Below are 113,455 nucleotides of genomic sequence, written 5' to 3'. Positions count from 1 at the left end.
AGCCCTAGGGTGCGCAAACCGGCCTTGATCGTGGCCGGTAAGCCGCCCTTGAGGATGAAGTCCAGCAGCGGCAACTGACGATAGAACAACGTCCGGGCCTGGTTCAGGTCGTTGGCGAGAACGGCTGCGTAGAGATCGAGGTTGAGCTGCGGGATCAGGTTCGGCGCCGCAGTGCACCAGCCCTTCGCGCCGGCCGCGAAGGCTTCCAGCGCCAGCGGATTGCAACCGTTGTAGAACGGCACCTGGCCCTCGCCCAGCAATTGCAGCTTGTGCATGCGCTGGATGTCGCCAGTGCTCTCCTTGACCATGGTGACGTTTTCCACCGCGTTGAAAATCCGCAGGATCAGTTCCACCGACATATCGATGCCGCTGGTGGCGGGGTTGTTGTAAAGCATGATGGGCAGGTCGATGCTGGCGCCGATGGCCTGGTAGTGCGCGAGGATTTCCGCCTCGCTCAGTTTCCAGTAAGAGGCTGGCAATACCATCACCGCATCGGCGCCTTTCGCTTGGGCAAAACGCGCGCGGCGGATCGCCTTGGCGGTGGTCAGGTCAGACACGCTGACCACGGTCGGCACCCTGCCGGCAACGCGAGCGATGCTGAATTCGCTGACCTGGTCCCACTCCGCGTCGCTCAAGTAGGCGCCTTCACCGGTACTGCCCAAGGGCGCGATGGCATGAACGCCACTGTCGATCAAACGGTCGATGGACTGGCCCAGCGCGTCCAGGTCGAGGCTCTGGCCGTCGGCGGAAAAGGGCGTGATGGTGTAACCGATGATGCCGTGGATGCTAGGGGTAGACATGGCTTGGCTCCTGGTGGGTTCAGTTCAGGCAATCGGCGTGCTGACGCAGGTTCTGCCGGGCGTGGTAGTTAAAGGCGGCTGCGTGACGCTTGGGGCGGGCGATCCAGTCGTGGGCTTCGCGCCCCAGGTGAGGCAGGATCGGTTTCACCTCGCCGGCGGCCATGGCCAACAATTGCAACTTTGCGGCGCGTTCGATCAGTTGGGCGATGTTGCAGGCTTCTTCCACGGTGGCACCGGTGGATAACTGGCCGTGGTGGGAAAGCAGGATGGCGCGCTTGTTGCCCAGGGCCCCGGCGATCAGTTCGCCTTCTTCATTGCCCACAGGCACGCCCGGCCAGCCCTCCAGGAACGCGCAGTCTTCGTACAGCGGACACAGGTCCATGTGAGAGATCTGCAAGGGCACTTCCAGCATCGACAGCGCGGCGACGTGGGTCGGGTGGGTGTGAATGATGCAATTCACATCCGGCCGGGCGCGGTACACCCAGGTGTGAAAACGGTTGGCCGGGTTAGGAATGCCGTGGCCCTCCAGCACCTCAAGGTCTTCATTGATCAGCAGCAGGTTGCCGGCGGTGATTTCGTCAAACCCCAGGCCCAACTGCTGGGTGTAGTAGGTGCCGGGTTGCGGCCCGCGCGCGGTAATCTGCCCGGCCAGCCCTGAATCGTGACCGTTCTCGAACAGGATACGGCAGGTCAGGGCCAGCTTTTGTCGCACAGTCCACGTATTATCCGGCAGTGTTTTCTGCATCTGGTTGACTGCATGCTGGACCAATTGGTCCTTCGGCGTCGTCAGTGTCTTGCTCATCTCCGTTCTCCTGATTCGTTCATCGGGCGTTCTTGATCCGCGTCATGGAAGCTATGAAGCAAAGGTGCTAATGACACTAAATAGACTATATGACACAAAGTGTCATTTGCAATCGCAGATTGTCCGTTTCTCTGGAAATGTTGGTTACCTATGTCCATTCGCTTGAAATTGCTCAGGAAAAAACTCGGCATGACACTGGACGTCCTCGCCGATAAAACCGGGATGACCAAGAGCTACCTGTCCAAGGTGGAACGCGGGCTGAGCACGCCCTCCATCGCCACGGCACTCAAGCTCGCCAAGGCGCTGAACGTGAACGTCGAGGAATTGTTCTCCGAAGAAAACGTTTCCCTCGACAGCTACAGCCTGGTGCGCTGTGAAGACCGCCAATCGTTGGCGGCGAGCAGTGGCAGCTCCGAATACGCGGTACTGGCCCATCAGGTGTCCGAGCGCAGCCTGCTGCCCTTCATCCTCTATCCCGCGAGCGAATTCACGGCGCATCACGCGTTCAAGGAACACACGGGGGAGGAGTTCCTGTTCGTGCATGAGGGCCAGGTGGAAGTGGATTTCATGAACGAGCGCGTGTTGCTGAATCGCGGGGATGCGCTGCATTTCAATGCACAGAAGCCCCATCGGCTGCGTTCGGTGGGGGAGGTTCAGGCGCAGTTGTTGGTGGTGGTCCACAGCGATGAATCGGTGGGGAAGGGTGAGGACGTTTAGTGCGTCGCCTCGTCAAATGGGTCGGACGTGCAAACGACTGATGGCGAGTCGCTGGTGGAGTTCGCCAACGGAAAGCGCCACGACGTGGACCTGCGCGAGTACATTCGCCAGTTTCCGGTGCTCCAGCCCCTGGAGGATCTGTCTTTGTTCGGGGCCGCGCAGGTGGGCGAATGGGGGTTCGATGTGAGCTGGGGTAATGATCTGGAGCTGGCGGGTGTCACCTTGCATCGGTTGGCGCTGGAGCAGGCCGGTGAGGTGATGCCGACTCAGGCATTCAAAGGCTGGATGGCTGCCAACAAACTTTCGCTGACAACCGCCGCACAGGAATTGGGCTTTACCCGTCGTACCATTACCGCCTACAGCAGCGGTACTTCGCTGATTCCCAAGCACGTGGCCCTGGCTTGCAAGGGCTGGGAGTTTGAATACAAACGCAAGAGAGTGGCAAAAACTGGAAGCGCAAAGACCCAGCAGACGGGTTGCTGATCAGCAGCGTCTGCCGAGTGAGCTAACCTCAGCGGGCGACTAGACGATGGGAGTGGACAAATATCGCAGTGTGCTGCAACGACTCCCGTATATCCGGCTTGGCTATCCCATGCCTGTTCGCAAATTGTTCGACCGCCGCCGTATCAAAACGCGTGGTCTGGATAAAGTCCAAGGCCTCGGCGCTTGTATTCAAGAACCGCGCAACGGGAGGAATCCTCAGTAGCCACTTCAGCAATCGCAGCGGCATGTAATGCTTGGGAGACTTCAAGCCGATGGGTTGCGCCACCTCTGCCAGGAGTTCTCGCAAGTTGGGCGTCTGGGCGTCCAGCGCCAGCAATTCCTGGCCCGCCATGGCAGGATCAAAAGCACTGACCGCCACCAGCTCAACCAGGTAATCCACGGTGACCATCGGCAGCCAGTGCTCGGCGGTACCGGGCACTGCGGTCAGCTTTCTCTGTATCAGGTTGCGTATCAGCGCCACCAGCGGCTGACCGTCAAGGATATGCCCCGTGCGACTGTGGCCAGACACCGTCGCGGGATGGACCACGGTCATTTCCCCGCCCTTGGCGGACATGAGCGCCAGGGTCGCAAAATGCGCCTCCAGCTTGCTCGCCTCATAACTGCCGACACGCCGGTAGACCGCAGGCCAATCCGTCAGCTCCGGACAACGAAGATCAATGCCGATGCGTTGCAGATGTTCATGATTCTTCAGCATGTAGCCGCCGATCATCACCAACCGGTTCTGTTGCTCAGCCGCCAACAGCGCCACGCGCTTCGCCCCTTCCACATTCACCGCACGCGCCTGCCCCAATGAAAGCCCCCAAGCGAAGTGCGCGCCCAGATGGAACACGACTTTGACCCGCCTCAACACTTCCCGGTCAACAAGACGCAGCCCGAGGTTGTCCTGTTCCAGATCGCCGGCTACGGCAAATACCCGGGATGCGTCCCCGCCCAAATGAGCGACTTGCTCGCGCAGTGCCGCCAGTCGCTCAGGACGACGCATCAACACCTGTACCGTGTGACCTTTGGCACTCAGGTTCGCCAACAAATGTTGACCGATAAAGCCGGTACCCCCCGTGACAAAGCACTCCACGCTCATTTCCCTGCTCCTGTTGTAAGGTGAGGAGCCAAGCGTAAACTGTCGACCCAACTCTACAGTCAAGCGGTGTTTTCATGAAAATCGGCGAACTCGAAGCCCGCAGCGGCGCCAGCCGCCATACGCTGCGTTACTACGAGCAAATCGGCCTCATCTCACCGCAGCGGCGAACCAACAACTATCGCGATTACTCAGCGCAAACCCTGCAGGACCTGGACTTTATCCAGCGCGCGCAAAGCATGGGGTTCTCCCTGGGGGAAATAGGCGAGATCCTGAATGCGCAGCGCAACCAGCTGATCGACTGTGCTGACGGCGCCAGGCTGATTGAAAAGAAGATGGCGGAGATCAAACAGAAAATCGCCAACCTTCAAGGCATTTATCAGTATCTGGATCAGGAGCGTGCGAACCTTGAAGACAGTGCTGCCAGGCAGCTTGAGCTTCAGCAGATGAACAGCGCTGCCAACTGAACGTTGCGCTTCAGAAGGCCTGTAAATCATCGCTTATGCCCGTCGAAGAGAAGGCGGCGTCAGAATTGGCTGACGTCCGTGGCGCTATCAGCTCCTTCCTTCCACGCTCAGCCGACATCGCCTTGCGCCTTTGCCTACAACTACGCCAGAATCCGCCGGCTTGTGCGCCCTGGGCTACGTCGGTAGTTTAAGTCCTGTCACTGCTCATCAGTGATCGGGTTTAGTCGCCCGTCTCAACCTAAGGCGTATCACGTCCCTGTCCGTCAGGCTTTGCTGTTCCTGTATCGATGGTGGCTGTGCGCAGGGCGCCCTCGGGCGCGCCGGGATTCTTAGGTTCACCGGTCGACTAACCTGCGTACAGCTGCCGCCCCCTCGTTTAGTCGCGAGGTGGTTTCAGCCTCACTTACAGGAACCTAAGTAGATGGCAAAAATTACTCCAAATCCGCCAGGGACAGACGAAGCTGTATCCCGCGTCCAAACAGCCCGGAACAAAGAACTCGACGACGCAGCCACGCGAGCGTTGGATTTCTACCTCAAACCAAAGCCTCGGAAAGAAACGTCTGGCAATCCCAATACTATTTTTCGCATCGCGGCTGATGTGGATTCTGAGTGTTTGCTTGCCAGCCTCAGTGAGAACCTGGCTTCGGCCAATGCCATGATTGATGATTTGGCGTCTGATCTGGATGGGTCGCGACGGCGCGTGGCGTTGGGGATTCAGCAGATGATTGAGCTGAGTGAGCTGATGGCGAATCGGGCGTTGGATATTGTTGAGGTGAGATAGCGGGCCGGCCGCATTCAGCAACAAGAAAAAAAGGTCTTGTTCAGCAAGACCTTTTCCAATCAGTCCGTGTATTTGACGTTAGACGTGAGCTGCGCGCTCAAACACCTCATCAGCCCATTGGTTCAGGCTTTTGCCGGCGGTTTGAGCTGCAATGGTAGCAGCAGCATGCACCTCAGGACGAATGCGCAGCATCACCTTGCCGGACGCAGGCTTCTCAGGGCTGACGCCTTGCTCGGCACAGTCCGCCAGATAATCCTCAACAGCACTGGCAAACTCGGCACGCAGCTCGGTCACGGAATCAGCGTGAAAGCTGATGATGTCACGCACGCCCAGAATCCGACCGACGAAAATGTCATCACGCTCATCAAACTCAATTCGGGCTGTATAGCCCTTATAGGTCATGCTGTTCATAGCTCAACTCCTGCTCGCTGGAAAAATTCGCGAGCCTCTTCTACCTGATATTTCTTGGCCTCTTTCCCAGGGTGTGGCCGATGGCAACGCCATTGGACCGCACCCAGCACCAGCTTGATCCGCGAACCTTCGCGCTCAAGCACTTGGCCACCCAAATGGATCACCAAGGCTTCAATGTCAGCAAACACTATCGCCGCGCTCGTTGGCGTGCGGTGGATCGCTTCAAGGGTTTTCCGGTGCCTGTTTTTCATGCGGTTGATGCTATCAAAAAAAGATAGCACTATCTAGCCAGTTTGGCGCGTTGCCCCTCTCAGCATTCTGTCCTCGTGTTCTTTATTGCCGAGGTTCTCGCTACGTGTGAACCTGGATAGGCTCGCTGCTCAGCCGGGAGTCATTTAACATCTCGACCTCGTTCAATACGTGGTCTCATCTATGCAGTCTCTCGAAAATACGCTGCTTTCCTATGCCACACAGCACTTGCCATCACTTCCTCATATCTATACTTGGAAGTTCGATACCGCTCTCGTCCACCATTCGTTTAAATGGGAGATCGATGGCTCGAACTGGTACGAAAAAGCGCGCGCACTGAAGCGACACGTCGCCCAGGAGTGGGATTCGTCGCCCGAACAACGAATGGTCCTCGCAGACTACGCGGTGCGCGTGTGGGGAGGTGTTAAGGGAAACGCGCTCGCAACGATGCAAGGCTACGTTCAGACCGTGTCGCAGGGGCGGGTGCCGGACAAGCACAAGGGCATCGCCTCATGGTCGAAGGTGGCGGCATTCTCGAATCCAACCGAACACGCCATCTTCGACGCGCGGGTTGCATTTTCCCTGAACGTTCTACAAATGCTTCACAGCGATGAGCAACGCTGGTGGTTTCCGCATTTGGCGGGCCGAAACACGCACCTCAACGCATGTTGGCCCCGCTTGAAAACCCAGGCGCGTCAACAGCGGTGGATTCGAATTGCAACGACCGATGTCTACTCGACATACATCCAGTTGCTGGTGAGCGTCTCCCGAAAACTGGGGGTGGAGATCGGTGACGTGGAGATGCTGCTATTTTCGAAGGCTGAAGATTTTGCCGGGGCGTTTAACGAGGCCTATCCTCCATCTTGACGACGAAAGCAGCCTGCGAAGCCAGCCTCGGCACTTATTCAAAAGGGGGCGTAGGAGTGTCACTCAGTTCTCCCCGTGGCGAGGGAGCGTAATTCCGCTGTAAGGAAGGGGCGACTTTATTTTTCTAGCTGATCGAAAATATATCTGTCCTCTTTTCGGTCCGGTCGCTTTTCGACCGAAGCCCGAGCCCAAGGACGAAACGTCCTACTCTCCCAGTTCAATTGTTCGTATAGCTTCGGGTGTCGATTCGGAGTGCTTGCTTGCCAACCTAAGCAAAAACCTGTCGTTGGCGAATGCGATGATCAGCGATCTGGCGGTTGACCTGGAGGGTCATGGCGGTATGTGGCGTTGGGGATTCAGCAGGTGGTTGAACTGGTGAGCTGATGAATCGGGCGTTGGATATTGTTGAGGTGGGGTAGGAACTGTCACTCAGCTTAAAAGGCCTTGCCGGCAAGGACTTTTAAGCGAGCGAATGATCTACAAGCAGTTCAGTTCGGCGTCCATACAGCGATCGATACATCGATCGGAACAGGGGGTGACGCCTCAGACCACTCTTTTTGAATAAGCGGCAGAGTGCCTGTGTAATGCTTGTTTCGCGGCAAATTTGGATTGTCGGCATCGACATAGTAAATTCTTAAATATAAGTCAGGGCCACTTTGGCATCTGTAAGCCCAGTGCAATTGATAGTATGCACAACCTCCATTTGCCCGAGTGCCGCGCAGCCGTACCATGTATCGCTGAGTGCTTCCTTCAGCTGTAACAAATGCCGCTAGCTGAGTGTATTCTCCGTCAGGCGTATTTATTGGGGCGGTGGGACCGTTATCTGGCGATCGAGACAGTACATAGGGGGCCAATCCTTCGGGTACGCTCAGGCGCAACTCAGCTACTCGGTGCCCGACAAGTATCAATCGTTTACCCGAAGGTTCGACATTGCTATTGACGAGTCTTGCAGTGTTTTCACGCCATACTCGTGCTGTGTCACCTTTAACGGTGCTACCCATCACGACACCAAAAAAATTGGTGTAGTGAGGGTTGGAGTAAACGCCTTGGTATTCGTTTCCACATAAAATAGTATAAAAATCATCCATAAGCGGGCGGCTGCCTTTATAGCCTTGGGCGTAGTCGCTCGCCTCACCACAATGGCTCGCCCCCGCATTATGTGCCACTTCATGCCTGAGCACGGTGCTTTCATCCAGTACTGCGTTAAGGCTTGTAAATCCGGGTTTGTAAGCTATTCCATACTCATAGCCGTTCCAGAAACTACCGCCCTTGCCGGTGAATACAACATTCATATCGGTCTTCAATAGCGACTTGTAGGGGGCGAGAAAATTTTGCCAGCTGGTTAGGCCTGCACTGGATACGGAAGTGTTGTTATGAAAGACAGTAACCGCCGCAAGCCTTAGTGCGATCTCGTTGTTACCTGTTCTTCTAAGCGCCGTATTGACCGTTTCAACTTGCCCCAGGGCAAAAGCAATAGGGTCGGAAACCTTGTTGTAAATTGTATTGCCATAGGCAACCAGAACATCAGCATAGGACATTGCCTTCGGTGTATTGTCGTCAACTGGTGCGGCGACATCAGATGGCAGGGACTCCGTTATGTCTGTTTCTACCGTATCCGAGGTCATGGGGTCGTATGATGCATCTGCTGTGAATTTGCTTTTGCCATTCGGATCAATTTCAAGCAATCCACGCTTATTTGGTCCATCAATAAACGCTGTGACAGAACCGTCAGGTGAGCGTACCAATACCATAGAGCCTGTCTCTTGCTTTGCGTCATTACGCAAAGAACCGCTTTCCACTGTATAACCTTGCTGGCTACCGAGAGCCAAGCGCTCGAAATGGGCTCCTCCTATTGCGGAGGAGTAGAGTTTGGGATCGGTTGGTAAATTGGCTCTATCAACCGATACATCGCGCACAACTTTTTCATCCGGTCCTAGAGCGGCTAGCTGAGTCGCCGAACCTTCAGGCGCGAAGATAAAAAACCAGACGATGATGAAAGCCGGCCTATGTTTCATGGGATTTTTTCCTTGCTTTAGAGAGCGTTGAGGTGAGGTGGCATAGCAACACGATTACGGTGATAAAAAATCCAGTGCGTACGGTTGGAACATAATCCAGTGTCGGGCTTAGCCGTTTAGGCGATGGACTTAAAGAGAGTTATCCGCGGACGTTAGGATGCCTACTGTTAAAGTTGACAGTCTCGACGAGTGGCTATTGAATATTTCCTATTGGTTGCCGTCGTAGCCAATGGCGCAGCCCTTCTGGGGATACGAACGTCGGCATGATGGTTTCGGGGCAAACGCAGCAAGTTATCGGCCCAGCGGACATCCGTTGGGCCGATGAGCTGAATTAATGCTTAGTCAAATTTTACTTGGGAGACTAACTCTGGATACTCGAGTTCATGTCTGTCTGGCGGTTTTGCATATGTTCCGCGTCCCCAGGCAAACGCTTGGACAGCTTGTATTAAGGAAAGAAAAGGGAAGGAAAGGGGACGGATTTATTTATCAGCTGTCCCGCGTACTAGGTTCGGCGCCCGCTCGTCGGGCACGAGTCCGAAAACACGCAAGGCTATCGGCTCCGCATATGTCCGTTAGGCAATGTCATTTTCATGGTGGAGCGCGAGCACCAGTAGCGTCTACCAACACAGTACGCTCGGCTGCTTGAGCACAAGCGGCTGCACGCTCTGGATATTCCGAACTCCCCGATCAGCACCTTCTCAATGGCTAGGCGAAACGATCAACCTCACAGGTAACTCCCCCCGCAATTTCCGATAACTCCGCTCGTAATGCCACAAAGTTTTTAACCAGGCCGCGAGGGTCGTAAATGAAGAAAACGGGACAAAAAAGGGACAGATTTCTTTTCGTTGATCAACGCTACTCTGGCCCCTTCGCTACGTAGATTGGCTTGTTGCGGTGCACCCTTCGCCCACTGCGTCTAACCGCAAATGTCAGTCCCTCAGTGTCATCTGCGTCTTGAGCAATCTGAAAACGCGGATCGCCGCCGTCCATGCCAATTGACCGACACCTGCCAGCAGGCGCCACAGTACGCCAACCCACTGCCCCAACCTTCGCCGTACAACCCTTAGAACCCGACGCCGATCAGCCGCAGGCCGCGCATCAATCAAGCATAGCTTGGTAGTCGCAAGCGCCACTTTCGCTCCGACCGCTACGGCGACAGCAAGGAAATACAGCCAACGCTGATTCTTGGCTTTGCCGTGTTGGTTGACTAGCACCGACAACTGCTTCAGGGAAGGCTTTGCACCGGCGAGCCAGGGAATGATGCATTCGCTGGCCAATGCGACGGTGTGACTGCTGATATTTTTGTCTACCAGACCCGGTGGACCATCAGGATTGACCGAGCAATAGCCATGCGGGACGTATTCGCAGGTACTGGAGAGGGGGGACGAGCGTGAGATGGCACTGGATAAATATTTCACGGGACACAGTCGTTGGTTGTAGTCGTTGATCTCTTTGCGAATGGCGATCACATCCTCGTCGCTTATGGTTCTTCTATTCGCGGCGTAGTAGCCCTTGGAGTCGTTCGGTGCGAAATCCAGGAAGTAGCTGGCCTCACCTTCCTTGATGTGGGTAAAGGTCCACTGCGAATCACTGCTCCATTGGCATGACTTCAATTTATCCAGGCCGTTAGCCTTGCAGTAATCATCGTAGCGCCTGATCTGGCTTAGTAGGAACGCGCTGGCGTCTTGGATGCTTGCTGTCGCCTCTTTCAGCAATGCGGCATCTTCATTGGCGCCATTATCCGCCACAAAAAACACCGCTGCGACCAATGCCAGCGGAAACCAGAAGTGATCGTATAGTTGTCGGAAGCGTTCGGTGAGGTTGAGGTTGTCATAAACAAGAACCATGACAGCCCAACCGGTGAGGGCGCAAAGCATCAACAAGGGAATCAGCCCAACTTCGCTGCCCAGCTTTCCAACGCCACTGATGGTGTAGCGTATGGGCAGGTAATTGATAGTGGCGAAAAGACCCAGGCAGTTCAACACACCCGGTAGGAGCAACAGCGCGAAGAAAATGAGCACACCTCGCTTTTTGCCCACCGTATAGGCCGCTGCTGCCAGCAAGGGAATCAGCAACATGGACAGCATCATCAGATAGCCAAGCGTGATCATCATGGCTTCATCTGGGGACCAGTAAGTTCCGATGAAATTTCCCGCGTCGTCACGCCCGGTGAAGGTCGATGATACGAGGCCGAGGCCTTCGAGGATTTGGTGAAGGTTGTAGGCGGCGCCGTGTAGGAACTTTGCGTAAGGGTAGAAAAAATCCCCTGTCGAAATTGACATCAGTTTGATTCCTTCAATTCTGTAGTCTTCCTTGGTTACTGCTTAATCTGACCTTTCCCCAAGGGGGGTTTAAGCTTTTGTCTCAGACAAAGCGGCTGTCACCGTTTCCAGCAGTCGAGTAAGGGTGGAAATTGCGAAGTACAGGTCGTCCTGACTATCCCCATCCCACTCCTCAACTGTCTCAAGTTCCGCTCTTAGCTTGATGATGCATTCTTGAATCTCTGCGATTTCAGCGGTGCCACATTGCCTGGCAATTGTCTGCCAGCCTGCATCTGAGATGTTCTCTTGGACAGATAAGCCTGATCTCGCTCTATCAATCAACTCTTGAAGTTTGCTCATCCGGCAGTCCAGCGAAGGTTGGGGGAGGATACTCATTGAATATTCTTCAGATAACCTTTAAGCGCGATCAGCGATGTCTCCAGCTGGGTCACCGTTGGCACGGCGTGCAGATTTTCGGTCAGGCGCTTCAGCTCCCGCCCTAGCACTGTATCTAACCCTCCAACTGCGCCCAACGCCAGATCCAAGCACCGACCTATCTCGGCTTGAATCCCAGCCAAATCCCCCCGCCGCACCAACAACCCAAACACCTCCCGATCACAACCGCCCATCAACGGATCATCCCGCAAAATCGGACTATGCCCCTCCGTCTCATAAGCCAGCTTCAGCGAGTAAAGAGCGACCGTTTCCAGCAGCAATTCCATGGGGTGAAATCCTTTGTCAGCGGATGAGGAGGGGCGGTGGATCAACTGGGCGTCGCAAGGCGGAGCATTGGTTGGGGCTGTGACATTTTTGTGAGCGCTTTGCGCTCAAGCGGGAGCAAGCTCCCTCGCCACGGGTTCCTACTAGCCACAGATTCTTCCTTGCCAGAGGTTTGGTCGTTGTGGCCGCTTCGCGACCCAGCAGGGATAAATCCCCTCGCCACAAATGGATCGGGTGACTTTCCTGTAGACGAAAAAAAAGACCTTGAATTTCAAGGTCTTTCTTTAAGATGGTGCCCCGAGGGAGACTCGAACTCCCACTCCTTTCGAAAACGGATTTTGAATCCGCCGCGTCTACCAATTCCGCCATCAGGGCTCAATGGCGGCGAAGTATAGAGAGGTGACTACCGTTGGTCAATCACGTTTCATGGTCAATTTTTGATATTTCCGCTAGACTTTCCGGCCCTGCTAGACGAACCCCATCATGCGTGTTGCTGACTTTACCTTCGAACTCCCTGATTCGCTGATCGCTCGCCACCCCCTGGCGGAGCGTCGCGCCAGTCGACTGTTGACCCTGGACGGGGTCAGCGGTGCCATGGCTCACCGTCAATTCACTGATTTGCTTGAGCATTTGCGCCCGGGCGATTTGATGGTGTTCAACAATACCCGGGTGATTCCGGCGCGGTTGTTTGGCCAGAAAGCCTCCGGCGGCAAGCTGGAGATTCTGGTGGAGCGGGTGCTGGACAGTCATCGCGTGCTGGCCCATGTGCGCTCCAGCAAGTCGCCCAAGCCGGGTTCGTCGATCTTGATCGACGGCGGGGGCGAGGCGGTGATGGTGGCGCGGCATGATGCGTTGTTCGAGCTGGAGTTTGCCGAAGAGGTGTTGCCGCTGCTCGACCGTGTCGGGCACATGCCGCTGCCTCCTTATATAGATCGCCCGGACGAAGGTTCGGATCGCGAGCGCTATCAGACCGTGTACGCCGAGCGCCTGGGGGCGGTGGCGGCGCCGACGGCGGGGCTGCATTTCGACCAGCCGTTGCTGGAAGCGATTGCCGCCAAGGGCGTGGAGACCACGTTCGTGACGCTGCACGTCGGCGCCGGGACGTTCCAGCCGGTGCGGGTCGAGCGCATCGAAGACCACCACATGCACAGCGAATGGCTGGAAGTGAGCCAGGAAGTGGTCGACGCGGTGGCAGCCTGTCGCGCCCGCGGCGGTCGGGTGGTGGCGGTGGGGACTACCAGCGTGCGTTCCCTGGAAAGCGCTGCCCGTGACGGCGTACTCAAGCCGTTCAGTGGCGACACCGATATCTTCATCTACCCAGGCCGGCCGTTTCACGTGGTCGATGCCCTGGTCACTAACTTTCATTTGCCCGAATCCACGCTGTTGATGCTGGTTTCGGCGTTCGCCGGTTATCCCGAAGCCATGGCCGCCTACAAGGCCGCCGTCGAGCATGGATACCGCTTTTTCAGCTACGGTGATGCGATGTTCATCACCCGTAACCCCGCGCCACGCGGACCCGAGGAAACAGTATGAGTCGCACCTGTCGCATGTCCTTCGAGTTGCTCGCCACCGATGGCAAGGCTCGTCGTGGTCGTCTGACCTTCCCGCGCGGTACGGTGGAAACACCTGCGTTCATGCCGGTGGGCACCTACGGCACGGTCAAGGGCATGCTGCCACGGGACATCGAGGCCATCGGCGCGGAAATCATCCTGGGCAACACCTTCCACCTGTGGCTGCGTCCGGGCATGGAAGTGATCAAGGCCCACGGCGACCTGCACGATTTCATGCAGTGGAAAGGCCCGATTCTGACCGACTCCGGCGGCTTCCAGGTGTTCAGCCTGGGCGCGATGCGCAAGATCAAGGAGGAGGGCGTGACCTTCGCCTCGCCGGTGGACGGTTCCAAGGTGTTCATGGGCCCGGAAGAGTCGATGCAGGTGCAGCGCGACCTGGGCTCGGACATCGTGATGATCTTCGACGAATGCACGCCGTACCCGGCCGATGAAGACGTGGCGCGGGTGTCCATGGAGCTGTCGTTGCGCTGGGCCCAGCGCTCCAAGAACGCCCATGGCGACAACACCGCCGCGCTGTTCGGCATCGTCCAGGGCGGCATGCACCAGGACCTGCGCATGCGCTCGCTCGAAGGCCTGGACAAGATCGGTTTCGACGGCCTGGCGATTGGCGGCCTGTCGGTAGGCGAACCCAAGCATGAAATGATCAAGGTGCTGGATTACCTGCCGGGCCAGATGCCTGCTGACAAACCTCGTTACCTTATGGGCGTTGGCAAACCGGAAGATCTGGTTGAGGGTGTGCGCCGCGGGGTGGACATGTTCGATTGCGTGATGCCAACCCGTAATGCCCGCAATGGGCATCTGTTCATCGACACGGGCGTGCTGAAGATCCGTAACGCGTTCCATCGCCATGATGATTCGCCGCTGGATCCGACCTGCGACTGCTACACGTGCAAGAACTTCTCCCGCGCTTATCTGCATCATTTGGACAAGTGCGGCGAAATGCTCGGTAGCATGTTGAATACGATCCACAATTTGCGTCATTACCAGGTACTTATGGCTGGTTTGCGCGAGGCTATTCAACAGGGTACATTGGCCGCCTTCGTCGAGGCCTTCTATGCCAAGCGCGGGTTGCCTGTACCGCCCTTGGACTGAGTTTTCCGATCCTAAGATTCAATACTTGCAACTGGAGTGCTAAATGAGCTTTTTTATCTCTAACGCCATGGCTGATGCCGCTGCCCCTGCAGCTGCGCCTATGGGTGGCGGTTTCGAGTGGATTTTCCTGGTCGGCTTCCTGGTCATCTTCTACCTGATGATCTGGCGTCCACAGGCCAAGCGCGCCAAAGAGCAGAAGAACCTGCTGAGCAACCTGCAGAAGGGCGACGAAGTGGTCACCACCGGCGGCATCGCTGGCAAGATCACCAAAGTGGCGGACGATTTCGTGGTTCTGGAAGTGTCCGACACTGTTGAAATGAAGTTCCAGAAGGGCGCTATCGCGGCCACGCTGCCAAAGGGCACGCTGAAAGCGATCTAAGGTTTTCAACTTCTCTTCAATCGACGGGGCGCGCAAGGCGCCCCGCGTCATAAGCGGGCGGCGTGATGCTGAACAAATACCCTCTGTGGAAATATGTACTGATCCTGGCGGTGCTGGCGATCGGTCTGATTTATTCCGCTCCCAATCTCTACCCGGATGACCCGGCCATCCAGGTCAGTGGCGCAAGCACTGCCTTGCAGGTCACCCAGGCGGATCTGGACCGTGCGAGCGCTGCGCTCAAGGCTTCGGGAATCGAAGTCAAGGCGGCGTCCATCGCCGAAAACGGCAAGGGCGGCCTGTTGCGCCTGGTCAAGGCTGAAGACCAGTTGCCGGCCAAGGACGTGGTACGCAAGGCCATGGGCGACGATTACGTTGTAGCCCTGAACCTGGCCCAGACCACCCCGCAATGGCTGCGCAAATTCGGCGCGCACCCGATGAAGCTCGGCCTGGACTTGTCCGGTGGTGTGCACTTCCTGCTGGAAGTGGACATGGACAAAGCCCTCGACGCGCGCATGAAAGTCTACGAAGGCGACGTCAAGAGCCTGTTGCGTAAAGAGCGCGTGCGCTACCGCAGCCTGCCGGCCTTCAACGGTGCCATTCAGCTGGGCTTCAGCGATGAAGATACCCGCGAGCAGGCCCGTGCACTGATCCGCAAGACCTTCAACGATTTCGACATTGTACCGGCCGACCTCAATGGTCAGGCGGTGCTGCGTCTGGCGATGACCCCGGCCAAGCTGGCGGAAATCCGCGAATACTCCATCAAGCAGAACTTGACCACGGTCCGTAACCGCGTCAACGAGCTGGGTGTGGCCGAACCGATCGTGCAACGCCAGGGTGCCAACCGCATCGTGGTCGAACTGCCGGGCGTGCAGGACACTGCCGAAGCCAAGCGTATCCTCGGCAAGACCGCCAACCTGGAATTCCGCCTCGCGGCCGAGCCGGGTGCCTCCAAGGCGACGTCCGAAAGCTTCGAATTCCGTGAGGGCAATCGTCCGGCGGCGCAGATCGAGCGTGGCCTGATCATCACCGGTGACCAGGTCACCGACGCCCAGGCGAGCTTCGACGAGCACGGTCGTCCACAGGTGAACATCCACCTCGACGGCCACGGCGGCGAACTGATGAGCCGCGCCACGCGCAGCAACGTCGGTCGCAGCATGGCGGTGATCTTCATCGAGCAGAAGCCGACCACCACCTACACCAGGCAAGTGGTCAATGGTGTCGAAAAAGACGTTCCGGTGCAGACCTTCAAGGAAGAGAAGAAGATCATCAGCCTGGCGACCATCCAGTCGCCACTGGGCAGCCAGTTCCGCATCACCGGCCTGAACGGCCAGGGTGAATCCTCGGAGCTGGCCCTGTTGCTGCGTGCCGGTGGCCTGGCCGCGCCGATGTACTTCGCTGAAGAGCGCACCATCGGCCCGAGCCTGGGTGCCGACAACATCACCAAGGGTATCGACGCTTCGTTGTGGGGCATGCTGTTCGTGTCGCTGTTCATCATCGCCATCTACCGCTTCTTCGGCCTCATCGCCACGGTCGCGCTGGCGGTGAACATGGTGATGCTGCTGGCGCTGATGTCGCTGCTGGGGGCTACACTGACCCTGCCGGGTATCGCCGGTATCGTGCTGACCATGGGTATGGCGGTGGACGCCAACGTGCTGATCTTCTCGCGGATCCGTGAAGAGATCGCCGCCGGGATGTCGATCCAACGGGCAATCAATGAAGGCTTCGGCCGGGCATTCACCGCGATCCTCGACGCCAACCTGACCACGTTGCTGGTCGGCGGGATTCTCTTCGCCATGGGCACCGGCCCGGTCAAGGGCTTCGCAGTGACCATGTCCCTCGGGATCTTTACCTCGATGTTCACGGCCATCATGGTGACCCGCGCAATGGTCAACCTGATCTTTGGCGGTCGTGACTTCAAGAAGTTGTGGATTTAAGGGGCTGCCATGTTACGTACAATCAACTTCATGGGCGTTCGCAACGTTGCGTTCGGCGTCACATTGTTTCTTACCGTACTGGCGTTGTTCAGTTGGGCCACCAAGGGCCTGAACTACGGCCTGGACTTCACCGGCGGTACGCTCATCGAGCTGACCTACGAGCGTCCGGCCGACGTCACCAAGGTGCGTGAGCAGCTGGCGACGTCCGGTTACCACGAAGCCATCGTGCAGAGCTTCGGTGCAACCACCGACCTGCTGGTGCGTATGCCTGGCGAAGATCCGCAACTGGGTCACCAGGTTGCCGAAGCCCTGCAGCAGGCCGGCGGCGACAACCCGGCGCAGGTCAAGCGCGTCGAGTTCGTCGGTCCGCAAGTCGGTGAAGAGCTGCGCGACCAGGGCGGCCTCGGCATGCTGATGGCGCTGGGCGGCATCCTGATCTACCTGGCTTTCCGCTTTCAGTGGAAGTTCGCGGTGGGGGCGATTGTCTCGCTGATCCACGACGTGATCGTGACCGTGGGCATCCTCTCGTTCTTCCAGATCACTTTCGACCTGACAGTGCTGGCGGCGGTGCTGGCGATCATCGGCTACTCGCTCAACGACACCATCGTGGTGTTCGACCGGGTCCGTGAGAACTTTCGGGTGCTGCGCAAGGCCTCGTTGATCGAGAACATCAACATCTCGACCACCCAGACCCTGCTGCGGACCATGGCAACGTCGATCTCCACCTTGCTGGCGATTGCCGCGCTGTTGTTCTTTGGTGGCGACAACCTATTCGGTTTCTCCATCGCGCTGTTCGTCGGTGTGTTGGCGGGTACCTACTCGTCGATCTACATCGCCAACGTGGTGCTGATCTGGCTGAACCTGAGCACCGAGGACCTGATTCCTCCAGCGGCCACTGAGACTCAGGTGGACGACCGCCCATAAGGCTCGGCTTCCCGCCCGTCACCCCTTGAAAGGCGCGAGTTGAACTCGCGCCTTTTTTTATGCTCCAAGGCTGGGAGAAGCGCGGATTATTCCGCTTGTGATGGTCAGGAGGTTCAAGTGAACAAGTCGATGCTGGTTGGTGCGGTATTGGGTGCTGTCGGTGTAACTGCCGGTGGTGCGGTCGCGACCTACAGCTTGGTGAATAGTGGTCCTGAGTATGCACAAGTGTTGGCCGTGGAGCCGGTCAAGACTCAGATCAAGACTCCACGTGAAGTATGTAAGGATGTCACCGTGACCCGGCAGAAACCGGTTCAGGATCAACACCAGATCGCCGGCACCGTGATCGGCGCCCTGGCGGGTGGCCTGCTCGGTAACCAGGTCGGCGGCGGCACCGGCAAGAAAATCGCCACCGTGGCCGGTGCGGCAGGCGGCGGTTACGCCGGCAACAAGATTCAGGAAGGCATGCAGGAACGCGACACCTACACCACCACCCAGACTCGCTGCAATACCGTCAACGACATCAGCGACAAGGTGGTCGGCTACGACGTACGCTACATGCTCGACGGCAAAGAAGGCAAAGTCCGCATGGATCGCGACCCGGGCAACCAGATCCCGGTGAACAAGGAAGGCCAGCTGATCCTGTCGCAGGCGCAGCAGTGATTGGCCTGAGCCGGCTGTAACGAAAAGCACCCTACGGGCAATGCCGATCAGTTAAGCCCTCTTGCTTGACCTTCAGCCGCAAGAAAACAAAATCCGATGCCTATGCGGGCATCGGATTTTTTATGCTTCACGCTCGGCTTTGGAGTACCGCTCTAGAAGTGGTAGGCGCTTAACAGTCAATCAAACGTATATTTGCCTTCTAGCATGAATGCTGGCTCTCTCCAGTTTTTCCCTCTGACAATCCCAGAGCCGCTATATTTTATAAATCCAGCGTCACACATTTGTTTAACGATTCTTAATAGGCCCATATTATCCGAAACATGTGCCCATTTAGCTCGGCTATACAGGCCGTCTAGTTGGGGAAGAGAAATGCCTCGCTCATATTTTGTGACAAATAGAATCACTTCCTCAGGCTTTTCGTTAAGCACAATTTCCTCAATGACGCTCATTATTTTCTCCTCCTATTTTTTTTGTACTCTCTTTCTCGTTGTTTATTGTCTGCTTCTATGGCGTCAGGTGTATAGAGTAATTCAAAAGCGTCTTTGAGTTTGTAATCTTCTAGGGTTGCCGCGTGAGCGTTATTCCAAGTGACACCTTCATCATTGGGGTCAACGCCATCCGCTACCCCTAGGTTTCTGAAGCGTTCAAGCTCTCTGAGTTCATGAGTATAGAAGCGTTTGTCGGTAGCTGTGATTGCTAGTTCACCTCTAAGAATTTTTTCAAGACGATCAACCATGATCACATTGGCATCCGCAACGGGGAAACGCCTAATATGCAATTTGACTAGGCTTATACCCGCTTTCGTCACGATAGCATTGGTCCAATCTAAATTCTGGATTGCGCCTCCAGCTTTAGCTGGATTAAAGAATCGACCACTGTACTTCCCTCTCGTGGTGGCCCCTTCATAAGGGCTGTTGAAAACAACGTAAATCGGTGGCAGGCCACTGTCGATTGGAAAGCAGTAAATACAATCCCTGAAGTCAGGTGGCTCGATAGCTGGTAATGGTACAGGTTGTGCGTGCAGCGGTAACAGATCAACTCCAGTGTATCTCGGTATTTCCACTGGTCTGGCAGGTGAGATTGTCGAACTGTTTTCCCAGTGGATAATGGGAAAACTGAGGGTGATGGGCGGTGTGTCGGTGGAGGTGAAGCTGTAGCTGTTGGTCTTCTGGTCAAACTCCAGCGCCCGAACTGGCACCGCTGGCGAAATGTTCCCACCCGTCGGTGTTGCAACGAGTGTGTATTGGTTGAGGTCACCATAAATCCGATAGGGAAGATCGACGGTTCCTTCGGCAGCGGCAATTTCATTCAGGTTAGACGGTGCATCTGGCAAGACTGTGCTACCAGATAGCTTGAGGACCGTTTGAGGAAAACGCTCGCCGTTACCCAGAGCAGGTGAATAGAACAACGCACCAATACCAATCGCCGTTGCACGACTCAGAAGTGCTTCTCCCAGCCCTGTTAATAACAGAATGCTTTTGCGGAGCGCGGCCTCGAAGGTCCAACCGTCTGCATTTTGGACAGTGGCAGTGCCCGCCACGGTTACCAACTGTGCAGATTGACCAAGGGGTAAATTGAAGCTGTAGACAGTTTCGCCTCTAGCCAAGGCATTCTGGATTGCAGCATCTATGGCTGGAGAAGCGTCCTCTAACGCAGACACAGCCTCGACAAGAATTCGTTTAACGTAGGCGGCTGTCAGAGATCTCAGGAAATTTTCGTAATAACCTAGGCGTTCATACTCGTGTTCTGCAGTGTCGACATATGCCGCGAACATCTCACCCATTTCAGTGCTGTCCAGCGACAGTGGGTCTACACCGAATAAGATGTCCGCTTCATACCAGCTCCTATTCATTTCAATTCGTTGTAGGAGCTCGACAATGATTGCTTTCTTTTTTAAGGTGCCTTCAAACTCATTGAATGGGTGGGTATCAATAGCCGAATTTATGCGTATATCAATTTCATTTCGCACTCCCGTCGTGCTGTTCGAGAAGGCGCTTTCTATCTGATCTTGGACAGAATGCGCTATGGCTACCAACTTTGAATATGCGTCGTGCTCTCTATCGATAGTTTCAATGCGGGTGATCCACAGTAACTGGCGGATGAGTGCCGTCCCAATTCAGAGCAGCATCAAGATTTGAAAAGAATCCGGTATGTATTTTGTTAAAGTTGGGCGGAATGTTTGGCAATTTCAACGGTGAAGGAGGGGAAATCGACTTTTGCATGCAGCATCCTTGCTGTAGTTTGAGTTTTTTTTATTGAAATAAGCACCTTAAGTTATGCCGTAGCAATGGCGCCTGAGCAATAATGAAATTTTTACTGCATGTGAAATGGTTGGAATTCAATACCAATTAATACCCATATATTTCTTGCATGGCTTGACTGGTTGGTATCAGGGCTTGCCTGCGATGGCGGTATTAATTGGAGTACATGTGGAGAGTGACTCGCCGCTATCGTTGGCGAACCCCCACAAGGAATGAGGTCGTTGGTGGGGTGGAATGACAGGCACAAAAAAGCACCCCGAAGGGTGCTCTTTTCTGCAGCCAGTCGCTCAGCGTTTCAGCGAAGCCGGCAGGTGTGGCTGGATGGCGGTCAACACGGCCTTGAAGCACTTGGTGTTGCCGGCGACGATGTGACCTTTTTCAAGGAAGTCATGGCCGCCAGTGAAGTCGCTCACCAAGCCGCCGGCTTCCTGGATCAGCAGGGCGCCTGCCGCCATGTCCCACTCGGACAGGCCCGATTCCCAGAACGCATCGAAACGACCCGCCGCCACATAAGCCAGGTCCAGGCTGGCAGCGCCGGCGCGGCGGATGCCGGCGGTCTGGCCGACGAGGGCGCGGAACATGCCCAGGTAGTTGTCCAGGTTGTCCATCTGGTCGTCACGGAACGGGAAGCCGGTACCCAGCAGGGCGCCGTCCAGGCTGGTGCGGCCACTGACGCGCAGGCGACGGCCGTTCAGTTGGGCGCCACGGCCACGGCTGGCGGTGAATTCTTCCTGGCGAACCGGGTCCAGCACGACGGCGTGTTCCAGGCGACCACGGTATTTGCAGGCGATGCTGACCGCGAAGTGAGGGATGCCGCGCAGGAAGTTGGTGGTGCCGTCCAGCGGATCGATGATCCACAGGTACTCTTCGCCTTCGATGCCTGTACCGGCATGCATGCCGGTCTCTTCACCGAGGATGGAGTGGTTCGGGTAAGCCTTGCGCAGGGCGTCGACGATTTTCTGTTCGGCGGCGCGATCGACCTCGGACACGTAGTCCTTGGCGTCTTTTTCATCGACCTTGATGGTATCCAGGCGCTCGATGGAGCGGAAGATCAGTTCACTGGCGCTGCGGGCGGCGCGCAGCGCGATATTCAGCATGGGCTGCATGGATGTGTCACCTAAGGTTGTTAAAGAAAGCCGCGCATTCTATCAGAAAGTTTTCTCAGGTGAAGGTTGCTGTTCGCTTTCATAGCTTAACGGTAGGTGCTTATGTAAGATTTGCTCCCTTTATCGTGTTCGAGAGCGCCTCCCTTGTTGCAGAACATTCGTGTCGTCCTGGTCAATACCAGCCATCCGGGTAACATCGGCGGAGCTGCGCGGGCCATGAAGAACATGGGCCTGTCGCGCCTGGTGCTGGTCGAGCCGCGGCTGTTTCCCCATCACGAAGCCGATGCCCGGGCGTCCGGTGCCGATGATGTCCTGACGGGCGCGCAAGTGGTCGCCACCCTGGAAGACGCCTTGGTCGGGTGCAATCTGGTGCTCGGCACCAGTGCCCGTGACCGACGCATCCCCTGGCCGCTGCTCGACCCCCGTGAGTGCGGGACCAGGGTCGTCGAGGAAGCGGGGCAGGGCGGCGAGATTGCCTTGGTGTTCGGTCGTGAAGACTCCGGCCTGACCAACGAAGAGCTGCAGCGATGTCACTTTCACGTGCATATCCCTTCCGACCCGACGTTCAGTTCCCTGAACCTCGCGGCGGCGGTGCAGGTATTGGGTTATGAAGTGCGCATGGCCTGGCTGGCAGCTGAAGGCCAGCCAAGCAAGGTCGAGAAAACCGAGGTGACGTCGCCGCGCAGTGAGACACTGGCGACCATGGATGAGCTGGAACGATACTTTGAACACCTGGAACAGACCCTGGTGGACATCGAGTTCCTCGACCCGGAGAAACCGCGACACTTGATGGCGCGCCTGCGTCGGTTGTACGGACGAAGCTCGGTCAGCCGGGCGGAGATGAATATATTGCGCGGCATCCTCACGGAAACCCAGAAAGCGGCCCGTGGCGAGCTGATTAAGCGGAAGAAATAAAATGTTCGAACGTTTGCGTGAAGATATCCAGAGCGTTTTCCATCGTGACCCAGCGGCGCGCAATGCCTTTGAAGTGCTGACCTGCTACCCGGGGATGCACGCCATCTGGATCCACCGGCTGTCCGGCGCGTTGTGGAACCTGGGCTGGAAGTGGCTGGCGCGGCTGGTCTCCAACTTCGGACGCTGGCTGACCGGGATCGAGATCCATCCTGGGGCCAAGGTCGGTCGCCGGTTCTTCATCGACCATGGCATGGGCATCGTCATCGGTGAAACCGCCGAGATCGGCGACGACGTGACGCTGTACCAGGGCGTGACCCTCGGCGGTACCAGCTGGAACAAGGGCAAGCGCCACCCGACGCTGGAAGACGGTGTGGTAGTGGGGGCCGGCGCCAAGGTGCTCGGGCCGTTCACCGTGGGCGCTGGGGCGAAAGTCGGCTCCAACGCCGTGGTGACCAAGGCTGTGCCGCCAGGGGCGACCGTGGTCGGTATTCCGGGGCGGATCATCGTCAAGTCCGATGATGAGCAGGACGCCCGCCGCAAGGCCATGGCCGAGAAGATCGGCTTCGATGCCTATGGTGTCGGCGAAGACATGCCCGACCCGGTGGCCCGCGCCATCAATCAACTGCTCGATCACCTGCAGGCCGTCGATGGGCGCTTGGAGGGGATGTGTGGCGCCCTGAAAGACCTGGGCAGTAATTACTGTGCCAAGGACCTGCCGGAGCTGCGCGAGGAAGATTTCGCGTGTGTGAAGGACAAGGATGAAACCCAGGCCAGCTGAAACCTGGCTGGCCTCATCGCGAGCCGGCTCGCTCCCACATTGAATCGTGGCGTTTATGCGATCCCTGAGGGAGCGAGCCTGTTCGCGATGAGCGATCACGCGGTATCGCTGGTCCCCGGCGATCACCCTTTGCTATCATGCGCCCGCTCTTTCGCGGGTAAACCTGAGTAACCCACTAGGTCTTATACTTGACTTAAATACTCGGGAATTGCATACTCGCCCCCATTCCGAACTCCGTGGTAATTGTCCATGCGACTGACTACAAAAGGCCGATACGCCGTGACCGCGATGCTGGATCTGGCATTGCACGCGCAGCACGGGCCGGTGTCCCTGGCCGATATCTCCGAGCGCCAGGGCATTTCCCTGTCTTATCTGGAGCAGCTGTTCGCCAAGCTGCGCCGCAGCAACCTGGTTTCCAGCGTCCGCGGTCCCGGCGGCGGTTATCAGCTGTCCCGTGACATGCAGGGCATCCAGGTCGCCCAGGTGATCGATGCGGTAAACGAATCGGTCGATGCGACCAAATGCCAGGGCCTTGGCGACTGCCATGGCGGTGATACTTGCCTGACCCACCACTTGTGGTGCGACCTGAGCTTGCAGATCCACGAATTTCTGAGCGGTATCAGCTTGGCTGACCTTGTCACCCGCCGTGAGGTGCAAGAAGTAGCCCAGCGTCAGGACCAGCGCCGTTGCAATGGCAAGGCGCCGCACCTGGACAAGATTGAAGCGTCCGCCGTCGAATGACCGCCGCAGAGCAAGCGGAACGCCAGCCAGCCTGATTTAGGAGAGAGTCCATGAAATTGCCGATTTACCTTGATTACTCTGCGACCACCCCGGTTGATCCGCGTGTTGCGCAAAAAATGAGTGAATGCCTGCTGGTCGACGGAAACTTCGGTAACCCGGCGTCCCGCTCCCACGTGTTCGGCTGGAAAGCCGAAGAGTCGGTCGAGAATGCCCGTCGCCAAGTGGCTGACCTGGTCAACGCCGACCCGCGGGAAATCGTCTGGACTTCCGGTGCCACCGAGTCCGACAACCTGGCCATCAAGGGTGTCGCGCATTTCTACCACACCAAGGGCAAGCACCTGATCACCTCCAAGATCGAGCACAAGGCGGTCCTGGACACCACGCGCCAACTGGAGCGTGAAGGCTTCGAAGTCACCTACATCGAGCCCGGTGAAGACGGCCTGATCACCCCGGCCATGGTTGAAGCCGCGTTGCGCGACGACACCATCCTGGTTTCGATCATGCACGTGAACAACGAAATCGGCACCGTCAATGACATCGAAGCCATCGGCGAACTGACCCGCTCCAGGGGCGTGCTGTTCCACGTCGATGCGGCCCAGTCCACCGGCAAGGTCGACATCGACCTGTCCAAGCTCAAAGTCGACCTGATGTCGTTCTCCGCCCACAAGACTTACGGCCCTAAAGGCATCGGCGCGCTGTACGTGAGCCGCAAGCCGCGTGTTCGCCTCGAAGCGACCATGCATGGCGGCGGTCACGAGCGCGGCATGCGTTCCGGCACCCTGGCGACCCACCAGATCGTCGGCATGGGCGAAGCGTTCCGTGTTGCCAAGGAAGACATGGCCGCCGAGAACGTGCGCATCAAGGCCTTGAGCGACCGTTTCTTCAAGCAGGTCGAGCACCTGGAAGAGCTCTACGTCAACGGCAGCATGACCGCCCGCGTCCCGCACAACCTGAACCTGAGCTTCAACTACGTTGAGGGCGAGTCGCTGATCATGGCGCTCAAGGATCTGGCCGTGTCGTCCGGTTCGGCATGCACCTCGGCATCGCTTGAGCCTTCGTATGTACTGCGCGCCCTGGGCCGCAACGACGAACTGGCCCATAGCTCGATCCGCTTCACCTTCGGCCGCTTCACTACCGAAGAAGAAATCGATTACGCCGCGCAGAAAGTCTGCGAGGCTGTGACCAAGCTGCGCGCTCTGTCGCCGCTCTGGGACATGTACAAAGACGGCGTCGACATCTCGAAGATCGAGTGGGCGGCGCACTGAAGAAGTCGCCACCAGAGCGACTCACTGATGAGGATTGAAGCAAATGGCATATAGCGAAAAGGTCATCGACCACTACGAGAACCCGCGTAACGTCGGCAAGATGGACGCGCAGGATCCTGATGTCGGCACCGGCATGGTCGGCGCCCCGGCGTGCGGCGACGTGATGCGCCTGCAGATCAAGGTCAACGAGCAAGGCATCATCGAAGATGCCAAGTTCAAGACCTACGGCTGCGGCTCGGCCATCGCGTCCAGCTCCCTGGCCACCGAGTGGATGAAGGGCAAGACCCTTGATGAAGCTGAAACCATCAAGAACACTCAGCTGGCCGAAGAACTGGCCCTGCCGCCAGTGAAGATCCACTGCTCGGTACTCGCCGAAGACGCCATCAAGGCCGCCGTCCGCGATTACAAGCAGAAGAAAGGCTTGATCTGATCCGCGCACCGGTAAGGAGTTTTCATGGCTATCCAGATGACAGAAGCGGCAGCTAGACATGTGCAGCGTTCCCTCGCGGGACGCGGCAAGGGCGAGGGTATCCGCCTGGGTGTTCGCACCACGGGCTGCTCTGGCCTTGCCTACGTGCTGGAGTTCGTCGACGAAGTCGGCGAAGACGATCAGGTGTTCGAGAGTCACGGTCAGAAAGTGATCATCGACCCGAAGAGTCTGACGTACCTGGACGGCACCGAGCTGGATTTCGTCAAGGAAGGGTTGAACGAAGGCTTCAAGTTCAACAACCCCAACGTGCGCGGTGAATGTGGCTGCGGCGAAAGCTTCAACATCTGAGGCAGCTCGTGGGTACTCCTTGTCATTTTGCGTTGTTCCAGTTGCAGCCTGCTTTCCAGCTGGATCTCGATCAGTTGTCTGCGCGTTACCTGGAACTGGCCCGTGGTGTTCATCCGGACCGCTTCGCCGACGCCTCCGAGGCCGAGCAGCGGCGGGCGCTGGAGCAGTCGGCGAACCTCAACGAGGCCTACCAGACGCTCAAGCACCCGGCCAAGCGCGCGCGATATCTGCTCGCCATCAGCGGCCACGAGTTGCCGCTGGAAGTCACTGTTCACGATCCCGAGTTTCTTTTGCAGCAGATGCAATGGCGCGAAGAACTCGAAGACCTGCAGGACAGTGCCGACTTGAGCGGTGTCGCCGCGTTCAAGCGCCGCTTGAAGGACGCCCAGCAAACCCTGAACGAAAGCTTCGCAGCCTGCTGGAACGATGCCGCGCAGCGCGAACAGGCTGAACGCCTGATGCGGCGCATGCAGTTCCTCGACAAGCTCACCTACGAAGTGCGCCAGCTCGAAGAGCGCCTCGACGATTAACCCAGTGCCGCTCCGGTCGCACGCCTGATTACAGATAAGTCCTGATTACGATGGCCCTACTGCAGATCGCCGAACCCGGCCAAAGTCCACAACCCCACCAGCGTCGCCTGGCAGTGGGAATCGACTTGGGTACCACCAATTCCCTGGTCGCTGCCTTGCGCAGCGGCCTTTGCGAACCGCTCGCCGACGAGCAGGGGCGGGTGATCCTGCCGTCTGCCGTGCGCTACCACGCCGACCGCGTCGAAGTCGGCGAGTCGGCCAAGCTGGCTGCCGCGACCGATCCGTTGAACACCATTGTTTCGGTCAAGCGCTTGATGGGTCGTGGTCTGTCCGACGTCAAGCAATTGGGCGATCAGCTGCCGTACCGCTTCGTCGGTGGCGAATCCCACATGCCGTTCATCGAGACCGTGCAGGGCCCGAAAAGCCCGGTGGAAGTCTCCGCCGACATCCTCAAGGTCCTGCGCCAGCGCGCCGAAGCGGCGTTGGGTGGTGAGCTGGTGGGTGCGGTCATCACCGTCCCGGCCTATTTCGACGACGCCCAGCGCCAGGCCACCAAGGATGCGGCCAAGCTGGCCGGCCTGAATGTACTGCGTTTGCTCAACGAGCCGACTGCTGCGGCGGTGGCCTATGGTCTGGACCAGCACGCCGAAGGCCTAGTCGCCATCTATGACCTGGGCGGCGGCACCTTCGATATTTCTATCCTGCGCCTGACCGGCGGTGTGTTCGAAGTTCTAGCCACCGGCGGCGACAGCGCCTTGGGCGGCGATGACTTCGACCACGCCATTGCCGGCTGGATCATCGAGCATGCAGGCCTGTCCGCTGACCTCGATCCAGGTGCGCAACGCCATCTGTTGCAAACCGCCTGCGCCGCGAAAGAAGCTCTGACCGATGCGGCGAGTGTCGAGGTGGTCTACGGCGAGTGGAAAGCCTCCCTGAGTCGCGAAGTCTTCGACGCGCTGATCGAGCCGATGGTCGCCCGTAGCCTCAAGGCCTGCCGCCGCGCCGTGCGTGATTCTGGCGTGGAGCTGGAAGACGTCAAGGCAGTGGTCATGGTCGGTGGTTCGACCCGCGTGCCTCGGGTTCGCGAAGCCGTGGCCCAGGCTTTTGGCCGCCAGCCGTTGACCGAAATCGACCCGGACCAAGTGGTCGCCATCGGTGCCGCGATCCAGGCCGACACCCTGGCCGGCAACAAGCGCGACGGTGGCGAACTGTTACTGCTCGACGTGATTCCTTTGTCCCTGGGCCTGGAAACCATGGGTGGCCTGATGGAGAAGGTGATTCCGCGCAACACCACCATCCCCGTCGCCCGCGCCCAGGACTTCACCACCTATAAAGACGGCCAGTCGGCCATGATGATCCACGTGCTGCAAGGCGAGCGTGAACTGATCAGCGACTGCCGTTCCCTGGCGCGTTTCGAATTGCGCGGTATCCCGGCGATGGTGGCCGGTGCGGCGAAGATCCGCGTGACCTTTCAGGTCGACGCCGATGGTTTGCTCAATGTTTCCGCCCGCGAACTGGCGTCCGGTGTCGAGGCGAGCATCCAGGTCAAGCCGTCCTACGGCCTGACCGACGGCGAAATCGCCCGGATGCTCAAGGATTCCTTCCAGTATGCCGGCGACGACAAGGTAGCCCGCGTGTTGCGCGAGCAGCAAGTCGACGCCCAGCGCCTGATCGAAGCCGTGCAGGGCGCCCTGGAGGCCGACGGCGACCGTCTGCTCGACGCCGAAGAGCGCATGGTCATCGAATTGCAGATGCAGGAATTGTCCGAACTGATCAAAGGCACCGATGGCTATGCCATCGAGCAGCAGACCAAGCGTCTGTCGAGCGTCACCGATGCCTTTGCCGCCCGCCGCCTGGATTCAACGGTCAAAGCCGCCCTGGCGGGGCGTAACCTGAATGAAATCGAGGAGTAATTGATGCCGCAGGTGATTTTTTTGCCCCACGAGAAGTTCTGCCCCGAGGGCATGGTGGTGGAGGCTGAGCCTGGGATATCCATCCTTGATCTGGCCCATGAACACGATATTGAAATGGAAAGCGCCTGTGGCGGTGTCTGCGCCTGCACGACCTGCCATTGCATCATTCGTGAAGGCTTCGATTCGCTGGAAGAAGCGGACGAACTGGAGGAAGATTTCCTCGATCGCGCCTGGGGTCTTGAGGCGCAATCGCGCCTGGGTTGCCAGGCCATCGTCGGTACGGAAGACCTGACCGTCGAGATCCCGAAATATTCGCTTAACCATGCGGCCGAGGCGCCGCATTGATTCAAAGGAACCGTCATGGGCCTGAAGTGGGTTGATGTACAAGAGATCGCTATTCTGTTGGCCGATGGTCACCCGGATACGGATCCCTATTCGGTGAACTTTGTAGCGTTGCGTGACATGGTCATGGCGCTGCCAGGGTTCGAAGATGAGCGCGATCGCGGCGGTGAAAAGGTCCTTGAAGCCATCCAGACGGCCTGGAAAGACGAGCAGGACTGAAGCCCTCCCTTACGCAGTTAGGCAATACCCAGGAACCCGCGTATAATTCGCGGGTTTAATTTTTCACACATTACCGATTCTGGAGCTACACCATGGCTGTTCAACGTACTTTCTCCATCATCAAGCCTGACGCCGTTGCTAAAAACGTGATCGGCAAGATCGTTTCCCGCTTCGAAGACGCTGGCCTGCGCGTTGTAGCTTCGAAAATGAAGCAACTGTCCAAGGCCGAAGCCGAAGGCTTCTACGCTGAGCACAGCGAGCGCGGTTTCTTCGGTGAGCTGGTTGCGTTCATGACTTCCGGTCCGGTTGTCGTTCAGGTGCTGGAAGGCGAAAACGCCATCGCTCGCAACCGTGAGCTGATGGGCGCCACCAACCCTAAAGAAGCGGCTGCCGGCACCATCCGCGCCGACTTCGCCGAGTCCATCGACGCCAACGCCGTCCACGGTTCGGACTCCGAAGCCGCTGCTGCTCGCGAAATCGCTTACTTCTTCGCAGCTACTGAAGTAACCACTCGCTAAGCATTGGCTTGAGAGTGAAGGTGAATCCATGACGACATCGACTGTTAAAACCAACCTGCTGGGGCTGACCCAGAAGGAAATGGAAAAATTCTTCGACTCAATCGGGGAGAAGCGTTTCCGTGCCGGCCAGGTGATGAAATGGATTCACCACTTTGGCGTCGACGATTTCGACGCCATGACGAATGTCGGCAAAGCCTTGCGTGAAAAGCTCAAGGCGGTTGCCGAGATTCGCGGCCCCGAAGTGGTCAGCCAGGACATTTCCAGCGACGGCACCCGCAAGTGGGTGGTGCGCGTGGCGTCCGGCAGCTGCGTCGAGACTGTGTATATTCCCCAGGGCAAGCGCGGCACCTTGTGCGTTTCGTCCCAGGCAGGCTGTGCCCTGGATTGCAGTTTCTGCTCCACCGGCAAGCAAGGCTTCAACAGCAACCTCACTGCCGCCGAAGTGATCGGCCAGGTGTGGATTGCCAACAAATCCTTTGGCAGCGTCCCGGCGACCGTCGACCGTGCCATCACCAACGTGGTGATGATGGGCATGGGTGAGCCGCTGCTGAACTTCGACAACGTCGTATCCGCCATGCACCTGATGATGGATGACCTGGGCTATGGCATTTCCAAGCGCCGGGTGACCCTGTCCACGTCCGGCGTGGTGCCGATGATCGATGAGCTGGCCAAGCACATCGACGTCTCCCTGGCGTTGTCGCTGCACGCACCCAATGACGCATTGCGTAATCAATTGGTGCCGATCAACAAGAAGTACCCACTGAAGATGCTGCTGGAGTCGTGCCAGCGCTACATGTCGGCCCTGGGCGAGAAGCGCGTACTGACCATCGAGTACACCCTGCTCAAGGATGTGAACGACAAGGTCGAGCATGCGGTCGAGATGATCGAGCTGCTCAAGGACATCCCGTGCAAGATCAACCTGATCCCGTTCAACCCGTTCCCGCATTCGGGCTACGAGCGTCCGAGCAACAACGCGATCCGGCGCTTCCAGGATCAGCTTCACCACGCTGGCTTCAATGTCACCGTGCGCACCACCCGTGGCGAAGACATCGATGCCGCGTGTGGCCAGTTGGTAGGGCAGGTGCTGGATCGCACCCGTCGCAGTGAGCGCTACATTGCCGTGCGCGAGCTGAACGCCGCCGACGATGTCGTGAACGCGGCGAACCGTCACTAAGAGAGGATCTCTATGTCCCTGCGCTTCGCGCTCGTTTTGCTGTTGTCCGGTCTTTGCACCGGTTGTGTTCTGTCGGGTGACTACAATCCGATGAAAACCAGCAAGGGACGCGAGGAAGCACGTGTGGCTTATGTGCAGTTGGGCATCGGCTATTTGCAACAAGGTATGACCGAGCGGGCCAAGGTGCCGCTCAAGAAGGCCCTGGAGCTGGACGATTCCGACGCCGATGCCAACGCAGCCCTGGCCCTGGTGTTTCAGGCCGAGCTGGAGCCGGAACTGGCCGACCAGCATTTTCGCAAGGCGTTGTCGGCTCGTGCGCAGGATGCTCGGATCCTGAACAACTACGGCAGTTTTCTTTACGAGCAGAAGCGTTACAAGGAAGCTTACGAGCGCTTCGAACAGGCCGCCGCCGACACGCTTTATCCGGAGCGCTCGCGGGTTTTCGAGAACCTGGGCATGACCGCCGCGCAACTCGGCCAGCGTGACCTGGCCCGCCAGCAGTTGGAAAAGGCCCTGCGGCTCAACCGCCAGCAGCCGCGGGCATTGCTGGAAATGGCTGAGTTGTCTTACGAAGACAGGCATTATGTGCCCGCGCGCGACTACTACGAGCGGTTTAGCCTGCTCAGCGAGCAAAATGCACGTAGTCTATTGCTCGGTGTCCGGCTGGCCCGTGTATTCGAAGACCGTGACAAAGCCGCAAGCTATGGCCTGCAACTAAAAAGACTCTATCCCGGTACGCCGGAATATCAGCAATACCTGTCGGAGCAATGATGAAAGCGGCGCATCCCGAAGTTGTAGCAGCCTCTCGCGTAAACCCAGGTGAGACCCTGCGTCAGGCCCGTGAAAGCAATGGTTGGTCGCTGGCCCAGGTGGCCGTCAAGCTCAATCTCACGGTGACTTCCCTGAGCAATCTGGAAGCGGGCGCGTTCGACAAGCTGCCGGGGCATACCTTTGCCCGCGGCTACATCCGCGCCTACGCCAAGCTGCTCGATATGGACCAGACGGTCCTGGTCCAGCAATTCGACCAATACACCGGTTCCGATGCCCAGGGCAGCAGCGTGCACAGCCTGGGTCGCATCGAAGAGCCGGTTCGCGTTTCCCACACTATTCTGCGGCTGGTCAGCCTGTTGTTGCTGATCGGCGTGATTGGCGGCGGTTTCGTCTGGTGGCAGGATCAAACCGCCCTGCGCACCAAGGAACCAGTGGCCCTGGCCCCTGAGCATGTGGAAGTGGAGGGCGCCGACGGTACCACTCGGATCCATCCGCTGGACGAGCCGGAAGACCAGGCCGTGCTGGAAGGCCAGGCCGAAGGCGAAACCGCGCTCGCGCTGCCGCAGGGTCAGGAAGGTGCCGAAGCCGGTACCGAGCCAGGCGTGCCCGCCGCCCCTGTCGCGCCTGCCGCTGCTCCAACCACACCGACCGCTCCGGCGCCGGCCACCAGCACACCGGTGGTCCCGGCGCCGGCCGCTCCTGCCACCCATGCGCCGACCGCAGCGGCTCCGGCTGCTCCAGCTGCCGCGCCGGCTGCACCAGTGGCTCCCGTGACGCCCGCAGCACCCGCCGCCGGTGAAGGCCAGGTACAGATTCAGTTCACTGCCGATTGCTGGACGCAAATCACCGACGGCAATGGCAAAGTCTTGTTCAGCGGCCTCAAGCGCAAGGGCGACAGCACCTCCGTCAACGGCAAGCCACCGTTTGCCGTGCGCCTGGGCTATGCCCGTGGCGCGCAGGTCAGCTACAACGGCCAGCCGGTCGATGTGGCTCCGTTCACCAGTGGCGAGACTGCTCGCCTGAAGTTGGGTCAATAAGTCATGCACGGCGAATCTCCAATCAAACGTCGCGAATCGCGCAAGATCTGGGTCGGTAACGTGCCCGTGGGCGGCGATGCGCCTATCGCTGTGCAGAGCATGACCAACAGCGACACCAACGATGTGGCCGCCACCGTGGCCCAGATCAATCGCCTGGAAGCCGCCGGTGTCGACATCGTGCGGGTCTCGGTGCCGGACATGGACGCCGCCGAGGCGTTCGGCAAGATCAAGCAGTTGGTCAAGGTGCCGCTGGTAGCCGACATTCATTTCGACTACCGCATCGCCCTGCGCGTGGCCGAGCTGGGTGTGGACTGCCTGCGCATCAACCCGGGCAACATCGGTCGCGAAGACCGTGTGCGCGCGGTGGTGGATGCCGCCCGCGACCGTGGTATTCCGATCCGCATCGGCGTGAACGCCGGATCCCTGGAAAAAGACCTGCAAAAGAAATATGGCGAACCGACCCCGGCGGCGCTGGTAGAGTCGGCGCTGCGCCATGTCGAGCACCTCGAACGCCTGAATTTCCAGGACTTCAAGGTGAGCGTGAAGGCCTCCGACGTGTTCATGGCTGTCGAGGCCTACCGGCTGCTGGCCAAGGAAATCGTCCAGCCGCTGCACCTGGGCATCACCGAAGCCGGTGGGTTGCGCTCGGGTACGGTGAAATCCGCCGTTGGCCTCGGTATGCTGCTCGCCGAAGGGATTGGCGATACCATTCGCATCTCGTTGGCGGCGGATCCGGTCGAGGAAGTGAAAGTCGGCTATGACATTCTCAAGTCCCTGCACCTGCGTTCCCGTGGGATCAACTTCATCGCCTGCCCGAGCTGCTCGCGGCAGAACTTCGATGTGGTCAAGACCATGAACGAGCTGGAAGGGCGTCTCGAAGACCTGCTGGTGCCGCTGGATGTCGCGGTGATCGGTTGCGTGGTCAACGGGCCGGGCGAAGCCAAGGAGGCCCATATCGGCCTGACGGGCGGCACGCCGAACCTGATTTACATCGACGGCAAGCCGTCGCAGAAACTGACGAATGACAATCTGGTGGATGAGCTGGAACGGCTGATCCGCGAGAAAGCGGCCGAAAAGGTCGAAGCCGACGCAGCGCTCATCGCCCGCGGCTGATCGAACGAATTAAGGAATTTTTGTGAGCAAGTCTCTGCAAGCCATTCGTGGCATGAACGACATCCTGCCCGAACAGACGCCGCTGTGGCGCTATTTCGAAAGCACCGTGGCGCGTTTGCTGGATAACTACGGTTACCGACAAATCCGCATGCCGATCGTCGAGTTCACCGAGCTGTTCAAACGCTCCATCGGTGAAGTGACCGACATCGTCGAAAAGGAGATGTACACCTTCGACGACCGCAACGGCGATTCCCTGACCCTGCGCCCCGAAGGCACGGCGGCTTGCGTGCGTGCGGTGCTGGAGCACGGCATCACTGGTGGTGGTCAGGTGCAGAAACTCTGGTACATCGGCCCGATGTTCCGCCACGAACGTCCGCAGAAAGGTCGTTATCGACAGTTCCACCAGATCGGCCTGGAGGTGTTCAACCTCGACGGCCCGGACATCGACGCCGAGCTGATCGTCATGACCTGGCGCCTGTGGGGCGAGCTGGGCCTTCGTGACGCGGTCAAGCTTGAACTCAACAGCCTGGGCACCAGCGAGTCCCGTGGTCGCTACCGTGAAGCACTGGTGGAGTTTCTTTCCGCGCACCTGGACAAGCTCGACGAAGACAGCCAGCGCCGCCTGAAGACCAATCCACTGCGCGTGCTCGACACCAAGAATGCCGACACCCAGGCGGTCCTGGCCGACGCGCCGAAAATGGCCGACTACCTCGACGACGAATCCCGTGCGCACTTCGAAGGGTTGAAGGCGCGCCTGGACGCCGTGGGCATTCCCTACGTGATCAACCCCAAGCTGGTCCGTGGCCTCGACTACTACAGCAAGACCGTCTTCGAATGGGTCACCGACAAACTCGGGGCCCAGGGCACCGTATGCGCCGGCGGCCGTTACGACGGGCTGGTGGAGCAGATGGGCGGCAAGCCGACCCCGGGCGTGGGCTTTGCCATGGGCATCGAGCGTCTGGTGCTGATGCTGGAGGCGCTGGACAAGGTGCCTGAAGAACTGGCCCGTCAGGTCGACGTCTACCTGTGCGCTTTCGGCGAGGCCGCCGAACTGGCCGCGCTGGCGTTGAGCGAGCGGGTGCGCGATCAGTTGCCCAACCTGCGCCTGCAGATCAACGCCGGCGCCGGCAGTTTCAAGAGCCAGTTCAAGAAAGCCGACAAGAGCGGTGCGCTGTATGCACTGATCCTGGGTGACGACGAACTGGCCCAACAAGTGGTAGGTTTCAAACCCCTGCGTGGCCAGGGCGAACAACAAAGTATTGCCTGGGATGCGCTCGCCGCACACCTGGCCACCTGCGTCGTGCAGGGTTGAAGCTGTTAAACAGCCGATTTAGCGATTAAGGAGTATTGGGGTGTCGAGTACCGAAGATGAACAGCTGGCGGATTTGAAGGACTGGTGGACGCGCAACGGCAAGCCGCTGGTCACTGGCGGCCTGTTGGCGCTGGTCATCGTGTTCGGCTGGCAGGCCTACCAGAAATACCAGAGCAACCAGTCGCAAGGCGCCTCGATGCTCTATCAGCAACTGCTGGAGACCACCCTGACCCCGGACGGCAAGCCTGATGCGGCGCGTGTGGCGGACCTGGCCGGCAAGCTGGACAAGGAGTTCGGCGGCAGCGCCTACGCCCAGTACGGTCGCCTGTTCGTGGCCAAGGTCGCCGTAGACAGCGGCAAGCTGGACGACGCGGCCAGCGAGCTCAAGGGCATCGTCGACAAACCGGCCAACCCGACCCTGGGCGAAGTGGCGCGTCAGCGCCTGGCACAGGTGCTGGCGGCGCAGAACAAGACCGAAGATGCACTGAAACTGCTCGAAGGCGATGCCGACAAGGCGTTCCTGGCGACCCGCGAAGAGCTCAAGGGCGACCTGCTGGTACAGCTGGGCCGTGCCGACGAGGCCCATGCGGCCTACCAAAAAGCCAAGGCTGCGCTGTCGGATGAAGCGGCGGTCGGTGGCTTGCAAATCAAGCTGGACGACCTGGCCAAAGGGGATGCATGACGTGATCCGTTGGAAACATGCAGCATTGCTGGCCCTGGCCATTCTGGCCGCGGGTTGCAGCAGCAACAGCAAGAAAGAACTGCCTCCGGCCGAACTGACCGATTTCAAAGAAGAAGTCGTGCTGCAGAAGCAATGGAGCCGTTCCATCGGCGAAGGCCAGGGCGAAACCTACAACATGCTGGTGCCGGCCATCGACGGCGACACCATCTATGCCGGTGACGTCACCGGCGTGGTCATGGCGATGGATCGCGGCAATGGCGACGTGAAATGGAAGCAGGATCTTGAACTGCCAGTGTCCGGCGCCGTGGGCGTGGGTTATGGGCTGGTTATGATCGGCACGCTCAAGGGCGAGATCGTGGCCCTCGACGCCAGCAATGGCGAAGAAAAGTGGCGTTCCCGTGTGACCAGTGAGGTGCTTGCACCGCCCGCCACCAACGGTGACGTGGTGGTGGTCCAGACCCAGGACGACCGTCTGATCGGCCTGGATGCCGCCACCGGCAACCAGCGCTGGGTATATGACAGCACTCCGGCGGTGCTGACCCTGCGTGGCACCAGCGCGCCGATCGTCACCAACCGTCTCGCGGTCGCGGGCTTGTCCACCGGTAAAGTGGTTGCCCTGGATGTGTCCAACGGCGTGCCGGTGTGGGAGCAACGTGTCGCGATCCCGCAAGGTCGTTCGGAGCTGGAGCGCGTGGTCGACATCGATGGCGGCCTGCTGCTGTCCGGCGGCACGTTGTACGTCGCCAGCTACCAGGGCCGCGTCGCCGCACTGGACCTGGAAAGCGGTCGCCCGCTGTGGCAGCGCGACGCGTCCAGTTACGCCGGCGTCGCCCAGGGTTTCGGTAGCGTCTACGTGAGCCTGGCCTCGGGCACCGTCGAGGGCGTCGACGAGCGTTCCACCACCGCGCTGTGGAGCAACGATTCCCTGGCCCGTCGTCAACTGTCGGCCCCGGAAGTGTTCTCCAGCTACGTTGCTGTGGGTGACCTGGAAGGTTACCTGCACCTGCTCAGTCAAGTGGACGGTCGCTTCGTCGGTCGCGAGCGTATCGACAGCGACGGCTTGCGTGCCCGTCCGCTGGTGGCGGGCAACATGATCTATGTGTATGGCAACAGCGGCAAACTGGAAGCCCTGACCATCAAGTAAGACTATGCTTGGGCTGACCCCCAAGCGGCTTGTTCCATTGTGGGAGCGAGCCTGCTCGCGAAAGCGGTGTATCAGACGTGTATGCGTGAACTGACCCACCGCTTTCGCGAACAAGCCCGCTCCCACAGGACTGCCTCCGAGCACCAGCCGCTGCCTCGCAGCGGCTTTTGTATTTTCTGAAATAACGAAGTGGAGAGCCGCATGGTTCCCGTAATCGCCTTGGTGGGCCGACCTAACGTCGGCAAGTCCACCTTGTTCAACCGCCTGACCAGGACTCGCGACGCCATCGTCGGCGACTTGTCCGGTCTGACCCGTGATCGCCAATACGGTGAGGCCAAGTGGCAAGGGCGTACCTATATTCTGGTCGACACCGGCGGCATCTCCGGTGATGAACACGGCATGGACGAAAAAATGGCCGAGCAATCGCTGCTCGCCATCGAAGAAGCCGATGTGGTGCTGTTCCTGGTGGACGCGAAGGCCGGTTTTACCGCCGCCGACCAGATGATCGCCGAGCATTTGCGCAAACGTAACAAGCGCTCCCACGTGGTCGCCAACAAGGTCGACAACATCGACCCGGACATGGCCCGCGCCGAGTTCGCACCACTGGGCATGGGCCAGGCGATCCCGATCGCCGGTGCACACGGCCGTGGTATCAGCCAGTTGCTGGAAATCGCCCTGGCGGACTTCCCGAAAGACGATAACGACGAGCCGGAAGAGGGCGAAGAAGAAATCGTCGCCGAAGGCGAGGAAGCCAAGCGCATTCCGGGTCCGAGCGAAAAAGACGGGATCAAGATCGCCATCATCGGCCGCCCGAACGTGGGCAAGTCGACGCTGGTCAACCGCATGCTCGGTGAAGACCGGGTCATTGTGTACGACCAACCCGGCACCACCCGTGACAGCATCTACATCCCGTTCGAGCGCAACGAGGAGAAGTACACGCTGATCGACACCGCTGGCGTGCGCAAGCGCGGCAAGATCCACGAAGAAGTCGAGAAGTTCTCCGTGGTCAAGACGTTGCAGGCGATCAAGGACGCCAACGTGGTGATCTTCGTGATGGACGCCCGCGAAGGCGTGGTCGACCACGACCTGAACCTGCTGGGCTTCGCCTTGGAAGCCGGGCGTGCGCTGGTGATCGCGATCAACAAGTGGGACGGCATGACCCCGAGCGAGCGGGATTTCGTGAAGGTCGAATTGCAGCGCCGGCTGTTTTTCGTCGACTTCGCCGACATCCACTTCATCTCGGCCTTGCACGGCACGGGCGTGGGCAACCTCTACGCCTCGGTGCAGAACTCGTTCAAGTCGGCGGTGACCCGCTGGCCGACCAACCGCCTGACCCAGATCCTCGAGGACGCGGTCAGCGAGCACGCGCCACCGATGGTCAACAACCGCCGGATCAAGCTGCGCTACGCCCACTTGGGCGGTGCCAACCCGCCGATCATCGTGATCCACGGTAACCAGATCGAGAAGGTGCCCAAGTCGTACGTCCGTTACCTGGAAAACACCTATCGCCGCGTCCTGAAGCTGGTCGGCACGCCGATTCGCATCGAGTTCAAGGGCGGCGAGAACCCGTACGAAGGCAACAAGAACACGCTCACCGACCGCCAGGTCAACAAGAAGCGCCGCTTGATGTCGCACCACAAGAAGGCTGATAAGAAGCGCCGGGACAAGCGCTGAGTCGCCGGCGATTTGAGAGCTTTATGTGGCGAGGGAGCTTGCTCCCGCTGGGTTGCGAAGCAACCCCAAGATGTATCTGCCATCGCAGTGCGTCAGGCAGAACCCAAGGGGCTGCTGCGCAGCCCAGCGGGAGCAAGCTCCCTCGCCACGGTTGTCTGGATAGATGAAAGGGTGCCCACCGAGGCACCCTTTTTCATGCCCGGCGATTGGGCTATCCTCGATCTCTCCCGCGCCGCGCCAGAGCCGGGCGCAGACGCAGAGAAGCCTTGATGATCACCAGCAAGCTGCCGAATGTCGGCATCACCATTTTCACCCAGATGTCCCAGCTGGCCGCGCAGACTGGCGCGCTGAACCTGTCCCAGGGCTTTCCTGATTTCGATGGTCCGCAGGCCTTGCGCGATGCGGTCGGCCGGCACATTGCCCAAGGCCACAACCAATATTCCCCGATGACTGGCCTGCCGGCCCTGCGTCAGCAGATTGCGGCGAAGATCGCCCGCAGCTACGGCGCCAGCGTCGATGCCGATCAGGAAGTCACCGTGACCCCCGGCGCGACCCAGGGGATTTTCTGCGCCATTGCCGCGGTGGTCCACAGCGGTGATGAAGTGATCGTGTTCGACCCGTGCTACGACAGCTACGAGCCCGCCGTCGAGCTGGCCGGCGGGCGTTGCGTGCACGTGCAACTGGGCCTGGAAGACTTCGCCATCGACTTCCAGAGACTCGGCGAAGCCCTGAGCCCGCGTACGCGCATGATCATCCTCAACACCCCGCACAATCCCAGCGGCGCCCTGATCAGCCGGGCTGAACTGGACCAGTTGGCGGCTCTGATCCGAGGCCGCGACATCTACCTGGTCAGCGATGAAGTCTATGAACACCTGGTGTTCGACGGCGTGCCCCATGCCAGCGTGCTGGCCCACGAAGAACTGTACCGACGAGCGTTTGTCGTCAGTTCGTTCGGCAAGACCTATCACGTCACCGGCTGGAAAACCGGCTACGTCGTGGCGCCGCCGGCCCTGACCGCGGAACTGCGCAAGGTCCACCAGTACGTCAGTTTCTGCGGCGTGACGCCACTGCAATACGCCCTCGCCGACTATATGGCCGAGCATCCGCAACATGTGGACGAGCTGCCGGATTTCTACCAGGCCAAGCGCGATCTGTTCTGCGATCTGCTGGCGCCGTCGCGGTTCAGTTTCAAACGAGTCACCGGGACCTATTTCCAGCTGGTGGACTATTCCCGGATCCGTCCGGACCTGAACGACGTCGACATGGCGGTGTGGATGACCCGCGAACACGGGGTGGCGACGATTCCGGTCTCGGTGTTCTACCAGGACCCACCCCAAGGCCAGCGCCTGGTGCGCCTGTGCTTTGCCAAGCGCGAGGAGACGCTGCGTGAAGCGGCGGAAAAACTATGCGTGATCTGAGTGCGTTGCCGAACCTGAACATTGCCCTGGTCCAGACCACCCTGGCCTGGCACGACCGTCGGGCCAACCTGGAGCATTTCGAGGCGCTGCTGGAGCAGGCGCACGGGGCTGACCTGATTATCCTGCCGGAAATGTTCACCACCGGCTTCTCCATGGAATCCGAGACACTGGCCGAGCCGGAAAACGGTCCGACCCATCACTGGCTCAAGGCTCAGGCGGCGAAGCTGAACGCGGTCATCACCGGTAGCGTGATTGTTCAGGCCGGCGACCGCAGCCATCGCAATCGCTTGCTCTGGGCGCGGCCGGACGGCGAGGTGTTGCATTACGACAAGCGCCATTTGTTTCGCATGGCCGGGGAGCACAATCACTACACCCCCGGCGGGCGGCAGGTGCTGTTGGAACTCAAGGGTTGGCGGATTCGTCCGTTGATCTGCTACGACCTGCGTTTTCCGGTCTGGAGCCGCGACGCCACGGACACCGACCTGCTGCTGTACACCGCCAACTGGCCGGGAGCGCGGCGCCAGCATTGGAATCGCCTGTTGCCGGCTCGGGCAATCGAGAACCTGTGCTACGTGGCGGCCGTGAACCGCGTCGGCACCGACGGTAAGGGTTTTGCCTACACCGGTGACAGCCAGGTGCTGGATTTCCAGGGCGAGACCCTGCTCAGTGCCGGCGAAGCGGACGGCGTGTTCATGGTCTGCTTGAATTCGGCGGACCTGGCGGCCTATCGCACGCGGTTCCCGGCGAACCTGGATGCCGATCAGTTCGAATTCATCTGATTGATACGATTCAGCCCTCAAAAAGCGCCAGGGTAGTCCGATATACGGGGCAGCCAAGGAGGAGTCCCTATGACCACAATTAGTGCAACCACATTAACCCTTACCTGCCATCGACGCCGAAAGTCACGCTTAAAGGAGCAGAGCAAGAGCCGGCGAGTGCGACCAGCCTCACGGTATCGTTGGGCCTCAAAGAGACCAAAGATCCTGCCAAGACGCCTACCGCTGAAGGCGCCGGCAGTGCAAGCAGTCCAACAGAACAAGTGATCGAACAGCTGAAGAAGCAGATCGAGCAGACCGAGAAACTGTTGGCTCAACAGCAGGCTCAGTTGGCCCAGATCCAGAACAGCCGGGCCAATGAACAGCAAAAGGCCCAGCAGGCCATGGCGCTGCAAAATCAGATCATGGGTACCCAAGCCACGTTGATGACCCTGCGCGGGGCGCTGTTGCAGGCTATGACCGTGGAGATTGATACCCACGCCTGACAATTTTGTTGCCTGATTGGCCTCATCGCGAGCAGGCTCGCTCCCACAGGGTTTTGCAAACGACGCCCACTGTGGGAGCAAGCCTGCTCGCGATGAGGCCAGCGCAGTCAGCACAAAACGATCAGCCAAACAAAAAGGCCCCAGGGTTCACACCCCAGGGCCTTTTTGCATTTCAGCGATGGATCAGGCCGCTTTGGCTTCAGGCTGGCTCAGCGAGCGGTTCAGGGCGCTGAACAGTGCCTTGAAGCTGGCCGTGGTGATGTTTTCATCGATGCCCACGCCGTGTACGGCACGTTCACCGTTGACCCGCAGTTCGATGTACGCCGCGGCCTTGGCGTTGGTGCCGGCGCCGATGGCGTGTTCGTTGTAATCCATGATCTCCACGGGAATCGGCAGGCCGGCCACCAGCGCTTCCAGCGCGCCGTTGCCCTTGCCACGCCAGTGCAGGTTGGTCTCGCCCTGGCCTTTGCTCGCCACTTCCACTTCCACGGCGCTGTTGCCGTTTTCTTCCTGCAAGCGATGGCTGACCAGCGCGTACGGAGTGTTGGCTTGCAGGTATTCGCGTTGCAGCAAGCTGTAGATCTGCTGGGCAGTCATTTCCAGGCCGAGACGATCAGTTTCACCTTGTACCACCTGGCTGAACTCGATCTGCATGCGACGCGGCAGGCTGATGCCGTATTCCTGTTCCAGCAGGTAAGCGATGCCGCCTTTGCCGGACTGGCTGTTCACCCGGATCACGGCTTCATAGCTGCGGCCGATGTCGGCCGGGTCGATCGGCAGGTACGGTACTTCCCACAGACCATCGGATTTCTGCTGGGCGAAGCCTTTGCGGATCGCGTCCTGGTGCGATCCGGAAAACGCAGTGTGAACCAGGTCGCCAACATACGGATGACGCGGGTGCACCGGGATCTGGTTGCACTCTTCCACGACCTTTCGCACGCCGTCGATGTCGGAGAAGTCCAGTTCAGGGTCGACGCCCTGGGTGTAGAGGTTCAGGGCCACGGTCACCAGGTCGACGTTACCGGTGCGCTCGCCGTTGCCGAACAGGCAGCCTTCGACGCGGTCGGCGCCGGCCATCAGGCCCAGTTCGGTGGCGGCCACGCCGGTGCCACGGTCGTTGTGGGTGTGCAGGCTGATGAGCACGCTGTCGCGACGGCTGATGTTGCGGTGGAACCACTCGATCTGGTCGGCGTAGACGTTCGGGGTGGCGACTTCCACGGTGGCCGGCAGGTTGAGGATGATCTTGCGCTCGGGCGTCGGGTTCCAGACTTCGATGACGGCGTCGCAGACTTCCTTGGCGAACTCCAGCTCGGTGGCGCTGAAGGTCTCTGGCGAGTATTCGAACTGCCACTGGGTTTCCGGCTGCTGGGCGGCGTATTTGACGAACAGCTTGGCCGCGTTCACCGCAATTTCCTTCACGCCTTCCTTGTCCTGGTTGAACACAATGCGGCGGAATGATGGGCAGGTGGCGTTGTAGAGGTGGACGATGGCTTTCTTCGCGCCGCGCAGGGATTCGAAAGTCCGGGCGATCAGGTCTTCACGGGCCTGGGTCAGCACCTGGATGGTGGTGTCGTCCGGGATGTGGCCCTCTTCGATGAGGGTGCGCACGAAGTCGAAGTCGGTTTGCGAAGCCGCCGGGAACGACGCCTCGATTTCCTTCACGCCGACGGCGACCAGGGTTTTCCAGAAGCGCAGCTTCTTGACCGCGTCCATCGGCTCGATCAGCGACTGATTACCGTCACGCAGGTCGGAACTGCACCAGATCGGCGCGGTGGTGATGGTCTTCGATGGCCAGGTGCGGTCGGGCAGGTTGATGGTCGGAAAAGCGCGGTATTTGGAAGACGGGTCTTTGAGCATGCTCATCGTGGGAATCCTTTTATTGTCGTGGCCGGAAAAAAGGCGGCCTGCCGGTGGTTCGAACGGGGTGGCTTCAGAGCCTGGACGAGGTGCCGCGATTCAGCCCGGCAGTCGTGCGCTGACGAGGCACAGGCTGCGGTGCTGGCGAAGCTGAATGAGGGTGTGAGAGGTTTTCATGCCCTCAACCCTAACCGCGTGATGAAAGGATCGCAAGCAGTCGGGAAAAATTGAGAGAAGTTCTGCTTTTGGACGGTTCTGCGAGATTTAATCGCAATTTATCGAAGGATTTATGGTTTTATTGCGTCGATGTTTCTGGATCGGCAATTCAGAGAGAGGCGGTGCTATTGCCGGCCCCATCGCGAGCAAGCTCGGCTCCCACAGGGTAGCTCGGTACTTTTGAAATAGCGCTGTACCTGTGGGAGCCGAGCTTGCTCGCGATGAGGCTGGTCGCTTCAGCACAAGGCTCAGGGCTGAAACGCCCCAATGAAAATCGCCGGATCCACCCGCGCATCGTTCAGGCTGACATTCCAGTGCATATGCGGCCCGGTCGCCCGACCGGTGGAGCCGACCTTGCCCACGACCGTGCCCCGGGCCAGTTGCTGGCCGACCTTCACGTCAATCTTCGACATGTGGCAGAACATGCTGATGAAGCCTTGTCCGTGGTCGACGAACACCGTGTTGCCATTGAAAAAATAGTTACCGGTCAGGATCACCTTGCCGGCGGCCGGGGTCTTGATCGGCGTACCGGCGGGCACGGCGAAATCCAGGCCTGCGTGGGGGTTGCGCTCTTCGCCGTTGAAGAAGCGGCGCACGCCGAACTTGCTCGACAGCGGGCCGTTGACCGGTTTGTCCAGCAGCAGGTTGCTGGGGATATTCGGACTGAAGCTACGGTAGGCCTTCAATTGCACGGCCATCTCGGTGTCGATGCGCTTGAGGTCCGCCGGGTTCGGGTTGACCTGGCGCTTGTTCTTGAGAGTGATGTGCTGCTCGGGGTACTTCTTGTAGCCGACCACGAACGGCTGTGTGCTGCCGCCGCTCTTGACCTGCTGGGTACCGGGCTGGACGGTCAGCGGAATGCCGACAATCGCCAGCCAGTTGTCCTGTTCCTTGACCACCAGCACCGGCTTGCCCTGATAACTGGCTTTCGGCGCCTGGGCAGCGCTGCCCAGGTCCACGACCGCGACGCCGCCGGGCACCGGCTTGTTCAGCAGGCGGGTGATGTAACTGTCGGCGTGGGCATTGAAAGTCAGACAGAGCAACAGCAGGGGCGCTAGAAATCGCGGCATGGATCAATCCAGTAGAGAAAGGGTGACCGGTGTCAGGTGATTGTCTTCGACCCGCACCAACAGCTCGCCTTCGCCGAGACGGGCGCTCAGACGCTGGCCGGTCTGGGTCTGGCTGGCGCTGCGGATGGCATGGCCGCGCTCGTCCAGCAGAATGCTGTAGCCACGGCCCAAGGTCGCCAAGGGGCTGACGATGTGCAGGGTCTGCATCTGGTTGTGCAATTGCAGCCGTCGCGCTTTCAAGCCTTCGCGCATGGCCCGGGGCAAGCGTTCGGCGAGGCTGTCCAGGCGATGACGCAGCAAGGCCAGGTGCCGGCCGGGATGTTGCCCGGCCAGGCGGGTTTCCAGGCGGATCAGGCGTTCGCGGCGAGTGTTGAGGCTGCGCTCGAAGGCCCGGCGCAGGCGCATGTCCAGGTCATCCAGGCGTTGGGCTTGCTGGCGCAGGCGTTCGCCCGGATGGCGCAGGCGCCGGGTCAGGCCTTCGAGGCGCAGTTGATCGCGCATCAGCCGGTCGCGCATGCGCATCACCAACCGGCGATGCAGGCTTTCGACCCGGCGCACCAGGTCTGCGGCGTCCGGCGCCAGGAGTTCAGCGGCGGCTGAGGGCGTCGGGGCGCGCACGTCGGCGACGAAATCGCTGATGGACACGTCGGTTTCATGGCCCACGGCACTGACGATGGGCGTGACACAGGCGTCCACGGCCCGGGCTACGGCTTCTTCGTTGAAGCACCACAGGTCTTCCAGCGAACCACCGCCCCGAGCCAGGATCAGTGCATCGAAGCCCCGGGCGTCCGCCAGTTTCAAGGCACGGACGATCTGCGCGGTGGCCTCGCGGCCTTGTACGGCGGTGGGAATCAAAGTCAGCGAGATCTGCGGTGCGCGGCGGCGGAAGACGCTGATGATGTCGCGGATCACCGCGCCGGTGGGCGAACTGATGATGCCGATGCGTTGCGGATGGGCCGGCAGTGGCACCTTTCGCTCGGCGCTGAACAGGCCTTCGGCGCTGAGCTTGTCTTTCAAGGCATCGAAGGCCAGGCGCAGGGCGCCGTCGCCGGCCGGCTCCACCGTGTCGAGGATCAATTGATAGTCGCCACGGCCCTCGAACAGCGAGACCTTGCCGCGAACCTTGACCGCCAGCCCGTCCTTCAGCGCCTGGCGCACCCGCGCGGCGTTCTGCCGGAACAACGCGCAACGCACCTGGGCGCCGCTGTCCTTGAGGGTGAAGTACACGTGCCCGGAAGCAGGGCGGGCAAGGTTGGAAATTTCGCCCTCGACCCAGATGTTGCTGAACACGTCTTCGAGCAACACCCGCGCACGGCCGTTGAGCTGGCTGACAGTCAGGACCTCGCGGTCCAGGCCCAGTCGGGCAAAGGGATCTTTAATCATGGACGGCATGATAAGGGCATTTGTGGTTGAAGCTCCATGCGTGCAAATAATTTGATCGAGTCGCCTTCATCGCGAGCAAGCTCGCTCCCACAGGAGATCTAAGTCGCACTGAAGATCAAATGTGGGAGCGAGCTTGCTCGCGATAGCGGCGGTGCAGCCAGCACAAATGCTGGATAAGCCCCCAACGTCTGGCTAAAGTCGCCGCTTCGTCATCAAGGAAGTGCCGGATGAACCTTTTCTCGTGGTTGGGCCAATGGGCATTTGCGCCCATGGAATGGCTGGTGATCGGCCTGGCCATCGCTCTGGCTTACATTGTGTTTGGTATTGCCGGCTTCGGCACGGCGCTGGTGGCGGCGCCGATTCTGCTGCTGTTCATGCCGCTGTCGAAGATCGTCCCGCTGCTGGTGCTGCTGGATTTTGTCGCGGCATTCGGCAATCTGCTGCCATCGCGGCGGGACGTTTCCCGGCCCGAGTTGCTGCGCTTGCTGCCGTGTATGGCACTGGGCTGCACCCTGGGAGTAATTTTCCTACTCAACCTCAAATCCGACCTGCTGTTGTTGCTGATGGGGCTATTTATCAGCTGCTATGCAATCTATAGCCTGCTGATCAAGACCCGACCGACGCAGTTGGCATCGCTGTGGGCCTTCCCGATGGGTGCGGTGGGCGGGATGTTCGGCGCGTTGTTCGGCAGTGGGGGCTTCTTATATGCCATCTACTTGAACAGCCGACTGCCCAAGGAACCGGCCCGCGCCACTCAAAGTGCGTTGATCAGTTGCAGCACCGTAGTGCGCTTGAGCCTGTTTGTCATCGCCGGTGTGTATGCCGAGCTACCCTTGTTGGTATTGGCGTTGTGCCTGTTGCCGGCCATGGCGCTGGGACTCTGGATTGGTCGCCGCCTGACCATGAAAATGTCCCGCGAGGCATTCGTGCGCCTGGTGACCTGGCTGGTGCTGGCCAGCGGCATCGCCTTGATCGGGCGCTACCTGAGTGCTTGACCTGACTGGGCCAGAGATTAAGCTGCCCGGCCTTGCACTGCATCGCCACGCCAACCGTCAGGCCACACCATGAATTCGCAAAGCATCATCGTCCCGAGAATCTCCACCCTGCCGATCCACGAGCCCCGGGCCCGGGCGATCGTGCGTTGGCTGGTGCGCAAGAATATCGTCGAGGAGCAACTGAGCACCTGCGGGCGCACCGGTAACCGCATGGCCCACGCCATCGCCCTCGGCGCCCGTGAGGTGGTGTTGCATCCTGAAGCCTTGCCATTTGGTGAGGCGATCAATGGTCTGGAAATCATCACCAAGCGCTGCATCTATACCCCGGCCAAGGGCTTCCTCGAAGAAGCCGGCTGCGCCGAGTGCCGCAAGGAGGTCGGCGAAGCGCTGTTCGAAAGCCTGGAAGACTGGATGCCCGAGCGCACCGACAACTTCACCTGCCCCGAATGCGGGCATGAAGACGACATCAATGGCTTCCTGTTCTTGCAGCCGTGCGGTTTCTCCAACCTGGGCTTCATCTTCAACAACTGGCTCGAGGCGGGGTTCAAGCAAACGTTTCTCGACGAATTCGCCGATTGGCTGGACCAGCCGGTGAGTTGGGTGAGGGTTGAGTTGTAGGTGAGGGGGCATGCAGTCCCGTGGCGAGGGAGCTTGCTCCCGCTCGGTTGCGCAGCAACCGCCAAAAGCCGGGGCCGCTTCGCAGCCCAGCGGGAGCAAGCTCCCTCGCCACAGGGGTTCTGTGTTGTATAAGAGTGTGGTGGTTTTGCCCGTCAATCAGCCCGCCAATATTAGACAGAGTTTTACATTGAGCCAGGCGGGGTGCATGAGTATAATGGCGCGCTTCCATTTTCCCGCTCGGGAGCCCCCGCGATGCTGCGTATCAGCCAAGAAGCCCTGACCTTCGACGACATTCTCCTAGTGCCCGGTTATTCCGAGGTACTGCCTAACGAAGTCAGTCTCAAAACCCGTCTCACCCGTGGCATCGAGCTGAATATTCCGCTGGTGTCCGCCGCCATGGACACCGTGACCGAAGCCCGTCTGGCCATTGCCATGGCCCAGGAAGGCGGTATCGGTATCATCCACAAGAACATGACCATCGAACAGCAGGCCGCCGAAGTGCGCAAGGTCAAGCGGTTCGAGGCTGGCGTGGTCAAGGATCCGATCACCATCGAGGCTGACGCCACGGTTCGCGATCTGTTCGAACTGACCCGCATGCACAACATCTCGGGCGTTCCGGTGCTGCACGATGGCGACCTGGTCGGCATCGTCACTTCCCGCGACGTGCGCTTCGAGAACCGTCTGGACGCCACCGTCCGTCAGGTGATGACGCCCAAGGAGCGCCTGGTCACGGTCAAGGAAGGCACCAGCAAGGACGAAGTCCGCGAGCTGCTGCACAAGAATCGTATCGAGCGCGTGCTGATCGTCGACGACAAGTTCGCCCTCAAGGGCATGATGACCGTTAACGACATCGAAAAAGCCAAGGCCTACCCACTTGCCAGCAAGGACGACCAAGGCCGCCTGCGCGTCGGCGCTGCGGTCGGCACCGGCAAGGACACCGGTGACCGCGTCGCCGCCCTGGTCAATGCCGGCGTGGACGTGGTGGTCGTCGACACCGCCCATGGCCATTCCAAAGGCGTGATCGACCGTGTTCGCTGGGTCAAGCAGAACTTCCCTGACGTGCAGGTCATCGGCGGCAACATCGCCACCGGCGCTGCCGCGAAGGCCCTGGTCGAAGCCGGCGCAGACGCGGTCAAGGTCGGTATCGGCCCTGGCTCGATCTGCACCACTCGCATCGTCGCCGGCGTCGGCGTCCCGCAGATCAGCGCCATCGCCAACGTTGCCGCTGCCCTTGAAGGCACGGGTGTCCCGTTGATCGCCGACGGCGGCATCCGTTTCTCCGGTGATCTGTCCAAGGCCATCGTTGCCGGTGCCTACAGCGTGATGATGGGTTCGATGTTCGCCGGTACCGAAGAAGCACCGGGTGAGATCGAGCTGTTCCAGGGCCGTAGCTACAAGGCTTACCGCGGCATGGGTTCGCTGGGCGCCATGTCCCAGGCCCAGGGTTCTTCCGACCGTTACTTCCAGGACTCCTCTGCGGGCGCCGAGAAGCTGGTACCGGAAGGCATCGAAGGTCGCGTGCCGTACAAAGGCACCCTGACCGCCATCATCCATCAGCTGATGGGCGGCCTGCGTTCTTCCATGGGCTACACCGGCAGCGCCAACATCGAAGAGATGCGCACCCAGCCGGAGTTCGTACGCATCACCGGTGCCGGCATGGCCGAGTCCCACGTCCACGATGTGCAGATCACCAAGGAAGCGCCGAACTACCGGGTCGGCTGATGCCGACAGCGGCAGGCTACAAGCTACAAGCTACAAGCGGTAGTTGCGCTGCAGCGACTACCGCGTTCTCCCCGATCAACTGGCAGCTTGCGGCTTGAAGCTTGCAGCTGCATCAGAGAATGAGTCATGGCCCTCGACATTCACGCTCACCGCATCCTGATCCTCGACTTCGGTTCCCAGTACACCCAGCTGATCGCCCGCCGCGTGCGTGAAATCGGCGTGTATTGCGAACTGCATCCGTTCGACATGGATGACGAAGCGATTCGCGAATTCGCGCCCAAGGGCGTCATCCTCGCTGGCGGCCCCGAGTCCGTGCACGAAGCCAACAGCCCGCGCTGCCCGCAAGCGGTGTTCGACCTGGGCGTACCGGTTTTCGGTATCTGCTACGGCATGCAGACCATGGCCGAGCAACTGGGCGGCAAGGTCGAGGGTTCCGACCTGCGTGAGTTCGGTTATGCCCGCGTCGACGTGGTCGGCAAGAGCCGCCTGCTGGACGGCATCGAAGATCATATCGATGCCGACGGCCTGTTCGGCCTGGACGTGTGGATGAGCCACGGTGACAAAGTCACCAAGATGCCGGAAGACTTCCACATCCTCGCCAGCACCCCAAGCTGCCCGATTGCCGGCATGTTCAGCGACGAGCGTCGCTACTATGGCGTGCAATTCCACCCTGAAGTGACTCACACCAAGCAGGGCGGCCGGATCCTGTCGCGTTTCATCCTCGACATCTGCGAGTGTGAAGCGCTGTGGACCCCCTCGAAGATCGCGGAAGACGCCATCGCCCAGGTACGCGCGCAGGTCGGCACCGACAACGTGCTGCTGGGCCTGTCCGGCGGCGTCGATTCCTCGGTGGTTGCCGCGCTGCTGCACAAGGCCATCGGCGACCAACTGACCTGCGTCTTCGTCGACAATGGCCTGCTGCGCCTGCACGAAGGCGAGCAAGTGATGGCCATGTTCGCCGAGAACATGGGCGTCAAGGTGATCCGCGCCAACGCCGAAGAGCAGTTCCTGGCCAACCTGGCCGGCGAGTCCGACCCGGAGAAGAAGCGCAAGATCATCGGCCGTACCTTCATCGACGTGTTCGATGCCGAATCCTGCAAGTTGGACAACATCAAGTACCTGGCCCAAGGCACCATCTACCCCGACGTGATCGAGTCGGCCGGCGCCAAGAGCGGCAAGGCCCACGTGATCAAGTCCCACCACAACGTCGGTGGCCTGCCGGAAGAAATGAACCTCAAGCTGGTCGAGCCGCTGCGCGAATTGTTCAAGGACGAAGTGCGTCGCCTCGGCCTTGAACTGGGCCTGCCGTACGACATGGTCTACCGCCACCCCTTCCCGGGCCCGGGCCTGGGTGTGCGGATCCTCGGTGAAGTGAAGAAGGAATACGCCGACCTGCTGCGTCGCGCCGACCACATCTTCATCGAAGAACTGCGCAAGGCCGACTGGTACCACAAGGTCAGCCAGGCCTTTGTGGTGTTCCAGCCGGTGAAATCCGTTGGCGTGGTTGGCGATGGTCGTCGTTACGCCTGGGTCGTGGCGCTGCGTGCGGTGGAAACCATCGACTTCATGACCGCTCGCTGGGCACACCTGCCGTATGAGCTGCTGGAGACTGTCTCCGGGCGGATCATCAACGAAATCGACGGCATCTCCCGCGTCACCTATGACGTGTCGAGCAAGCCGCCGGCGACGATTGAGTGGGAATGATCCCGCGTCCGGCACTGCCCGGCACGATCTAGCAAAAAATGCCCTGGAGCCCGCGTAATTGCGGGCTTTTAGCTTTTTGGGTCTGGCAAGTTCAGGCAGCTTTTTGCATCGCCAAGCATGGTTTTTTTATGGCATGGTACGGGGTACCAACTGCATCCGATGCCATGCATGACGCTTGATACCATGTCCCTTGTTTCAGGATGGGCATGGTATCGGGATAGCCAAGAGGCCCGGTTTTACTGGGGTTAAGCCCATTCTCCCGCGCTTTTCAGAGCATGGTATTTTTTCATGGAATAAATGGAAGCCATGCTTACTGATACCAAGCTTCGAAACCTCAAGCCGCAAGACAAGCTCTACAAGGTGATTGACCGCGATGGCTTGTACGTGGCGGTCACACCGGCCGGCTCAATCTCCTTCCGCTACAACTACTCCATCAATGGCCGGCAGGAGACCATCACTTTCGGTCGTTATGGCTTGGGCGGGATCACCCTGGCAGAGGCACGTGAGCGGCTAGGGGAGGCGAAGAAGATGATCGCCGCAGGTAAGTCCCCTGCTAAGGAAAAGGCGCGTGCGAAGGCTCGTACCAAGGGCGCAGAGACCTTTGATGATTGGGCTGAAAAATGGCTGCGCGGCTATCAGATGGCGGACTCGACACGAGATATGCGGCGGTCAGTCTATGAGCGCGAATTGAAGCCGAAGTTTGGCAATCAGAAGCTCGCTGAAATCACTCATGAGGATCTGCGGGCGCTGACTGATGCGATAGTGGAGCGGGGGGCGCCTGCAACTGCTGTCCACTCCCGTGAGATCGTGCTACAGGTCTATCGCTGGGCCATTGAGCGTGGCCAGAAGGTTGAAAACCCAGCGGATCTAGTGAGGTCTGCCAGCATCGCCAAATTTGAGCCACGTGATCGGGCGCTGACGCCTGATGAAATTGCGCTGATGTACCAGTACATGGATCGGATCGGAACAGCGACGTCGGTTCGTGCCGCAGCCAAACTCTTGCTGCTGACGATGGTGCGCAAAAGCGAGCTGACCAATGCGACGTGGAGTGAAATCAATTTCAGCGAGGCGCTATGGACGATCCCCAAAGAGCGGATGAAGCGCCGAAACCCTCATTTGGTGTTTCTGTCCCGGCAGGCATTGGATTTCTTCATTGCGTTGAAAACTTTGGCCGGAGGTTCTGATTACATCCTGCCGTCACGCTACGACTCCGATTTGCCAATGAGTGCCGCCACGATCAACCAGGTACTGACACTCACCTATCGCCTTGCCCAAAAGGAGGGGGTGCCGCTAGGTAAATTCGGCCCCCACGACCTGCGCCGCACGGCTAGCACGCTGTTGCATGAGGCGGGCTACAACTCCGACTGGATCGAGAAGTGCCTCGCGCACGAACAGAAAGGTGTGCGAGCCGTTTACAACAAGGCCGAGTATCGGGATCAGCGCCGTGCGATGTTGCAGGATTGGGCGGACATGATTGACGAGTGGACGCTTAGGAAACCTCGTGTAGCGGACTGATTCTGAGCCTCACTGGCCAAACAGAGCACACGACTTCGCATGTGTTTGTGGCGACATACCCCTTCGGTGGGTTTTTTTTCGTCCCGAAATAGGCGTTTTAGGGACACTTTTTTTCTATCGAATTTCCTTAATAAAACTGCAGATAAAACAAGGCATTGCGTGACTGTCCCTGTCCCGAAACCAGACGTTTGTAGGATGTATAAGTTATTGATTTGTAAGGGAAAAACGAGAATGCATGCTGGAAATTACCGGAAATGTGGGGCAATAATCGAACCTCGAGTGATGACGGAACGAGGTATTCGGTGTGGAAAAAGAATCGAGAAAAGAGAGCAAAGTATTGATCAGTAAGAAACAGTTGCTGGCAATGATTCCGCTATGCGAGCGCACGATCTACAACTTTGAAAAGCAGGGAAAATTCCCTCGCCGGATTGCGCTCAGTAGCCGCAAGGTCGTGTGGGATCTGTGCGAGGTCGAAGAATGGATTGATGCATGCAAGGGCAGTGGCCCGGCTCCGCGGCCAGGAATGGGAGCCTGAATTGTGGCAATTGACTTACGGGAAGCGTTCGAGAGTGAGCCTCCCACTCTAGACTTCATTTGGCCGGGATTCCTCGCTGGTACAGTAGGAGCTTTGGTAGCTCCCGGAGCTACAGGCAAAAGCTTTTGGGCTTTGGAAGCTGCAATGGCCATCGCATGCAGCGTTGCAGGCGGGGATCTTGTAGGGCTCGCCCCAGCATGTACTGGCCGCGTCGTCTACTTCGCAGGAGAAGACCCAGAAGCCGCACTCGTGCGCCGGATTCATGCCATCGGTCGGCACCTGAATCAGCAGGCACGTGAATCCATCGCGAGGAACCTTACCCTTGAGCCAATAATGGGTAAGCGGCTGAACGTAATGGATGATCGGCATCTTGCCCGGGTCAACGAGTTTTGCGACGGTGCCCGGTTGATCGTACTGGACACACTCAGCCGGATTCACGACCGTGACGAGAATAGCAACGGTGACATGTCGCGGCTTGTCGCTACGCTTGAGCACGTTGCTGCCAACACCGGAGCATCGGTGTTGTACCTTCATCATGTCAGTAAGGGTAGCGCCCGCGAGGGGCAAACCGATCAGCAGCAGGCAGCGCGTGGTGCATCAGCTCTAATCGACAATGCCCGTTGGTGCGGCTTCGTGGCCAAGATGACCGAGGACGAAGCAAAGCGACTGAGTGACCGCACCTATGAGCGACAGCCTATTGGCAACGACAGGCGCAGTTTTTTTGTCCGTTTTGGTGTAAGCAAGCAGAACTACGATGCCACCCCGCTCGACCAGTGGTACCAACGCCAGGAAGGAGGCGTTCTTGTGCCGGTTGAACTGGCGGAAGTGAGGAAGGGGAGCCCACTGCAATTCGCAAACGGAAGTGATGATGAGCGGTGGTAACTCCGTGGTCCCCACCAGTACTATCGCACAGGCCAGAGTGATGCTTTATCAGCCTAGCCAGCGCCCGCGTCTGCGCGAAGGTGATTGGGCTGAGACATCATTTGGGCGCTGCCGTGTAGCAGGTCGACTGGGGCAGAGACACGCGGATGTATTGGAAGCGGTCCTGTACTGCGCAGAACGTCGGCGGCCTGTCTCCGATGGTGGCGTAGAACTTCTGGTAGATCCCGCGCGAGTGAGAAAGACACTTTCCGATAGCCGCTACAGCTTCTCACAGCTCGAAAAGCTGCTGGCCGAGCTTCGCGCTGCAACGATCACAATTGAAACGACGCAATTTGATTTTCCCATCATCGGCGGGTTGATTGATCACGTTATCCCTTCCCCCATGACACGTCCCGATCCTCTGACAGGAGGAGAGCGGAACCTATGGCGGGTGCGGCTCGGAATTGCGTTGATGATGCTCCTTGAACATGATCTGAGCCTGTATTACGACCCGGCCCCAATAGCTCGCCTCCGGCACGGCATCAGTCAAGCGATAGCTCGGCACCTTTTAAGCCACAAAGTAGTTCCAGCGGGCGGTTGGTATCTAGACACCGTTATCGTGGCGGTTGCCGGACAAGCCTCAAGTCAAGACATGCGCAATGCGCGAAAGAGGCTTAGGGAGGATGCTGAAGATCTACGACGAATTGGGCTTGTGCTCAATGGTGATCGTATTACAAAGGCGGTGCTCGCAACTCATGAAGCGTTTCACACTCGCCCGATGGCGTGTCACATCCGCCCGGAAGCGTTTCACACCCGCCCGGTGCGTGCCACACCCGCCCGGAGTTAACAGGATATTCAGGATATTCAGTCCTGCGCGGCACAGCCCGCGCTTAGGCGCGGTCAGGCCTTGCACAGTCGGCCTACGGCCGTTTTAGCACCAAAAGGAAAGGGCGATTATCCGTCGAGGCGCCACAGGAGTGCCTAGACGCTTACGTGATGGTCAGTGTTGCTGAACGGCTAGAAGTTGATCAGACCGCGGCGTATGGCCAAGCAGCAATGTTTGGTCAATGGGGGCTGAGACAAGTCCGTGCGTATTACTAATCTTGCAGCTTCGGGGTAGGTGTACGAAGGCCGTGCGTATTACTAACGGCGAAGCTCCCGTGATGAAATTTCACGAGTAAGTTGCGCGCCGTCTGGAAGGCAAGCCCCGCCCTGGGGCGGGGGGCGTGGGACTGGTCATCGGTCACAGTTTTTCGCGGTTCTCATGTTTCGCCGCTTCCTTCGCAGCTTGGATGGCCGCTAATACTTGCTGGTTCAGGCAGGCGCTACTCTTGCTTCCCAGCATTGGTAAACGATTGATGATCTGTGCCCCGGCAAACATACGATGGGAAGCCGATAAAGCGAGCGGGCTTACCCGAAGCTGCAAGGCTGTGTATTGGCGATCCAGCTTATCGAGCTGCGGCCCATAGCCTTTGCTGCGCAGCCACCGACCGAGTGCCCACATGCCTATGGCTAACGTTGAGGCGAGTACTATGAATCCAGCAAACATAAGGACTTCTCTCATGGTTGGTTTTCCGATTGGTTGTTCGAGGTCATGCCGGGCAACTGGAGCGTTGCGAGGCGGTCGGGGGTAGGGCTGGTGTCGGAGGCGGGACGGATGACATTGGATTCCTCTTGTGTGGATTTAGCAGCTAACTCCACTTCATTAGTCGGACTCACCGAACCGTTACCCTCTGGAAGAGGTGCTGGAGATCCTGAGCCAGGATGCAAGGCATGCGCGTTCTCCATACCCGGCACTGACATTGATGCCATTACGCCGAGCATTTTTGCTGCACCACTAGCCGCTTGCGAAAGCGTGTTATTGGAGCCGGTGGCTCCACCTTTTGGTGTCGTAGGCTGTTCCTTGCCATCATTTCCCTGCGCTGACTTTCCGGCATGTTTGACGGCCTGCTGTACGCTGCTGCTAGGTTGAGAGAGGGATGGTGATGGGGCCGTATTGGCGGTGCCGCCGCCGACCCGCGAACCGGCGGTGCTAGCCCCTTTGGCGGCAGCGCTGCCGCCTGTACTGGTGCCAACGCTCGCGGATGAGGCCACGCCCCCTGCGGAAGACGCCACTTCCCCGGCCGAGCTGGCGCCGGCAAAGCTGGAGTTGATTGCACTGGCCAGACTGCCACTTGCCCCGGCCACACCTGTACCCGCCCCGGCTGCACCGAGCGTGCCGGCCGCCGCTGGAGCCGCTGCACCGGCTGTTGCGATCGTGGCCATTGCCGCAGCTGCACCAGCAGCACCGGCCACTGCCATCCCGCCTATGGCCGAGCCGCCGCCCATTGAGGTGCCGCTAATCATGCCGCCGATTACGTCAGGAATAGTTTTAGTGAGGTAACAGCAAACCAAGGCCAAACCGACCATAGTCATTAATGACGCTTCGTCATTGGTGTAAGCGGCCAACCACTGTTTTGCCGACTGTACGATCAGGCCGACAATCAGAGTGAGTACAAATAGCTTGGTACCAATCGCAACGGTGAAGCGCATAGGTGCAATCGCAAAATCTCGCGTCCATTGCGAACCGCCGAAGCCGAGGAAGAGCACCGAAGCATTGATGATGACGTAAGACTCCACGAGCGTCACAAACATGAACGCAGCGATGAAGGCGAAACATGCCAGTACAAGGATCGCGCACACGGCGATCAGAAGTCCCTTGGCCGGAGAGAACACCGAAATGCCCTTTACCATAGTCCGGCCAAAATCCAGCGCAACTGCCAGCATATCGCCGGGTTCTAATGCCCGCCCGAGACCGCTCGCTGATGCCGCCGCATCTCGGAAGCTGTCGACAACGGCAGTCGACCATTCCACCGAGTACTTCATGACTGCGAGGAAAAAACCGATTACCAGTACAAAGCGCAGCAGCTCGCCGACAATCTCGCCGAAATCAGCCTGCTTCATAACTAGGGGCATGAAAGTCCAAATGAACTGGATGGAGGCCAGCAGCCAAAACAGTCTGATCGCATAGTCATACAGCTTTCCTGACCACTGGTGCGACTGTTGCAAAACGAGGTCGAGTAGGCCCTGGACGGATGTATCTGCCTGGGCAAGGTCAGTCGAGGCCATAGCATCCGCACTAACAAACACGCTCGCCATAGCGAGTAACAAAAATAGGCGACGATCCATAGCTAGTACCCTTTGACGCCGCCGCGAGTGTTCGGGCGCGCATCAAATGAGGCATCAGCGTCATGCTGTTGCCGTTGTTGCTCGGTCATCGCAGTACATGCGCTGTCGCTATGAACGACTACGGTGAAAATGGCACCGGCCATTGCTGACCCGGCGCACATCAATACGATGAGCCATCTTGAAATAGTCATTTCAGTATCCCTTCACGCCGCCGCGTGTGCTTTTGCGCGCTTCAAACTGCTGTTCGGCAGCTTCGCTAGCTGCCTTCCGGTCCCCTTCCTGAGCCAGGTAGTTGCCCTGCATGTTGATTTGCGTGGCAACGAGATCGCGCAGCTTTTGCAGTTGCTGCACGTTCTGCGATGCGATTTCGTTGCCCGCCTGAATCGCCTGCATCCTTCCAGCGGCATTTTGTGAACGAGCCATCATGCGTTCGAGTTGGGCATCTTCCGATTCAAAAGTGCTGGTGTTTATATTTGCTGCACCCAAAGCGCTTCTAACGTTGTCTCGACCTTGTTCAGACCACCTTTCATAACGATCCCGCGTCTGCGCCTCTCCAGAGATAGCAGCTTGAGCTAGATAGTCTTCGAAACCGGGATAGGCTGTGTTGAACTGCGCGTCCATGTTCTGAATATGACGGCCGAGTGCTTGTGAACGCTGATAGATGTTCACCACGCTTTTCAGGTCGGCGGCGATGCTACCAAACATAGAGTTGGGTAAGCCCGAGCCCTGAGTGAGCATATTTTGGTACTGCTGGATTTGGGTTTGGAGTTGCTCAGCAGTGTTCAAAGCTGTGTTTACCTGTTCGGCGTATTCGAACATTTGCTGGTAAAACGTTGAGCAGTTTGAGCAGTAGATTGCATAAGCCGGGCTTGGTGCTATGTAGAGACTCGAACCAATGCATAAGCTCGCTACGATAAGCCTCACGCTTCGCCTAAGATCTCTGGCGGTGTACGCCGATAATTTCCCCGGTTCTGGTTTCATCTTGAATTCCTCGTTTTGCCATCATCCGACGCTCAATTATTCACCTATATGGTCAGTTTATGAATATGCGGATAAGTTTCTATCCGCATACAAATCAATGGATTGAGTCCCAGAAGTGTCCCGAAATCAAAACGGTTTTCGGACGCAGAAAATTGATTTTATTGAGGATTTCAGTGGGGTGGGGCGTTCATGTGGCCGTCTGACTTAGTGTGAAATTTAAGAAAAAAAACCCACCGAAGTGGGCTTTTTGGTGATAACCAAGCCGTCAGTGGAGTGCGCAGTAGGGGTTTGGTGTGCGATACATGCCACGCTCTGCTTCAGGAATACGCAGTGTTTCGAGCTGCCATTCTTCAACTAGAAAAGCCAGCTCGGCCGCAAGGCGTTGAGCTGCCACAATCTTTTCTCTAGTGCGCCTGCTGGGCCGGCCTAGACAAGCTTGCAGCTCGTTGAGTTGATTAGCTAATTCGTTGATGCGATGAGCTGTCTTCATGGTCAATTCCCTTGCTTATCTTTTCGACGATTCTGTCAAATTCCTTTCGGACTTGATCATCCGTAAGTTCAAGATTAACCAATCCTGATTTTATTGCAATTCTTCCGATTCTGTCAGCAGTCTCGTTGTCGAGTTTTGCAAGACGAGCTTTAGCTGTTTCCAATTCGGAAAGCGCATCGCTCCTACGTTCTGAAAGGGTCTTTCTTGCCAATTGGACTCTCCTTTTGGTGTCGGTCTAATGCTCTGATTTTGACGAGGTACATAAAATTCTAGCGGTGCCTGAATGATGATCATATGGGATTCTCCTTTCGCAGGGCAACGCGTGCGCTATGGAGCCCTCAGATAATAAAATCAGTGCAATTGAAGGAAATCGAAAGCACTTGAGCGCAATTTAAGGAAATTTAAGGCAACTCTGGAGGAGGTTAATGCAGCTCAAGGCAACTTTAGGATAATCAGATAAATTTAAGGAAATTGTTTAGGAAGGTTGCGTAGCTAAAGTGTGAAGTAGCCTTGAATTGCACTTGGCTGGACGGCAAGATGTGTGTTGTGGGTCCACAAGCTGCGCTTGCTCCCTCTCAACACCGCCCCTTACTCACCTTCGGTTCGACGGCATCTTGCTCTGCGAGGCATACCGTCGCTGCCGCGACTGAACAACAAACGCCCGATTCGGCACCAAAGGAAAGGCGCGCGGATGCGCCACCTGGCTGTCGCTTCGGCATGATGAGCGAGGGACGAATGGCAGAGAAGAAAAAGACAACCTACGGCACCCGGCCCCGGAACGAATACATCAAGGTTTTCGTAACCGAGGACGAGCGCGCCGAGCTGGTAGAGCGTGCCGCGCAAGCGGGCATGTCTCAGTCGGCATTCCTGCGCTCTGTTGGATTGAATGAGCCGATCCGCTCGGTTGTTGACCTGCAAGTCGTGGCCGACTTGGGCAAGGTCAATGGCGATCTTGGGCGGATCGCTGGGCTGCTAAAGCTATGGCTTGCAGAAAAGCGTGGAGAAGGCGCTAGCGCCATTGATGTGGAGAGTGTAATGATGGAATTCCGGAGTTTACAAGTCGCCATAGGAGTGAAGATGGGAGCTATTGTTAAAGCTCACAACTGAACGCCGGTTCTGATCTTTTCTCGGGATGTGTAACCTCAAACCTCACTGGAGTCATCCTACCTTCCATTCGACTGTAGTAATTTTGATACTGTCTATAACTGGTCAATTCCTGCTGGGTTGTCTTGGTTCATGTGCGTCAAAACGAGAGGATTGGACCGATGAGAGATCGAACGCACGATGAGGTGATGTCTGAGCAGCTCAGTGCAGACCCTGCCTATGCGGCTGAATTACTTTCTGACGTATTACGCGACGGCAGTCTATTAGAACTGGTTATTTTGTTACGACAGCTAGCACTTGCGATTGGAATGCACGACCAGATCGAGCACGACTAGTGCAGGTGCATAAAACTGGCATCTTCCTCATGTAGATGCTCACCTTCTCGTTTCTACCGCGAAGCTCGGCGTGCTTGCCGGCAGGGGGGGCGTCGAGAGGATGGCTGCAGTGTTCACAAAACGGTGGTTTTCTGGATACATCAAAAAATTGCGCCTGAGACTATCCGAACCTCAATTGTCGAACTAACATTCTCGCCAAGTTTTCAGCGTCCCGGTTGTGTCAGTGAAACAGGGAATCGGTTACGCGCGGGTCTCTACGGAGGACCAGCACCTAGCTTGCAGCCGATATGCTTCAGCAAGCTGGGCGCCATGTAATCTATGAAGAAACGGTGAGCGGAAGGAACGCTTCGCGCATAGAGTTGGAGCAGTGCCGTCAGGCTCTGCGCGACGGCGATACGCAGGTGCTGTGGGTTGGGGGGCTGAGCCTGCCGAATCTCGTGCAGATCGTGGCCGAGTTGGAGCGCTCGAGAATTGGCTTCGAGAACCTTACCGAGAAGATCGAAACGAACAGCGCTGTGGGCAAGCTGGTCTTCCATGTGTTTGCAGCTCTCGCGGAGTTCGAGGGTAGTCTGATCCGTGAGCGCACACATGCTGGGCTCGCCGCAGTATGTGCCAGAGGCCGCTCTGGCGGCCGCAAACCGAAGCTTGGGGAGAAGCAGGTCCGCGAGATCAACGTGCTACTTCGTGACCCTAAAATACAGATTGCCGATGTAGCCCGGCGCTACCGCGTGTCCCGAACTACTCTGTACACACATGTCGGTGTCGTGGTCCCACGTTCATTGCGCATAGTCGAAAAGGATGTTGACCTATCATGCTTGAGGAGAGGGTATTGACCAGCAATGACCTAACAGCAATTGTAGAAAAAACTGCTTCGGTGAATGGCCAATTGGCTCTCGCTGGCGCGATGACTTCGCTACTGAAGGACCACGCGGGCCTCGGCATCCGCTTGAAAGAGGTCCCGTTCGACTGGACGTCTGGCATGCACCGGCTCACCGGTAGCTTCCACTATATCACCTTCGCTGATGGCGTCCCGACAGTTCAGGAATTCGTCGAGTACCTTTACGACTGCCTGATCCCGTACTGTCTGCCAAAGAGCAAGATCCGGGATGCGCTGCAGGGGATCAACCCCGCTCTCGATTATCACCGCATCGTCAGACTTGGCGACGATGCGAAGAGCTTATTTATCAAAGCGAAGAATCAACTCGAGTCAGGAGGAGAGCCGGGAGAACTAATCCTCTATGCTTTGCTGGAGTGGGTGCTGAAGGCACCGCGCTTGGTCTCGAAGATGTACCTGAAGACCAATAACAACATGCCCGTGCACGGAACGGATGGTATTCATCTTGGCTACGATGAAGCCAAGGACCTTCTGACCATCTATTTCGGGGAGTCTAAAATATATCAGAGTTTCTCGTCGGCGGCAGACGCAGCGTTCACCTCCATGGCGGAACTCTTGGCGAACTCCGGTCAAATCTCTCGTGAGATTGAGATCCTGAACAACTTGTCCGACCTCAATAGCTTGGACCCGGCGTTTCGGGCGAAGATCGCGGATTATATCAACCCGTACTCAACGTCGAAGCTAACGCTGCAAAAGCGTATCGTTCACGCTTGCCTGCTTGGCTTTGAATATGCCGCTTACAACCGCATACTTGCGCTTGAACCCGGCAAAGTCGCCTCGGCATTCGAGGAGAAGTACAAGAAAAGGATCGGCAGCGCCTGCCGCGTGATCGAGCGCCACTACGGTAAGCGCCTGCCGGTCACAACCAATTTGCATCTCTTTCTTCTGCCGTTCCCATCTCTAAAGCTCTTCAGATCGGCCTTCTATGAAAAGCTCGGAGTGGCGGCATGAGCTTCGTGGACGGGCTTTGCGAAAAGATAAGCGGCGATCCACGCTTCGCGGCCGACTATGAGGCCATACTGCGTCAGTCGATTTTGAGCGGCGTGGGCTTCGCTGACGGCCCCACGCTTGACGAAGAAGTCCTTCGGCGGCTCCTTCAAAGCGCTACGATATTCGCGCAATCTGAAGAAGCGGAATGGCGGCAGCTGGCGTATCGCATTAGTGTCGGATCGCTAGCCTATAGCAAAACTCTCGCCGGGATCAGGGGGGCGTCCAGACTTATCTTAGCGCGACTTGGAAATTACCCCGCGATGAAATTCGCGTTCAAGGGCGAGGCGGAGCCTCGAACGCTTACTGAAGGGGTTTTTTACGAGATCCTCGGCCGTCAGCTGGACAATACCGTGCGCATTGGCGAGCGCAGCGCTGTCCTCACCGACATGCAGCGGACTGTCTGGGAGGCCTTAGCGGCTGGCTCATCCCTGGCGCTTTCCGCGCCCACCTCGGCGGGCAAGTCGTTCGTTTTCTTGGCGTATATTGAACGGCTCAAGCGAACGCGTCCGAACGCCAATCTTGTCTATCTGGTGCCAAGCCGCGCCCTCATCAGCCAGGTTGCCGCCGATTTGCGCTCAGCCAGCCTCGACAAGGCGTTCGAGGTGACGACGGTGCCGATACCGGCTGCGTCGACTGTATTAGGTACACCGATCTATGTGCTCACGCCGGAACGGCTCCAGGTGTTGTTTCATACTGCTCCTGAACTTAGATTCGACGTGGCGATCGTCGATGAGGCGCACCTTATCGGTGAGGGGGCCCGGGGAGTGGTCCTGCATTCAGTCTTGCAGGACCTGCAACGGCGTCACCCCGACATGCAATTCCTGTTCTCGTCACCGCAAGTTCGAGAACCGGCCGTGTTCGGCACGGTGGTCGGCCGCGACACCGTCAAAGTGGTCAAGACCAGCGATTCTCCCGTCGCCCAGAACATCATCTTGCTGAACCGCAGAGCGGGCGACGATAAGAAGATTGATATGCTGCTGTGGCGGAGGGACGGCGAAAAGACCCCGCTCGCGGAGATCGATGCTGCGATACCGATCTACAATTCCCACGATGGACTTGTTTATCTGAGTTGGGCTCTTGGCAATGCTTCTCAAAGCCTCGTCTACGCCGCCGGTCCTGCGGCATGTGAGGACGTCGCGTTCAAGATCAAAGAGCTGTCGCAAGATCCAGCGGTTGCTGAAGTGGTGACCTCCTCCGGACCAAGTGAGCTATCGGTACAGGTTCGCAAAGACCTGACTGCCTTTGCGAAAGAGGCCGTCCATCCGAGCTACGTGCTTGCTGAAACCGTAGAGGGCGGAGTTGGCTTCCACTACGGCCGCATTCCTCCGCTGCTGAGGAACGCTGTTGAGAGCGCATTTGCTGACGGGCATCTCGACTACATTGTCTGCACAAGCACGCTGCTGCAAGGCGTCAATCTGCCCGCGCGCAATGTGTTCATGCAGAACCCCCATAAGGGGGAAGAGAACCCAATCGACCCCGTCGATTTCTGGAACCTCGCGGGACGTGCCGGTCGCCTCGGCAAGGATTTTCAGGGGAACGTTTTTCTCGTCGATTACGATGAATGGGAATCAAGTCCGCTCTCCGGGCCAAAGGACGAGCCTATCAAGCCGTCGCTTGAGGTTACCCTGACCGACACATCGGCAGAGCTGCTTGAGTATATAGCGGCGACCGACCGTCCATCGGGCGAGAGTCCAAATCTAGAAGCCGCCTTCTCAAAGCTATTGCGAGACTATCGGCAAGGTCAGCTTGACGACACTTTTGATCGCTTAAGCGGGTTGTCGACGCAGACACGAGCTAGCATCACCTCAGCGTTGGCGAGCGCTAACAATCAGATCGGTTTGAATGTAGAAACGCTGGCTGCTAGCCCGCAAATTTCAGGTTACCGGCAGCAAGAACTGTACGACTATATGATCGAGAAGATCGAGAAAGAGGGCCCAGACTATCTGATCCCGCTCCATCCGAGCGCTGGGTGGAAGGAAGCGCTTGACAAGTTGCGACCTGTTTTTGCCCGGGTACACAAATATCTTGAGCTGAAGAGTGGCCAGCATCATCGGTACTGGGCTCCTCTCGCTCTTCGCTGGATGCGTGGTGAGCCGCTGCCGATGATCATCGACGATGCGATCAATTACCATAAGCGCCAAGGAAAGAACCGGTCCAATCGGACGGTCATTCGAGAGGTGCTGACGGATGTGGAAAGCAGCCTCCGGTTCAAGTACGTGAACATGCTGGGCTGTTACGGAGCTGTGCTCAAAGAGGCCCTGACCGCAACCGGACACGCTTCCTACGCGGCGAAGATACCGGCACTGACTTTATATCTGGAGCTCGGGGCAGCATCGCAAACGATGATCCAGCTTATCAGCCTCGGCCTCTCTCGCCACACGGCGCACGTCCTGTCCAGCCTGACAATCAACAGGGACATGGATCTTGAGTCAGCGCGACGCTTCCTCTCCCGATTGACACCCGAAACAGTAGGGCTATCACCATACGTGGCTGGGGAGCTTAGACGAGTGCTTCAAAGCGTCTGAGCGCGCACGCGGATGAAGCTTTGTTTTCATCCCATGAAAGGAAATGTCTAACGGTCCGAAGTGCAGGGCATGGTATCAGTCATGGTACGGGTCAATGGTCTTTGTATAAGTTGCTGATAAATATAGATATATTATAACCATGAACAATGGAGTGGGAGTGACCCCTACTTGCAATAAAAAACGCCCGCTTAATAGCGGGCGTTTGCTTGTAAGACACATCAAAATGTCCCGCGCACAGATCTAACGTGATGCGATTACTCAGTTAATTCGGCAATTGCATCGAGGGTTGTGACCTGCGTTTCCGACAGCTGGATATTCGTTGCTTGAAAGTTTTCTCGAAGGTGTATTGGAGATGACGTTCCCGCAATTACCAGAATATTGGGCGAGCGCTGAAGTAACCACGCCAGAGCAACTTGTTTTGGTGTGGCCCCCAGCTCTTCAGCCACCTGAGAAAGCCGCGACGATTGCAGCGGAGAAAAACCGCCCAGCGGGAAAAACGGCACATAGGCCACGCCTTCATCTGCCAGCGCGTTGATGAAATGGTTATCGTCTCGTTTGATCAGGTTGTACTGGTTCTGCACGCAGACGATCTTGGCTATTGATTTGGCCTTAGCAAATTGGGTTGGGGTGACATTGCTGAGGCCGATATGGCGGATCACGCCTTGTTGTTGCAGCTCGACCAGCACCTGCAGCGGCTCCAGAGGTGATCGATCATCCGGACCATGTGCACTACCCAGCCGCAAATTGACGACGTCGAGAGTTTCCAGGCCAAGACTGGCAAGGTTTTCATGCACTGCCCGCTTGAGACCGTCCGGCGTTAGATCAGGCGCCCAGGACGCATCTTCACCGCGTACGAAACCGACCTTGGTGATGATCGTGAGGTCTTTCGGATAAGGCGACAGTGCTTCACGGATCAGTCGATTCGAGACACCAGGGCCATAGAACTCGGCGGTGTCGATGTGATTTGCACCCAAGGCAATTACCTCGCGCAATACCGCCAGCGCGGCTTCTTTATCGCGCGGTGGCCCCCATACGTGCGGGCCGGGTAGCTGCATGGTGCCGTAACCCATGCGCTTGAGGTTCATCGTTGTGCCGGCAGGTGTGAAGGTTCCGCCAAGGGAAGAAGTGGTCATCGGATGTTCCTGTAGATGGACTGATGGTTTTAGTGCGGGAGAACGACGACCTTGCCGCGTGCCCGACCCGATAGCTGGTGTTTCCATGCCTCGTCGAAACGCTCAAAGGCGACAGTACGGTCTATGACGACCTTCAGATTTTGCTCTGCGACTATCGTGACGAGTTCGCCGAGACGTTCGATGAAAGGCTTGGCGTAGAACATGCTCGCCGTTACCCCGTGTTCCCGTGCCTCTGACTCGTCGGGTGGCATGACCGTGGAAACGAGCCGCCCGCCGGTGCGCAGGACTCTGTAGGATCGGCTTTGGGTTTCGCCACCGACCAAATCGAGCACCACATCGATGTCACTGGTTAAGCGCGTGAAATCTTCGTTCTTGTAGTCAATGACTTTCTGAGCGCCCAGGGCGGACGCTATTGCCAAGCCATCACCCGAGGCGGTTACGATCACCTGTGCGCCTGCCATGCAAGCGAACTGGACGGCAAAGCTGCCTACGCCCCCTGCGCCAGCATGGATCAACACCGTCTCGCCGGCTTTCAGCCCGGCGTTGGAAAACAATGCATGCCATGCTGTGATACCTGCGGTAGGAATCGCACTTCCTTGAGCAGCCGAAAGAGCACCGGGTAGAGGAACACATGCGCTGGCGGGTGCCACGGCGAAATCCGCAAGACCGCCACCTGATCCCGCGTCAACGCAGGCAATCACCCTGTCCCCGACATTCCATCGTGTGACAGCCTCGCCGATGCGCTCAATGGTTCCAGCGAAATCGGTGCCGAGGGTTATCGGTAGATCAATCTTGAAAAATTGACGGGCGACCCCTGATGCCACGAGGCCGTCGAGAGGATTGAGAGCAGTTGCCTCTACGCGCACGAGCACGTCTTCTGGACCGATATGAGGCGTGGGTATGTCCTCTATGAGAGGGGCATTTGCGAAACCATGGATGCGTATGGCTTTCATTGTGTGGGTTCCACTTGGATGTAGCAGGGCTTGCTGGTAAATTTTGCACTTGGTGCAAAAAAATATATTGCACTCAGTGCAATATTGCAACCCCGAGCATGTGAGACCGAAGACATGACGTGCGAGCAGAAAGACAATGAGGGCGTTCGCGAACGCAAGCGTCGAGATATGTACCGCCGCATCACTGATGTCGGCCTGAAGCTGTTTTCCGAACGTGGTTATGAAGGGACGACGCTGGATGCGATAGCCGAAGCGTCGGGTATCGCCCGTCGTACGTTCTTCCACTACTTCGCTTCGAAGGAAGAAATCATTCTGGCTTGGCAAAAATCGCTGCCGGATGAGCTAGGCGCTGAGATACGCAAGCAGGGCGTGAAAGCATCCCCACTCGCTACTACTCACGCGGCACTGATTGCTCTGGCTGCACAGATGCATCCGGATGTTGCGATGCTCATCGGGAGAATTGTGCAGACTACGGAGCAGCTTCAGTTGGGCAATCAGGCCAAGTTTCTGCAAATGGAGCACGCCGCCTATGAGGCCTTGCGCGAGCTGTGGCAGGGTGTCGACAGGCAGGCAGGACTACGCCTGGCAGCAATGGCCAGTGTCGGAGCGATGCGCCTTTCCGTCGAAACCTGGATTGCCGATGGCTGTCAGCAGGCGCTCGCTGAGCATCTCGAAGCCAATTTCAAGAGCTTAAGAGCTGAGATGGGTGCCGACTAGAGAGAATGGTATTTTTCATGGTTTTGGAATTCTACATGCCCTACTGGCTACGGTTTTAGGGAGCTGCGCACGCCTGTTGATCATGGAGTGGGAATGATCCCGCGTCCGGCATAAACCGGCACTAAAGCATCTTCAAGCCCGCGTAACTGCGGGCTTTTTTACGTTTTCAGCCTGGCACTGTCTGATCGGTCGCAGCTCGCGTCGCGTACGCGGCGATGAACATGGCGACGGCCGACCGGCAATAGTATTTGATTTCGTTGGCGTCCTCCGCTCTCGCGGACGCTGGCGTGTTTGATCGGTATCGCCCGGGAAAGCCCGTCGACCGCTGAGGCCCTTCATGCACCTTCCCTGTCACCTTTCGCTACGATTGCCGTCTCGGCGGGAACTGAGACACGCTTATCATCGAGCAGTATGAGCTGCGGGTAGCGCAGCCATTCGAAATCAGCGCGGTTGTCATTTGACAACTTTACGGCTCATGCGAATACTGGGGATCACGGATGATTCGTCCAACGCACCCGAAAAAAGAAATCGAAGAATCGCTTAGATATGCTGAAAGTCTGGGGTGGCGCGTAGACGTTGGCGGCAGTCACGCGTGGGGGCGGGTTTATTGTCCCTACAAAGAGGTGCAATGCCGCTGTGGCGAGTTCTGCATCACCTCGATATGGAGCACGCCGAAGAACCCTGGCAATCATGCGCGAGCATTGCGACGTGTCGTGGACAATTGCACTGCGTATCGCAATCGACGCGACGCTGAGGAATAGAACAATGGAATATACCTTTACCTTGAAGTATCAGCTTGCTCACGATGGCGGTGCCATGGATGAACTGGTCGAGCGCCTGGGAGAAGCGGGCTGCGACGATGCCTTGGTGGGTATCGGGCAACCGGGACGGTTAGCGCTTGAGTTCACTCGCGATGCTCCTGATGCGGTCAAGGCGGTGTTCAGCGCTCTGGCCGACGTCCATCGCACGGTGCCGTCGGCAAGGTTGATCGAAGTAGCGCCTGATTTGGTCGGGCTGACCGACGTAGCCGAGATTGTAGGTATGTCTCGGCAGAACATGCGCAAGTTGATGTTGGCTCATCCGAGCACCTTCCCGACGCCAGTGCATGAGGGAAGCGTTTCTATCTGGCATCTGGCGGACGTGCTGAACTGGCTGCAGGCCAAGGGCAACTATTTGCTGGCCCAGAATGTATTGGATGTGGCCCAGGTGGCGCTGCAGGTCAACGTTGCGAAAGAAGGTCGACGGTTACCTGGTATGGCTTGCGAAGAGTTGGACGCTTTGGTTGGCTGACGGAAAAAGCGGTATCGCTTTACTGCGTTTGTGTAGCGTCGAAAGCCATATCGAACCGCAGGTGGGCGCATTCGTGATGCAGTGGGCAACTGCGTTTCAAAGGAAACGGCTACGTTGTTTGAATCATTGAACCATGCCTTGGCCGCCGCTCAGGCGGACCCCGTCGACTTCAACGCCGCGCTACATCCGAGAAATAGAACTTGTCGAGGGTATGCCGTGATTCGGTGTACTCGAACTGCCGGCCGTCCTGGAGAAAGGTCTGGTTGCTGACCACGATGACATGACTTTGACCGTCGAGGTCAAGGTGCTGCTGGTCATCCTTTGCGCACCGGACAGCTTCGATGGTGCGCTGGGCATAGGCAATTTGCAGTTGCAAGGTCTGCTCGATGAAGGCGTAGATCGACCGTTCGGCGATGTCGCGGGTCAGGCCGGGGATCACGTCGCTGACGAAATGGTTGATATCCAGGATCACCCGTTTGCCGTCGATTCGCCGCACACGCTTGATGCGCGTCACCTGGCTGCCGGCGGGTGCCTTGATGTGCTCCAGCAGAGCGCCTTCCAGCGGCAGTTGAGTGAACTCGACCACATCGGTGCTGACATCGTCGCCCAGGCGCGGATACGTTTCCTGGAAACTGACGATTCCGCCGAGTTGGAATTCGATGGGGGACGTCGATAGCACGAAGGTGCCCTTGCCATGGATTTTCTGAGCAAAACCGCGTTCCTGAAGTTGTTCGATGGCCTTGCGTACCGTGCCACGGCTGGCCTGGTAGCTGTCCATCAGTTCGGTTTCCGAAGGCAGGCGGGCGCCACGCTCGAGGCGTTCGGTGGTAATGCTGCTCAGCAGATCATTGTAGATCTGGTTGTATTTACTCATGCAGAGGGCTCTGTACTGCGCTGTTCACCGGGGCGGAACCTTAAGGGCCGAGTGGGGATTTGTCCATTCGGCTGTAATTATTCGACGACAGGAGCGTAGGACGTTTCCTGCTTTGGCGAGGTGTCATCATAAACAATTTCACAACTCGTCTGTACGAGTTGTTGATTTAACTCGTACAGACGAGTACTTTCTCTTCCACGTGCTGTCGACTCTCAATAACAAGAATGACGCGGAAGAAAAAAGCATGAGCCACGATTACTCCAGAATCGCCAGTGAGCTGCTACAAAGCTTGGGTGGCGTCGACAACATCGAGCAGGCCGCCCACTGTGTGACGCGACTGCGCCTGTCCCTCAAGGATGCGGCCCGGGTGGACAGTGCCACGCTGAACCAGATCGACCTGGTCAAGGGCTCGTTTTTTACCGGGGGCCTGTTCCAGGTCGTCATTGGTCCGGGGGAGGTGGAAAAGGTCTATGCCGCTTTGCGCGAGCTGACCGGCCTGGCCGCAGCGACCATTGCCGACGTCAAGCGACAGGGCGCTCAGAAGGGCAACGGCATGCAGCGCCTGGTGCGGGTGTTGTCCGATGTGTTCATGCCCATCCTGCCCGCCCTGGTGATTGCCGGCCTGCTGATGGGCGTCAACAACCTGCTGGGCGCCAAGGGCATGTTCATCGCCGGGCAGACGTTGCTCGATGCCTATCCGAACCTGGATGGCGTCTGGAGCCTGATCAATCTGATGGCCAATACCTCCTTCGTCTTTCTGCCGGCCCTGGTGGGCTGGTCGGCGGCCAAGCGTTTCGGGGGCAGCGAGATTCTCGGCATCGTGCTGGGGCTGATGCTCGTCCACCCGGACTTGCTCAATGCCTGGAACTACGGCAAGGCCGTGGCGGGGCTGGATGGCCAGAGCCTGCCGTACTTCGATATCTTCGGTTGGTTCCAGATCGAGAAAGTCGGCTATCAGGGGCAGATCCTGCCGATCCTGCTGGCGGCCTATGTCATGAGCGTGATCGAGCGGTGGTTGCGAGCCCGCGTGCCCAACGCGATCCAACTGCTGGTGATCCCCATCACCACGATCGTGATCACCGGAGTACTGGCGCTTGCCGTCATCGGTCCGGTCACCCGGCATCTGGGGATCCTGATCACCGAAGGCATGGTGGCGCTGTTCGACCTGGCGCCGGTCATTGGCGGAGCGATCTTCGGCCTGCTCTATGCACCGCTGGTGGTGACCGGGATGCACCATATGTTCCTGGCCGTGGATCTTCAGTTGATCTCGACCCAGGGTGGCACCTTCATCTGGCCGATGATCGTCATGTCCAACCTGGCCCAGGGCAGTGCGGCGCTGGCGGTGTTCTACATGACCCGCAATGCGCGGGACAAGAGCATGGCGTCCACTTCGGCGATTTCCGCCTACTTCGGGATCACGGAGCCGGCGATGTTCGGGGTCAACCTGCGCTACAAATTCCCTTTCTATTGCGCCTTGGTCGGTTCGGCCCTGGGCTGCATTTTCCTGTCGCTGAACAAGATCAAGGCCTCGGCGATTGGCGTAGGAGGGCTGCCGGGGTTCATTTCGATCGTGCCTGACTTCATACCGATGTTTGTGGTCGGCATGGTCATCGCCATGAGCGTGCCCTTTGCCCTGACCTGCGCGTTGAGCATGAAGATCGTCCGGCCGGGGTATCGGGTGGCATGACTTGCGGTGCTTGCACGATGAGGCCCACGAGGCCTGCACAAATCAGACTGAAGGAATCGCACATGCAAGACTGGCAACGCTCGGTGATCTACCAGATCTATCCCAAGAGTTTCTACAGTCACGGCGGCCAGGCCACCGGTGATTTGCTAGGGGTGGTGGACAAGCTCGACTACTTGCACTGGCTGGGTGTGGACTACCTGTGGCTGACGCCGTTCCTGCGTTCGCCGCAACGGGACAATGGCTACGACATCAGCGACTACTACGCCATCGACCCCAGCTACGGCACCATGGCCGACTGCGAGCTGTTGATCACGGAGGCACGCAAGCGTGGTATCAAGCTGATGCTCGATATCGTAGTCAACCACACCTCCATCGAGCATCCCTGGTTCCAGGCCGCCCGCAGCAGCCTCGACAACCCGTACCGCGATTTCTATATCTGGCGGGACCGGCCGAACAACTGGGAGTCCAAGTTCGGCGGCTCGGCCTGGGAATATGAAGCGCAGACCGGCCAGTATTACCTGCATCTGTTCGACCATACCCAGGCCGACCTGAACTGGGACAATCCCCAGGTGCGCGCCGAAGTGTTCAAGATGATGCGTTTCTGGCGGGACAAAGGGGTGGGGGGCTTTCGTCTCGATGTGATCAATCTGATCTCCAAGCCGGTCGACTTCCCTGACGATCACACGGACGGTCGGCGCTTCTACACCGACGGCCCCAACGTGCACCGTTACCTGCAGGAAATGCATCGGGAAGTCTTCGAAGGGTTCGACCTGATCAACGTCGGCGAGATGTCATCCACCAGCCTTGAGCACTGCGTTCGTTATTCCTGCCCGGCCTCCCGCGAACTGTCGATGACCTTCAATTTCCATCACTTGAAGGTCGATTACCCGAACCTGCAAAAGTGGGTGCGGGCCGACTTCGATTTTCTCGAACTCAAACGCATCCTGTCCGACTGGCAGGTCGGCATGCAGGCCGGGCACGGTTGGAATGCGCTGTTCTGGTGTAACCATGACCAGCCAAGGGTGGTGTCGCGGTTCGGGGACGACGGTGAGTACCGCGTGTCCTCGGCGAAGATGCTCGCCACAGCGTTGCACTTTCTTCAGGGCACGCCATTCGTGTACCAGGGCGAGGAACTGGGCATGACCAATCCGGGGTTCGAGCACATCGAGCAATACCGCGATGTGGAAACCCTGAACATCTATCGCCTCAAACGCAACGCCGGAGAGCCCGAAGCCGAGGCCATGGCGCCGATCATGCAGAAGTCCCGTGACAACGGGCGCACGCCAATGCAATGGAGTGCCGGGCCGAACGCGGGTTTCAGCCGGGCCGAGCCCTGGATTGGCATACCTGCCAATGCAGCCTTTATCAATGTGGAACAACAACAGAAAGACTCGACCTCGGTGCTGCATTACTACCGTCAGTTGATCGCCCTGCGCCGCAGCGAAGCCTTGATCCAGGACGGTGTCTATCGCCTGCTGTTGCCTGAACATCCGCACGTATGGGCGTACCTGCGCGAAGGGCAGGGCGAGCGCCTGCTGGTAGTCAGCCATTTTCATGGGAGCGACCGCGAGGTTGAGCTGCCCGAAGGGATCCTCACCGATGGCACGAAGCAGCGCTGGGTGATCGGCAATTACGAGGCCGCTGAGCATCGATACCGACGGCTGCGCCTGCGGCCCTACGAGTCGTTCGTGTTGCACCTGAGCGACTGAATACAACTTCCCCTGACCCAGGCGATGCCTGACAGCGAACACGTTGCGCCAGACGCATTGTGGGCCCTTTGTCGCCAGCCAAATGGTGGCCAAGTGGGGAGTCATGGAGCAGAAAAACAATAAGAAATGATGGAGAGGCGTATGAAAACAATAATAAACCGTGGCCTTGCCGCGTCCTGTATCTGCCTGGCGTTGCCATTCCCGGTTCAGGCCCTGGAGTTTTCCGGCTATCTGCGCAGCGGCGTCGGCAGCGCGACCAACGGCCGTTCTCAATCCTGCTTCCAATTACCTGGTGCGCAGACCAAATATCGGTTGGGCAATGAATGCGAGCAGTACGGGGAATTGGAATTGCGCCAGGATCTTTTCACCCTCGACGACGGTTCGGTGCTGAGCGTGGACGGTATGGCATCGCTGTACAACCGCTATGACCGCACGCCGACCTTTCAGGGTGAGAACGGCTCGGCACGCATGCCGCAGATGTATGCCCAATGGTCGAACATGCCCAGACTGAACGGCGGGTCGCTGTGGGCCGGTCGGCGTTACTACAAACGTAACGACATCCATATCTCGGATTTCTACTACTGGAACCAGAGTGCTACCGGTGGCGGGATCGAGGATGTGCTGATCGGCGGGTTGAAGTACAGCTACGCTTTCTCGCGCAAGGACAACCTTTACCAGAAAGATCCGGTCAGCCGGCATGACTTCAACGTCGCCGGTTTCAAGCCCAATCCCGGTGGTGAGCTGGAATTCGGCCTGAGCTTCATCGACCGGGCGGACCGTCGCGACGCCCACCGCGGCTGGGCCTTGACCGCCCAGCATGTGCAGCAGGACTTCCTGGGCGGCAAGAATAAACTGGCCTTGCAGTACGGTGAGGGTCCCGGCACCGGGCTGGGGTATACCGGCGACACCGGACTGGACGACGGCAACAAGAGTTATCGTCTGGTGGAGTTTTTCGATTGGCAGGTCACACCGCGTTTCGGCGGGCAGGCGCAGGCGGTGTATCAGAAAGACATCCGCCCCGACGGCGCCGACCAGGACTGGGTGTCATTGGGGGTACGCCCGGCGTATGCCATCACCGACCAGTTCAAACTGGTGGCCGAATTGGGCCACGACCAAGTGCAGGCCAGCGCTGGAACGCGCAAGCTGAACAAAGTGACGTTTGCGCCCACCTGGTCGCCCAAGGGGCCGGAATTCTGGGCTCGCCCGGAAATACGCCTCTATTACACCTATGCCAGCTGGAACAAGGCGGCCCAGCGCGCAGCCAATGAACTGGCCGCCGGTTCGGCGCTGTCGGATAGCGGTGTATTTGGCGGTGCGCGGCACGGTTCCAACGTGGGTCTGCAAGTCGAATACTGGTGGAAATGACCCGTGTAGCGCGGGTCGCCGATCTCTGCGTGCCCGCGATGCCAAAAAGAACAGACAGCAGCAGGTGAAGCCTCATGAACACAACTCAACCTTTGCAATTGCTCGCACCGCTGTCCGGTGTCCTGATGCCCTTGGACAGCGTGCCGGACCCCGTCTTCTCCAGCCGGGTAGTGGGAGATGGCATCTGCATCGATCCGACCTCTCAGACCCTTTGCGCACCGCTGGCCGGCGTCATCGGTACGCTCCAGGACAGCGCCCATGCGGTGAGTGTCACCGCGGACAACGGCGTCCAGGTGCTGATGCACATTGGCCTGGACACGGTCAATCTGGCGGGCAAGGGGTTCACCTCGCGGGTGATCATGGGACAACGGGTCGAAGCTGGCCAGCCGCTGATCGACTTCGATGCCGACTACATCGCCCTGCATGCGCGTAGCTTGATGACGCTGATGCTGGTAGTCAGTGGCGAACCCTTCAGCCTGCTCGGGGACGGTGCGGGTTGTATCGAGAGCGGTGCGCCGTTGTTGCGTGTGTGCCCGGCGGAACAAGGTCCCGTCGACGAGGCGCAGCAGGGTGCGGTGCTGTTTTCCAAGCCGCTGATCGTGCCCAATGAAAGTGGCCTGCACGCCCGCCCTGCAGCGGTGCTCGCCCAGGCAGCCAAAGGGTTTGATGCCAATATCCAACTGCATAGGCAGCAAGCCGGCGCCAATGCCAAATCACTGGTCGCGATCATGGCGTTGCAGACGGTCAAGGGCGACAGCGTGCAGATCAGCGCCGCCGGCCCTCAGGCCGAACAGGCCATCGAGGCATTGGAGCACCTACTGCTGTCGGGATGCGGCGAAACGGTGTGCGCGCCGCTGGCGTCGGAGCCGGCCATGACGGTCGAACCGTCGATGCCTGGCCGGCTGCGGGGCGTCTGCGCATCGCCCGGCTCGGCGTTTGGCGAAGTGGTTCAGATCGTCTCCCAGGTGTGGCACATCGAAGAGGCGGGCGTCGGCATCGAGATTGAGCAGGCGGCCCTGAATCAGGGGCTGGAGCAGGCGACTCAAGCCTTGAAGGCATTGCAGGACGAGGCGACGGGCAGTGTCCAGGCGCAGATCTTTCGCGCCCATCAGGAGTTGCTCGAAGACCCCACGCTGCTAGAGCAGGCTCAAGCCTTGATCAGCGCGGGCAAGAGCGCGGCATTCGCCTGGAAAACCGCGACCGAGGCGACTGCTGCGCTGTTCCAGCAAATGGGCAGCGCGTTGCTGGCCGAGCGCGCAACGGACCTGGCGGATGTCGGGCAACGGGTGCTCAAGCTGATCCTGGGCGTACAGGACGACGCCTGGAACCTGCCCGAACAGGCGATCCTCGTGGCTGAGCAACTGACGCCGTCCCAGACCGCCAGCCTCGACACCTCGCGCATCGCCGGCTTCGTTACCGTGGGCGGTGGCGCCACCAGCCATGTCGCGATCCTCGCCCGTGCACTGGGCTTGCCCTCGCTGTGTGGCGTGGCGCACGCCGTGCTGAGCCTTGATAACGGTACCCAGGTGCTGCTCGACGCCGACAATGGCGAATTGCACCTGAATCCGGACCAGGCCTTGATCGAGCAATTCCAGGCCACTCGTGAGCGGCGGCGCCAGCGGCATCAGCGTGACCTCGAACAATCGGCCCAGGCGGCTTGTACCCTTGACGGTCATCGAGTCGAGATCGGCGCCAACGTCAGGTCGCTGCGGGACGTGGAGCAAGCCGTAAGCCTGGGCGGCGAAGGTGTCGGGCTGTTGCGCTCCGAACTGCTTTATCTGGATCGTACACACCCTCCTGGTCATGACGAACAGGCGGCCCTGTACAGTGCCGTCGCCCAAGCCCTGGGGCCTGAGCGCAATCTGGTGGTTCGCACCCTGGACGTGGGCGGGGACAAGCCGCTGGCCTACGTGCCGATGGCTCATGAGGCCAACCCATTTCTGGGCATGCGCGGTATTCGCCTGTGCCTGGAGCGACCGCAGTTGTTGCGTGAACAGTTCCGGGCCATCCTCGCCTGTTCGGGGCTGGCGCGGTTGCACATCATGCTGCCCATGGTCACGCAACTGGCGGAGCTGCGCCTGGCGCGGCAGATGCTGGACGAAGAGGTCCGCCACCTGGGGCTCGAGCAGGCGCCGAAGCTGGGCATCATGATCGAAGTGCCGGCGGCGGCGCTGATGGCCGACCTGTTTGCTCCGGAAGTGGATTTCTTCTCCATCGGCACCAACGACCTGGCCCAATACACCCTGGCCATGGATCGGGACCATCCACGGCTGGCCAGCCAGGCCGACAGCCTGCATCCCTCGGTGCTGCGCTTGATCGCCCGTACGGCCGAGGCGGCTCGAGTCCATGGCAAATGGGTCGGTGTATGTGGCGCGCTGGCCTCCGAACCGCTGGCGGTGCCGGTCTTGCTGGGCTTGGGCGTGGATGAGCTATCGGTCAGCGTGCCGCTGATTCCGGCGATCAAGGCCTGCGTGCGTGAATGGAACCTGAGCGAGTGCCGCACGCTGGCTCAACAGGCCTTGAGCCAGGAAAGTGCCGAGCAGGTGCGTGACCTGCTGCGTACTTATTCATCCACGGCCGCCCCGGCCACCTTGGCCATGGAGTACTGAACATGTTCGACAAACTGCAACAGGCATTCTGGAAAGCCCTGACCCCGGACCTGATCCCGGATACACCCAAGCGGCCAGCAGCGGTCGAAGGGCTGGCGCCGGCCATCATTGCCGCGCTGGGCGGCGCGGAAAACCTCAAGTCCCATCAGCCTGTGGCATTGACCCGGCTGCGGGTGGAGTTGCAGGAGGTGGCGCGGATCGACCGGGCCGGGTTGAGCGTCGCGGGTGTGGCGGCGGTGATGACGCTGGAAAACGGCGTGGTACACCTGATCACCGGCTTGCAAGGTTGACTGTTCGGGGGCTGCTGCGCAGCCCAGCGGGAATGATTCCCCGCCACAAGAGCGGCTAGGTCGAGGCTCGTTCGGCGTCTGCGGATATGGCTTCGCAGCCTGCCTGATCCTCCACACCTCTGACCCATGGCGAGGAAACTTGCTTCCAGAAGCCTTGTGGATAACCACCATGGTTTTATTTTCATTTTTGCCGGCCTTACCGTTTCTCATCTGCGGGTGTATCGTATTCGCCTTTTGCGAGCCCCCGTGGTTCGCTGCTGATTCAATAGGTGGTTGCGTTCATGTCCTTTACCCGTCGCCAAATCCTCGGTGGCCTGGCCGGTCTTGTTGTTGTGGGCGTTGGCGCGGGAGGCGCATCGCGGTATTGGTTGGGTAAGCGGGCGGATGCCGAGGCCGGGCACGATTATGAGCTGATCGCCGCGCCCCTCGATGTCGAGCTGGTGGCCGGGCACAGGACCCAGGCCTGGGCTTTCGGGCCATCGGCACCGGGGACCGAGTTGCGGGTGCGGCAGGGTGAGTGGTTGCGGGTGCGTTTCATCAATCACTTGCCGGTCGCGACCACTATTCACTGGCACGGCATCCGTTTGCCGCTGGAGATGGACGGTGTGCCGTATGTCTCGCAGCTACCCGTGCTACCGGGCGAATACTTCGATTACAAATTCCGTGTGCCGGACGCCGGAAGCTATTGGTATCACCCGCACGTCAACAGCAGCGAAGAGCTCGGACGTGGGCTGGTCGGGCCGTTGATCATCGAGGAGCGCGAGCCTACCGGGTTCAAGTACGAACAGACCCTGAGCCTCAAGAGCTGGCATGTGGATGAGCAAGGGCAGTTCGTGGAATTCAGCATTCCCCGTGAAGCGGCCCGGGGCGGGACGGCTGGACGGTTGGCGACCATCAACGGCGTGCCGCAAGCGGTGATCGACTTGCCGGCCGGGCAGATCACTCGGGTACGCTTGCTCAACCTGGACAACACCCTGACCTACCGCATCAATATTCCGGACGTCGAGGCGCAAATCTATGCGCTGGACGGCAATCCCATCGAGCCACGCCCGTTGGGCAAGGAATACTGGCTTGGTCCCGGCATGCGCATTTGCCTGGCAATCAAGGCTCCGCCGGCGGGCCAGGAACTGTCATTGCGCAATGGCCCGGTACGCCTGGGTACCTTGCGCTCGGTGCCCAACAACGAGGCGCCGACCGCCTGGCCACCCGCGCTGCCGCCCAACCCGGTGTCCGAGCCTGACCTGGCCAATGCCGAAAAACTCAACTTCAATTTCGAATGGGTCGGTTCGGTGTCGGTCAACGTGGACAACGGCAAGCCGCCGAGTCTGTGGCAGATCAACGGCAAGGCCTGGGACATCACCGACAAGACTTGCGCCGACCGGCCGATCGCCACGCTGAAGAAAGGCCAGAGCTACATTTTCGAATTGAAGAACATGACCCAGTACCAGCATCCGATCCATTTGCACGGCATGAGCTTCAAGGTGATCGCCTCCAACCGGCACAAGGTCATCCCGTACTTCACCGACACCTATCTGCTGGGCAAGAACGAGCGGGCGCAGGTTGCACTGGTGGCGGATAACCCTGGGGTATGGATGTTCCATTGTCATGTCATCGACCACATGGAAACCGGTCTGATGGCCGCCATCGAGGTGGCGTGATGCGCCAGATTCGTCCCGCCCGGATCATCGACCGCAGTCGTGACCAGGACTTCATGCGCGAAGCCCTGGCGCTCGCCATACAAGGCGCGGCCCTGGGCGAAGTGCCGGTGGGCGCGGTGCTGGTGCAGGACGGCGAGATCATCGGGCGCGGCTTCAACTGCCCGATCAGCGGCCACGACCCCAGCGCCCATGCGGAAATGGTCGCGATTCGCGCCGCCGCCCAGGCTGTGAGCAACTATCGCCTGCCCGGCAGCACCCTCTACGTCACGCTGGAGCCGTGCAGCATGTGTGCCGGCCTGATCGTCCACTCGCGCATCGCCCGGGTGGTCTACGGCGCCCTGGAACCCAAGGCCGGTATCGTGCAGAGCCAGGGGCAGTTTTTCAGCCAGGGGTTTCTGAATCATCGGGTGATGTTCGAGGGCGGGGTGCTGGCTGAGGAGTGCAGCGCAGTGTTGAGTGAGTTTTTCAGGGCGCGTAGGGCCAAATCGCAAGGTTGAATACATAGCCCTGTGGCGAGGGGGCTTGCTCCCGCTGGGCTGCGCAGCGGCCCCAAACCATTCAACACATTGCCTTGGGAAAAACCAGTTGGCAGGCTTTACGGTGCTGCGCAGCCGAGCGGGAGCAAGCTCCCTCGCCACAATGATTGGCAGCCCTGAAGTGAACATGGACTGGCTCACATAGGAGGGCTATTTACGCGCCACAATCACCGCCCGCATCGGCGCCGGCAGGCCTTCGATGGTTTTGCTGTGGTCCGCAGGATCGAGGAAGTCACTCAATGACTGGTACTTCATCCACTCAGTGCTGCGTTGTTCCTCGACACTCGTCAGGCTCACGTCCACGCAGCGCACGTCGCTGAAGCCGGCGCGGCGCAGCCAGCGTTCCAGGGCCGGCACCGAGGGCAGGAACCAGACGTTGCGCATCTGCGCGTAGCGGTCCTCGGGGACCAGCACCTGATGCTCGTCGCCCTCGATCACCAGGGTTTCCAATACCAGCTCGCCACCCTTCGCCAGGCAGTCTTTCAGAGCCAGCAAGTGCTCGATGGGTGAGCGACGGTGGTAGAACACACCCATGGAGAACACGGTGTCGAAGCCTTCGAGGTCTGGCGGAAGGTCTTCGAAGGGGAACGGCAGGTGCCAGGCGTTGGGCTGTGACAGGTAGCGCTGTACGGCCTGGAACTGGCAGAAGAACAACCAATTGGGATCAACGCCGATCACTGTGTCGGCGCCGGCGCCGAGCATCCGCCACATGTAGTAGCCGTTGCCGCAGCCCACGTCCAGGATGCGCTTGCCCTTGAGGTCAAGGTGCGGTGCGACCCGCGACCACTTCCAATCCGAACGCCATTCGGTGTCCACGTGCACCCCGAACAGGTCGAAAGGGCCTTTTCGCCACGGCGACAAACCCATCAAGGCTGTACGCATTTGTGCTCGGGTTTCGTCAGCGCAATCGGTGTCGAGGGTCAGGCCATTCAGCAGGTCGATCTCGGTCGGTTGCAGGACTGGCAAGGCGTCGAGGGCGCTCTGCCAGCGCTCCAGGTCGCCGTGCCCCTTTTCCATCTTGCGGTCGAGTTGCGTCTGCAGCGTCGCGGCCCAGTCGGCCAGGGGCGTGCCGGCCAGGCGGCGGGAGAGGGGGGACAAATCGATCATGGCAGGGCAATCAACGAGGCGAAGTTCAGGCATTGGAACCATGGCACGACTTTCGAGAACCCGGCCGCCAGCAGGCGCTCGCGGTGTTCTTCGAGGCTGTCAGGCTTCATGACGTTTTCGATGGCGCTGCGTTTCTGGGCGATTTCCAGCTCGCTGTAGCCGTTGGCACGTTTGAACGCCACGTGCAGGTCGGTGAGCAGGGCGTGCTCTTGGGCATCGTTGAAGCGCAGCTTTTCCGAAAGGATCAGGGCGCCGCCGGGCAACAGGGATTGGTGGATGCGGCTCAACAGGGTCGTGCGCTGGTCCGGGGCGATGAACTGCAGGGTGAAATTCAAGGCCACTACCGAGGCCGGTTGGAACGTGAGCGCGAGGATGTCGCCCTCGATGACTTCCACCGGCAGCAGTTCCTGGAACATCGAATCCTGGCCGTTGAGGTATTCGCGGCAGCGCTCGACCATCGCCGCCGAGTTATCCACAGCGATCACCCGGCATCCATCGGTGCGCACGTGGCGGCGCAGCGCCTGCGTCACGGCACCCAGAGACGCGCCCAAATCATAGAGCACGCTATTGGGCTGTGCGAACTGCGCGGCGAGCACGCCGAGGTTTTCGACAATGGTCGGGTAGCCCGGCACCGAACGCTTGATCATGTCCGGAAACACCCGCACCACGTCCTCGTTGAAGGCGAAGTCCGGCACTTGGGCCAGGGGTTGGGCGAATAGGCGGTCGGGCTCTTTGCTCACGGCGGTTCCAGCGGAATGGGTGGTGAAAAGGCCGGCATTTTAACCAAAAAAACTGTAGGAGCGAGCTTGCTCGCGATGGCGGTGTGTCTGGAGGCAAGAATGTCGACTGACGGATCGCTATCGCGAGCAGGCTCGCTCACGCATTAATCGGTGATTCAGTAAGGTTTTCGGGTGAAAGCAGACGCAGTGATCCCCCACTGTCCCAGCCAATAGCTGACGATGATCAGGTAAGGGGCGGTCTGGAAGGGTGATACGAACCGGTTGATACCGATCAGGCTGTCAGAGAACACGAACGCCGCTGCTCCGGCGGCGGCCAGCCAGGCGGAGCGCTGGGGGACATCGGTGCCCAGTCGGGCCAGTGCTCGCCAGAGCATGGCGCTGATGACCAGGCCGTAGACCAGCACCGGCACCAGCAACGGCCCGAGGCCACTGGAGATCAGGATAGCCAGGAGCATCGCGCCTATCCCCAGGGCCAAGGCCAGTGGCAGCAACGCCTGGCGGCGACAATCGCTCAGGTAGGCTTTCAAATAGGCCAGATGCGCCAATAGAAACGCGCTCAGCCCGAACACGAACAGATCCCCCGGCCAAGCCAGCAACACATCGCCGACCACCGAGAAAATCAACCCGAGGCTGATCCAGCGTCGGTATTCGCCGGGCGGCGCATCATGCAGCCAACCGAGCAGCGCCAGTACCGGCATCGGCTTGACCAGCAGGCACAGCAACGTGGCGTGAACGCTCAGGCCATACAAATAGGTGGCCGCACCCATCAACGCGAGGATCAGCCAACCCATGCTCAGTTCACCGCAATGGCGCAGTCGAAGGTTTCCACGGGTGGGACTTCAGGCGCCCAGGGTTGTTGATAAGTCAGGCGCAGGCGACCGGTGCCTGCGGCGAATGCCTGGAAACGCCAGGTCGATACGCCGGCCGCGCCAACGATGCCGGCGTCCTCCGGGTTGCGATACACCTCGGGGCCCAGGCTTTTCAACACGCCGCCGGCCGAATCCTGGATCGCCCAGCGATAACCGGTGGTGGGGTTGCTGGGCAGGCTCAGGATCAGGTTCTGTCCGCTATTGAGGCGCACCGGGCACTGGCTCATTTTCTCCACGGTTACGTTGTGTTTCGGTTGCGTTGCGCAAGCGCTCAGCAGGGCGAGGCTCAAGGGCACGAGCAGGCGGGTGGGCGACATAAAGGCTCCGGCATTTGCGACGAATGGGGGAGCATAACCGAAGATGCTACTGGGTGTGTCAGGTGGGCATGGGGTGCTGCAGATGACGCCATCGCGAGCAGGCTCGCTCCCACAGTGGTTTTGTGTCGTTCACATAATGGTGTTCGACACATATCCCTGTGGGAGCGAGCCTGCTCGCGATGGGGTCAGTTCAGTCGCTACATAACCCTCAGAACAACACCTTCACCACATCCGCAAACCGCTTGGCGAAGTGCACCGTGACGCCTTCCTTGAGGTAGTCCGGCAGTTCTTCGAAGTTGCCCCGGTTGGCTTCCGGCAGGATCAGTTCGTTGATTTTCTGTCGCCGCGCCGCGATCACTTTTTCGCGCACGCCACCAATCGGCAGGACGTGTCCGGTGAGCGTCAGTTCGCCGGTCATGGCCACGCCTTTCTTCGGCGGCTGGTTGCGGGCCAGGGAGAGCAAGGCGCTGGCCATGGTCACCCCGGCGCTCGGGCCATCCTTGGGCGTGGCACCCTCCGGTACGTGCAGGTGGACGAAGGCTTCGTCGAAGAACTTCGCATCACCGCCGAACTGTTTCAGGTGCGAGCTGACATAGCTGTGGGCGATTTCCGCCGACTCTTTCATCACCTCACCCAACTGGCCGGTCAGCTTGAAACCGCGGTTAAGGGTGTGGATGCGCGTGGCTTCGATCGGCAACGTCGCCCCGCCCATGCTGGTCCAGGCCAGGCCGGTGATGACTCCGACGCCGGACAGCACCTGCTCGTTGCGGAACACCGGTTTGCCCAGGGAGGCTTCGAGGTCCTTCGGCCCGAGCTTGATGACGGCTTTCGGGTCGTCGATCAGCTTCATCACCGCCTTGCGTACAAGCTTGCCGAGCTGTTTCTCGAGCTGTCGCACCCCGGCTTCTCGGGCATAGCCGTCGATCAAGGCCTTGAGGGCGCTGTCGCTGATGCTCAGGCTGCCCTTGGAGACACCGGCCTTGGCCAGTTGCTTGGGCCACAGGTGACGCTTGGCGATAGCGACTTTTTCTTCGGTGATGTAGCCCGACAGGCGAATCACTTCCATCCGGTCCAACAGCGGGCCGGGGATCGAATCGAGGGTGTTTGCGGTGCAGACGAAGAGCACTTTCGACAGGTCCAGGCGCAGGTCCAGGTAGTGGTCGAGAAATTCGACGTTCTGCTCCGGGTCGAGGGTCTCCAGCAGTGCCGAGGCCGGGTCGCCCTGGTAGCTCTGGCCCATCTTGTCGATCTCGTCGAGCATGATCACCGGGTTCATCACTTCGACGTCCTTGAGCGCCTGCACCAGTTTGCCCGGCTGGGCGCCGATGTAGGTGCGCCGGTGGCCCTTGATCTCGGCTTCGTCGCGCATGCCGCCGACACTGAAACGGTAGAACGGACGCCCGAGGGACTCGGCAATGGACTTGCCGACGCTGGTCTTGCCCACGCCCGGCGGGCCCACCAGCAGCACAATGGAGCCGCTGATCTCGCCTTTGTAGGCACCGACGGCGAGGAACTCCAGGATCCGATCCTTGATATCGCCCAGGCCGGCATGATGCTGGTCGAGTACCTTGCGCGCATGCTTGAGGTCGAGCTTGTCCTGGCCGTACACGCCCCACGGTACCGACGTCGCCCAATCGAGGTAGTTGCGGGTGACGGCGTATTCCGGCGAGCCGGTTTCCAGGATGGACAGCTTGTTCATTTCCTCTTCGATGCGCTTCTGCGCCTGGGCCGACAACGCCTTGCCTTCCAGGCGCTGCTCGAACTGTTCGAGATCGGCGCTGCGGTCATCCTTGGTCAGCCCCAGTTCTTGCTGGATGACCTTGAGCTGTTCTTTGAGGAAGAACTGGCGCTGATGTTCGCCGATCTTATTGTTGACCTCTGCGGAAATCTCTTTTTGCAGCCGCGCCACCTCGACTTCCTTGCGCAGCATCGGCAGGACTTTTTCCATGCGCTTGAGCATGGGCACGCAGTCGAGCACTTCCTGCAGCTCACTGCCGGTGGCGGAGGTGAGCGCGGCGGCGAAATCGGTCAGGGGCGAGGGATCGTTGGGACTGAAGCGGTTGAGGTAGTTCTTCAGTTCTTCGCTGTACAGCGGATTGAGCGGCAGCAGCTCCTTGATCGCGTTGATCAGCGCCATGCCGTAGGCCTTGACCTCGTCGGTCGGCTCGCTCGGTTGGTGCGGGTATTCGACCTCCACCAGATAGGGCGGGCGATGGTGCTTGAGCCAGGTGCGGATGCGTACGCGGGTCAGGCCCTGGGCGACGAATTGCAACTTGCCGCCTTCGCGACTGGCGTGGTGCACCTTGACCAGCGTGCCGTACAGCGGCAGCGCCGAGGTATCGAAATGCCGCGGGTCTTCCTGGGGCGTGTCCATGAAGAACAGCGCCAGGGAGTGATGTTCGGACTTGGCCACCAGTTCCAGGGTCTCGGCCCAGGGTTCTTCATTGACGATGACCGGCAATACCTGGGCCGGGAAGAACGGACGGTTGTGAATTGGAATGATGTAGACCTTGTCCGGCAGGTTCTGGCCGGGCAGCGCCAGGCCAGTGCCGGTGGAGCTGTGTTCGATGTGTTCGGAATCAGCGTAGTCGTTCTTGGCTTCAGTAGAGTGCTGGTCGCTCATGGGGCACCTGCGCAATGGAGTATGGGTCTTAGATGGGGCAGGTGGGGGGTGGTTTCAATGGTGGGTGATTGTTAGTGGGTGTTTCATCAGCCGTTGTTCAGTTTTGCGACAGTTCGTAGGCAAAAGGGGTGATTGTGGTGAGAAAGCCCGCTTCCCCACCACATTGTGTTTCACGCGACCTGGTTCAGATCGTTATGGCGCGTTTCCTTCAGACACAGCACCGCGATCACGCTGAGCAGCGCAGCGGCGGAAACGTATCCGCCGACATAACCCAGGCCACCCATCGCCACCAGTTTCTGGGCGAAGAACGGAGCGGCCGAGGCGCCGACGATGCCCCCCAGGTTGTAGGCCGCCGAGGCGCCGGTATAACGCACGTGCGTCGGGAACAGTTCTGGCAGCAAGGCGCCCATGGGGGCAAAGGTCACCCCCATCAGGAACAATTCAACGCACAGGAACAACGCCACGCTTGCGGTCGAGCCCTGGGTCAGCAAGGGCTCCATGGCGAAACCCGAGGCAATCGCCAGCACGCCGCCCACGATCAGTACCGGTTTGCGCCCGAAACGGTCGCTTGCCCAGGCCGACAATGGCGTGGCGGCGGCCATGAACAGGACGGCAAAGCACAGCAGGCCGAGAAATGTCTCGCGGCTGTAGCCGAGGGTGGCTACGCCGTAGCTCAAGGAAAACACCGTCGAGATGTAGAACAGCGCGTAACACACCACCATCGCCGCCGCTCCGAGCAAGGTCGGCGCCCAGTACTGGCTGAACAGCTCCACCAGCGGCACCTTCACCCGCTCCTGGCGCGCCATGGCATTGGCGAACACCGGGGTTTCATGGAGCTTGAGCCGGACGTAGAGGCCGACGACCACCAGCACCGCGCTGAGCAGGAATGGAATCCGCCAGCCCCAGGAGCGGAATTGCTCGTCGTCCAGGCTCATGGCCAGCGTCAGGAACAGCCCGTTGGCTGCAAGGAAGCCGATGGAAGGCCCGAGTTGTGGAAACATGCCGTACCAGGCGCGCTTGCCTTTGGGGGCATTCTCGGTCGCCAGCAGTGCCGCGCCGCCCCATTCACCACCCAGCCCAAGGCCTTGGCCAAAACGCAGCAGACACAGCAGGATCGGCGCCCAGGCGCCAATACTGGCATAGCCGGGTAGCACGCCGATCAGCGTTGTGCACACGCCCATGAGCAGCAGCGAGGCCACCAGTGTGGATTTGCGCCCGATCCGGTCGCCGAAATGACCGAACAGCGCAGACCCCAGCGGACGGGCAAGAAAGGCGATGCCGAAGGTCAGGAACGACGACAACATCTGTGCCGTACCCGAGGTTTGCGGGAAGAACACCGGTCCGATCACCAGGGCGGCGGCCGTGGCGTAGACATAGAAATCGTAGAACTCGATAGCGGTGCCGATGAAGCTCGCGGTCGCCACGCGGCTGGCTGAGTTGGTCGGCTGGACAGGCACAGCGTCGTTGCAAGTGATGGTTGTCATGCGGTGATCCCTGACAGTCATGTGCTCCGTTGGAGCGAATTATTATGGTCGAACACCCAGGGATGTGGGCAGATGCCCTGTCGCTGTTTCAGGTAGGAACAGTCGCAGGGTTGAGGCGGATTTCGGCGATGGTCTGGCCGGAACCGGCTGAGTGCGGGGTAAGCACGGGGTTCGGGCGGTGCTGGGTAAGCGGGGTGAGTATAGAAAGGAGGCTAACGAATCGACAAGGGCGTTTGTACTCAATAGCGATGCCTGCGCAAACCCTGTGGCGAGGGAGCTTGCTCCCGCTGGGTTGCGCAGCAGCCCCTATACCGAGCACTGCGGTGTGTCTGATTGACCGCATTCAGATGTGATGGGGCTGCTTCGCACTGGTGCGCCAGCCCGGCCCGGCGGGAGCAAGCTCCCTCGCCACAGGAGATCAAAGAACCGCAGGCACCGAGCTGTTATGCCACGCCAGCACCTGGCTGACGCGGTTGTCCACGGTCTCGACGATTTCCAGCCGGTAGCGGCCGATCTTCAGGCATACCGGGCTCTCGGGAATGGTTTCCAGCGCTTCGGTCACCAGCCCGTTGAGGGTCTTGGGGCCGTCACAGGGCAGGTGCCAGCCCAGGGTCCGGTTCAGTTCACGGATCGACGCGGCGCCGTCGATCATCAGGCGACCGTCGGGCTGGGGATGGACGTGCGGGTTGTCGAGGCTGTGCTCGCTTTCGAACTCGCCGACGATTTCTTCGAGGATGTCTTCCAGGGTGACGATGCCCAGCACCTCGCCATATTCGTCCACCACCATGCCCAGGCGCCGTTGCTGCTTGTGGAAGTTCAGCAATTGCAGTTGCAGGGGCGTGCTTTCGGGGACGAAGTACGGTTCATGGGAGGCGGCCAGCAGCGCTTCCTTGGTCAGGCTCGCATCCGCCAGCAAGTGGCGGATCTGGCGGGTGTTGAGCACCGCTTCGACCTGGTTGATATCGCTGTGGAATACCGGCAGGCGGGTCCGACGGTTCAGGCGCAACTGTTCGATGATTTCGCCGATGGGGTCGTCCAGGTTGATCCCGTCGACCTCGCTGCGGGGCACCAGGATGTCATTGACGGTAATGTTATCCAGGGCATGAATGCCGGACATCGGCTGCAATCGACCGCCGTTGTGCTCCGGTTCGTGTTCGCTGCGCGATGGCGTAGGCGTTTCGTCATCGCTTTGCTGCACCACCTTGGTCTTGCGGGCAAGCGGTCGTAGCAACCATTGGCTGAGGCTGTTCAGCAGCCAGGCAAACGGATAAACAATCTTCAATGGAATGCCCAGCAAGGTGTTGCCCAGTGCCAGCACTGCATCGGCCTGGCGCACGGCCAGGGTGCGCGGCAGGTAATCGGCGAACACCAGCAGCGCTGCGCTGGTGCCCAGCCAGGCCGCCCAGGGACCATTCTCCTGCCAAGTGAAGATCCCCAGCAGTGTGCCGATCACCATGGCCATGGCGCGACACAAGGTATTGCAAAGGATCAGGCTGGACAGCGGGAAGTTCAGCGTCGCCAGCGGCTTGTCGGTGGCGCGCGAGGCCTTGCGTTGGGCCCGCAGGTGCTGCTGCGCGGCTTCGATGGCGGTGAACAGCGCTGACCAGAGAATCAGTACGACCAACACGGCGAGCAGCGGCGCCACGGGCAACGTATCCATCAGGGCCGTCCGTCAGATGTGCAGGATGTATTCACGGACCAGCTTGCTGCCGAAGTAAGCCAGCATCAGCAGGCAGAAGCCGGCCAGGGTCCAGCGAATCGCTTTATGGCCGCGCCAGCCGAGACGGTTGCGGCCCCACAGCAACACGCTGAACACCACCCAGGCCAGGCACGCCAGCAGGGTCTTGTGCACCAGGTGTTGGGCGAACAGGTTCTCGACGAACAGCCAGCCGGAGATCAGCGACAGCGACAGCAGCGTCCAGCCACCCCAGAGGAAGCCGAACAGCAGGCTTTCCATGGTTTGCAGTGGCGGGAAGTTGCGGATCAGCCCGGACGGGTGCTTGTGCTTGAGCTGGTGATCCTGCACCAGCAGCAGCAAGGCCTGGAACACCGCGATGGTGAACAGTCCATAGGCGAGGATCGACAGCAGGATGTGGGCGAGGATGCCCGGTTCTTCGTCAATGACCTGCACCGTGCCCGACGGCGCGAATTGCGCCAGCAAAACCGTCGCCAGCCCCAACGGGAAAAGCAGCACCAGCAGGTTTTCCACCGGGATGCGCGAGCAGGCCAGCAGCGTCAGGGCGATCACGGCCACCGCGATCAGGCTGGCGGCGTTGAAGAAATCCAGGCCCAGGCCGATCGGTGTCATCAGGTGGGCATAAAGACTGGCGGCATGGCCGAGCACCGCCAGCACGCCAAGCGTGACCAGCAGGCGTTTGTTCGCCTTGGCGCCGGAGGCCAGGCGAGTGCCTTGGTAGAGGGTCGCAGCGGCATATAGGCAGGCGGCGACGAGCGAGGCAAGCAAACTGGGTGACAAGGGGAGCATAAATCCTGTTAGGCAGGCCCGAAAGGCGCTGAGTTTGGCATAGAACCCCCACCGCACGAAAGACCGCCGGCACCGACAGCGAGGTGTACGCGGCACGCTTCTTCGCTATAATCCGCGACCTGCCCACGCCGCAGGCTCGCCGAGCACATTTTTCACGGTCTGGGCCGCCATTATCCCGGTCTCATCTGGGCCTGAAAGGATCGCGCATGTTTGAAAACCTAACCGACCGTCTCTCGCAGACGCTGCGCCATGTCACCGGCAAGGCGAAACTGACCGAAGACAACATCAAAGACACCCTGCGCGAAGTGCGCATGGCGCTGCTTGAAGCCGACGTCGCCCTGCCGGTGGTCAAGGACTTCGTCAACTCGGTCAAGGAACGCGCCGTCGGCACCGAAGTGTCGCGCAGCCTGACGCCGGGCCAGGCGTTCGTGAAGATCGTCCAGGCCGAGCTCGAAAGCCTGATGGGCGCCGCCAACGAAGACCTGAACCTGAGCGCCGTGCCGCCAGCGGTGGTGTTGATGGCCGGCCTGCAGGGCGCGGGCAAGACCACGACCGCCGGCAAGCTGGCGCGCCTGCTTAAAGAGCGCAAGAAGAAGTCGGTGATGGTGGTGTCCGCGGACGTCTACCGTCCGGCGGCGATCAAACAACTGGAAACCCTGGCCAACGACATCGGCGTGACGTTCTTCCCGTCCGACCTGAGCCAGAAGCCGGTGGACATCGCCCAGGCTGCTATTAAGGAAGCAAAACTCAAGTTCATCGACGTGGTCATCGTCGACACCGCCGGTCGCCTGCACATCGACGAAGAGATGATGGGCGAGATCAAGGCACTGCATGCCGCGGTCAAGCCAGTGGAAACCCTGTTCGTGGTCGACGCCATGACCGGCCAGGACGCCGCCAACACCGCCAAGGCGTTTGGCGACGCGCTGCCGCTGACCGGTGTGATCCTGACCAAGGTCGACGGCGACGCCCGTGGCGGTGCCGCGCTTTCGGTGCGGGCCATCACTGGCAAGCCGATCAAGTTCATCGGTATGGGCGAAAAGAGTGAAGCGCTCGAACCGTTCCACCCCGAGCGTATCGCTTCGCGCATCCTGGGTATGGGCGATGTGCTCAGCCTGATCGAGCAGGCCGAGCAGACCCTCGACAAGGACAAGGCCGACAAACTGGCCAAGAAGCTGAAGAAGGGCAAGGGCTTCGACCTCGAAGACTTCCGCGACCAGCTGCAACAGATGAAGAACATGGGCGGCCTCGGCGGGCTCATGGACAAACTGCCGAACATCGGTGGCGTGAACCTGGCGCAGATGGGCAATGCCCAGGGTGCGGCTGAAAAGCAGTTCAAGCAGATGGAAGCCATCATCAACTCCATGACCCCGGCCGAGCGCCGCGACCCTGAGCTGATCAGCGGTTCGCGCAAGCGTCGGATCGCCATGGGCTCCGGCACCCAGGTGCAGGACATCGGTCGCTTGATCAAGCAGCACAAGCAGATGCAGAAGATGATGAAGAAATTCTCCGCCAAGGGCGGGATGGCCAAGATGATGCGCGGCATGGGCGGTATGTTGCCCGGCGGCGGCATGCCCAAGATTTAACGAATCCACGCATCGGCGCTCCTGCCGGTGCAGCCCACGGGGACGTGGGATTTGCAGCCAACCGCCTTCGGACGGGGGGCTGACTGGCCGTTTTCAACGACGGCTCCATGGCAGATCTGGATGGCCAGCCGATAGGCGCCGGAAAAAGACATTTGCAAAAGTCCGGATATTCCTTAGAATATGCGGCCTTTCGGGCACCTATGCCCGCTGTGCATTTAGATTTGCAGCACCGACTACAGGAACGATGTTCACATGCTAACAATCCGTCTTGCCCTTGGCGGCTCCAAAAAGCGCCCGTTTTACCACCTGACCGTAACCGACAGCCGCAATCCGCGTGACGGTTCCCACAAGGAGCAGGTTGGTTTCTTCAACCCTGTTGCCCGTGGTCAGGAAGTTCGTCTGTCCGTGAACCAAGAGCGCGTAGCCTACTGGCTGAGCGTTGGTGCACAACCTTCTGAGCGCGTTGCTCAGTTGTTGAAGGAATCGGCTAAGGCTGCGGCCTGAGCAATATGAACGCGACGCCAAAAGATGCTGATGACCTGATCGTTGTCGGCAAGATCTATTCTGTTCATGGCGTTCGCGGCGAAGTGAAGGTGTATTCCTTTACTGATCCGATCAAAAACCTGTTGGACTACAAAACCTGGACGCTCAAGCGCGAAGGTAGTGTGAAACAGGTTGAGCTGGTCAGCGGACGCGGGAATGAAAAGTTCCTGGTCGCAAAGCTCAAGGGTCTCGATGATCGTGAAGAAGCGCGTCTTCTGGCCGGTTATGAGATCTGCGTGCCACGCAACCTGTTCCCTGAACTGACCGACGGCGAGTACTACTGGTACCAGCTGGTAGGTCTGAAGGTCATCGACCACCTCGGGCAATTGCTCGGGAAAATCGATCACCTGCTCGAGACCGGTTCGAATGATGTCATGGTGGTCAAGCCTTGCGTCGGCAGTCTGGATGATCGCGAACGCCTGTTGCCCTATACCGAGCAATGCGTGTTGGCCGTTAATCTGGAAGCTGGCGAAATGAAGGTGGAATGGGATGCGGATTTCTGAACGTGGCTAGTTTGCGCGTCGAAGTCATCACATTGTTTCCCGAGATGTTTTCCGCCATCAGCGAGTACGGCATAACCAGCCGCGCGGTGAAACAGGATCTGTTGCAGCTGACCTGTTGGAATCCGCGGGACTACACCACGGATCGGCATCACACTGTGGACGATCGCCCGTTTGGCGGTGGTCCGGGCATGGTGATGAAGATCAAGCCCCTGGAAGATGCACTGGTTCAGGCCAGGACGGCAGCCGGGGAGGGTGCGAAGGTGATCTACCTGTCGCCCCAAGGCCGCCAGCTGACTCAGTCGGCGGTACGCGAGCTGGCGAATTCGGATGCATTGATCCTGATTGCCGGCCGTTATGAAGGCATTGACGAGCGTTTCATTGAAGCTCATGTCGATGAAGAGTGGTCGATTGGCGACTATGTACTGTCTGGCGGCGAGCTGCCGGCGATGGTCCTGATCGATGCGGTTACACGACTGCTGCCTGGAGCTTTAGGGCATGCAGATTCCGCTGAGGAAGATTCCTTTACGGATGGTCTGCTGGATTGCCCGCACTACACCCGACCGGAGGTGTATGCGGATCAGCGTGTTCCCGACGTGTTGCTAAGTGGCAACCACGCGCACATCCGGCGTTGGCGTTTGCAGCAGTCCCTTGGTCGGACCTACGAACGACGCGCCGATCTTCTGGAAAGCCGCTCGCTTTCTGGAGAAGAGAAGAAGCTGCTCGAGGAATACATCCGCGAGCGGGACGATAGTTAACAACGTATCGATGGTGAGTCCGACGACTTGCCTTAGGAGCACAGCATGACTAACAAAATCATCCTTGCACTCGAAGCAGAGCAGATGACCAAGGAAATCCCTACCTTTGCCCCGGGCGACACCATTGTCGTTCAGGTGAAAGTGAAGGAAGGCGACCGTTCGCGTCTGCAAGCGTTCGAAGGCGTTGTTATCGCCAAGCGTAACCGCGGCGTAAACAGTGCATTCACCGTTCGTAAAATCTCCAACGGTGTTGGCGTAGAGCGTACTTTCCAGACCTACAGCCCGCAAATCGACAGCATGGCTGTGAAGCGTCGCGGTGACGTGCGTAAAGCCAAGCTGTACTACCTGCGTGACCTGTCCGGTAAAGCAGCGCGCATCAAGGAAAAACTGGCTTAAGTCCAGCTTCCGATGCAAAAAAAGCAGCCTGCGGGCTGCTTTTTTGTTGCCTGCGATTTGCACTTTGCGCACCCTGCATAACTTCGGTTTTGCATCTTTCATGAGCGTTTATGCCTGCCATCGATCACCCCTTGATAGACCAGTTTCTCGACGCCCTTTGGCTGGAGAAGGGCCTGTCCGATAACACCCGTGGCGCCTATCGCAGCGACCTGGCGCTATTCAACGGCTGGTTGCAGGAACAGGACCTGGAGCTGATCAATGCCGGGCGCGAGCTGATCCTCGATCACCTGGCCTGGCGCCTGGAGCAAAACTACAAACCGCGCTCGACCGCACGCTTTCTTTCCGGCCTGCGTGGGTTTTATCGCTATCTGTTGCGGGAAAAGCTGATCGCGGTGGATCCGACGTTGCGCGTGGAAATGCCCCAATTGGGACGCCCACTGCCCAAGTCGCTGTCGGAGGCTGACGTGGAAGCGCTACTGGCGGCGCCGGACCTGAGCGAAGCCATCGGCCAGCGCGACCGGGCCATGCTGGAGGTGCTCTATGCCTGTGGCCTACGGGTCACCGAACTGATCAGCCTGACGCTGGAACAGGTCAACCTGCGCCAGGGTGTGCTGCGGGTGATGGGCAAAGGCAGCAAGGAACGCCTGGTGCCGATGGGTGAAGAAGCGATCGTCTGGGTCGAGCGCTACATGCGCGACGCGCGCCATGAACTGCTGGGCGGACGCCCCAGCGACGTCTTGTTCCCGAGCCGCAACGGTGAGCAGATGACCCGTCAGACCTTCTGGCACCGCATCAAACACCAGGCCAAGGTCGCCGGGATCGCCAAGTCCCTCTCGCCCCACACCCTGCGCCATGCCTTCGCCACGCATTTACTCAACCACGGCGCCGACCTGCGGGTCGTGCAGATGCTACTGGGCCACAGCGACCTGTCCACCACCCAGATCTACACCCACGTCGCCCGGGCACGGTTGCAGGATTTGCACGCCAAGCACCATCCTCGGGGATGAATGAGGGCGACAGCCACTATCCCTGTGGGAGCGAGCTTGCTCGCGAAGACGGCGGTACATTCAACAGCTGTGCAAGCTGACCCACCGCCATCGCGAGCAGGCTCGCTCCCACAATGATCTGTGGCGTCCGGTTATTTTGTGTTCGCCGCCATTCCCCTGTGGGAGCGGGCTTGCTCGCGAAGACGGCGGTACATTCAACAGCTGTGCAAGCTGACCCACCGCTATCGCGAGCAGGCTCGCTCCCACGCTGATTTTTGGTGTCGGGCTATTTTGTGTTCACCGCCGTTCCCCTGTGGGAGCGAGCCTGCTCGCGATGACGGCGGTACAGTCAATGAGCTTCTCGAGCCAGGCCCTACAAAAAAGCCCCCCGCCAATGTCTTGCATCACCGGCATTCGGCCACGCGGGGCTTACTGTGGTAGGCTTTGCCGGTTTGCACAGTGGGCGGCTGGAACCCGAATCTGCGGGTCGGCGTTTCCCCGTCTCATTTGTCCGCCTCAGGAGTCCCCATGCGTTTGATCCAGATGTTCACCGCCGCCGCGATTGCGTTGGCCAGTACCTTTGCCATCGCCGACGACGCGGCTGACAAGGCTATCCGCAAGAGCCTGGAAAACCTTCAGCTGGAAGTGCCGATAGAAGCCATCTCGGCCAGCCCCATGAGCGGGCTGTATGAAGTCAAGCTCAAGGGCAGCCGCGTGCTGTATGCCAGTGCCGACGGGCAATACATCGTCCAGGGCAACCTGTTCGAGCTCAAGGATGGTAAGCCGGTCAATCTCACCGAAATGACCGAGCGCCAGGGCATTTCCAAGTTGATCAACGGCATTCCGGTCGCCGAGACCGTGGTCTACCCGGCGGTCGGCGAAACCAAGTCCCATATCACCGTGTTCACCGACACCACGTGCCCGTACTGCCACAAGCTGCACGCCGAAGTGCCGGAGCTGAACAAGCGCGGCATCGAAGTACGCTATGTAGCGTTCCCGCGCCAGGGCCTGGGCTCGCCGGGCGATGAGCAGTTGCAGGCGGTCTGGTGCTCCAAGGACAAGAAAGCGGCCATGGATAAAATGGTCGACGGCAAGGAAATCAAGGCTGCCAAGTGCGAGAACCCGGTTTCCAAGCAGTTCGCCCTTGGCCAGTCCATCGGCGTGAACGGTACGCCGGCCATCGTTTTGGCGGACGGACAGGTGATTCCGGGCTATCAGCCGGCGCCACAAGTCGCCAAACTGGCCCTTGGCGCGAAATGATCATGGGCGATCCGTTCTTGAAGATCACGGCTCGGCGAAAACCTTCGTCGGGCCGTTAAACACAAAGTCGCGTTGCTGCGCGGCTGTATTTCACGGCCGACCTTGCGTCGGCCGTTTCATGGGGAGTCAAGTGTGAATCCGGTCAAAGTAGGCATCTGTGGGTTAGGTACCGTCGGTGGCGGCACCTTCAACGTACTTCAGCGCAACGCCGAGGAAATTGCTCGTCGTGCCGGGCGTGGAATCGAAGTGGCACAAATTGCCATGCGCACGCCAAAGCCTCAGTTCCAGACGACCGGTATTGCGATTACCAACGATGTGTTCGAAGTGGCCACGAACCCTGAGATCGACATCGTCATAGAGTTGGTGGGCGGCTACACCGTTGCCCGCGAGCTGGTACTCAAGGCCATCGAGAATGGCAAGCATGTGGTCACCGCGAACAAGGCGCTCATCGCTGTTCACGGTAATGAAATTTTCGCCAAGGCCCGCGAGAAGGGCGTGATCGTGGCTTTCGAAGCCGCCGTGGCCGGTGGTATCCCGGTGATCAAGGCGATCCGCGAAGGCCTGTCGGCCAACCGCATCAACTGGGTAGCCGGGATCATCAACGGCACCGGCAACTTCATTCTCACCGAGATGCGCGAGAAGGGCCGCACCTTTGAAGACGTGCTCGCCGAAGCCCAGGCCCTCGGTTATGCCGAAGCCGATCCGACGTTCGACGTGGAAGGCATCGACGCGGCGCACAAGCTGACGATCCTGGCGTCCATCGCTTTCGGTATCCCGCTGCAATTCGACAAGGCCTACACCGAAGGCATCACCAAGCTGACCACCGCTGACGTGAACTATGCCGAGGCCCTGGGCTATCGCATCAAGCACCTGGGCGTGGCGCGCAGCACCGCCAGCGGCATCGAGCTGCGTGTGCACCCGACCCTGATCCCGGCCGACCGCCTGATCGCCAACGTCAACGGCGTGATGAACGCGGTGATGGTCAACGGCGACGCTTCCGGTTCGACGTTGTTCTACGGCGCCGGCGCGGGCATGGAGCCGACCGCCTCTTCGGTGGTGGCCGACCTGGTGGACGTGGTTCGCGCCATGACCTCGGATCCGGAAAATCGTGTGCCGCACCTGGCCTTCCAGCCGGATTCGCTGTCGGCCCACCCGATTCTTCCGATCCAGGAGTGCGAAAGCTCCTACTACCTGCGCATACAGGCCAAGGACCATCCGGGCGTACTGGCCCAGGTAGCGACTATCCTGTCGGAGCGTGGCATCAATATCGAGTCGATCATGCAGAAGGAAGTCGAGGAACACGACGGCCTGGTGCCGATGATTCTGCTGACCCACCGCGTGGTCGAGCAGCGTATCAACGACGCGATTGCCGCGTTGGAGGCGCTCCAGGGCGTCGTCGGCCCTGTTGTCCGGATCCGCGTTGAGCATCTGAATTAATCAAAGCTGCAAGCCGCAAGCTGCAAGCTCCAAGTAAAAGCCGATCCGCTGGCAACTTGTAGCTTGCAGCTCGAAGCTCGAAGCTCAAACCAAAGGTTTGCCCCCATGCGCTATATCAGCACCCGCGGCCAGGCACCGGCCCTGAATTTCGAAGATGTCCTGCTGGCCGGCCTGGCCACGGACGGCGGCCTCTATGTGCCGGAAAACCTGCCGCGCTTCACCCAGGAAGAAATCGCTTCCTGGGCCGGCCTGCCATACCACGAGCTGGCGTTCCGAGTCATGCGCCCGTTCGTCACCGGCAGCATTCCGGACGCCGATTTCAAGAAGATCCTGGAAGAGACCTATGGGGTCTTTTCCCACAACGCCATCGCACCGCTGCGTCAACTCAACGGTAACGAATGGGTGATGGAGTTGTTTCACGGCCCGACACTGGCTTTCAAGGACTTTGCCCTGCAGCTGCTTGGCCGCTTGCTGGACTACGTGCTGCAAAAACGCGGCGAGCGGGTGGTGATTGTCGGTGCGACCTCGGGCGACACCGGTTCGGCCGCCATCGAAGGCTGCAAGCGTTGCGAAAACGTCGACATCTTCATCCTGCACCCGCACAACCGCGTCTCGGAAGTGCAGCGTCGGCAGATGACGACGATTTTCGGCGATAACATCCATAACATCGCCATCGAAGGCAACTTCGATGACTGCCAGGAAATGGTCAAGGCCAGCTTCGCCGACCAGGGCTTCCTCAAGGGCACCCGGCTGGTGGCGGTGAACTCGATCAACTGGGCGCGGATCATGGCCCAGATCGTCTACTACTTCCACGCGGCGCTGCAGTTGGGCGGCCCGGCCCGCTCTGTGTCGTTCTCGGTGCCCACCGGCAATTTCGGCGATATCTTCGCCGGCTACCTGGCGCGCAACATGGGGCTGCCGATCAACCAATTGATCGTCGCCACCAATCGCAACGACATCCTGCATCGCTTCATGAGCGGCAACCAGTACGTCAAGGAAACCCTGCACGCCACGTTGTCGCCATCGATGGACATCATGGTGTCGTCGAACTTCGAACGCCTGTTGTTCGACCTCCACGGGCGCAACGGAGCGGCGATTGCCGGCCTGATGGACAGCTTCAAACAGGGTGGTGGTTTCAGCGTCGAACCCGAACGCTGGACCGAAGCCCGCAAGCTGTTCGATTCCCTGGCGGTGGATGACGCACAAACCTGCGAGACCATCGCCGAGGTGTTCGCCCAGACGGGCGAACTGCTCGATCCGCACACCGCCATCGGCGTGCGGGCTGCCCGGGAGTGCCGTCGCAGCCTGGATACCCCGATGGTCATCCTAGGGACCGCCCACCCGGTCAAGTTTCCGGAAGCAGTGGAGAAAGCTGGCGTAGGAAAAGCGCTTGAACTGCCTGCACATCTTTCTGATTTGTTTGAGCGAGATGAGCGCTGCACCGTGTTGCCAAATGACCTGAAAGCCGTACAGGCCTTTGTCAGCCAGCATGGCAACCGCGGCAAGCCTCTCTGACCGCCGCAACCTGTCACATTTTGAAGCCCGTCTCCTGACGGGCTTTCTTGTTTCTGCATGCCAAACTGGCCGGGTTTTCGCCTTGGAGGAGGGCGAGTCATCTCGAAGGAAGTGCAGATGTCGTTTTTTATCAGAAGCAAGCCAGCGCTGAGCTGGGTGATGGGCCTGGCCCTGTTGTACTGGGCGCAATGGAGCAGCGCGGCACAGATGGCGGCCCTCGACACGCCACCGCCCGATGTGCGGCCGGTGCTGGATGCCCAGGAGTTGAAATGGATCAAGGAGAACCCGCGGGTCATCGTCGCCTCGATGCAGTTTCCGCTGTACCTGTTCAAGAATGAACTGGGCCGGTGGGACGGGCTCAATCACGACATTCTCCAGCGTATCGCGCAAATGACCGGGCTCGAATTCGTGCACCGGGAGTCATTTTCCCCCGATCAGTTGATGACGATGCTGGAGAACGGCGAAGCCGACATGACCACCACCCTGGCAATGAATGACGAGCGTAGGGATTTCCTGAGCTTCAGCCATGCCTTTGGCGGTTACGGCTGGGTGTTCGTCGGGCGTGATGGCGAGTCTGCCTTGCATTCCCTGGAGCAGCTCAATGGCAGGGTCCTGGCGTTGCCGGCGCGGCATGCCCTGGAAGCGGAAATCCGCCGTGACTACCCGGCCATCCAGCTGCGTACGGTCAAGACCAACAGCGAGGCGCGGGCACTGGTGGAAAGTCGGGAAGCCTTCGCGACCATCGAAAATGAAACGGGGGTGCATCTGTACCCCACAGGGCAGTTGCAGGTAGGCGCCAGTGTGGAGGGCAAATGGGAGCCGGATTACCTGGCCGTGCGCCAGGACCTGCCGTCGCTGCTCAGCATTCTGAATAAGGCCCTGGAGGTCTTCCCGGCCGAGGAAATGCGTGCCCTGCGCGCCAAATGGATGGCCGGCAGTGCGCCTGCCCAGGAGCCGTCATTCTGGAGGCGGGTGTCCGGTTGGGGTTACTGGTGCGTGCCGGTGGTGGCGCTATTCGGTTTGCTCTCGGTGTTGTGGAACCGTCGCCTGAAAATACAGATCGACCAGCGCCTCAAGGCCGAGGCGGTGCTCAAGGACCAACTGATGCTTCAGAGCGCTTTGATGGACGCTATCCCCGACCCGATTTTTATCCGGGACCTGGAAGGCCGCCTGATCATGTGCAACAAAAGCTATGAGGAACAATTCGCGACCCGCTTTGAAAGGCTGCGCGGTACGCGGCTGATTGACTGTGCCGCGTTTCCGCCGGCCACGGCCGAGTTGTTGCACGGGGAGGTCATGGAGCAGCTGCGCACCGGCCAGCCTCGATACATCGACCGCCAGTTGATGTTTCGCAGCGGTTTGCGGGAAATCTACCACTGGTCGGTGCCCTTCTATGGCGCCGACGGGCAATTGCGTGGCCTGCTGGGGGGCTGGATCGATGTCGGCCGCCGCTGGAGCCGCTCCGATCGGTTCCTGGCCTGAGGCGGGCCGATGCGGCTGTTGTCTAGCTGTCATATTCGACGCGCATGCTCGATTGAACGAGTTCCGGCGTGCCGGCTCGGTGCGCTAACGAACTTTCTACTGCGGCCCACGGTCACTTAGTGTGTACATGCAGTTGTTTTCGGACTATTGAAGGGTGAGCGAATGGAAAGTATCAGCCTATTGCTGGGTGAGGCTTTGAGCCCGTATCAGGTCACGCTGACTCCCTCTGGCGCCAAGGACGAATGCCTGGTGACACTGAAGAATACCTCCGGGGCGATCATGGTCGAGCGCGTGTTCAACCAGGCTCAATTGACCGACAAGCGTCAGTTGACGGATGTCGTCGATGGCTTGCATCGCGATGTACTGATTGCCGAGGGGCGCTTGGAGCCTTGTGTGATCGCAGCGCTGCGTAACCTGGCCGCCGACAAGGTCATGGCCGCCCCGAATTGACTGAGATTGTGTGGGAACCTTCTTACAGTCTGGAGAGTCAGACTTTTTACCAACAAGAGCGAGCATTGTGCTCCGGTGCTCGTCGCTTGTGGTACGAACCTTGATATGGGTTACGTTTAACCCCGAGTTGTCTCCCCACTGCTCGGGGTTTCTTTTTGCCCGGCGTTTTGTCCGGCATTCAAGCTCCAGTGTGTGACGCTTTTGTGGGAGCGAGCCTGCTCGCGAAAGCATCGGGTCAGTCGATTCGATACTGGCTGATACACCGCTATCGCGAGCAGGCTCGCTCCCACAGTGGGGCTTTGGTAGTCATGGACTGTCGTTCGCAGCATGGGCCGTCAAATAGCACCGTCGCTACGTAGTTTGGCGATCTGTTGCGCGTCGTAGCCCAGGGCGCCGAGTACCTGATCGTTGTGCTCGCCCAGCCCTGGTCCGACCCATTCGGATGTCCCGGGCGTGTCGGAGAGCTTCGGCACGATACCTGGCATCTTGAACGCCTTGCCGTCGGGCAATCGGGCTTGCAGGAACATCTCCCGAGCCAGGAACTGCGGGTCGCTGAACATATCCTCGGCGCTGAAGATCCGGCTGGCCGGCACCTCGGCCCGGTTCAACCGCTCCATCACGCTGTCGAGCGGCAGCGAATTGACCCAGCGATCGATCACGCCGTACAGCTCGTCGCGCCGGCTGTCTCGCCCGTCGTTACTGGCCAATTGTGGATCGTTGGCCAGGTCATCACGACCGATGATTTGCATGAAGCGCTTGAAAATCGCGTCACCGTTGGCGCCGATTTGCACATGCTTGCCGTCGGCGCTGGTGTGGATGGACGATGGGGTGATGCCAGGCATGATGTTGCCGGTGCGCTCGCGGATGAAACCGAACACGTCGAATTCGGGCACCATGCTTTCCATCATGGCGAAAATCGCTTCGTACAACGCCACGTCGACCACTTGGCCGGTGCCGCCGTTGACCTCGCGGTGGCGCAGCGCCATGAGCGCACCGATCACACCCCACAGGGCGGCGATGGAGTCGCCGATGGAGATCCCGGTGCGCACCGGCGGGCGGTCCTCGAACCCGGTGATGTAGCGCAAGCCACCCATGGATTCGCCCACCGCGCCGAACCCCGGCTGGTCTTTCATCGGTCCGCTCTGGCCGAAGCCCGAAAGCCGCACCATCACCAGTCTGGGGTTCAGCGCGTGCAGAACCTCCCAGCCCAGGCCGAGTTTTTCCAACACCCCGGGACGAAAATTCTCGATCAGAATGTCAGCCTCGCCGATCAGCTTCTTCAGGATCGCCAGGCCTTCGGGGTGCTTGAGGTTCAAAGTCAGGGATTTCTTGTTACGGGCCTGGACGAACCACCACAGCGATGTGCCTTCATACAGCTTGCGCCACTTGCGCAGTGGATCGCCGCCATCGGGCGATTCGACCTTGATCACCTCGGCCCCGAACTCCCCGCAGATCCGCGAGGCAAAAGGTCCTGCGATGAGGGTGCCAAGTTCGATGACTTTGACGCCCGCGAGCGGTTTGGCAGTAAGCGACATGATGGATCCTGTAGGACAAAAACGAACGAGAAGAGCGTTTTATCATAGGCCGATGCCGCTCGCCGCAGGTTGATGGTCGGCAATTCGTGGAATGGCCGCGTCATCGGTTAGACTTGCCGCCTTTCCTCGCATCAAGAAGCCCGTTCATGGCCCAGCCGTCCACGACCTATAAGTTTGAACTGAACCTCACCGACCTCGACCGCAACGTGTACGAGAACGTGAAACAGACCATCGCCCGCCATCCTTCGGAAACCGAAGAGCGCATGACCGTGCGCCTGTTGGCCTACGCCTTCTGGTACAACGAGCTGCTGTCGTTTGGTCGCGGTCTGTCGGATGTAGATGAACCTGCGTTGTGGGAAAAAAGCCTGGATGACCGTGTGTTGCACTGGATCGAAGTCGGCCAGCCTGACGCCGAGCGCCTGACTTGGTGCTCGCGCCGTACCGAGCGCACCAGCCTGCTGGCCTACGGCAGCCTGCGGGTCTGGGAAGGCAAGGTGATCCCGGCGGTCAAGGGCCTGAAGAACGTCAACATCGCCGCCGTGCCTCAGGAAGTGCTGGAAACCCTCGCCCAGGACATGCCCCGCGTGATCAAGTGGGACGTGATGATCAGCGAGGGGACGATTTTCGTCACCGACGACCGTGGCCAGCATGAGGTGCAGTTGCAGTGGTTGCTGGGTGAACGAGGCTAATCCCGCGGCTTTGATTCACTGAGCCAGAGTCAGGCTTCATTGTGGCGAGGGAGCAAGCTCCCTCGCCACGATCCAAAGCCGATATTCCTACACATCAAAGAGAAACACCCGTTACCCCATGCGCATAGAACCCCGCCAGCTACCCGAAACCCTGCCATTTCTGGGTGACCTGCCGCCCCTGTTGACCCGCCTGTATGCCGCCCGCGGTGTGCAGTCCGAGACGGAGCTGGACAAGAGCCTGGCACGCTTGATCCCGTTCCAGCAGCTCAAGGGGATCGACGCGGCGGTGGACCTGCTGGTGGCGGCGCTGGAGCAACGCCAGCGGATCCTGATCGTCGGCGACTTCGACGCCGATGGCGCGACGGCCAGCACCGTGGGTGTGCTGGGCCTGCGTCTGCTGGGGGCGGCCCATGTGGATTATCTGGTGCCCAATCGCTTCGAATATGGTTACGGCCTGACCCCGGAGATCGTCGAAGTCGCCCTGACCCGCGAGCCGCAATTGCTGATCACCGTGGATAACGGCATTTCCAGCGTGGAAGGCGTGGCGGCGGCGAAAGCGGCGGGGCTCAAGGTGCTGGTCACCGACCACCACTTGCCGGGCCTGGAACTGCCGGCAGCCGATGCTATCGTCAATCCGAACCAGCCGGGCTGTGAATTCCCGAGCAAGGCGCTGGCCGGTGTCGGGGTGATCTTCTATGTGCTGATGGCGCTGCGGGCGCGTCTGCGCAGTCTGGGTCGGTATGCCACCCAGCCCCAGCCGAACATTGGCGAACTGCTGGACCTGGTAGCCTTGGGCAGCGTCGCCGACGTGGTGCCCCTGGATGCCAACAACCGGATCCTGGTGCACCAGGGCCTGGAGCGGATTCGTGCCGGACGCGCCCGCCCGGGCATCAAGGCGATTCTGGAAGTGGCCAAGCGTGACCATTCACGCATTACCTCCACGGACCTGGGATTTATCCTCGGGCCGCGCCTGAACGCGGCGGGCCGCCTGGATGACATGAGCCTGGGCATCGAGTGCCTGCTCACCGACGATCCGGCCCTGGCCCGGGAGATGGCTGCGCAACTGGACGGCATGAACCAGGACCGCAAGTCCATCGAACAGGGCATGCAGCGCGAAGCCATGGCCCAGCTCAAGGACCTGCCGCTGGAGTCGATGCCCTTCGGCCTGTGCCTGTTCGATCCGCAGTGGCACCAAGGGGTTATCGGCATCCTCGCCTCGCGGATGAAAGAACGCTATTTCCGCCCGACCATTGCCTTCGCCGACGCGGGCGACGGCTTGCTCAAGGGCTCGGGGCGTTCGGTGCCGGGCTTTCACATTCGTGATGCGCTGAGCGTGGTGGCGGCGCAGCATCCCACCTTGATCAGCAAGTACGGCGGTCACGCCATGGCGGCGGGCCTGACGTTGCCGGAGGCGAATTTCCCGCTGTTCGCCGAGGCGTTCGACGCGGAGGTGCGCAGGCAATTGCGTGAAGAAGACCTGACTGGTCGCCTGTTGTCGGACGGGACATTGGCGGTGGAAGAATTCCACCTGGAGCTGGCGCGGGCGCTGCGCCACGCCGGGCCCTGGGGCCAACATTTCCCCGAGCCGATGTTTCACGGCGTGTTCCAGCTCGTGGAGCAGCGCGTGGTGGGCGAGCGGCACCTCAAGGTGGTGCTCAAGAGCGAGTGCGGCTCGGTGAAGCTCGACGGCATCGCCTTTGGCATCGACCGGGACATCTGGCCCAACCCTACGGTGCGTTGGGTCGAACTGGCGTACAAGCTTGATCTCAACGAATTCCGCGGCCAGGAAACGGTGCAGTTGATGATTGCTCATATCGAGCCGCGGTAGGCGTACCCTCTATCGTTCTGAACCCTGTGGCGAGGGAGCTTGCTCCTGCTTGAGTGCGAAGCGCTCACAAAAGAGGGCCGGTTCGCGGCCCAGCGGGAGCAAGCTCCCTCGCCACGGGGGCATATTGCCTTCAGTGCAGCGCTGTCCCACAAGGCCAGGTTTTTAGTTCTGAACCCTCCCTTGCTTCAGGTTGTCGACTAGGCTCTAAGCACTGGTTGATAGCCCTTGTGACGTCTTGTCGATTTTCGTTGCCCGCGGGGGCGGGTGTTGTACCTTTTGTCACTCGTCGACTTTTCAAACAGAACCCTGGAGCCTGCCCACTGATTCGAGAGGTGCCCCATGAGTCTGCTGCTGGAACCCTATACCCTTCGCCAATTGACCCTGCCCAATCGCATCGCGGTGTCGCCGATGTGCCAATACTCGAGCGTCGATGGCCTGGCCAACGACTGGCACCTGGTGCACCTTGGCAGCCGCGCCGTGGGCGGAGCCGGGCTGGTGTTCACCGAGGCCACCGCAGTCACCGCCGATGGACGGATCACCGCCCAGGACCTTGGGTTGTGGAACGATGAACAGATCCAACCCCTGCAACGCATCACCCGGTTCATTACCGCCCAAGGGGCCGTGCCCGCTATCCAGCTGGCTCACGCCGGGCGCAAGGCCAGCACCTGGCGTCCCTGGGTGGGCAAGCATGGCAGCGTGAAACCGGCGGATGGCGGCTGGGTTCCCGTCGGTCCGTCGCCAATTGCCTTTGACCCGCAGCACACCCAGCCGGTGCAGTTGGACGAAGGGCAGATCGCCGGCGTGATCCAGGCGTTCGTCGATTCAGCCAAGCGTGCGCTGACCGCCGGTTTCAAAGTGGTCGAGGTCCACGCGGCCCATGGTTATCTGCTGCACCAGTTCCTATCACCGTTGAGCAACCAGCGACGTGACCAATACGGCGGCTCGTTCGAGAACCGCATCCGTCTGGTGCTGCAAGTCACCGAAGCGGTCCGGGCCGTCTGGCCCGAGGAGTTGCCGGTATTCGTGCGCGTGTCGGCCACCGACTGGGTCGAGGACGGCTGGAACCCGGACGAAACCGTGGAACTGGCGCGGCGATTCCGGGCGCTGGGGGTGGACCTGATCGATGTGTCGTCGGGCGGTACCGCTGCCAATGCGGAAATTCCCACCGGCCCGGGTTACCAGACGCGCTTTGCCGAACGGGTGCGCAAGGAGTCGGAGATCGCCACCGGCACGGTCGGCATGATCACCGAGCCGGCCCAGGCCGAGCACATCCTGCGCACCTGCCAGGCGGACATCATTTTCCTGGCCCGCGAATTGTTGCGTGACCCGTACTGGGCCCTGCATGCCGACGATGACCTGGGTGGGCGCAAGGCTGTGTGGCCGGCCCAGTACCAGCGGGCGACGCATCGGGACCAGCCGATTCATGAGTCGGATTTACGCGATTGAGTGAGTGATAAAACAAAAAGCCCCGATCAATTTGACCGGGGCTTTTTGCTATCGGGGCTGGATGACTGGGGTGGCTGTACCGGCCTCATCGCGAGCAGGCTCGCTCCCACAGGGTAGGTGTCTACAACATCAATCTACTGCGGGAGCGAGCCTGCTCGCGATAGGGCCAGTACAGACACCCGATGACAATCAGGGATACTTACGCTTCTCCGGCGCCGGCGGGAAGTACTGGTACAACCAGGTTTCGCTCAAGGTGCGGTCCTTGGTGCGAATGAACAGGCGCATCTGAACCGGGTCGACGCGATCGTCGGTGGGGTACCAGTCGAAGGTGATCCGGTAGCCCTTGATCGCATCCAGCACCAGCACGTTGAAATCCTTCACCTCGCCGTGGGAACAGGTCACCACCGGTTCGATGCCGGTGCCCGGCGGCAATTGGTCGAGGCCGCCGCCACTGAAGTCCACCGCGAAGCGGCGCGCCCAGACGGTCGGGTAGTGCTCGCCCGGCGCCCAGCCCTCGATAAAACCGCCCATACCCGAACGGGTCGTGTCCACGTGGGCCAGGTCGGTGCTGACCGGAGGCAGGGCGCTCCAGTAGAGTTTGTAGCCGTAGTTCAGCGAATCACCGGCGGCCACCGGTTTTTTCGGTGTCCAGAACGCCACGATGTTATCCAGGGTCTCGCCGGTGGTAGGAATTTCCAGCAAGTCCACCGAGCCTTCGCCCCAGGCCGTCGTCGGTTCGACCCATAGGCTCGGGCGCTTGCTGTACCAGTCCACGGTGTCCTGGTAACTGGCAAAGTCGTGGTCGGTCTGTACCAGGCCGAACCCTTTCGGGTTGTTGTCGGCGAAGGCGTTGAATTGCAGGGTGGCCGGGTTGTTCAGCGGACGGCAGACCCACTCGCCGTTGCCACGCCACATGGCGAGTCGGTCGGAATCATGGATCTGCGGGTGAATGGTGTCGCACATGCGCCGCTCGACAGTGCCACAACTGAACATGCTGGTCATGGGGGCAATGCCCAGTTGCTCGATGGCGGTCCGGGCATTGACGTGCGCGTCGACTTCCATCACCACCCGGGTCGGCTGGCAGTCGATGTCAAACCGATAGGCACCGGTGGCGCTGGGGGAATCGAGCAGGGCGTAGACCACGAAACGGGTGCTGTTCTTATCCGGCGTCTCGAACCAGAACTTGGTGAAGTCTGGAAACTCTTCGCGTTTCTTGCCATAGGTGTCAATGGCTAAACCACGAGCGGACAACCCGTACTGGCCGGTGGCGTCCACGGCGCGGAAATAACTGGCCCCCAGGAATGAAACGATGTCGTGCCGGTCCAGCTCCGGTGCCTTGAACACCCTGAAACCGGCAAATCCCAGGTCGCCGGTCAATTGAGAGGTGTCGACCGTGGTTTTTTCATAGTTGAACAACTGAGGGCGGAAGTGCACCTCGCGAGCCAGACGGGTCTTGGGGTCGACGCTGTACATGCGCACCGGCTGTTTGAAGCCCATGCCGACATGGAAAAACTGCACGTCCAATTGACCGTCCAGCTTGTTCCATAACGAGTGGTTGGCGTCGTACTGAATCGCATTGAATTGCAGGGGCGACATCATCGCCAGGGTCGGTGGCAAGACTTGCTTGGTGTCGACATAGCGGGTCTTGGCCAAGTGCCGGGCCTGGTCTTTCAGCGCATCGAAATCGAAGGGACGGGCTTCGCCGTCGGCGGCTTGATCCGTGGCCCAGGCGCGAGCGGCCATCAGTCCGGTGGCCGAAAGACCGGTATAGGCGGCGAAGGCCATGGAGGCCTTGAGCAGGTTCCTGCGATGCATAAATACAACCTTTCTCACAACCATCCCGTGCCGATCCTGGCAACAGAAAATGGGTAAAAGAGTTCGGACATACCTTTGGCCAAACGCGACGGACGCTAGAACAGATGCCTGAGAGCCGGATCGGTTCACTGAGGCGCAAAATCATAGGGGATGAGCGGGCGAGAAGAGAAAAGAAAGCGGGACTTAGTTAAATTTTCTTACAGATATTTCTTTTTTTATGTCGTTTCCAGCATTTTTTGACTAATTACTCTAAAACTCCCTTTCCACCGTTCGAATCGTCCCTATTCTTGAAGTGTAGGCAGTCCGATCCGGATTCCAGAAAGGCGCTATCAGGTCAAACTCGACGTAAAGAAGGACAACGCTCATGACGAAAATACAGAGCATCGCTGAAATGCTGGGAATCTTTCCTGGCCTGACCCGTGTGCGCAGGACTCGACGACTCAGCCTGGAAGAACTGAAACTGGTGGAGCGCTATCGGGAACTGTCGGAAAACGACCGGATCGCCATGCGTTACCTGGTGGATGCGATGAGGAGTGTTTCGAGGTTTTGAACGAAAGTACTCGCAATCGGCGCGCTTGTGACCCCGCAAAGAGAATGCGCCTACGATCAGCGGCGGTTGCAGGCTCAGACTGGAAGTATTACTTTTTCTCGGACGGTAATACTTCATGGGGAGAGCCATCATGTCGACGACGATGACGAGCAAGGGGCAGGTCACCATTCCCAAGCCGATTCGTGATGCGCTGCACTTGCTTCCGGGCAGTGCAGTGGAGTTCAGTGTCAACGCGCAAGGTGAAGTGGTATTGCATGCCGGTAAACCTGGAGCGGCCAAGACAACTCGCGATCGCTTCGACGCGGTGCGGGGCAGAGCGGACATCAAGTGGCGTACAGATGAACTGATGGCGCTGTTACGCGGGGACGATTGATGATACTGGTCGACACCAATGTCCTGATTGATGTCCTGGAGGACGATCCCGTCTGGGCTGACTGGTCTATCCAGCAACTGCGCGCCCAGTCGCAAGCCCATGAGCTGCTCATCAATCCGATCGTCTATGCCGAGCTGTCCCAGACGTTTTCCACGTTCGAAGCGTTGGACGAGGTTGTGACCGAGCTTCAGCTACAGATGCAGGAGGTACCTCGCCCTGCGCTGTTCCTGGCAGGTAAGGCCTTTGGGCGTTACCGCAAGGCGGGCGGTGGCAAAAACAATGTGCTGGCGGATTTTTTCATTGGTGCCCATGCCGCTGTGAACAGGTTGCCTTTGCTCACACGAGACGCCAGGCGTTATCGGACGTACTTCCCTTCGGTTGAATTGGTTGTGCCATCGTGACACTTGGACAATCACGACCAGACGCTACCGTCCGGCCGTGAAACCGATGTGCTGTCTCAATGCTTGAACATCACATGCCGCACCACCGTGTAATCCTCGAGCCCATACATGGACATATCCTTGCCATAGCCGGAACGCTTCTGACCGCCGTGGGGCATTTCGCTGACGAGCATGAAGTGGGTGTTGACCCAGGTGCAGCCATATTGCAGGCGGGCCGACAGGCGATGGGCGCGGCCGATGTCGGCGGTCCACACCGATGAGGCCAGGCCGTATTCCGAATCGTTGGCCCAGGCCAGTACCTGGGCTTCGTCGAGAAACGGCGTGACCGACACCACCGGGCCGAAGACCTCCCGGCGGACAATCTCATCGTCCTGCTGGGCGTCGGCCAGCACGGTTGGTTCGAAGAAGAAACCGTTGCCCTCCACCGACTTGCCGCCAGTGACCAGGCGGATGTGCGGCTGGGCGATGGCTCGTTCGACGAAACCGGCCACACGATCTCGATGCTGGGCCGTGATCAGCGGGCCCATCTCGGTGTCCGATGCGGTTTGCAGGCCGTACTTGATACTGGCCACCGCCGCACCCAGTTTCTCGACAAATTTCTCGTAGATACCCTGCTGGGCGTAGATGCGGCAGGCAGCGGTGCAATCCTGGCCGGCATTGTAGAAACCGAAGGTACGGATGCCTTCTACCGCCGCGTCAATGTCGGCATCGTCGAAAATGATCACCGGGGCCTTGCCGCCCAGCTCCATGTGGGTGCGCTTGACGCTGTCGGCAATGCTGGAAATGATGTGCGAGCCGGTGGCAATGGAGCCGGTCAGCGAGACCATGCGTACCTTCGGGTGGGTCACCAGCGGTTGGCCGACGGTTTGCCCACGGCCGAATACCACGTTGAGCACACCGGCCGGTAGAATCTCTGACGCCAGCTCGGCCAGGCGCAGCGCCGTCAGTGGTGTTTGTTCCGAGGGCTTGAGCACCACGGTATTGCCGGCGGCCAGGGCCGGGGCGATTTTCCAGGCGACCATCATCAGCGGGTAGTTCCACGGTGCGATTGAAGCAATGACGCCCACCGGGTCGCGGCGGATCATCGAGGTGTGCCCCGGCAGGTATTCACCGCCCGCCGAACCGTTCATGCAGCGGCTGGCGCCGGCAAAGAAGCGGAACACATCGGCAATCGCCGGGATCTCGTCGTTCAGCGCGGCGCTCAAGGGCTTGCCGCAGTTGTCCGATTCCAGCTTCGCCAGTTCTTCACCGTGGGCTTCGATGGCATCGGCCAGCTTGAGCAACAGCAGCGAGCGATCCTTTGGCGCGACCTGCGACCAGCTATCGAAGGCGCTGTCGGCGGCACGCACGGCGGCATCGACCTGGGCTTCGCTGGCCTCGTTGATCTCTACCAGCACCCGGCCCAGCGCCGGGTTGAACACCGCCTGGCCTGGACCTTCGCCGGCGACCAGATGACCATTGATCAGCAGTTTGGTTTGCATGTTCGTGTCCTCGATGAAGCAGTCTTGGCCTGTAAAGGTACCCTGTGGGAGCGAGCTTGCTCGCGATAGCGGCCCCACTGTCAACACCTCTGTTGAATATTCGTCAGTCATCGCGAGCAGGCTCGCTCTACACTGGATAGTCGTCGTTGGTCGGTGGTTTATTTCCCACCACTGCCCGCCACACTCTCCCCGCCCCGAGTCAGGTAATAGGCGCCGAGTATCGGCAACATCGTGACCATCATCACCAGCATCGCCACCACATTGGTCACAGGTACATCGCGAGGTCGGCTCAGTTGGTTGAGCAACCATAATGGCAGCGTGCGCTCGTGGCCGGCGGTGAAAGTGGTGACGATGATTTCATCGAACGACAGCGCAAACGCCAGCATCCCGCCGGCCAGCAGCGCCGAGCCAAGGTTGGGCAGGATGATGTAGCGAAAGGTCTGCCAACCGTCCGCGCCCAGGTCCATGGAAGCCTCGATCAGGCTGTGGGACGTACGACGCAGGCGGGCGATGACATTGTTATAGACGATCACCACGCAGAAAGTCCCGTGGCCGACGACGATGGTGAACATCCCCGGTTCGATCCCCAGGGTTTTGAAGGTTGCCAGCAGCGCGATGCCGGTGATGATCCCCGGCAGGGCAATCGGCAGGATCAGCATCAGTGAAATCCCCTGCTTGCCAAAGAAATCCCGCCGGTACAGCGCCGCCGAGGCGAGCGTGCCGAGCACCAGGGCGATCAGCGTGGCGAGTGCTGCCACCTGTAACGACAGCTTGATCGCCTCCAGCACATCCGGGCGTGAAAAAGCGACGCTGAACCACTTCAGGGTCAGGCCTTTGGGCGGGAAGCTGAACGCCGCGTCTTCGGTGTTGAACGCATAGAGAAAGATGATCAGGATCGGGAAGTGCAGGAACACCAACCCGCCCCATGCCGCGATGCGCAAGCCCCAGGACGCCCGCCCAGGCAAAGAAGCGTCAAAGTGCATCGAAAGCCCCCAGGCGCTTGACGATAGACAGGTAGATCGCGATCAGCACGATGGGCACCAGGGTGAACGCCGCCGCCATCGGCATGTTGCCGATGGCCCCTTGCTGGGCGTAGACCATGCTGCCGACGAAATAGCCCGGTGGGCCCACCAGTTGCGGCACGATGAAATCCCCCAGGGTCAACGAAAAGGTGAAGATCGAACCGGCCGCGATGCCGGGTACCGACAGCGGCAGGATCACCTGCATGAATGTCTGGCGCGGCCGCGCGCCCAGGTCGGCCGAGGCTTGTAACAGCGACGGCGGCAGACGCTCCAGAGAGGCCTGGATCGGCAGGATCATGAACGGCAGCCAGATGTAGACGAACACCAGAAAGCGCCCCAGGTGGGAAGTGGACAACGTGCTGCCGCCCACCCCGGGAATGCCCAGCACCCCCTGCAACAGCGCCCCCAGGCCCAGGTGCTGGATGAACCACTGCGCGACGCCGCCTTTGGCCAGCAGCAACGTCCAGGCATAGGCCTTGACGATATAGCTAGCCCACATCGGCAGCATCACCGCGATGTAGAAAAACGCTTTGGTCTTGCCGCTGGTGTAGCGCGCCATGTAATAGGCGATGGGGAAGGCGATGATGGCGCTGGCGATGGAGACCGCCACGGCCATGCTCAAGGTGCGCAGGATGATGTCGAAGTTCGAGGGTTGGAACAGTGCCGTGAAATTCGCCAGGGTCAGGTCCGGCGTGACCGCCATGGTGAAGTCGTCGAAGGTGTAGAAACCCTGCCACAGCAAAGTCAGCAACGAGCCGAGGTAGATCGCGCCGAACCAGATCAACGGCGGGACCAACAGCAGCGAAAGATACAGGTTCGGTCGTCGGTAGAGCAGGTTGGACAAGCGCCGGGCAAAACCCGGCGTGGCTACCCGGGGCAGGGCTGCTGTGTTCATTTCACACCCCGCCGCCGACAGTGTCATGCAGCGCGATCATCGCTTCACGGGCCCAGCGCACGCGCAAGTGTTGGCCGGGTCGGTGCGGCGCACCGTCGTCGGTCCACCGGGTATTGGCCTGGCTCAGGTTCAGGCCCTGGCCGTTGGCGAGCTTCAATTCGTAGCGCGTGGCGCTGCCTTGGTACTGGATGTCGTGCAGCACGCCCTGGACTTCGATTTCATTGGCGGCCAACGGGCCCTCGGCGAAGCGCAGGTGTTCGGGGCGGATCGAGAACGGCTGTGGTTGCCCGCTCAATTGTTGCGCCAGTTCGCCACGGATCACGTTGGACGTACCGACGAACTCCGCGACAAAGGTCGTCAGGGGCTTCATGTACAGGTTGCGCGGCGTATCGACCTGTTCGATTCGGCCCTTGTTGAACACCGCCACCCGGTCGGACATCGACAGCGCCTCGGTCTGGTCGTGGGTGACGAAAATGAACGTGATGCCCAACTGGCGTTGCAGCTTCTTCAGTTCGCCCTGCATTTGTTCACGCAGCTTGAGATCGAGGGCGCCCAGGGGTTCATCCAGCAGCAGTACGCGTGGGCGATTGACCAGCGCACGGGCCAGGGCCACCCGTTGGCGCTGGCCGCCGGAAAGCTGCACCGGTTTGCGCTCACCGTAGCCGCCCAGGGCGACCATCTCCAATGCTTCTTCAGCGCGCCGGATTCGCTCAGGCTTGGCGACGCCTTTGACCTTCAAGCCATAGGCGACGTTGTCCCGTACGCTCATGTGCGGGAACAGGGCGTAGTCCTGGAAAACCGTATTTACATCCCGCTGATACGGCGCGAGTCCCACGGCCTCTTCGCCATGGATACGGATCGAGCCGGCGCTCGGTTGCTCGAACCCGGCGATCAAGCGCAGGCAGGTGGTCTTGCCCGACCCGGAAGGACCCAGCATGGAAAAGAACTCACCGTCCTGGATGTCGATGGAGACTCGGTCAACGGCGGTTACCTCGCCGAACAGGCGCGAGACCTGAGTGAATTGAACTGCGAGCGTCATGGTGCGGTGCTCCAGAAAACAGGCCGATGTAGGTAGCAGTTGTTGGAACCCAACCCGTGGCGAGGGAGCTTGCTCCCGCTGGGCTACAAAGTAGCCCCAAAGCTTGCGAGCGCTGGGCACTGAAGCGCCAGCCCGGTCCAGCGGGAGCAAACTCCCTCGCCACAGGGTTTGGCGCGGTGCCTACCGCCCACCCATGATCGCAATGTAATCCTGGGTCCAGCGGCTGTAAGGCACGAACTTGCCACCCTCGGCCTGCGGGGTTTTCCAGAAGGCGATCTTGTCGAACTGGTCGAAACCGTTGGTCTTGCAACCTTCGGCACCCAGCAGCTCGCTGCCCTCGCACGCCGCAGGCACGGCGGGCAAGGAGCCGAACCACGCGGCGACGTCGCCCTGGACCTTGGGTTGCAACGACCAGTCCATCCACTTGTACGCGCAGTTGGGGTGCTTGGCTTCGGCGTGCAGCATGGTGGTGTCGGCCCAGCCGGTGGCGCCTTCCCTGGGAATGGTCGAGGCGATCGGCTGTTTTTCGTTCACCAGGCCATTGACCTGATACGGCCAGGCGCCGGACGCCACCACGCCTTCATTCTTGAAATCGCTCATCTGCACGGTGGTGTCGTGCCAATAGCGGTGGATCAACGGTTGCTGGGCCCGCAATAACTCCAGCACCGCCTTGTACTGTGCTTCGTCGAGCTGGTACGGGTCCTTGATGCCCAGTTCGGGCCTGGCCGTCTTGAGGTATAGCGCCGCGTCGGCGATGTAGATCGGCCCATCGTAGGCCTGTACGCGTCCCTTGTTCGGCTTGCCGTCGGGCAATGACTGGGGACTGAACACCACGCTCCAGCTGGTAGGCGGTTGCTTGAACACCTCGGTGTTGTACATC

The 113,455-nt window shown here is 59.5% G+C and carries 112 protein-coding genes and 1 tRNA gene (2 of these 113 running past the window's edge); 74 read left to right on the top strand and 39 right to left on the bottom strand.

Going from position 1 to position 113,455, the window contains the following annotated elements:
• Window positions 1–800, bottom strand: partial view of a dihydrodipicolinate synthase family protein gene (locus tag ACLEJQ_RS01405; RefSeq protein ID WP_440791456.1) — the 5' portion only. It extends 88 nt beyond the left edge of the window; 800 of the gene's 888 nt are visible here — the first part of the coding sequence; its start codon is at window positions 798–800; the stop codon falls past the left edge of the window.
• A 19-nt stretch (window positions 801–819) separates the two neighbouring features.
• A complete protein-coding gene (locus ACLEJQ_RS01400; RefSeq protein WP_440791454.1) occupies window positions 820–1,602 on the bottom strand; it encodes an aldolase in 783 nt (260 codons plus the stop codon).
• Window positions 1,603–1,752: 150 nt separating this feature from the next.
• On the opposite strand from ACLEJQ_RS01400, the gene ACLEJQ_RS01395 reads away from it, so the two are divergent.
• Together ACLEJQ_RS01395 and ACLEJQ_RS01390 are read left to right on the top strand one after the other, a co-directional pair.
• Window positions 1,753–2,319 (top strand): helix-turn-helix domain-containing protein, encoded by a 567-nt coding sequence (locus tag ACLEJQ_RS01395; RefSeq protein WP_440791452.1) that lies wholly within the window; start codon window positions 1,753–1,755, stop codon window positions 2,317–2,319.
• A gap of 27 nt (window positions 2,320–2,346) precedes the next feature.
• Window positions 2,347–2,802 carry a DUF2442 domain-containing protein gene (locus ACLEJQ_RS01390; RefSeq protein ID WP_440791450.1) on the top strand — a complete coding sequence of 152 codons (456 nt, stop codon included), beginning with the start codon at window positions 2,347–2,349 and terminating at the stop codon, window positions 2,800–2,802.
• A gap of 28 nt (window positions 2,803–2,830) precedes the next feature.
• Here ACLEJQ_RS01390 and ACLEJQ_RS01385 read toward each other — a convergent pair whose 3' ends face one another.
• Window positions 2,831–3,901, bottom strand: a complete 1,071-nt coding sequence (locus ACLEJQ_RS01385; RefSeq protein WP_440791641.1) for an SDR family oxidoreductase — start codon at window positions 3,899–3,901, stop codon at window positions 2,831–2,833.
• Window positions 3,902–3,975: 74 nt separating this feature from the next.
• On the opposite strand from ACLEJQ_RS01385, the gene ACLEJQ_RS01380 reads away from it, so the two are divergent.
• Both ACLEJQ_RS01380 and ACLEJQ_RS01375 read left to right on the top strand, forming a co-directional pair.
• Entirely contained in the window at window positions 3,976–4,365 is a 390-nt protein-coding gene (locus ACLEJQ_RS01380) for a MerR family transcriptional regulator (protein WP_440791448.1), read from the top strand.
• A gap of 421 nt (window positions 4,366–4,786) precedes the next feature.
• Window positions 4,787–5,146, top strand: a complete 360-nt coding sequence (locus ACLEJQ_RS01375) for a DUF6124 family protein (RefSeq protein ID WP_440791446.1) — start codon at window positions 4,787–4,789, stop codon at window positions 5,144–5,146.
• 78 nt (window positions 5,147–5,224) lie between these two features.
• Here ACLEJQ_RS01375 and ACLEJQ_RS01370 read toward each other — a convergent pair whose 3' ends face one another.
• Window positions 5,225–5,557, bottom strand: a complete 333-nt coding sequence (locus ACLEJQ_RS01370; RefSeq protein WP_072346904.1) for a type II toxin-antitoxin system HicB family antitoxin — start codon at window positions 5,555–5,557, stop codon at window positions 5,225–5,227.
• A complete protein-coding gene (locus ACLEJQ_RS01365) occupies window positions 5,554–5,700 on the bottom strand; it encodes a type II toxin-antitoxin system HicA family toxin (protein WP_440791639.1) in 147 nt (48 codons plus the stop codon). Before ACLEJQ_RS01365 ends, ACLEJQ_RS01370 begins: the two co-directional genes overlap by 4 nt.
• Here ACLEJQ_RS01365 and ACLEJQ_RS01360 point away from each other — a divergent pair.
• From ACLEJQ_RS01360 to ACLEJQ_RS01350, 3 genes are all read left to right on the top strand, one after another.
• Window positions 5,638–5,835 carry a hypothetical protein gene (locus ACLEJQ_RS01360; protein ID WP_440791650.1) on the top strand — a complete coding sequence of 66 codons (198 nt, stop codon included), beginning with the start codon at window positions 5,638–5,640 and terminating at the stop codon, window positions 5,833–5,835. The two genes, ACLEJQ_RS01365 and ACLEJQ_RS01360, sit on opposite strands and share 63 nt — an antisense overlap.
• A 154-nt stretch (window positions 5,836–5,989) precedes the next feature.
• Window positions 5,990–6,673: a hypothetical protein gene (locus tag ACLEJQ_RS01355; protein WP_440791444.1), complete on the top strand. Its 684-nt coding sequence runs from the start codon at window positions 5,990–5,992 to the stop codon at window positions 6,671–6,673.
• A 256-nt stretch (window positions 6,674–6,929) separates the two neighbouring features.
• On the top strand, window positions 6,930–7,052 hold the full coding sequence (locus tag ACLEJQ_RS01350) for a hypothetical protein (protein WP_440791442.1): 123 nt from the start codon (window positions 6,930–6,932) through the stop codon (window positions 7,050–7,052).
• Window positions 7,053–7,161: 109 nt separating this feature from the next.
• Here the strand turns inward: ACLEJQ_RS01350 and ACLEJQ_RS01345 are convergent, their stop codons facing one another.
• The 5 genes from ACLEJQ_RS01345 to ACLEJQ_RS01325 all read right to left on the bottom strand — a co-directional run bounded on the left by ACLEJQ_RS01345 (window position 7,162) and on the right by ACLEJQ_RS01325 (window position 12,044).
• Window positions 7,162–8,688: a hypothetical protein gene (locus tag ACLEJQ_RS01345; protein WP_440791440.1), complete on the bottom strand. Its 1,527-nt coding sequence runs from the start codon at window positions 8,686–8,688 to the stop codon at window positions 7,162–7,164.
• A gap of 929 nt (window positions 8,689–9,617) precedes the next feature.
• A complete protein-coding gene (locus ACLEJQ_RS01340) occupies window positions 9,618–10,970 on the bottom strand; it encodes a hypothetical protein (RefSeq protein ID WP_440791438.1) in 1,353 nt (450 codons plus the stop codon).
• Window positions 10,971–11,039: 69 nt separating this feature from the next.
• Window positions 11,040–11,309: a hypothetical protein gene (locus ACLEJQ_RS01335; protein ID WP_440791436.1), complete on the bottom strand. Its 270-nt coding sequence runs from the start codon at window positions 11,307–11,309 to the stop codon at window positions 11,040–11,042.
• Window positions 11,310–11,341: 32 nt separating this feature from the next.
• A complete protein-coding gene (locus tag ACLEJQ_RS01330; protein WP_440791434.1) occupies window positions 11,342–11,671 on the bottom strand; it encodes a hypothetical protein in 330 nt (109 codons plus the stop codon).
• 288 nt (window positions 11,672–11,959) lie between these two features.
• Window positions 11,960–12,044, bottom strand: a tRNA-Leu gene (locus tag ACLEJQ_RS01325).
• Between the two features lie 108 nt (window positions 12,045–12,152).
• Between ACLEJQ_RS01325 and queA the strand changes: the two genes are divergently transcribed.
• From queA to ACLEJQ_RS01295, 6 genes are all read left to right on the top strand, one after another.
• Window positions 12,153–13,202: a tRNA preQ1(34) S-adenosylmethionine ribosyltransferase-isomerase QueA gene (gene queA, locus ACLEJQ_RS01320; RefSeq protein WP_232776082.1), complete on the top strand. Its 1,050-nt coding sequence runs from the start codon at window positions 12,153–12,155 to the stop codon at window positions 13,200–13,202.
• A gap of 14 nt (window positions 13,203–13,216) precedes the next feature.
• Window positions 13,217–14,332 carry a tRNA guanosine(34) transglycosylase Tgt gene (gene tgt / locus ACLEJQ_RS01315; protein WP_162843649.1) on the top strand — a complete coding sequence of 372 codons (1,116 nt, stop codon included), beginning with the start codon at window positions 13,217–13,219 and terminating at the stop codon, window positions 14,330–14,332.
• A gap of 43 nt (window positions 14,333–14,375) precedes the next feature.
• Window positions 14,376–14,711 (top strand): preprotein translocase subunit YajC, encoded by a 336-nt coding sequence (gene yajC, locus ACLEJQ_RS01310; protein ID WP_440791432.1) that lies wholly within the window; start codon window positions 14,376–14,378, stop codon window positions 14,709–14,711.
• A gap of 65 nt (window positions 14,712–14,776) precedes the next feature.
• Window positions 14,777–16,645, top strand: a complete 1,869-nt coding sequence (gene secD, locus ACLEJQ_RS01305) for a protein translocase subunit SecD (protein WP_440791431.1) — start codon at window positions 14,777–14,779, stop codon at window positions 16,643–16,645.
• 9 nt (window positions 16,646–16,654) lie between these two features.
• The gene (gene secF, locus ACLEJQ_RS01300) at window positions 16,655–17,569 is read left to right on the top strand and encodes a protein translocase subunit SecF (protein ID WP_440791429.1); all 915 of its coding nucleotides are present in this window, start codon (window positions 16,655–16,657) and stop codon (window positions 17,567–17,569) included.
• A 117-nt stretch (window positions 17,570–17,686) separates the two neighbouring features.
• The gene (locus ACLEJQ_RS01295; protein ID WP_440791427.1) at window positions 17,687–18,229 is read left to right on the top strand and encodes a glycine zipper 2TM domain-containing protein; all 543 of its coding nucleotides are present in this window, start codon (window positions 17,687–17,689) and stop codon (window positions 18,227–18,229) included.
• Window positions 18,230–18,405: 176 nt separating this feature from the next.
• Here the strand turns inward: ACLEJQ_RS01295 and ACLEJQ_RS01290 are convergent, their stop codons facing one another.
• From ACLEJQ_RS01290 to suhB, 3 genes are all read right to left on the bottom strand, one after another.
• A complete protein-coding gene (locus ACLEJQ_RS01290) occupies window positions 18,406–18,678 on the bottom strand; it encodes a hypothetical protein (protein ID WP_440791425.1) in 273 nt (90 codons plus the stop codon).
• On the bottom strand, window positions 18,678–20,198 hold the full coding sequence (locus ACLEJQ_RS01285) for an S-type pyocin domain-containing protein (protein ID WP_440791423.1): 1,521 nt from the start codon (window positions 20,196–20,198) through the stop codon (window positions 18,678–18,680). The genes ACLEJQ_RS01290 and ACLEJQ_RS01285 overlap by 1 nt, the downstream gene beginning before the upstream one ends.
• 579 nt (window positions 20,199–20,777) lie before the next feature.
• Complete coding sequence (gene suhB, locus ACLEJQ_RS01280; protein WP_003185165.1) at window positions 20,778–21,596, bottom strand: type III secretion system regulator SuhB; 819 nt, start codon at window positions 21,594–21,596, stop codon at window positions 20,778–20,780.
• Between the two features lie 144 nt (window positions 21,597–21,740).
• Between suhB and trmJ the strand changes: the two genes are divergently transcribed.
• The 22 genes from trmJ to ACLEJQ_RS01170 all read left to right on the top strand — a co-directional run bounded on the left by trmJ (window position 21,741) and on the right by ACLEJQ_RS01170 (window position 41,181).
• Window positions 21,741–22,511 carry a tRNA (cytosine(32)/uridine(32)-2'-O)-methyltransferase TrmJ gene (gene trmJ, locus ACLEJQ_RS01275; RefSeq protein ID WP_440791422.1) on the top strand — a complete coding sequence of 257 codons (771 nt, stop codon included), beginning with the start codon at window positions 21,741–21,743 and terminating at the stop codon, window positions 22,509–22,511.
• Window position 22,512: 1 nt separating this feature from the next.
• The gene (gene cysE, locus ACLEJQ_RS01270) at window positions 22,513–23,289 is read left to right on the top strand and encodes a serine O-acetyltransferase (RefSeq protein WP_207966500.1); all 777 of its coding nucleotides are present in this window, start codon (window positions 22,513–22,515) and stop codon (window positions 23,287–23,289) included.
• A 249-nt stretch (window positions 23,290–23,538) separates the two neighbouring features.
• On the top strand, window positions 23,539–24,030 hold the full coding sequence (gene iscR, locus ACLEJQ_RS01265) for a Fe-S cluster assembly transcriptional regulator IscR (protein WP_024777044.1): 492 nt from the start codon (window positions 23,539–23,541) through the stop codon (window positions 24,028–24,030).
• Between the two features lie 50 nt (window positions 24,031–24,080).
• Complete coding sequence (locus ACLEJQ_RS01260; protein ID WP_024777045.1) at window positions 24,081–25,295, top strand: IscS subfamily cysteine desulfurase; 1,215 nt, start codon at window positions 24,081–24,083, stop codon at window positions 25,293–25,295.
• Between the two features lie 43 nt (window positions 25,296–25,338).
• Complete coding sequence (iscU, locus tag ACLEJQ_RS01255) at window positions 25,339–25,725, top strand: Fe-S cluster assembly scaffold IscU (protein WP_003185157.1); 387 nt, start codon at window positions 25,339–25,341, stop codon at window positions 25,723–25,725.
• A gap of 24 nt (window positions 25,726–25,749) precedes the next feature.
• The gene (gene iscA, locus ACLEJQ_RS01250; protein ID WP_047702172.1) at window positions 25,750–26,073 is read left to right on the top strand and encodes an iron-sulfur cluster assembly protein IscA; all 324 of its coding nucleotides are present in this window, start codon (window positions 25,750–25,752) and stop codon (window positions 26,071–26,073) included.
• A gap of 8 nt (window positions 26,074–26,081) precedes the next feature.
• Entirely contained in the window at window positions 26,082–26,603 is a 522-nt protein-coding gene (gene hscB, locus ACLEJQ_RS01245; RefSeq protein WP_440791419.1) for a co-chaperone HscB, read from the top strand.
• A gap of 50 nt (window positions 26,604–26,653) precedes the next feature.
• Window positions 26,654–28,516 (top strand): Fe-S protein assembly chaperone HscA, encoded by a 1,863-nt coding sequence (hscA, locus tag ACLEJQ_RS01240; RefSeq protein ID WP_440791418.1) that lies wholly within the window; start codon window positions 26,654–26,656, stop codon window positions 28,514–28,516.
• Window positions 28,517–28,519: 3 nt separating this feature from the next.
• Entirely contained in the window at window positions 28,520–28,861 is a 342-nt protein-coding gene (fdx, locus tag ACLEJQ_RS01235; RefSeq protein WP_440791416.1) for an ISC system 2Fe-2S type ferredoxin, read from the top strand.
• A 15-nt stretch (window positions 28,862–28,876) separates the two neighbouring features.
• A complete protein-coding gene (gene iscX, locus ACLEJQ_RS01230; RefSeq protein ID WP_440791414.1) occupies window positions 28,877–29,077 on the top strand; it encodes a Fe-S cluster assembly protein IscX in 201 nt (66 codons plus the stop codon).
• A 92-nt stretch (window positions 29,078–29,169) separates the two neighbouring features.
• On the top strand, window positions 29,170–29,595 hold the full coding sequence (gene ndk / locus ACLEJQ_RS01225; protein ID WP_245144937.1) for a nucleoside-diphosphate kinase: 426 nt from the start codon (window positions 29,170–29,172) through the stop codon (window positions 29,593–29,595).
• Between the two features lie 28 nt (window positions 29,596–29,623).
• Window positions 29,624–30,769, top strand: a complete 1,146-nt coding sequence (gene rlmN, locus ACLEJQ_RS01220; RefSeq protein ID WP_440791412.1) for a 23S rRNA (adenine(2503)-C(2))-methyltransferase RlmN — start codon at window positions 29,624–29,626, stop codon at window positions 30,767–30,769.
• 12 nt (window positions 30,770–30,781) lie between these two features.
• The gene (pilW, locus tag ACLEJQ_RS01215; RefSeq protein WP_440791410.1) at window positions 30,782–31,540 is read left to right on the top strand and encodes a type IV pilus biogenesis/stability protein PilW; all 759 of its coding nucleotides are present in this window, start codon (window positions 30,782–30,784) and stop codon (window positions 31,538–31,540) included.
• Entirely contained in the window at window positions 31,540–32,577 is a 1,038-nt protein-coding gene (locus ACLEJQ_RS01210; protein WP_440791408.1) for a RodZ domain-containing protein, read from the top strand. The genes pilW and ACLEJQ_RS01210 overlap by 1 nt, the downstream gene beginning before the upstream one ends.
• Window positions 32,578–32,580: 3 nt before the next feature.
• Window positions 32,581–33,690, top strand: coding sequence for a flavodoxin-dependent (E)-4-hydroxy-3-methylbut-2-enyl-diphosphate synthase (gene ispG, locus ACLEJQ_RS01205; protein ID WP_245144933.1), 1,110 nt, complete (start codon window positions 32,581–32,583; stop codon window positions 33,688–33,690).
• Window positions 33,691–33,712: 22 nt separating this feature from the next.
• Window positions 33,713–35,002: a histidine--tRNA ligase gene (gene hisS / locus ACLEJQ_RS01200; protein ID WP_440791406.1), complete on the top strand. Its 1,290-nt coding sequence runs from the start codon at window positions 33,713–33,715 to the stop codon at window positions 35,000–35,002.
• 40 nt (window positions 35,003–35,042) lie between these two features.
• Entirely contained in the window at window positions 35,043–35,684 is a 642-nt protein-coding gene (locus tag ACLEJQ_RS01195; RefSeq protein ID WP_440791404.1) for a YfgM family protein, read from the top strand.
• A complete protein-coding gene (gene bamB, locus ACLEJQ_RS01190; protein ID WP_440791402.1) occupies window positions 35,677–36,828 on the top strand; it encodes an outer membrane protein assembly factor BamB in 1,152 nt (383 codons plus the stop codon). Before ACLEJQ_RS01195 ends, bamB begins: the two co-directional genes overlap by 8 nt.
• A gap of 201 nt (window positions 36,829–37,029) precedes the next feature.
• A complete protein-coding gene (gene der, locus ACLEJQ_RS01185; protein WP_440791400.1) occupies window positions 37,030–38,502 on the top strand; it encodes a ribosome biogenesis GTPase Der in 1,473 nt (490 codons plus the stop codon).
• Window positions 38,503–38,771: 269 nt separating this feature from the next.
• A complete protein-coding gene (locus ACLEJQ_RS01180) occupies window positions 38,772–39,920 on the top strand; it encodes a pyridoxal phosphate-dependent aminotransferase (protein ID WP_440791398.1) in 1,149 nt (382 codons plus the stop codon).
• Window positions 39,908–40,699, top strand: coding sequence for an amidohydrolase (locus tag ACLEJQ_RS01175; protein WP_440791396.1), 792 nt, complete (start codon window positions 39,908–39,910; stop codon window positions 40,697–40,699). Before ACLEJQ_RS01180 ends, ACLEJQ_RS01175 begins: the two co-directional genes overlap by 13 nt.
• 260 nt (window positions 40,700–40,959) lie before the next feature.
• Window positions 40,960–41,181 carry a hypothetical protein gene (locus ACLEJQ_RS01170; protein WP_440791394.1) on the top strand — a complete coding sequence of 74 codons (222 nt, stop codon included), beginning with the start codon at window positions 40,960–40,962 and terminating at the stop codon, window positions 41,179–41,181.
• A gap of 183 nt (window positions 41,182–41,364) precedes the next feature.
• On the opposite strand, the gene leuA is transcribed toward ACLEJQ_RS01170, so the two are convergent.
• The 3 genes from leuA to xseA form a co-directional block, all read right to left on the bottom strand.
• Entirely contained in the window at window positions 41,365–43,044 is a 1,680-nt protein-coding gene (leuA, locus tag ACLEJQ_RS01165; RefSeq protein ID WP_440791392.1) for a 2-isopropylmalate synthase, read from the bottom strand.
• Between the two features lie 458 nt (window positions 43,045–43,502).
• Window positions 43,503–44,324 (bottom strand): peptidoglycan DD-metalloendopeptidase family protein, encoded by an 822-nt coding sequence (locus ACLEJQ_RS01160; RefSeq protein WP_440791390.1) that lies wholly within the window; start codon window positions 44,322–44,324, stop codon window positions 43,503–43,505.
• A 3-nt stretch (window positions 44,325–44,327) separates the two neighbouring features.
• Window positions 44,328–45,707: an exodeoxyribonuclease VII large subunit gene (xseA, locus tag ACLEJQ_RS01155; RefSeq protein WP_440791388.1), complete on the bottom strand. Its 1,380-nt coding sequence runs from the start codon at window positions 45,705–45,707 to the stop codon at window positions 44,328–44,330.
• Window positions 45,708–45,934: 227 nt separating this feature from the next.
• Here xseA and ACLEJQ_RS01150 point away from each other — a divergent pair, with 227 nt between their 5' ends.
• The 8 genes from ACLEJQ_RS01150 (at window position 45,935) to ACLEJQ_RS01115 (ending at window position 54,504) form a co-directional block, all read left to right on the top strand.
• Window positions 45,935–46,702, top strand: a complete 768-nt coding sequence (locus ACLEJQ_RS01150; RefSeq protein WP_440791386.1) for a sulfite exporter TauE/SafE family protein — start codon at window positions 45,935–45,937, stop codon at window positions 46,700–46,702.
• Window positions 46,703–46,771: 69 nt separating this feature from the next.
• Window positions 46,772–47,320, top strand: a complete 549-nt coding sequence (locus ACLEJQ_RS01145; protein WP_440791384.1) for a sugar ABC transporter ATPase — start codon at window positions 46,772–46,774, stop codon at window positions 47,318–47,320.
• A gap of 252 nt (window positions 47,321–47,572) precedes the next feature.
• Window positions 47,573–49,042: an IMP dehydrogenase gene (gene guaB, locus ACLEJQ_RS01140; protein WP_440791382.1), complete on the top strand. Its 1,470-nt coding sequence runs from the start codon at window positions 47,573–47,575 to the stop codon at window positions 49,040–49,042.
• A gap of 126 nt (window positions 49,043–49,168) precedes the next feature.
• Complete coding sequence (guaA, locus tag ACLEJQ_RS01135; protein WP_440791380.1) at window positions 49,169–50,746, top strand: glutamine-hydrolyzing GMP synthase; 1,578 nt, start codon at window positions 49,169–49,171, stop codon at window positions 50,744–50,746.
• A gap of 306 nt (window positions 50,747–51,052) precedes the next feature.
• Window positions 51,053–52,261 carry a tyrosine-type recombinase/integrase gene (locus ACLEJQ_RS01130; RefSeq protein WP_274412270.1) on the top strand — a complete coding sequence of 403 codons (1,209 nt, stop codon included), beginning with the start codon at window positions 51,053–51,055 and terminating at the stop codon, window positions 52,259–52,261.
• Window positions 52,262–52,565: 304 nt separating this feature from the next.
• Complete coding sequence (locus tag ACLEJQ_RS01125; RefSeq protein WP_073663419.1) at window positions 52,566–52,796, top strand: helix-turn-helix transcriptional regulator; 231 nt, start codon at window positions 52,566–52,568, stop codon at window positions 52,794–52,796.
• Between the two features lie 3 nt (window positions 52,797–52,799).
• On the top strand, window positions 52,800–53,678 hold the full coding sequence (locus tag ACLEJQ_RS01120) for a helicase RepA family protein (protein WP_186658365.1): 879 nt from the start codon (window positions 52,800–52,802) through the stop codon (window positions 53,676–53,678).
• A 232-nt stretch (window positions 53,679–53,910) separates the two neighbouring features.
• Window positions 53,911–54,504, top strand: a complete 594-nt coding sequence (locus tag ACLEJQ_RS01115; RefSeq protein WP_440791378.1) for a hypothetical protein — start codon at window positions 53,911–53,913, stop codon at window positions 54,502–54,504.
• Between the two features lie 396 nt (window positions 54,505–54,900).
• Here ACLEJQ_RS01115 and ACLEJQ_RS01110 read toward each other — a convergent pair whose 3' ends face one another.
• The 5 genes from ACLEJQ_RS01110 to ACLEJQ_RS01090 all read right to left on the bottom strand — a co-directional run bounded on the left by ACLEJQ_RS01110 (window position 54,901) and on the right by ACLEJQ_RS01090 (window position 58,459).
• Window positions 54,901–55,221: a hypothetical protein gene (locus tag ACLEJQ_RS01110; RefSeq protein ID WP_196731135.1), complete on the bottom strand. Its 321-nt coding sequence runs from the start codon at window positions 55,219–55,221 to the stop codon at window positions 54,901–54,903.
• Window positions 55,218–56,825, bottom strand: coding sequence for a P-type conjugative transfer protein TrbL (gene trbL, locus ACLEJQ_RS01105; protein ID WP_440791375.1), 1,608 nt, complete (start codon window positions 56,823–56,825; stop codon window positions 55,218–55,220). Before trbL ends, ACLEJQ_RS01110 begins: the two co-directional genes overlap by 4 nt.
• A 192-nt stretch (window positions 56,826–57,017) precedes the next feature.
• A complete protein-coding gene (gene trbJ, locus ACLEJQ_RS01100; protein WP_440791373.1) occupies window positions 57,018–57,806 on the bottom strand; it encodes a P-type conjugative transfer protein TrbJ in 789 nt (262 codons plus the stop codon).
• 265 nt (window positions 57,807–58,071) lie between these two features.
• Window positions 58,072–58,296: a hypothetical protein gene (locus ACLEJQ_RS01095; RefSeq protein ID WP_186658394.1), complete on the bottom strand. Its 225-nt coding sequence runs from the start codon at window positions 58,294–58,296 to the stop codon at window positions 58,072–58,074.
• The gene (locus tag ACLEJQ_RS01090; protein WP_437182450.1) at window positions 58,262–58,459 is read right to left on the bottom strand and encodes a TraC family protein; all 198 of its coding nucleotides are present in this window, start codon (window positions 58,457–58,459) and stop codon (window positions 58,262–58,264) included. The genes ACLEJQ_RS01095 and ACLEJQ_RS01090 overlap by 35 nt, the downstream gene beginning before the upstream one ends.
• A gap of 572 nt (window positions 58,460–59,031) precedes the next feature.
• Here ACLEJQ_RS01090 and ACLEJQ_RS01085 point away from each other — a divergent pair.
• The 4 genes from ACLEJQ_RS01085 to ACLEJQ_RS01070 all read left to right on the top strand — a co-directional run bounded on the left by ACLEJQ_RS01085 (window position 59,032) and on the right by ACLEJQ_RS01070 (window position 64,145).
• A complete protein-coding gene (locus tag ACLEJQ_RS01085; RefSeq protein ID WP_440791371.1) occupies window positions 59,032–59,403 on the top strand; it encodes a plasmid mobilization protein in 372 nt (123 codons plus the stop codon).
• Window positions 59,404–60,022: 619 nt separating this feature from the next.
• Window positions 60,023–60,568, top strand: coding sequence for a recombinase family protein (locus ACLEJQ_RS01080; protein ID WP_440791369.1), 546 nt, complete (start codon window positions 60,023–60,025; stop codon window positions 60,566–60,568).
• Window positions 60,565–61,581, top strand: coding sequence for a HamA C-terminal domain-containing protein (locus tag ACLEJQ_RS01075; RefSeq protein WP_440791367.1), 1,017 nt, complete (start codon window positions 60,565–60,567; stop codon window positions 61,579–61,581). Before ACLEJQ_RS01080 ends, ACLEJQ_RS01075 begins: the two co-directional genes overlap by 4 nt.
• Window positions 61,578–64,145 (top strand): DEAD/DEAH box helicase, encoded by a 2,568-nt coding sequence (locus ACLEJQ_RS01070; protein ID WP_440791366.1) that lies wholly within the window; start codon window positions 61,578–61,580, stop codon window positions 64,143–64,145. Before ACLEJQ_RS01075 ends, ACLEJQ_RS01070 begins: the two co-directional genes overlap by 4 nt.
• Before the next feature lie 254 nt (window positions 64,146–64,399).
• Here the strand turns inward: ACLEJQ_RS01070 and ACLEJQ_RS01065 are convergent, their stop codons facing one another.
• Both ACLEJQ_RS01065 and ACLEJQ_RS01060 read right to left on the bottom strand, forming a co-directional pair.
• Window positions 64,400–65,278, bottom strand: coding sequence for an aldo/keto reductase family oxidoreductase (locus ACLEJQ_RS01065; protein WP_440791364.1), 879 nt, complete (start codon window positions 65,276–65,278; stop codon window positions 64,400–64,402).
• 29 nt (window positions 65,279–65,307) lie between these two features.
• Window positions 65,308–66,231, bottom strand: coding sequence for an NADP-dependent oxidoreductase (locus ACLEJQ_RS01060; protein ID WP_343456437.1), 924 nt, complete (start codon window positions 66,229–66,231; stop codon window positions 65,308–65,310).
• 168 nt (window positions 66,232–66,399) lie between these two features.
• On the opposite strand from ACLEJQ_RS01060, the gene ACLEJQ_RS01055 reads away from it, so the two are divergent.
• From ACLEJQ_RS01055 to ACLEJQ_RS01045, 3 genes are all read left to right on the top strand, one after another.
• Window positions 66,400–66,948, top strand: coding sequence for a TetR/AcrR family transcriptional regulator (locus ACLEJQ_RS01055; protein ID WP_440791361.1), 549 nt, complete (start codon window positions 66,400–66,402; stop codon window positions 66,946–66,948).
• A 497-nt stretch (window positions 66,949–67,445) separates the two neighbouring features.
• On the top strand, window positions 67,446–67,709 hold the full coding sequence (locus tag ACLEJQ_RS01050) for a hypothetical protein (RefSeq protein ID WP_440791360.1): 264 nt from the start codon (window positions 67,446–67,448) through the stop codon (window positions 67,707–67,709).
• Between the two features lie 4 nt (window positions 67,710–67,713).
• Entirely contained in the window at window positions 67,714–68,238 is a 525-nt protein-coding gene (locus tag ACLEJQ_RS01045) for a helix-turn-helix transcriptional regulator (protein WP_440791358.1), read from the top strand.
• Window positions 68,239–68,407: 169 nt separating this feature from the next.
• Here the strand turns inward: ACLEJQ_RS01045 and treR are convergent, their stop codons facing one another.
• Window positions 68,408–69,112, bottom strand: a complete 705-nt coding sequence (treR, locus tag ACLEJQ_RS01040; RefSeq protein WP_440791356.1) for a trehalose operon repressor — start codon at window positions 69,110–69,112, stop codon at window positions 68,408–68,410.
• 244 nt (window positions 69,113–69,356) lie between these two features.
• Here treR and treP point away from each other — a divergent pair, with 244 nt between their 5' ends.
• From treP to tadA, 7 genes are all read left to right on the top strand, one after another.
• Window positions 69,357–70,799 carry a PTS system trehalose-specific EIIBC component gene (gene treP, locus ACLEJQ_RS01035; RefSeq protein ID WP_440791354.1) on the top strand — a complete coding sequence of 481 codons (1,443 nt, stop codon included), beginning with the start codon at window positions 69,357–69,359 and terminating at the stop codon, window positions 70,797–70,799.
• A gap of 62 nt (window positions 70,800–70,861) precedes the next feature.
• Window positions 70,862–72,508 (top strand): alpha,alpha-phosphotrehalase, encoded by a 1,647-nt coding sequence (treC, locus tag ACLEJQ_RS01030; RefSeq protein WP_440791352.1) that lies wholly within the window; start codon window positions 70,862–70,864, stop codon window positions 72,506–72,508.
• A 141-nt stretch (window positions 72,509–72,649) separates the two neighbouring features.
• A complete protein-coding gene (locus tag ACLEJQ_RS01025) occupies window positions 72,650–73,873 on the top strand; it encodes a maltoporin (RefSeq protein ID WP_440791350.1) in 1,224 nt (407 codons plus the stop codon).
• Window positions 73,874–73,947: 74 nt separating this feature from the next.
• Window positions 73,948–76,482: a phosphoenolpyruvate--protein phosphotransferase gene (gene ptsP, locus ACLEJQ_RS01020; RefSeq protein ID WP_440791348.1), complete on the top strand. Its 2,535-nt coding sequence runs from the start codon at window positions 73,948–73,950 to the stop codon at window positions 76,480–76,482.
• Between the two features lie 2 nt (window positions 76,483–76,484).
• Window positions 76,485–76,772: a PTS transporter subunit EIIB gene (locus ACLEJQ_RS01015; RefSeq protein WP_440791346.1), complete on the top strand. Its 288-nt coding sequence runs from the start codon at window positions 76,485–76,487 to the stop codon at window positions 76,770–76,772.
• A gap of 281 nt (window positions 76,773–77,053) precedes the next feature.
• Window positions 77,054–78,430, top strand: coding sequence for a multicopper oxidase family protein (locus tag ACLEJQ_RS01010; RefSeq protein ID WP_440791344.1), 1,377 nt, complete (start codon window positions 77,054–77,056; stop codon window positions 78,428–78,430).
• Window positions 78,430–78,927: a tRNA adenosine(34) deaminase TadA gene (gene tadA, locus ACLEJQ_RS01005; protein WP_440791343.1), complete on the top strand. Its 498-nt coding sequence runs from the start codon at window positions 78,430–78,432 to the stop codon at window positions 78,925–78,927. The genes ACLEJQ_RS01010 and tadA overlap by 1 nt, the downstream gene beginning before the upstream one ends.
• A gap of 189 nt (window positions 78,928–79,116) precedes the next feature.
• Here the strand turns inward: tadA and cmoB are convergent, their stop codons facing one another.
• The 8 genes from cmoB to ACLEJQ_RS00965 form a co-directional block, all read right to left on the bottom strand.
• Entirely contained in the window at window positions 79,117–80,073 is a 957-nt protein-coding gene (gene cmoB, locus ACLEJQ_RS01000) for a tRNA 5-methoxyuridine(34)/uridine 5-oxyacetic acid(34) synthase CmoB (RefSeq protein WP_440791341.1), read from the bottom strand.
• Window positions 80,070–80,813 (bottom strand): carboxy-S-adenosyl-L-methionine synthase CmoA, encoded by a 744-nt coding sequence (gene cmoA, locus ACLEJQ_RS00995; RefSeq protein WP_440791339.1) that lies wholly within the window; start codon window positions 80,811–80,813, stop codon window positions 80,070–80,072. Before cmoA ends, cmoB begins: the two co-directional genes overlap by 4 nt.
• A 155-nt stretch (window positions 80,814–80,968) precedes the next feature.
• Window positions 80,969–81,604, bottom strand: a complete 636-nt coding sequence (locus tag ACLEJQ_RS00990) for a lysoplasmalogenase (protein ID WP_440791337.1) — start codon at window positions 81,602–81,604, stop codon at window positions 80,969–80,971.
• 2 nt (window positions 81,605–81,606) lie between these two features.
• Window positions 81,607–81,999: a protease inhibitor I42 family protein gene (locus ACLEJQ_RS00985; RefSeq protein ID WP_440791335.1), complete on the bottom strand. Its 393-nt coding sequence runs from the start codon at window positions 81,997–81,999 to the stop codon at window positions 81,607–81,609.
• 208 nt (window positions 82,000–82,207) lie between these two features.
• A complete protein-coding gene (gene lon / locus ACLEJQ_RS00980) occupies window positions 82,208–84,622 on the bottom strand; it encodes an endopeptidase La (protein ID WP_440791333.1) in 2,415 nt (804 codons plus the stop codon).
• Window positions 84,623–84,792: 170 nt separating this feature from the next.
• Complete coding sequence (locus tag ACLEJQ_RS00975; RefSeq protein ID WP_440791331.1) at window positions 84,793–86,106, bottom strand: MFS transporter; 1,314 nt, start codon at window positions 86,104–86,106, stop codon at window positions 84,793–84,795.
• Window positions 86,107–86,524: 418 nt separating this feature from the next.
• Window positions 86,525–87,766: a CNNM domain-containing protein gene (locus ACLEJQ_RS00970; RefSeq protein ID WP_440791329.1), complete on the bottom strand. Its 1,242-nt coding sequence runs from the start codon at window positions 87,764–87,766 to the stop codon at window positions 86,525–86,527.
• Window positions 87,767–87,778: 12 nt separating this feature from the next.
• Window positions 87,779–88,591, bottom strand: a complete 813-nt coding sequence (locus ACLEJQ_RS00965; protein ID WP_440791327.1) for a cytochrome C assembly family protein — start codon at window positions 88,589–88,591, stop codon at window positions 87,779–87,781.
• A 206-nt stretch (window positions 88,592–88,797) separates the two neighbouring features.
• On the opposite strand from ACLEJQ_RS00965, the gene ffh reads away from it, so the two are divergent.
• The 11 genes from ffh (at window position 88,798) to ACLEJQ_RS00910 (ending at window position 99,501) form a co-directional block, all read left to right on the top strand.
• The gene (gene ffh / locus ACLEJQ_RS00960; RefSeq protein WP_440791325.1) at window positions 88,798–90,174 is read left to right on the top strand and encodes a signal recognition particle protein; all 1,377 of its coding nucleotides are present in this window, start codon (window positions 88,798–88,800) and stop codon (window positions 90,172–90,174) included.
• Window positions 90,175–90,426: 252 nt separating this feature from the next.
• Window positions 90,427–90,678 (top strand): 30S ribosomal protein S16, encoded by a 252-nt coding sequence (gene rpsP, locus ACLEJQ_RS00955; RefSeq protein ID WP_003198088.1) that lies wholly within the window; start codon window positions 90,427–90,429, stop codon window positions 90,676–90,678.
• 5 nt (window positions 90,679–90,683) lie between these two features.
• Complete coding sequence (gene rimM / locus ACLEJQ_RS00950) at window positions 90,684–91,220, top strand: ribosome maturation factor RimM (protein WP_440791323.1); 537 nt, start codon at window positions 90,684–90,686, stop codon at window positions 91,218–91,220.
• On the top strand, window positions 91,202–91,975 hold the full coding sequence (gene trmD / locus ACLEJQ_RS00945) for a tRNA (guanosine(37)-N1)-methyltransferase TrmD (RefSeq protein WP_440791321.1): 774 nt from the start codon (window positions 91,202–91,204) through the stop codon (window positions 91,973–91,975). Before rimM ends, trmD begins: the two co-directional genes overlap by 19 nt.
• Before the next feature lie 45 nt (window positions 91,976–92,020).
• Entirely contained in the window at window positions 92,021–92,371 is a 351-nt protein-coding gene (gene rplS, locus ACLEJQ_RS00940) for a 50S ribosomal protein L19 (protein WP_003175895.1), read from the top strand.
• A gap of 110 nt (window positions 92,372–92,481) precedes the next feature.
• Complete coding sequence (gene xerD / locus ACLEJQ_RS00935; RefSeq protein ID WP_440791319.1) at window positions 92,482–93,378, top strand: site-specific tyrosine recombinase XerD; 897 nt, start codon at window positions 92,482–92,484, stop codon at window positions 93,376–93,378.
• A 507-nt stretch (window positions 93,379–93,885) separates the two neighbouring features.
• Complete coding sequence (locus ACLEJQ_RS00930; protein WP_440791317.1) at window positions 93,886–94,617, top strand: DsbC family protein; 732 nt, start codon at window positions 93,886–93,888, stop codon at window positions 94,615–94,617.
• 132 nt (window positions 94,618–94,749) lie between these two features.
• Window positions 94,750–96,054, top strand: a complete 1,305-nt coding sequence (locus ACLEJQ_RS00925) for a homoserine dehydrogenase (RefSeq protein WP_440791315.1) — start codon at window positions 94,750–94,752, stop codon at window positions 96,052–96,054.
• 105 nt (window positions 96,055–96,159) lie between these two features.
• Entirely contained in the window at window positions 96,160–97,569 is a 1,410-nt protein-coding gene (thrC, locus tag ACLEJQ_RS00920; RefSeq protein ID WP_440791313.1) for a threonine synthase, read from the top strand.
• A gap of 117 nt (window positions 97,570–97,686) precedes the next feature.
• A complete protein-coding gene (locus ACLEJQ_RS00915) occupies window positions 97,687–99,051 on the top strand; it encodes a transporter substrate-binding domain-containing protein (RefSeq protein ID WP_440791311.1) in 1,365 nt (454 codons plus the stop codon).
• Window positions 99,052–99,213: 162 nt separating this feature from the next.
• Window positions 99,214–99,501 carry a DUF3509 domain-containing protein gene (locus ACLEJQ_RS00910; RefSeq protein ID WP_440791309.1) on the top strand — a complete coding sequence of 96 codons (288 nt, stop codon included), beginning with the start codon at window positions 99,214–99,216 and terminating at the stop codon, window positions 99,499–99,501.
• A 335-nt stretch (window positions 99,502–99,836) separates the two neighbouring features.
• Here the strand turns inward: ACLEJQ_RS00910 and ACLEJQ_RS00905 are convergent, their stop codons facing one another.
• Entirely contained in the window at window positions 99,837–101,036 is a 1,200-nt protein-coding gene (locus ACLEJQ_RS00905; RefSeq protein ID WP_440791307.1) for a CaiB/BaiF CoA transferase family protein, read from the bottom strand.
• A gap of 146 nt (window positions 101,037–101,182) precedes the next feature.
• Between ACLEJQ_RS00905 and ACLEJQ_RS00900 the strand changes: the two genes are divergently transcribed.
• The 3 genes from ACLEJQ_RS00900 to ACLEJQ_RS00890 all read left to right on the top strand — a co-directional run bounded on the left by ACLEJQ_RS00900 (window position 101,183) and on the right by ACLEJQ_RS00890 (window position 104,999).
• Window positions 101,183–101,725 (top strand): YaeQ family protein, encoded by a 543-nt coding sequence (locus ACLEJQ_RS00900; protein ID WP_245144898.1) that lies wholly within the window; start codon window positions 101,183–101,185, stop codon window positions 101,723–101,725.
• 118 nt (window positions 101,726–101,843) lie between these two features.
• On the top strand, window positions 101,844–103,553 hold the full coding sequence (gene recJ / locus ACLEJQ_RS00895; RefSeq protein ID WP_440791305.1) for a single-stranded-DNA-specific exonuclease RecJ: 1,710 nt from the start codon (window positions 101,844–101,846) through the stop codon (window positions 103,551–103,553).
• A 339-nt stretch (window positions 103,554–103,892) separates the two neighbouring features.
• On the top strand, window positions 103,893–104,999 hold the full coding sequence (locus ACLEJQ_RS00890) for an NADH:flavin oxidoreductase/NADH oxidase (RefSeq protein ID WP_440791303.1): 1,107 nt from the start codon (window positions 103,893–103,895) through the stop codon (window positions 104,997–104,999).
• A gap of 189 nt (window positions 105,000–105,188) precedes the next feature.
• Here ACLEJQ_RS00890 and ACLEJQ_RS00885 read toward each other — a convergent pair whose 3' ends face one another.
• Complete coding sequence (locus ACLEJQ_RS00885; RefSeq protein ID WP_440791301.1) at window positions 105,189–106,814, bottom strand: glucan biosynthesis protein D; 1,626 nt, start codon at window positions 106,812–106,814, stop codon at window positions 105,189–105,191.
• Between the two features lie 364 nt (window positions 106,815–107,178).
• Between ACLEJQ_RS00885 and ACLEJQ_RS00880 the strand changes: the two genes are divergently transcribed.
• The 3 genes from ACLEJQ_RS00880 (at window position 107,179) to ACLEJQ_RS00870 (ending at window position 108,138) form a co-directional block, all read left to right on the top strand.
• Window positions 107,179–107,364, top strand: a complete 186-nt coding sequence (locus tag ACLEJQ_RS00880; RefSeq protein WP_440791299.1) for a hypothetical protein — start codon at window positions 107,179–107,181, stop codon at window positions 107,362–107,364.
• A gap of 130 nt (window positions 107,365–107,494) precedes the next feature.
• Entirely contained in the window at window positions 107,495–107,737 is a 243-nt protein-coding gene (locus ACLEJQ_RS00875; RefSeq protein WP_245141305.1) for an AbrB/MazE/SpoVT family DNA-binding domain-containing protein, read from the top strand.
• On the top strand, window positions 107,737–108,138 hold the full coding sequence (locus ACLEJQ_RS00870; protein WP_440791296.1) for a type II toxin-antitoxin system VapC family toxin: 402 nt from the start codon (window positions 107,737–107,739) through the stop codon (window positions 108,136–108,138). Before ACLEJQ_RS00875 ends, ACLEJQ_RS00870 begins: the two co-directional genes overlap by 1 nt.
• 56 nt (window positions 108,139–108,194) lie before the next feature.
• Here ACLEJQ_RS00870 and ACLEJQ_RS00865 read toward each other — a convergent pair whose 3' ends face one another.
• The 5 genes from ACLEJQ_RS00865 to ydcS form a co-directional block, all read right to left on the bottom strand.
• A complete protein-coding gene (locus tag ACLEJQ_RS00865) occupies window positions 108,195–109,619 on the bottom strand; it encodes a gamma-aminobutyraldehyde dehydrogenase (RefSeq protein ID WP_440791294.1) in 1,425 nt (474 codons plus the stop codon).
• A gap of 158 nt (window positions 109,620–109,777) precedes the next feature.
• Window positions 109,778–110,602 carry an ABC transporter permease gene (locus ACLEJQ_RS00860; RefSeq protein ID WP_440791292.1) on the bottom strand — a complete coding sequence of 275 codons (825 nt, stop codon included), beginning with the start codon at window positions 110,600–110,602 and terminating at the stop codon, window positions 109,778–109,780.
• A complete protein-coding gene (locus ACLEJQ_RS00855) occupies window positions 110,592–111,536 on the bottom strand; it encodes an ABC transporter permease (RefSeq protein ID WP_440791290.1) in 945 nt (314 codons plus the stop codon). Before ACLEJQ_RS00855 ends, ACLEJQ_RS00860 begins: the two co-directional genes overlap by 11 nt.
• A gap of 1 nt (window position 111,537) precedes the next feature.
• Window positions 111,538–112,575 (bottom strand): ABC transporter ATP-binding protein, encoded by a 1,038-nt coding sequence (locus tag ACLEJQ_RS00850; RefSeq protein ID WP_440791288.1) that lies wholly within the window; start codon window positions 112,573–112,575, stop codon window positions 111,538–111,540.
• Window positions 112,576–112,755: 180 nt separating this feature from the next.
• A protein-coding gene (gene ydcS / locus ACLEJQ_RS00845; RefSeq protein ID WP_440791286.1) for a putative ABC transporter substrate-binding protein YdcS crosses the window boundary here: on the bottom strand, window positions 112,756–113,455 show its 3' portion. It continues 452 nt past the right edge of the window; the window shows 700 of its 1,152 coding nt (coding positions 453–1,152); its start codon lies off the right edge, out of view; its stop codon occupies window positions 112,756–112,758.

Source organism: Pseudomonas sp. SMV71 (assembly GCF_052042015.1).
In the GTDB taxonomy this organism is placed as follows: Bacteria; Pseudomonadota; Gammaproteobacteria; order Pseudomonadales; family Pseudomonadaceae; genus Aquipseudomonas.
Note: the sequence above shows the minus strand (reverse complement) of the source record. Positions and strands in the feature narration are given on the sequence as shown.

Coding starts and splice junctions, on each gene's coding strand:
- treC (WP_440791352.1), top strand. CDS start 70,862: ATGCAAGACTGGCAACGCTCGGTGATCTACCAGATCTATCCCAAGAGT.
- ACLEJQ_RS00930 (WP_440791317.1), top strand. CDS start 93,886: ATGCGTTTGATCCAGATGTTCACCGCCGCCGCGATTGCGTTGGCCAGT.
- ACLEJQ_RS00985 (WP_440791335.1), bottom strand. CDS start 81,999: ATGTCGCCCACCCGCCTGCTCGTGCCCTTGAGCCTCGCCCTGCTGAGC.
- ACLEJQ_RS01180 (WP_440791398.1), top strand. CDS start 38,772: ATGATCACCAGCAAGCTGCCGAATGTCGGCATCACCATTTTCACCCAG.
- ACLEJQ_RS01330 (WP_440791434.1), bottom strand. CDS start 11,671: ATGGAATTGCTGCTGGAAACGGTCGCTCTTTACTCGCTGAAGCTGGCT.
- ACLEJQ_RS00860 (WP_440791292.1), bottom strand. CDS start 110,602: ATGCACTTTGACGCTTCTTTGCCTGGGCGGGCGTCCTGGGGCTTGCGC.
- ACLEJQ_RS01370 (WP_072346904.1), bottom strand. CDS start 5,557: ATGAACAGCATGACCTATAAGGGCTATACAGCCCGAATTGAGTTTGAT.
- ACLEJQ_RS00970 (WP_440791329.1), bottom strand. CDS start 87,766: ATGGATACGTTGCCCGTGGCGCCGCTGCTCGCCGTGTTGGTCGTACTG.
- ACLEJQ_RS01260 (WP_024777045.1), top strand. CDS start 24,081: ATGAAATTGCCGATTTACCTTGATTACTCTGCGACCACCCCGGTTGAT.
- ffh (WP_440791325.1), top strand. CDS start 88,798: ATGTTTGAAAACCTAACCGACCGTCTCTCGCAGACGCTGCGCCATGTC.
- ACLEJQ_RS01345 (WP_440791440.1), bottom strand. CDS start 8,688: ATGAAACATAGGCCGGCTTTCATCATCGTCTGGTTTTTTATCTTCGCG.
- ACLEJQ_RS00850 (WP_440791288.1), bottom strand. CDS start 112,575: ATGACGCTCGCAGTTCAATTCACTCAGGTCTCGCGCCTGTTCGGCGAG.
- ACLEJQ_RS01065 (WP_440791364.1), bottom strand. CDS start 65,278: ATGACCACTTCTTCCCTTGGCGGAACCTTCACACCTGCCGGCACAACG.
- trbL (WP_440791375.1), bottom strand. CDS start 56,825: ATGGATCGTCGCCTATTTTTGTTACTCGCTATGGCGAGCGTGTTTGTT.
- ACLEJQ_RS01160 (WP_440791390.1), bottom strand. CDS start 44,324: ATGCCGCGATTTCTAGCGCCCCTGCTGTTGCTCTGTCTGACTTTCAAT.
- der (WP_440791400.1), top strand. CDS start 37,030: ATGGTTCCCGTAATCGCCTTGGTGGGCCGACCTAACGTCGGCAAGTCC.
- ACLEJQ_RS01360 (WP_440791650.1), top strand. CDS start 5,638: ATGGCAACGCCATTGGACCGCACCCAGCACCAGCTTGATCCGCGAACC.
- rplS (WP_003175895.1), top strand. CDS start 92,021: ATGACTAACAAAATCATCCTTGCACTCGAAGCAGAGCAGATGACCAAG.
- ACLEJQ_RS00880 (WP_440791299.1), top strand. CDS start 107,179: ATGACGAAAATACAGAGCATCGCTGAAATGCTGGGAATCTTTCCTGGC.
- bamB (WP_440791402.1), top strand. CDS start 35,677: ATGCATGACGTGATCCGTTGGAAACATGCAGCATTGCTGGCCCTGGCC.
- treP (WP_440791354.1), top strand. CDS start 69,357: ATGAGCCACGATTACTCCAGAATCGCCAGTGAGCTGCTACAAAGCTTG.
- fdx (WP_440791416.1), top strand. CDS start 28,520: ATGCCGCAGGTGATTTTTTTGCCCCACGAGAAGTTCTGCCCCGAGGGC.
- thrC (WP_440791313.1), top strand. CDS start 96,160: ATGCGCTATATCAGCACCCGCGGCCAGGCACCGGCCCTGAATTTCGAA.
- ACLEJQ_RS01395 (WP_440791452.1), top strand. CDS start 1,753: ATGTCCATTCGCTTGAAATTGCTCAGGAAAAAACTCGGCATGACACTG.
- xseA (WP_440791388.1), bottom strand. CDS start 45,707: ATGATTAAAGATCCCTTTGCCCGACTGGGCCTGGACCGCGAGGTCCTG.
- ACLEJQ_RS00870 (WP_440791296.1), top strand. CDS start 107,737: ATGATACTGGTCGACACCAATGTCCTGATTGATGTCCTGGAGGACGAT.
- ndk (WP_245144937.1), top strand. CDS start 29,170: ATGGCTGTTCAACGTACTTTCTCCATCATCAAGCCTGACGCCGTTGCT.
- ptsP (WP_440791348.1), top strand. CDS start 73,948: ATGAACACAACTCAACCTTTGCAATTGCTCGCACCGCTGTCCGGTGTC.
- ACLEJQ_RS00905 (WP_440791307.1), bottom strand. CDS start 101,036: ATGTCGCTTACTGCCAAACCGCTCGCGGGCGTCAAAGTCATCGAACTT.
- rimM (WP_440791323.1), top strand. CDS start 90,684: ATGAACGCGACGCCAAAAGATGCTGATGACCTGATCGTTGTCGGCAAG.
- ACLEJQ_RS00975 (WP_440791331.1), bottom strand. CDS start 86,106: ATGACAACCATCACTTGCAACGACGCTGTGCCTGTCCAGCCGACCAAC.
- trbJ (WP_440791373.1), bottom strand. CDS start 57,806: ATGAAACCAGAACCGGGGAAATTATCGGCGTACACCGCCAGAGATCTT.
- rpsP (WP_003198088.1), top strand. CDS start 90,427: ATGCTAACAATCCGTCTTGCCCTTGGCGGCTCCAAAAAGCGCCCGTTT.
- ACLEJQ_RS01145 (WP_440791384.1), top strand. CDS start 46,772: ATGAATTCGCAAAGCATCATCGTCCCGAGAATCTCCACCCTGCCGATC.
- ACLEJQ_RS01375 (WP_440791446.1), top strand. CDS start 4,787: ATGGCAAAAATTACTCCAAATCCGCCAGGGACAGACGAAGCTGTATCC.
- ACLEJQ_RS00915 (WP_440791311.1), top strand. CDS start 97,687: ATGTCGTTTTTTATCAGAAGCAAGCCAGCGCTGAGCTGGGTGATGGGC.
- ACLEJQ_RS00855 (WP_440791290.1), bottom strand. CDS start 111,536: ATGAACACAGCAGCCCTGCCCCGGGTAGCCACGCCGGGTTTTGCCCGG.
- iscA (WP_047702172.1), top strand. CDS start 25,750: ATGGCTATCCAGATGACAGAAGCGGCAGCTAGACATGTGCAGCGTTCC.
- guaB (WP_440791382.1), top strand. CDS start 47,573: ATGCTGCGTATCAGCCAAGAAGCCCTGACCTTCGACGACATTCTCCTA.
- ACLEJQ_RS01335 (WP_440791436.1), bottom strand. CDS start 11,309: ATGAGCAAACTTCAAGAGTTGATTGATAGAGCGAGATCAGGCTTATCT.
- ACLEJQ_RS01025 (WP_440791350.1), top strand. CDS start 72,650: ATGAAAACAATAATAAACCGTGGCCTTGCCGCGTCCTGTATCTGCCTG.
- ACLEJQ_RS01070 (WP_440791366.1), top strand. CDS start 61,578: ATGAGCTTCGTGGACGGGCTTTGCGAAAAGATAAGCGGCGATCCACGC.
- treR (WP_440791356.1), bottom strand. CDS start 69,112: ATGAGTAAATACAACCAGATCTACAATGATCTGCTGAGCAGCATTACC.
- ACLEJQ_RS00865 (WP_440791294.1), bottom strand. CDS start 109,619: ATGCAAACCAAACTGCTGATCAATGGTCATCTGGTCGCCGGCGAAGGT.
- recJ (WP_440791305.1), top strand. CDS start 101,844: ATGCGCATAGAACCCCGCCAGCTACCCGAAACCCTGCCATTTCTGGGT.
- ACLEJQ_RS01015 (WP_440791346.1), top strand. CDS start 76,485: ATGTTCGACAAACTGCAACAGGCATTCTGGAAAGCCCTGACCCCGGAC.
- cysE (WP_207966500.1), top strand. CDS start 22,513: ATGTTCGAACGTTTGCGTGAAGATATCCAGAGCGTTTTCCATCGTGAC.
- tgt (WP_162843649.1), top strand. CDS start 13,217: ATGTCCTTCGAGTTGCTCGCCACCGATGGCAAGGCTCGTCGTGGTCGT.
- ACLEJQ_RS00900 (WP_245144898.1), top strand. CDS start 101,183: ATGGCCCAGCCGTCCACGACCTATAAGTTTGAACTGAACCTCACCGAC.
- ACLEJQ_RS01050 (WP_440791360.1), top strand. CDS start 67,446: ATGATTCGTCCAACGCACCCGAAAAAAGAAATCGAAGAATCGCTTAGA.
- secD (WP_440791431.1), top strand. CDS start 14,777: ATGCTGAACAAATACCCTCTGTGGAAATATGTACTGATCCTGGCGGTG.
- queA (WP_232776082.1), top strand. CDS start 12,153: ATGCGTGTTGCTGACTTTACCTTCGAACTCCCTGATTCGCTGATCGCT.
- iscX (WP_440791414.1), top strand. CDS start 28,877: ATGGGCCTGAAGTGGGTTGATGTACAAGAGATCGCTATTCTGTTGGCC.
- xerD (WP_440791319.1), top strand. CDS start 92,482: ATGCCTGCCATCGATCACCCCTTGATAGACCAGTTTCTCGACGCCCTT.
- leuA (WP_440791392.1), bottom strand. CDS start 43,044: ATGAGCATGCTCAAAGACCCGTCTTCCAAATACCGCGCTTTTCCGACC.
- ACLEJQ_RS01385 (WP_440791641.1), bottom strand. CDS start 3,901: ATGAGCGTGGAGTGCTTTGTCACGGGGGGTACCGGCTTTATCGGTCAA.
- iscR (WP_024777044.1), top strand. CDS start 23,539: ATGCGACTGACTACAAAAGGCCGATACGCCGTGACCGCGATGCTGGAT.
- cmoB (WP_440791341.1), bottom strand. CDS start 80,073: ATGATCGATTTGTCCCCCCTCTCCCGCCGCCTGGCCGGCACGCCCCTG.
- ACLEJQ_RS00990 (WP_440791337.1), bottom strand. CDS start 81,604: ATGGGTTGGCTGATCCTCGCGTTGATGGGTGCGGCCACCTATTTGTAT.
- ACLEJQ_RS01380 (WP_440791448.1), top strand. CDS start 3,976: ATGAAAATCGGCGAACTCGAAGCCCGCAGCGGCGCCAGCCGCCATACG.
- ACLEJQ_RS01060 (WP_343456437.1), bottom strand. CDS start 66,231: ATGAAAGCCATACGCATCCATGGTTTCGCAAATGCCCCTCTCATAGAG.
- guaA (WP_440791380.1), top strand. CDS start 49,169: ATGGCCCTCGACATTCACGCTCACCGCATCCTGATCCTCGACTTCGGT.
- ACLEJQ_RS01095 (WP_186658394.1), bottom strand. CDS start 58,296: ATGAAGACAGCTCATCGCATCAACGAATTAGCTAATCAACTCAACGAG.
- pilW (WP_440791410.1), top strand. CDS start 30,782: ATGTCCCTGCGCTTCGCGCTCGTTTTGCTGTTGTCCGGTCTTTGCACC.
- tadA (WP_440791343.1), top strand. CDS start 78,430: ATGCGCCAGATTCGTCCCGCCCGGATCATCGACCGCAGTCGTGACCAG.
- ACLEJQ_RS00875 (WP_245141305.1), top strand. CDS start 107,495: ATGTCGACGACGATGACGAGCAAGGGGCAGGTCACCATTCCCAAGCCG.
- ACLEJQ_RS01175 (WP_440791396.1), top strand. CDS start 39,908: ATGCGTGATCTGAGTGCGTTGCCGAACCTGAACATTGCCCTGGTCCAG.
- ACLEJQ_RS01290 (WP_440791425.1), bottom strand. CDS start 18,678: ATGAGCGTCATTGAGGAAATTGTGCTTAACGAAAAGCCTGAGGAAGTG.
- ACLEJQ_RS00965 (WP_440791327.1), bottom strand. CDS start 88,591: ATGCTCCCCTTGTCACCCAGTTTGCTTGCCTCGCTCGTCGCCGCCTGC.
- ACLEJQ_RS01130 (WP_274412270.1), top strand. CDS start 51,053: ATGCTTACTGATACCAAGCTTCGAAACCTCAAGCCGCAAGACAAGCTC.
- yajC (WP_440791432.1), top strand. CDS start 14,376: ATGAGCTTTTTTATCTCTAACGCCATGGCTGATGCCGCTGCCCCTGCA.
- iscU (WP_003185157.1), top strand. CDS start 25,339: ATGGCATATAGCGAAAAGGTCATCGACCACTACGAGAACCCGCGTAAC.
- ACLEJQ_RS01110 (WP_196731135.1), bottom strand. CDS start 55,221: ATGAGAGAAGTCCTTATGTTTGCTGGATTCATAGTACTCGCCTCAACG.
- ACLEJQ_RS01150 (WP_440791386.1), top strand. CDS start 45,935: ATGAACCTTTTCTCGTGGTTGGGCCAATGGGCATTTGCGCCCATGGAA.
- lon (WP_440791333.1), bottom strand. CDS start 84,622: ATGAGCGACCAGCACTCTACTGAAGCCAAGAACGACTACGCTGATTCC.
- ACLEJQ_RS01055 (WP_440791361.1), top strand. CDS start 66,400: ATGTACCGCCGCATCACTGATGTCGGCCTGAAGCTGTTTTCCGAACGT.
- ACLEJQ_RS00890 (WP_440791303.1), top strand. CDS start 103,893: ATGAGTCTGCTGCTGGAACCCTATACCCTTCGCCAATTGACCCTGCCC.
- ACLEJQ_RS01080 (WP_440791369.1), top strand. CDS start 60,023: ATGCTTCAGCAAGCTGGGCGCCATGTAATCTATGAAGAAACGGTGAGC.
- trmD (WP_440791321.1), top strand. CDS start 91,202: ATGGGATGCGGATTTCTGAACGTGGCTAGTTTGCGCGTCGAAGTCATC.
- ACLEJQ_RS00910 (WP_440791309.1), top strand. CDS start 99,214: ATGGAAAGTATCAGCCTATTGCTGGGTGAGGCTTTGAGCCCGTATCAG.
- ACLEJQ_RS01340 (WP_440791438.1), bottom strand. CDS start 10,970: ATGTCAATTTCGACAGGGGATTTTTTCTACCCTTACGCAAAGTTCCTA.
- ACLEJQ_RS01085 (WP_440791371.1), top strand. CDS start 59,032: ATGGCAGAGAAGAAAAAGACAACCTACGGCACCCGGCCCCGGAACGAA.
- hscA (WP_440791418.1), top strand. CDS start 26,654: ATGGCCCTACTGCAGATCGCCGAACCCGGCCAAAGTCCACAACCCCAC.
- suhB (WP_003185165.1), bottom strand. CDS start 21,596: ATGCAGCCCATGCTGAATATCGCGCTGCGCGCCGCCCGCAGCGCCAGT.
- ACLEJQ_RS01045 (WP_440791358.1), top strand. CDS start 67,714: ATGGAATATACCTTTACCTTGAAGTATCAGCTTGCTCACGATGGCGGT.
- secF (WP_440791429.1), top strand. CDS start 16,655: ATGTTACGTACAATCAACTTCATGGGCGTTCGCAACGTTGCGTTCGGC.
- rlmN (WP_440791412.1), top strand. CDS start 29,624: ATGACGACATCGACTGTTAAAACCAACCTGCTGGGGCTGACCCAGAAG.
- ACLEJQ_RS01400 (WP_440791454.1), bottom strand. CDS start 1,602: ATGAGCAAGACACTGACGACGCCGAAGGACCAATTGGTCCAGCATGCA.
- ACLEJQ_RS01355 (WP_440791444.1), top strand. CDS start 5,990: ATGCAGTCTCTCGAAAATACGCTGCTTTCCTATGCCACACAGCACTTG.
- ACLEJQ_RS00885 (WP_440791301.1), bottom strand. CDS start 106,814: ATGCATCGCAGGAACCTGCTCAAGGCCTCCATGGCCTTCGCCGCCTAT.
- ispG (WP_245144933.1), top strand. CDS start 32,581: ATGCACGGCGAATCTCCAATCAAACGTCGCGAATCGCGCAAGATCTGG.
- ACLEJQ_RS01010 (WP_440791344.1), top strand. CDS start 77,054: ATGTCCTTTACCCGTCGCCAAATCCTCGGTGGCCTGGCCGGTCTTGTT.
- ACLEJQ_RS01210 (WP_440791408.1), top strand. CDS start 31,540: ATGAAAGCGGCGCATCCCGAAGTTGTAGCAGCCTCTCGCGTAAACCCA.